Annotated in this window: 112 protein-coding genes, 2 tRNA genes and 2 riboswitches (2 of these 116 cut by a window edge); of the genes, 60 read left to right on the plus strand and 54 right to left on the minus strand. The window is 41.5% G+C overall.

The window, feature by feature from the left end; translation table 11 throughout:
* The 7 genes from BLS28_RS08055 to BLS28_RS08085 all read left to right on the plus strand — a co-directional run.
* Positions 1-591 carry the final stretch of a RagB/SusD family nutrient uptake outer membrane protein gene (locus BLS28_RS08055; protein WP_091164398.1) on the plus strand. 903 nt of this gene lie to the left of the window's left edge, so only the last 591 of its 1,494 coding nucleotides appear in the window; its start codon lies off the left edge, out of view; the stop codon is at positions 589-591.
* Positions 592-610: 19 nt separating this feature from the next.
* Entirely contained in the window at positions 611-1,465 is an 855-nt protein-coding gene (locus tag BLS28_RS08060; RefSeq protein WP_176844404.1) for a DUF4843 domain-containing protein, read from the plus strand.
* 11 nt (positions 1,466-1,476) lie between these two features.
* Positions 1,477-2,913: a PKD-like family lipoprotein gene (locus tag BLS28_RS08065; protein WP_091164408.1), complete on the plus strand. Its 1,437-nt coding sequence runs from the start codon at positions 1,477-1,479 to the stop codon at positions 2,911-2,913.
* 148 nt (positions 2,914-3,061) lie between these two features.
* The gene (locus BLS28_RS08070) at positions 3,062-4,186 is read left to right on the plus strand and encodes a TlpA disulfide reductase family protein (protein WP_091164411.1); all 1,125 of its coding nucleotides are present in this window, start codon (positions 3,062-3,064) and stop codon (positions 4,184-4,186) included.
* Positions 4,187-4,192: 6 nt separating this feature from the next.
* Complete coding sequence (locus BLS28_RS08075; protein WP_091164414.1) at positions 4,193-6,073, plus strand: protein-disulfide reductase DsbD domain-containing protein; 1,881 nt, start codon at positions 4,193-4,195, stop codon at positions 6,071-6,073.
* Between the two features lie 9 nt (positions 6,074-6,082).
* The gene (locus BLS28_RS08080; RefSeq protein WP_091164417.1) at positions 6,083-6,640 is read left to right on the plus strand and encodes a TlpA family protein disulfide reductase; all 558 of its coding nucleotides are present in this window, start codon (positions 6,083-6,085) and stop codon (positions 6,638-6,640) included.
* Between the two features lie 169 nt (positions 6,641-6,809).
* Positions 6,810-8,543 carry a trypsin-like peptidase domain-containing protein gene (locus tag BLS28_RS08085; protein WP_091164420.1) on the plus strand — a complete coding sequence of 578 codons (1,734 nt, stop codon included), beginning with the start codon at positions 6,810-6,812 and terminating at the stop codon, positions 8,541-8,543.
* A gap of 140 nt (positions 8,544-8,683) precedes the next feature.
* Here the strand turns inward: BLS28_RS08085 and BLS28_RS08090 are convergent, their stop codons facing one another.
* From BLS28_RS08090 to BLS28_RS08130, 10 genes are all read right to left on the minus strand, one after another.
* Complete coding sequence (locus tag BLS28_RS08090; RefSeq protein WP_218134380.1) at positions 8,684-11,140, minus strand: M1 family metallopeptidase; 2,457 nt, start codon at positions 11,138-11,140, stop codon at positions 8,684-8,686.
* 145 nt (positions 11,141-11,285) lie between these two features.
* Positions 11,286-12,083, minus strand: a complete 798-nt coding sequence (locus tag BLS28_RS08095) for an ISAon1 family transposase (protein WP_256337374.1) — start codon at positions 12,081-12,083, stop codon at positions 11,286-11,288.
* A 6-nt stretch (positions 12,084-12,089) separates the two neighbouring features.
* Complete coding sequence (locus BLS28_RS31310) at positions 12,090-12,269, minus strand: hypothetical protein (protein WP_256337375.1); 180 nt, start codon at positions 12,267-12,269, stop codon at positions 12,090-12,092.
* On the minus strand, positions 12,262-12,618 hold the full coding sequence (locus BLS28_RS08100; protein ID WP_091164422.1) for an ISAon1 family transposase N-terminal region protein: 357 nt from the start codon (positions 12,616-12,618) through the stop codon (positions 12,262-12,264). Before BLS28_RS08100 ends, BLS28_RS31310 begins: the two co-directional genes overlap by 8 nt.
* A 167-nt stretch (positions 12,619-12,785) precedes the next feature.
* Positions 12,786-12,872 (minus strand) — tRNA-Ser (locus tag BLS28_RS08105).
* Between the two features lie 98 nt (positions 12,873-12,970).
* The gene (locus BLS28_RS08110) at positions 12,971-13,951 is read right to left on the minus strand and encodes a YihY/virulence factor BrkB family protein (RefSeq protein ID WP_091164424.1); all 981 of its coding nucleotides are present in this window, start codon (positions 13,949-13,951) and stop codon (positions 12,971-12,973) included.
* Between the two features lie 11 nt (positions 13,952-13,962).
* On the minus strand, positions 13,963-14,370 hold the full coding sequence (locus BLS28_RS08115) for an acyl-CoA thioesterase (RefSeq protein WP_091164427.1): 408 nt from the start codon (positions 14,368-14,370) through the stop codon (positions 13,963-13,965).
* A complete protein-coding gene (mltG, locus tag BLS28_RS08120; RefSeq protein WP_256337376.1) occupies positions 14,370-15,395 on the minus strand; it encodes an endolytic transglycosylase MltG in 1,026 nt (341 codons plus the stop codon). The genes BLS28_RS08115 and mltG overlap by 1 nt, the downstream gene beginning before the upstream one ends.
* A gap of 55 nt (positions 15,396-15,450) precedes the next feature.
* Positions 15,451-15,759 (minus strand): rhodanese-like domain-containing protein, encoded by a 309-nt coding sequence (locus BLS28_RS08125; RefSeq protein ID WP_091164434.1) that lies wholly within the window; start codon positions 15,757-15,759, stop codon positions 15,451-15,453.
* The gene (locus BLS28_RS08130; protein WP_090525919.1) at positions 15,737-16,531 is read right to left on the minus strand and encodes a PASTA domain-containing protein; all 795 of its coding nucleotides are present in this window, start codon (positions 16,529-16,531) and stop codon (positions 15,737-15,739) included. Before BLS28_RS08130 ends, BLS28_RS08125 begins: the two co-directional genes overlap by 23 nt.
* 254 nt (positions 16,532-16,785) lie before the next feature.
* Here BLS28_RS08130 and BLS28_RS08135 point away from each other — a divergent pair, with 254 nt between their 5' ends.
* The 3 genes from BLS28_RS08135 to BLS28_RS08145 all read left to right on the plus strand — a co-directional run bounded on the left by BLS28_RS08135 (position 16,786) and on the right by BLS28_RS08145 (position 19,634).
* A complete protein-coding gene (locus BLS28_RS08135) occupies positions 16,786-17,775 on the plus strand; it encodes a D-alanine--D-alanine ligase (protein WP_091164440.1) in 990 nt (329 codons plus the stop codon).
* A 114-nt stretch (positions 17,776-17,889) separates the two neighbouring features.
* A complete protein-coding gene (locus BLS28_RS08140; protein WP_091164444.1) occupies positions 17,890-18,525 on the plus strand; it encodes an ABC transporter ATP-binding protein in 636 nt (211 codons plus the stop codon).
* Complete coding sequence (locus BLS28_RS08145; RefSeq protein WP_091164448.1) at positions 18,525-19,634, plus strand: hypothetical protein; 1,110 nt, start codon at positions 18,525-18,527, stop codon at positions 19,632-19,634. Before BLS28_RS08140 ends, BLS28_RS08145 begins: the two co-directional genes overlap by 1 nt.
* Positions 19,635-19,638: 4 nt before the next feature.
* On the opposite strand, the gene prmC is transcribed toward BLS28_RS08145, so the two are convergent.
* Positions 19,639-20,502: a peptide chain release factor N(5)-glutamine methyltransferase gene (gene prmC, locus BLS28_RS08150; RefSeq protein ID WP_176844405.1), complete on the minus strand. Its 864-nt coding sequence runs from the start codon at positions 20,500-20,502 to the stop codon at positions 19,639-19,641.
* A gap of 33 nt (positions 20,503-20,535) precedes the next feature.
* Here prmC and ribD point away from each other — a divergent pair, with 33 nt between their 5' ends.
* From ribD to bioB, 5 genes are all read left to right on the plus strand, one after another.
* Positions 20,536-21,591 (plus strand): bifunctional diaminohydroxyphosphoribosylaminopyrimidine deaminase/5-amino-6-(5-phosphoribosylamino)uracil reductase RibD, encoded by a 1,056-nt coding sequence (ribD, locus tag BLS28_RS08155; RefSeq protein ID WP_091164458.1) that lies wholly within the window; start codon positions 20,536-20,538, stop codon positions 21,589-21,591.
* Positions 21,592-22,470 carry an EamA family transporter gene (locus BLS28_RS08160; protein WP_091164461.1) on the plus strand — a complete coding sequence of 293 codons (879 nt, stop codon included), beginning with the start codon at positions 21,592-21,594 and terminating at the stop codon, positions 22,468-22,470.
* Positions 22,471-22,479: 9 nt separating this feature from the next.
* The gene (locus BLS28_RS08165) at positions 22,480-23,094 is read left to right on the plus strand and encodes an IMPACT family protein (RefSeq protein WP_091164463.1); all 615 of its coding nucleotides are present in this window, start codon (positions 22,480-22,482) and stop codon (positions 23,092-23,094) included.
* Positions 23,095-23,182: 88 nt separating this feature from the next.
* A complete protein-coding gene (gene mgtE, locus BLS28_RS08170; protein ID WP_090525911.1) occupies positions 23,183-24,535 on the plus strand; it encodes a magnesium transporter in 1,353 nt (450 codons plus the stop codon).
* Between the two features lie 218 nt (positions 24,536-24,753).
* Positions 24,754-25,761: a biotin synthase BioB gene (bioB, locus tag BLS28_RS08175; RefSeq protein ID WP_090525910.1), complete on the plus strand. Its 1,008-nt coding sequence runs from the start codon at positions 24,754-24,756 to the stop codon at positions 25,759-25,761.
* Positions 25,762-25,853: 92 nt separating this feature from the next.
* On the opposite strand, the gene BLS28_RS08180 is transcribed toward bioB, so the two are convergent.
* Complete coding sequence (locus BLS28_RS08180) at positions 25,854-26,345, minus strand: YajQ family cyclic di-GMP-binding protein (protein WP_090525909.1); 492 nt, start codon at positions 26,343-26,345, stop codon at positions 25,854-25,856.
* A gap of 193 nt (positions 26,346-26,538) precedes the next feature.
* Here BLS28_RS08180 and ppk1 point away from each other — a divergent pair, with 193 nt between their 5' ends.
* The 4 genes from ppk1 (at position 26,539) to BLS28_RS08205 (ending at position 34,038) form a co-directional block, all read left to right on the plus strand.
* Entirely contained in the window at positions 26,539-28,584 is a 2,046-nt protein-coding gene (ppk1, locus tag BLS28_RS08185) for a polyphosphate kinase 1 (RefSeq protein WP_091164470.1), read from the plus strand.
* Positions 28,585-28,586: 2 nt separating this feature from the next.
* The gene (locus BLS28_RS08190; protein WP_090525907.1) at positions 28,587-29,465 is read left to right on the plus strand and encodes a Ppx/GppA phosphatase family protein; all 879 of its coding nucleotides are present in this window, start codon (positions 28,587-28,589) and stop codon (positions 29,463-29,465) included.
* Between the two features lie 173 nt (positions 29,466-29,638).
* Positions 29,639-30,202 carry a UbiX family flavin prenyltransferase gene (locus BLS28_RS08195; RefSeq protein ID WP_176844406.1) on the plus strand — a complete coding sequence of 188 codons (564 nt, stop codon included), beginning with the start codon at positions 29,639-29,641 and terminating at the stop codon, positions 30,200-30,202.
* Positions 30,203-30,645: 443 nt separating this feature from the next.
* On the plus strand, positions 30,646-34,038 hold the full coding sequence (locus BLS28_RS08205; RefSeq protein WP_143020715.1) for an ABC transporter permease: 3,393 nt from the start codon (positions 30,646-30,648) through the stop codon (positions 34,036-34,038).
* Positions 34,039-34,191: 153 nt separating this feature from the next.
* Here BLS28_RS08205 and BLS28_RS08210 read toward each other — a convergent pair whose 3' ends face one another.
* From BLS28_RS08210 to BLS28_RS08245, 8 genes are all read right to left on the minus strand, one after another.
* On the minus strand, positions 34,192-36,363 hold the full coding sequence (locus tag BLS28_RS08210) for a TonB-dependent receptor (protein WP_091164477.1): 2,172 nt from the start codon (positions 36,361-36,363) through the stop codon (positions 34,192-34,194).
* Between the two features lie 49 nt (positions 36,364-36,412).
* Positions 36,413-36,811, minus strand: a complete 399-nt coding sequence (locus BLS28_RS08215; protein WP_091164479.1) for a hypothetical protein — start codon at positions 36,809-36,811, stop codon at positions 36,413-36,415.
* A 63-nt stretch (positions 36,812-36,874) separates the two neighbouring features.
* Positions 36,875-37,219, minus strand: a complete 345-nt coding sequence (locus BLS28_RS08220) for a DUF1259 domain-containing protein (RefSeq protein WP_256337377.1) — start codon at positions 37,217-37,219, stop codon at positions 36,875-36,877.
* Positions 37,220-37,268: 49 nt separating this feature from the next.
* Entirely contained in the window at positions 37,269-37,853 is a 585-nt protein-coding gene (locus BLS28_RS08225; protein ID WP_091164483.1) for an NAD(P)H-binding protein, read from the minus strand.
* A gap of 17 nt (positions 37,854-37,870) precedes the next feature.
* A complete protein-coding gene (locus BLS28_RS08230) occupies positions 37,871-38,311 on the minus strand; it encodes a nuclear transport factor 2 family protein (protein WP_176844407.1) in 441 nt (146 codons plus the stop codon).
* Between the two features lie 17 nt (positions 38,312-38,328).
* Positions 38,329-39,315, minus strand: coding sequence for an aldo/keto reductase (locus BLS28_RS08235; RefSeq protein WP_091164490.1), 987 nt, complete (start codon positions 39,313-39,315; stop codon positions 38,329-38,331).
* 38 nt (positions 39,316-39,353) lie between these two features.
* The gene (locus BLS28_RS08240) at positions 39,354-40,196 is read right to left on the minus strand and encodes an SDR family oxidoreductase (protein WP_091164494.1); all 843 of its coding nucleotides are present in this window, start codon (positions 40,194-40,196) and stop codon (positions 39,354-39,356) included.
* Between the two features lies 1 nt (position 40,197).
* Positions 40,198-41,178 carry an aldo/keto reductase gene (locus BLS28_RS08245; RefSeq protein WP_091164497.1) on the minus strand — a complete coding sequence of 327 codons (981 nt, stop codon included), beginning with the start codon at positions 41,176-41,178 and terminating at the stop codon, positions 40,198-40,200.
* A gap of 167 nt (positions 41,179-41,345) precedes the next feature.
* On the opposite strand from BLS28_RS08245, the gene BLS28_RS08250 reads away from it, so the two are divergent.
* Positions 41,346-42,239, plus strand: coding sequence for a helix-turn-helix domain-containing protein (locus tag BLS28_RS08250; protein ID WP_091164500.1), 894 nt, complete (start codon positions 41,346-41,348; stop codon positions 42,237-42,239).
* A gap of 204 nt (positions 42,240-42,443) precedes the next feature.
* On the opposite strand, the gene BLS28_RS08255 is transcribed toward BLS28_RS08250, so the two are convergent.
* From BLS28_RS08255 to BLS28_RS08265, 3 genes are all read right to left on the minus strand, one after another.
* Positions 42,444-43,316, minus strand: a complete 873-nt coding sequence (locus tag BLS28_RS08255) for a serine hydrolase domain-containing protein (RefSeq protein ID WP_091164503.1) — start codon at positions 43,314-43,316, stop codon at positions 42,444-42,446.
* On the minus strand, positions 43,313-43,777 hold the full coding sequence (locus BLS28_RS08260) for a serine hydrolase domain-containing protein (protein ID WP_091164507.1): 465 nt from the start codon (positions 43,775-43,777) through the stop codon (positions 43,313-43,315). The genes BLS28_RS08255 and BLS28_RS08260 overlap by 4 nt, the downstream gene beginning before the upstream one ends.
* 238 nt (positions 43,778-44,015) lie before the next feature.
* Positions 44,016-44,088, minus strand: a tRNA-Lys gene (locus tag BLS28_RS08265).
* A gap of 266 nt (positions 44,089-44,354) precedes the next feature.
* On the opposite strand from BLS28_RS08265, the gene BLS28_RS08275 reads away from it, so the two are divergent.
* The gene (locus BLS28_RS08275) at positions 44,355-44,537 is read left to right on the plus strand and encodes a hypothetical protein (RefSeq protein ID WP_091164514.1); all 183 of its coding nucleotides are present in this window, start codon (positions 44,355-44,357) and stop codon (positions 44,535-44,537) included.
* Between the two features lie 64 nt (positions 44,538-44,601).
* On the opposite strand, the gene BLS28_RS08280 is transcribed toward BLS28_RS08275, so the two are convergent.
* From BLS28_RS08280 to pyrE, 3 genes are all read right to left on the minus strand, one after another.
* The gene (locus BLS28_RS08280; protein WP_091164517.1) at positions 44,602-46,230 is read right to left on the minus strand and encodes an ABC-F family ATP-binding cassette domain-containing protein; all 1,629 of its coding nucleotides are present in this window, start codon (positions 46,228-46,230) and stop codon (positions 44,602-44,604) included.
* 382 nt (positions 46,231-46,612) lie between these two features.
* Positions 46,613-47,014, minus strand: a complete 402-nt coding sequence (locus tag BLS28_RS08285; RefSeq protein ID WP_091164520.1) for an orotate phosphoribosyltransferase — start codon at positions 47,012-47,014, stop codon at positions 46,613-46,615.
* 99 nt (positions 47,015-47,113) lie between these two features.
* Positions 47,114-47,773: an orotate phosphoribosyltransferase gene (gene pyrE, locus BLS28_RS08290; protein ID WP_091164523.1), complete on the minus strand. Its 660-nt coding sequence runs from the start codon at positions 47,771-47,773 to the stop codon at positions 47,114-47,116.
* On the opposite strand from pyrE, the gene BLS28_RS08295 reads away from it, so the two are divergent.
* Entirely contained in the window at positions 47,772-48,410 is a 639-nt protein-coding gene (locus BLS28_RS08295) for an NUDIX domain-containing protein (RefSeq protein WP_091164526.1), read from the plus strand. The genes pyrE and BLS28_RS08295 overlap by 2 nt on opposite strands.
* Here the strand turns inward: BLS28_RS08295 and coaD are convergent.
* Both coaD and nudK read right to left on the minus strand, forming a co-directional pair.
* Entirely contained in the window at positions 48,379-48,840 is a 462-nt protein-coding gene (gene coaD / locus BLS28_RS08300; protein WP_091164529.1) for a pantetheine-phosphate adenylyltransferase, read from the minus strand. The genes BLS28_RS08295 and coaD overlap by 32 nt on opposite strands.
* 127 nt (positions 48,841-48,967) lie before the next feature.
* Positions 48,968-49,543, minus strand: coding sequence for a GDP-mannose pyrophosphatase NudK (gene nudK / locus BLS28_RS08305; protein WP_091164533.1), 576 nt, complete (start codon positions 49,541-49,543; stop codon positions 48,968-48,970).
* 59 nt (positions 49,544-49,602) lie between these two features.
* Here nudK and BLS28_RS08310 point away from each other — a divergent pair, with 59 nt between their 5' ends.
* Positions 49,603-50,355: a DeoR/GlpR family DNA-binding transcription regulator gene (locus tag BLS28_RS08310; protein WP_091164536.1), complete on the plus strand. Its 753-nt coding sequence runs from the start codon at positions 49,603-49,605 to the stop codon at positions 50,353-50,355.
* Here BLS28_RS08310 and rsmD read toward each other — a convergent pair.
* The 3 genes from rsmD to BLS28_RS08325 form a co-directional block, all read right to left on the minus strand.
* Complete coding sequence (gene rsmD, locus BLS28_RS08315) at positions 50,352-50,888, minus strand: 16S rRNA (guanine(966)-N(2))-methyltransferase RsmD (protein WP_091164540.1); 537 nt, start codon at positions 50,886-50,888, stop codon at positions 50,352-50,354. The genes BLS28_RS08310 and rsmD overlap by 4 nt on opposite strands.
* Positions 50,864-51,676, minus strand: coding sequence for a DUF3822 family protein (locus BLS28_RS08320; RefSeq protein WP_091164544.1), 813 nt, complete (start codon positions 51,674-51,676; stop codon positions 50,864-50,866). Before BLS28_RS08320 ends, rsmD begins: the two co-directional genes overlap by 25 nt.
* Before the next feature lie 68 nt (positions 51,677-51,744).
* Positions 51,745-52,218, minus strand: coding sequence for a hypothetical protein (locus tag BLS28_RS08325; RefSeq protein ID WP_091164548.1), 474 nt, complete (start codon positions 52,216-52,218; stop codon positions 51,745-51,747).
* A gap of 57 nt (positions 52,219-52,275) precedes the next feature.
* Between BLS28_RS08325 and BLS28_RS08330 the strand changes: the two genes are divergently transcribed.
* A complete protein-coding gene (locus BLS28_RS08330; protein ID WP_091164553.1) occupies positions 52,276-53,697 on the plus strand; it encodes an ATP-dependent DNA helicase in 1,422 nt (473 codons plus the stop codon).
* A gap of 87 nt (positions 53,698-53,784) precedes the next feature.
* Entirely contained in the window at positions 53,785-54,222 is a 438-nt protein-coding gene (locus tag BLS28_RS08335; RefSeq protein ID WP_091164557.1) for a DUF5675 family protein, read from the plus strand.
* Positions 54,223-54,456: 234 nt separating this feature from the next.
* Here the strand turns inward: BLS28_RS08335 and BLS28_RS08340 are convergent, their stop codons facing one another.
* Positions 54,457-55,797, minus strand: a complete 1,341-nt coding sequence (locus tag BLS28_RS08340) for a sensor histidine kinase (protein ID WP_091164560.1) — start codon at positions 55,795-55,797, stop codon at positions 54,457-54,459.
* Between the two features lie 190 nt (positions 55,798-55,987).
* Between BLS28_RS08340 and BLS28_RS08345 the strand changes: the two genes are divergently transcribed.
* Positions 55,988-56,419, plus strand: coding sequence for a DUF4488 domain-containing protein (locus tag BLS28_RS08345; RefSeq protein ID WP_143020716.1), 432 nt, complete (start codon positions 55,988-55,990; stop codon positions 56,417-56,419).
* A gap of 367 nt (positions 56,420-56,786) precedes the next feature.
* Positions 56,787-59,405, plus strand: coding sequence for an ATP-dependent chaperone ClpB (clpB, locus tag BLS28_RS08350; protein WP_091164568.1), 2,619 nt, complete (start codon positions 56,787-56,789; stop codon positions 59,403-59,405).
* Positions 59,406-59,480: 75 nt separating this feature from the next.
* Here the strand turns inward: clpB and BLS28_RS08355 are convergent, their stop codons facing one another.
* The 4 genes from BLS28_RS08355 to BLS28_RS08370 form a co-directional block, all read right to left on the minus strand.
* Positions 59,481-60,716, minus strand: a complete 1,236-nt coding sequence (locus tag BLS28_RS08355; RefSeq protein ID WP_091164571.1) for a homoserine dehydrogenase — start codon at positions 60,714-60,716, stop codon at positions 59,481-59,483.
* A complete protein-coding gene (locus BLS28_RS08360) occupies positions 60,716-61,771 on the minus strand; it encodes a homoserine O-acetyltransferase family protein (protein ID WP_091164575.1) in 1,056 nt (351 codons plus the stop codon). Before BLS28_RS08360 ends, BLS28_RS08355 begins: the two co-directional genes overlap by 1 nt.
* 90 nt (positions 61,772-61,861) lie before the next feature.
* Positions 61,862-63,181, minus strand: coding sequence for an O-acetylhomoserine aminocarboxypropyltransferase/cysteine synthase family protein (locus BLS28_RS08365; protein WP_091164579.1), 1,320 nt, complete (start codon positions 63,179-63,181; stop codon positions 61,862-61,864).
* 246 nt (positions 63,182-63,427) lie between these two features.
* Positions 63,428-63,538: riboswitch (SAM riboswitch) on the minus strand.
* Between the two features lie 226 nt (positions 63,539-63,764).
* Complete coding sequence (locus BLS28_RS08370) at positions 63,765-64,880, minus strand: trans-sulfuration enzyme family protein (protein ID WP_091164582.1); 1,116 nt, start codon at positions 64,878-64,880, stop codon at positions 63,765-63,767.
* A gap of 96 nt (positions 64,881-64,976) precedes the next feature.
* Here BLS28_RS08370 and BLS28_RS08375 point away from each other — a divergent pair, with 96 nt between their 5' ends.
* The 9 genes from BLS28_RS08375 to BLS28_RS08415 all read left to right on the plus strand — a co-directional run bounded on the left by BLS28_RS08375 (position 64,977) and on the right by BLS28_RS08415 (position 73,635).
* On the plus strand, positions 64,977-65,495 hold the full coding sequence (locus BLS28_RS08375; RefSeq protein ID WP_091164585.1) for a hypothetical protein: 519 nt from the start codon (positions 64,977-64,979) through the stop codon (positions 65,493-65,495).
* 93 nt (positions 65,496-65,588) lie between these two features.
* The gene (gene mqnE / locus BLS28_RS08380; RefSeq protein ID WP_091164589.1) at positions 65,589-66,782 is read left to right on the plus strand and encodes an aminofutalosine synthase MqnE; all 1,194 of its coding nucleotides are present in this window, start codon (positions 65,589-65,591) and stop codon (positions 66,780-66,782) included.
* A 112-nt stretch (positions 66,783-66,894) separates the two neighbouring features.
* Complete coding sequence (locus tag BLS28_RS08385; protein WP_091164592.1) at positions 66,895-67,521, plus strand: histidine phosphatase family protein; 627 nt, start codon at positions 66,895-66,897, stop codon at positions 67,519-67,521.
* A gap of 13 nt (positions 67,522-67,534) precedes the next feature.
* Complete coding sequence (locus BLS28_RS08390) at positions 67,535-68,278, plus strand: menaquinone biosynthetic enzyme MqnA/MqnD family protein (RefSeq protein WP_091164984.1); 744 nt, start codon at positions 67,535-67,537, stop codon at positions 68,276-68,278.
* A 149-nt stretch (positions 68,279-68,427) separates the two neighbouring features.
* A complete protein-coding gene (locus BLS28_RS08395; protein ID WP_091164595.1) occupies positions 68,428-69,240 on the plus strand; it encodes an SDR family oxidoreductase in 813 nt (270 codons plus the stop codon).
* A 225-nt stretch (positions 69,241-69,465) separates the two neighbouring features.
* On the plus strand, positions 69,466-69,942 hold the full coding sequence (locus tag BLS28_RS08400) for a hypothetical protein (protein ID WP_091164597.1): 477 nt from the start codon (positions 69,466-69,468) through the stop codon (positions 69,940-69,942).
* 150 nt (positions 69,943-70,092) lie between these two features.
* Complete coding sequence (locus BLS28_RS08405) at positions 70,093-72,300, plus strand: bifunctional alpha,alpha-trehalose-phosphate synthase (UDP-forming)/trehalose-phosphatase (RefSeq protein ID WP_091164601.1); 2,208 nt, start codon at positions 70,093-70,095, stop codon at positions 72,298-72,300.
* Between the two features lie 87 nt (positions 72,301-72,387).
* Positions 72,388-73,236 carry an N-acyl homoserine lactonase family protein gene (locus BLS28_RS08410; RefSeq protein ID WP_091164603.1) on the plus strand — a complete coding sequence of 283 codons (849 nt, stop codon included), beginning with the start codon at positions 72,388-72,390 and terminating at the stop codon, positions 73,234-73,236.
* A gap of 183 nt (positions 73,237-73,419) precedes the next feature.
* Positions 73,420-73,635, plus strand: coding sequence for an MBL fold metallo-hydrolase (locus BLS28_RS08415; protein WP_091164606.1), 216 nt, complete (start codon positions 73,420-73,422; stop codon positions 73,633-73,635).
* 100 nt (positions 73,636-73,735) lie between these two features.
* Here BLS28_RS08415 and BLS28_RS08420 read toward each other — a convergent pair whose 3' ends face one another.
* Positions 73,736-75,520 (minus strand): glycoside hydrolase family 15 protein, encoded by a 1,785-nt coding sequence (locus BLS28_RS08420; protein WP_091164610.1) that lies wholly within the window; start codon positions 75,518-75,520, stop codon positions 73,736-73,738.
* Between the two features lie 145 nt (positions 75,521-75,665).
* Here BLS28_RS08420 and BLS28_RS08425 point away from each other — a divergent pair, with 145 nt between their 5' ends.
* The 12 genes from BLS28_RS08425 (at position 75,666) to BLS28_RS08480 (ending at position 89,029) form a co-directional block, all read left to right on the plus strand.
* Positions 75,666-76,301, plus strand: coding sequence for a peroxiredoxin (locus BLS28_RS08425; protein ID WP_091164988.1), 636 nt, complete (start codon positions 75,666-75,668; stop codon positions 76,299-76,301).
* Between the two features lie 138 nt (positions 76,302-76,439).
* Positions 76,440-76,637, plus strand: a complete 198-nt coding sequence (locus BLS28_RS08430) for a cold-shock protein (RefSeq protein WP_090525558.1) — start codon at positions 76,440-76,442, stop codon at positions 76,635-76,637.
* A gap of 126 nt (positions 76,638-76,763) precedes the next feature.
* Complete coding sequence (locus tag BLS28_RS08435; protein ID WP_091164614.1) at positions 76,764-77,996, plus strand: MFS transporter; 1,233 nt, start codon at positions 76,764-76,766, stop codon at positions 77,994-77,996.
* A 282-nt stretch (positions 77,997-78,278) separates the two neighbouring features.
* Positions 78,279-79,193: an oxygen-dependent coproporphyrinogen oxidase gene (hemF, locus tag BLS28_RS08440; RefSeq protein ID WP_091164615.1), complete on the plus strand. Its 915-nt coding sequence runs from the start codon at positions 78,279-78,281 to the stop codon at positions 79,191-79,193.
* Positions 79,194-79,216: 23 nt separating this feature from the next.
* Positions 79,217-79,615: a hypothetical protein gene (locus BLS28_RS08445; protein WP_091164618.1), complete on the plus strand. Its 399-nt coding sequence runs from the start codon at positions 79,217-79,219 to the stop codon at positions 79,613-79,615.
* A 161-nt stretch (positions 79,616-79,776) separates the two neighbouring features.
* Positions 79,777-82,368 carry a DNA gyrase subunit A gene (gyrA, locus tag BLS28_RS08450; RefSeq protein ID WP_091164620.1) on the plus strand — a complete coding sequence of 864 codons (2,592 nt, stop codon included), beginning with the start codon at positions 79,777-79,779 and terminating at the stop codon, positions 82,366-82,368.
* A 5-nt stretch (positions 82,369-82,373) separates the two neighbouring features.
* Positions 82,374-83,492, plus strand: coding sequence for a tetratricopeptide repeat protein (locus tag BLS28_RS08455; protein WP_091164626.1), 1,119 nt, complete (start codon positions 82,374-82,376; stop codon positions 83,490-83,492).
* 5 nt (positions 83,493-83,497) lie between these two features.
* Positions 83,498-84,760, plus strand: coding sequence for a tetratricopeptide repeat protein (locus BLS28_RS08460; RefSeq protein ID WP_091164631.1), 1,263 nt, complete (start codon positions 83,498-83,500; stop codon positions 84,758-84,760).
* 425 nt (positions 84,761-85,185) lie between these two features.
* Positions 85,186-86,046 (plus strand): glycosyltransferase family 2 protein, encoded by an 861-nt coding sequence (locus tag BLS28_RS08465; protein ID WP_091164634.1) that lies wholly within the window; start codon positions 85,186-85,188, stop codon positions 86,044-86,046.
* Between the two features lie 179 nt (positions 86,047-86,225).
* A complete protein-coding gene (locus BLS28_RS08470; protein ID WP_176844408.1) occupies positions 86,226-87,314 on the plus strand; it encodes a GNAT family N-acetyltransferase in 1,089 nt (362 codons plus the stop codon).
* Between the two features lie 62 nt (positions 87,315-87,376).
* The gene (locus BLS28_RS08475) at positions 87,377-88,126 is read left to right on the plus strand and encodes a phytanoyl-CoA dioxygenase family protein (RefSeq protein ID WP_243770767.1); all 750 of its coding nucleotides are present in this window, start codon (positions 87,377-87,379) and stop codon (positions 88,124-88,126) included.
* Positions 88,127-88,234: 108 nt separating this feature from the next.
* Positions 88,235-89,029: an SDR family NAD(P)-dependent oxidoreductase gene (locus BLS28_RS08480; RefSeq protein WP_091164639.1), complete on the plus strand. Its 795-nt coding sequence runs from the start codon at positions 88,235-88,237 to the stop codon at positions 89,027-89,029.
* A gap of 75 nt (positions 89,030-89,104) precedes the next feature.
* On the opposite strand, the gene BLS28_RS08485 is transcribed toward BLS28_RS08480, so the two are convergent.
* A complete protein-coding gene (locus tag BLS28_RS08485) occupies positions 89,105-89,302 on the minus strand; it encodes a hypothetical protein (protein WP_091164641.1) in 198 nt (65 codons plus the stop codon).
* Between the two features lie 175 nt (positions 89,303-89,477).
* Here BLS28_RS08485 and BLS28_RS08490 point away from each other — a divergent pair, with 175 nt between their 5' ends.
* Genes BLS28_RS08490 through BLS28_RS08505 form a run of 4 tightly spaced genes read left to right on the plus strand, consistent with a single transcriptional unit; the run spans position 89,478 to position 92,503 of the window.
* The gene (locus BLS28_RS08490) at positions 89,478-89,954 is read left to right on the plus strand and encodes a DUF4442 domain-containing protein (protein ID WP_091164644.1); all 477 of its coding nucleotides are present in this window, start codon (positions 89,478-89,480) and stop codon (positions 89,952-89,954) included.
* A gap of 9 nt (positions 89,955-89,963) precedes the next feature.
* Positions 89,964-90,422, plus strand: coding sequence for a GNAT family N-acetyltransferase (locus tag BLS28_RS08495; RefSeq protein ID WP_091164647.1), 459 nt, complete (start codon positions 89,964-89,966; stop codon positions 90,420-90,422).
* 13 nt (positions 90,423-90,435) lie between these two features.
* Positions 90,436-91,068: an AlbA family DNA-binding domain-containing protein gene (locus BLS28_RS08500; protein ID WP_091164649.1), complete on the plus strand. Its 633-nt coding sequence runs from the start codon at positions 90,436-90,438 to the stop codon at positions 91,066-91,068.
* A gap of 52 nt (positions 91,069-91,120) precedes the next feature.
* A complete protein-coding gene (locus BLS28_RS08505; RefSeq protein WP_091164653.1) occupies positions 91,121-92,503 on the plus strand; it encodes an MATE family efflux transporter in 1,383 nt (460 codons plus the stop codon).
* Here the strand turns inward: BLS28_RS08505 and BLS28_RS08510 are convergent.
* The 6 genes from BLS28_RS08510 to msrC are packed head-to-tail and all read right to left on the minus strand — an operon-like array spanning position 92,500 to position 97,311.
* The gene (locus BLS28_RS08510; RefSeq protein WP_091164656.1) at positions 92,500-93,402 is read right to left on the minus strand and encodes a histone deacetylase family protein; all 903 of its coding nucleotides are present in this window, start codon (positions 93,400-93,402) and stop codon (positions 92,500-92,502) included. The genes BLS28_RS08505 and BLS28_RS08510 overlap by 4 nt on opposite strands.
* Positions 93,403-93,407: 5 nt before the next feature.
* Complete coding sequence (locus tag BLS28_RS08515; RefSeq protein WP_091164659.1) at positions 93,408-94,262, minus strand: bestrophin family protein; 855 nt, start codon at positions 94,260-94,262, stop codon at positions 93,408-93,410.
* 14 nt (positions 94,263-94,276) lie between these two features.
* Positions 94,277-95,560, minus strand: a complete 1,284-nt coding sequence (gene kynU / locus BLS28_RS08520) for a kynureninase (RefSeq protein ID WP_091164662.1) — start codon at positions 95,558-95,560, stop codon at positions 94,277-94,279.
* A 25-nt stretch (positions 95,561-95,585) separates the two neighbouring features.
* Positions 95,586-96,188 carry a DNA-3-methyladenine glycosylase gene (locus BLS28_RS08525; protein ID WP_091164669.1) on the minus strand — a complete coding sequence of 201 codons (603 nt, stop codon included), beginning with the start codon at positions 96,186-96,188 and terminating at the stop codon, positions 95,586-95,588.
* Positions 96,185-96,835 carry an alpha/beta hydrolase gene (locus BLS28_RS08530; protein ID WP_091164673.1) on the minus strand — a complete coding sequence of 217 codons (651 nt, stop codon included), beginning with the start codon at positions 96,833-96,835 and terminating at the stop codon, positions 96,185-96,187. The genes BLS28_RS08525 and BLS28_RS08530 overlap by 4 nt, the downstream gene beginning before the upstream one ends.
* Positions 96,835-97,311: a free L-methionine (R)-S-oxide reductase MsrC gene (msrC, locus tag BLS28_RS08535; RefSeq protein WP_091164677.1), complete on the minus strand. Its 477-nt coding sequence runs from the start codon at positions 97,309-97,311 to the stop codon at positions 96,835-96,837. Before msrC ends, BLS28_RS08530 begins: the two co-directional genes overlap by 1 nt.
* Positions 97,312-97,385: 74 nt before the next feature.
* On the opposite strand from msrC, the gene BLS28_RS08540 reads away from it, so the two are divergent.
* Together BLS28_RS08540 and BLS28_RS08545 are read left to right on the plus strand one after the other, a co-directional pair.
* Positions 97,386-98,087 carry a DUF3291 domain-containing protein gene (locus tag BLS28_RS08540; RefSeq protein ID WP_091164683.1) on the plus strand — a complete coding sequence of 234 codons (702 nt, stop codon included), beginning with the start codon at positions 97,386-97,388 and terminating at the stop codon, positions 98,085-98,087.
* A gap of 7 nt (positions 98,088-98,094) precedes the next feature.
* The gene (locus BLS28_RS08545; RefSeq protein WP_091164687.1) at positions 98,095-98,343 is read left to right on the plus strand and encodes a hypothetical protein; all 249 of its coding nucleotides are present in this window, start codon (positions 98,095-98,097) and stop codon (positions 98,341-98,343) included.
* A gap of 226 nt (positions 98,344-98,569) precedes the next feature.
* On the opposite strand, the gene BLS28_RS08550 is transcribed toward BLS28_RS08545, so the two are convergent.
* The 4 genes from BLS28_RS08550 to BLS28_RS08565 form a co-directional block, all read right to left on the minus strand.
* The gene (locus tag BLS28_RS08550) at positions 98,570-99,283 is read right to left on the minus strand and encodes a Dph6-related ATP pyrophosphatase (protein WP_091164690.1); all 714 of its coding nucleotides are present in this window, start codon (positions 99,281-99,283) and stop codon (positions 98,570-98,572) included.
* Between the two features lie 55 nt (positions 99,284-99,338).
* Entirely contained in the window at positions 99,339-100,025 is a 687-nt protein-coding gene (locus tag BLS28_RS08555; protein WP_091164694.1) for an SIR2 family NAD-dependent protein deacylase, read from the minus strand.
* Between the two features lie 85 nt (positions 100,026-100,110).
* Positions 100,111-100,683 carry a DUF6580 family putative transport protein gene (locus BLS28_RS08560; protein ID WP_091164698.1) on the minus strand — a complete coding sequence of 191 codons (573 nt, stop codon included), beginning with the start codon at positions 100,681-100,683 and terminating at the stop codon, positions 100,111-100,113.
* Between the two features lie 51 nt (positions 100,684-100,734).
* Entirely contained in the window at positions 100,735-102,687 is a 1,953-nt protein-coding gene (locus BLS28_RS08565; RefSeq protein WP_176844409.1) for a TonB-dependent receptor plug domain-containing protein, read from the minus strand.
* A 120-nt stretch (positions 102,688-102,807) separates the two neighbouring features.
* Positions 102,808-103,001, minus strand: a riboswitch (cobalamin riboswitch).
* Positions 103,002-103,043: 42 nt separating this feature from the next.
* Between BLS28_RS08565 and BLS28_RS08570 the strand changes: the two genes are divergently transcribed.
* On the plus strand, positions 103,044-104,303 hold the full coding sequence (locus BLS28_RS08570) for a serine hydrolase (RefSeq protein ID WP_256337378.1): 1,260 nt from the start codon (positions 103,044-103,046) through the stop codon (positions 104,301-104,303).
* A 65-nt stretch (positions 104,304-104,368) separates the two neighbouring features.
* A complete protein-coding gene (locus BLS28_RS08575; protein ID WP_091164707.1) occupies positions 104,369-105,103 on the plus strand; it encodes an SRPBCC family protein in 735 nt (244 codons plus the stop codon).
* 67 nt (positions 105,104-105,170) lie between these two features.
* Here BLS28_RS08575 and BLS28_RS08580 read toward each other — a convergent pair whose 3' ends face one another.
* The 6 genes from BLS28_RS08580 to BLS28_RS31315 all read right to left on the minus strand — a co-directional run bounded on the left by BLS28_RS08580 (position 105,171) and on the right by BLS28_RS31315 (position 112,359).
* Entirely contained in the window at positions 105,171-106,265 is a 1,095-nt protein-coding gene (locus BLS28_RS08580; protein WP_176844410.1) for an acyltransferase family protein, read from the minus strand.
* Between the two features lie 58 nt (positions 106,266-106,323).
* Positions 106,324-106,668, minus strand: coding sequence for a 50S ribosomal protein L20 (gene rplT, locus BLS28_RS08585; protein WP_022829871.1), 345 nt, complete (start codon positions 106,666-106,668; stop codon positions 106,324-106,326).
* Positions 106,669-106,749: 81 nt separating this feature from the next.
* Positions 106,750-106,950: a 50S ribosomal protein L35 gene (gene rpmI / locus BLS28_RS08590; protein ID WP_090525627.1), complete on the minus strand. Its 201-nt coding sequence runs from the start codon at positions 106,948-106,950 to the stop codon at positions 106,750-106,752.
* 81 nt (positions 106,951-107,031) lie between these two features.
* Positions 107,032-107,598, minus strand: coding sequence for a translation initiation factor IF-3 (gene infC / locus BLS28_RS08595; RefSeq protein WP_090525629.1), 567 nt, complete (start codon positions 107,596-107,598; stop codon positions 107,032-107,034).
* Between the two features lies 1 nt (position 107,599).
* Positions 107,600-109,525: a threonine--tRNA ligase gene (gene thrS, locus BLS28_RS08600; protein WP_091164716.1), complete on the minus strand. Its 1,926-nt coding sequence runs from the start codon at positions 109,523-109,525 to the stop codon at positions 107,600-107,602.
* Positions 109,526-109,755: 230 nt separating this feature from the next.
* Positions 109,756-112,359, minus strand: coding sequence for a M1 family metallopeptidase (locus BLS28_RS31315; RefSeq protein WP_176844411.1), 2,604 nt, complete (start codon positions 112,357-112,359; stop codon positions 109,756-109,758).
* A gap of 217 nt (positions 112,360-112,576) precedes the next feature.
* Between BLS28_RS31315 and BLS28_RS08610 the strand changes: the two genes are divergently transcribed.
* The 4 genes from BLS28_RS08610 to BLS28_RS08625 form a co-directional block, all read left to right on the plus strand.
* The gene (locus tag BLS28_RS08610) at positions 112,577-113,527 is read left to right on the plus strand and encodes a glycosyltransferase family 2 protein (protein WP_091164720.1); all 951 of its coding nucleotides are present in this window, start codon (positions 112,577-112,579) and stop codon (positions 113,525-113,527) included.
* 97 nt (positions 113,528-113,624) lie between these two features.
* Positions 113,625-114,593 carry a glycosyltransferase family 2 protein gene (locus tag BLS28_RS08615; RefSeq protein WP_091164724.1) on the plus strand — a complete coding sequence of 323 codons (969 nt, stop codon included), beginning with the start codon at positions 113,625-113,627 and terminating at the stop codon, positions 114,591-114,593.
* 5 nt (positions 114,594-114,598) lie between these two features.
* Positions 114,599-115,300, plus strand: coding sequence for a hypothetical protein (locus BLS28_RS08620; RefSeq protein WP_091164727.1), 702 nt, complete (start codon positions 114,599-114,601; stop codon positions 115,298-115,300).
* 2 nt (positions 115,301-115,302) lie between these two features.
* On the plus strand, positions 115,303-115,343 hold the start of the coding sequence (locus tag BLS28_RS08625; protein ID WP_091164731.1) for a GH3 auxin-responsive promoter family protein. 1,459 nt of this gene lie beyond the right edge of the window; 41 of the gene's 1,500 nt are visible here — the first part of the coding sequence; its start codon is at positions 115,303-115,305; its stop codon lies off the right edge, out of view.

A 115,343-nucleotide genomic window follows, 5' to 3' on the forward strand; every position in this document is an offset into this window, starting at 1 on the left:
TACAACGAACTGGTGTTTGGTTGGTATGCGCCTCAGGCTAATGAAAATAATGCGCTGGTTACCCTGTTCAGCGCGGCTAACGTTGCTCAATATCAGCCAACACCGCTGCAGTTAGATAACATTTATGAAAAGAATACCGTGGGTGCCGAAGACTGGCGCTACAGGCAATGGTTTTTTACAGCCACAGATGTAACCCCAAACCGCAGCTACCTGGTTAAATATTTGGTGAACAGTTCGCCGTTAAAAAATCTGCACCCGCTGATGGCCCCGGGTTTTCGTTTAACAGAAGCATATTACATTGCTGCTGAGGCTATTTATGATAGCAATCCGACCAAGGCAATAGAGTACTTAAATACCGTCCGTACGCACCGCGGCATTATTGATCTGTTGCCCGCTACTTTAGGCAAAACAGCTTTTATCAATGAATTGGTTAAAGACGCCCGGAAAGAGTTTTACGGCGAGAGCCAGATCTTTTATATGTATAAGCGGTTAAATCTTGATATAGTGGCGGCCAGCGGCCAGATCTATCCTGCATCAAACAGCATTTACGTGTTCCCGATCCCCGATGACGAGGCGGCTTACAATAATTGATCCCATACCATTTATAACAATGAAAAGAAAGATATTTTATGTTTTAGTGGTCGTAGCGGCTCTTTTTAGCTGCAAAAAAGACCAATTACTTACGTATGGCTCCAGGGATAACATTTATCTGAATTATAAGAATAAAGACGGCAGCCAGGATACATCGATATTAACCTATTCCTTCGCCTATAATCCTACCCTGGCGCAGGATACCATTTGGGTGCCAATAATTATTTCGGGGCAAAGATCAAAAACTGAAAGGAAGTTTGCGATAACCGTAGTTGACACGGCTACCACGGCCAAATCTGGTTTGCATTATGAAGCGCTTAAGCCATCGTACGCTATGCCTGCTGATTCGGGTACTGTAAAGGTACCGGTGATCATTAAAAACAGCGACCCCGAACTTGCAAATAAGTCTGTAATGCTTACCATTCTTGTTTCGGGTGGTCAGGATTTTAATTCGTCATTGCCTGTGGCATTAAGGACACGATCTATCCTCTATTCGTCGCGTTTGGAGCAGCCGGCATGGTGGATTTACTGGATGGGTAACCTGGGCCCTTATAGCAGGATAAAACACCAGTTGTTCCTGATCTCTTCGGGCACTACCGATCTGGTTGATATGTCAAAACCGAACGCTTATCTGCAGATTCCGCGTACACTGTATTATATAGATAACGTGAGGACCTTTATTAATGATCCGTTTGCATGGGTAGCAAGATACCCGGAAAAAGGTTATGTGCTTACCAAAAGGGCCGATGGAAGCAACGATTATGATTTTTATAGTTCTTCTTCGCCCGGTAAGAAGTTTTACCTCAAGTATTATGCGCAGGCAGGTAAGTACTTTTTTGTTGATGAAAATGGTCAGCAGGTTATTATCAATTAAACACTTAGGTCATGAAATTTAAATCGATAGCTCTATTGGCGCTCATAATGGTATTTTATACTTCATGTAAAAAAGACCTGGGCAATTATGTATACTCGCCACCTTCCGAGCCGGTAGTTACCGGCATTAATAACGCCACATTTGCAGCCCTGCTGGGCGATACGCTCACCATAAACCCCAAGGTTACTTTGGCCGGTGCGGATCCCTTAAAGGATCTTGATTTTGAATGGCACATCACCGTACAAGAAGAACTCCGGGAAGCAGTTTACAAAGGCTACCCTTTGAAAATGGTCTACAATTTAGGCCCCGGCGACCGCGCATGTAAGCTTACAATTACCGACAAACGGAACGGATTATTTTATACGTTCCCTTTCAAAATTACAGGTACGACCCAGTTTTCGGCAGGTATTTTGGTGTTGAGTAACGATAATGGGGTTACCAAACTATCATTTGTAAAACCCGATAAAACGGTGTTGGGCGATATTTATAAATCACTTAATAAAGGCGATTTGCCTATCAATCCGGTTCAATTGTACTATTCAAAACCACTCCCTTATCAACCCAATACCAAAGAGGAATATTGGGTGCTAAGCAACGATCCTAATAAAAGCGGGGTGGTGCTTGATGCCAGTACTTTATTAAAACGAACGGATTTTGCAGCGCAGTTCTTCTCGCCGCCGGCCGTCATCAATGCGGGTTATCTGGAACCATTTTTAGGCCCCGTACAAATGGGAACAGTGCCAACGGGGGTTATCAATGGTAAGCTATATGTAGGTGTATCCTCAACAGCTCCTTTTGCTGATGACTACGGCAAATTTGCCAACGAACAGGGCGGTGATTACACCATGTCTAAATATTTTACACATGGAAGCTCGTTTTTTATCGGTTACAATCTTAAAGGAAAAGCCTTTATTACCTTCGGGGCCGATGGTACTTACTCTGGCACCAATTACCAGATTGATACCGCAAGCACTGGCTTTGACCCTAAAAATGTAGGATACGATAATTTGTTGTTCATGAAACCTACAGAAGGTGGCCCTTCCTATGCTTTCTTTAAAACAGCGACAGGTACCATAACCGAACTAAGTTTTAGCTACCCTATGGGCGATGACCGGACATTTAAAGGGCTGGGCAAACGCACATTTAAAGGCAGCGCCTTAATTGATGATAATACCAAATGGGTGGTGAATAGCTTAAATGTGTTTTATTTTTCATCAAAAGGGAAAATTTACCGCTATAACCCAATTAATGAAGATATAAGACAGCTCGACGCAGACTTTGGCGGTAAAAAGGTATCCATGATGAAGATCAGTTTGGATGACAACACCCTTACTGTTGGCGCAGACGGGGCAGTTTATACACTTGACGTAAGTGTTTCTAAAACCGGTAATATCACCAAAACAATAACCGGTATACCGGGCGAACCGGTTGACATTGTGAGCAGATAAAAAACTAACTAATCAAAACCACATAAAAGATTAACCAACAGCATGAATGATTTTTGTGTTTTTGGCCGCAGTCATGACATTAACAAGAGCGTTTCATCCTTGAAAAGTATAACGTAACCTGTCGACTCGATGTATAACATATAAAGAAATGAAAAAACTACTAAACTTAATTTTGAGCATGGCTGCGTTGAACGCCGCCGGCCAAACTAACCAGTTCGCTATTAATGGGCAGATTGGCAATCTCAACGGTCAGAAAGTTTATTTAAGCTTTATGACAGACGGCAAGGGGCATGAAGATTCGACCACATTAGTTAACGGCGCTTTTCATTTCACAGGTAGGATGAACTCATACAGTTCTGTACGCCTTGCACTTGATCATAAAGGCGCCGGCCGGGAGATTGCCACCCATGGCGGCGATATTCTCTACTTTAATTTTTCTAATGAAACGCTTAATATAGTTTCTAAAGATTCCCTGGCAAACGCCCAGATGAGCGGATCCAAAACATATGATGAATATTCGGCTTATGTGAAAGCTGTAGGACCGATGCCATGGGACATCGATCATATTTCTAATGCTGAAATTGCGGCAGCGCCCGAGTTGGTGAATGATACCGCATTTACCAATTCGGTTGCCCGCCATCACTATAAAATGATTGCCGATTTTCAGCGCAAAAATCTCGATTTTGCCAAAACGCACCCCGATTCGTTCTTTGCACCGGTAGCGCTGTTCGGCACTGCATCTAATGAAAAAACGGTTACAGTAGCCGAACAGGTGTTCAAAACCTTCAGTCCGGCAATCCAGGCAACTGATAATGGTAAAACTATCAAAGAATTTATTGATGCACATTACCGTTTAAAAATAGGTGGCCCGGCGCCGGTTTTTACTCAGGTCAACCCTGCTGGCAAACGCTTATCGTTAGCCGATTATAAAGGTAAAATCGTTTTGGTCGATTTTTGGGCAAGTTGGTGTTCACCTTGTCGTCAGGAAATCCCAAATCTGTTAAGCCAGTATAAAATGTACAAGGATAAAGGGTTCGAAATCCTTTCGGTATCGCTTGACAACAGCCGTGACAAATGGCTGAAAGCTCTGCAACAGGAGGGTATGACATGGCCGCAGGTTAGCGACTTGAATGGCAACAACAACAGCGTTGCCCGTCTTTATGGCGTTTCGGCTATACCTGCTACATTCCTGGTAGACCGCGACGGCAAACTTATTAGCACAAATCTGCGCGGGGAAGACCTCAATAAGAAACTTGCCGAACTTTTTAATTAAGCAGGTATGAAAAAGATCATTTTGGCTTTTCTGCTTTGTGTTATGTTTAGCGTAGCCTCTTGGGGTGATGTAATAAAACATAGAGTTGGCAAAATGGCACTCCATGTTTTATATGTAGGATATGATCCCGCAAAACCTAAGCCCGAACATATTACTTACTACAGCACAGCCGCGGGCGCGGTAGATGAGGCCTGGAAAACCCGTATGGCCGATTTTAAAACTTTTTTAGAAACGCGCTTTGACAAAGTTGAAGTTGTGGATGTGAGGGATTACGATGCCTCGATGTCTGCCAATGTCGACGTAACAATTGCCGATGCGGGGCCGATAAAATTACCTGCCAATTTTGACAGGCCTATTATTTTGATGCATCAGCTGGCTCCCGATGTGGGCATGCCGATAGGACTTAAGTTTGATTGGTATTGTCAGTGTTTGGAAGACGATGCGCTGAACATCAAAACCAGTCATGTCATATTTAATACACCTGTAAAAGTGAAGTTAACTTTAGTTAACAGGCCTACGCCGGGTTCTTTTTTTAACGGCTTTCAGGGAGCAACTACCCCGAAGGAACTGCCTATGTGGAAGGTGATCAAAGAGGATCCTGCAGCTAAGGATAAATACATTATCGGCATGGTGGCACATGGCGAGGGATTTAACGATTCGCCGGATGCCGAAGCTATAAGTGGCGGTGTTTGCTTAAAAAATGCTGAAGCAGTAGCGTTAGGCCGTCAGGGTAATTATTTTATGTGGGGCTTTTCTGCTTCGCCAAATCATATGACCGATGAAGCTAAAGATGTATTTGTGAACACAGTTTGCTACATCAAAAAGTTTGATCACCAGGCGCCCATCATGAAAAAAGTACAAATTGAAAACCGTGAGTGGGTAAATGAAATGATTTACCGTAGCGATAAAGCGTTATATCAAAAAACGCTGATAGCCCGGAAAGAAGGTAACGCCCGCTTGCTAAAAATGCAGCAGGAACTTAAAGATCGTAAAGCCAAAGGCGAGGATATTGGTAAAGGTAACGAGGCGTTTTTAAAGATGCCCGTATCCGATGATGTACAAAGTTTTGATGAATATCTTAAAAGCTGGACCGGCAGCGGCATGTATGATGCTTTTGGTACTAACGTAGAGGCCTATCATAAGTACTATCGGGATAACCTCGAGTATTTTTATCCGGTTGATGCTTACTCGTTACAGGTGGATGAGGATGCAAAGAAGCTGGGGATCTCTAACCGCAAAATCGAGCTGCTTGAAAAATGTATCAATATGCTTGAGAAAGGAGAGGAGCCTGCCCTGGCCCAAAGGGTATTGGAAAGATATACCACCGAAAAATTCACATCTGCCAAAGAATGGCGTGAATGGCTAACCAAAAACAAGCCCAACTTTTATTATACAGAAGCCGGCGGGTTTAAGTTTATGGTGAATACCTACAAAACAGAAACAGCGGCAATTGTGCCCGTATCAACCGGCAACATTAAAACTGCCAATGCTGCAACTATCCCAACCCGTACCGATCCGGTGACGGTGAGCGCAACATTGATTAATGAAGCAAACGGAAAAAAGCAGGTAGTTGTTAAGGCTGAGATTTTGCAAGGCTGGCATATTTACGCCTATGTACCTAAAGACAGCCCTTTTATTACTACACAACCTATTATTGAGTTGCCCGAAGGTGTAACAAGCGGCGAGTGGCAAGCATCGGCCGGGGTACCATTTACCGGTGGCGAAGGCATGTTTGTTTGGGAGGGCATTGCAACATTTAAAACGGAAATAAGCGCAGCCTCATTAAAACCCGGCGTTGTAATTAAATGCGGGCTTTATTACCAGGTTTGTGATAACAACAAATGTTTTCCGCCTAAAAGAAAAATAATTGAAATACAGGTTTTATAATCAAGCCCAATGAAAATAAACTTTAAAAGGTTGCTGTTGGTAACACCCGTAGCGCTTGCCCTAAGCACCGGATGGAAGGCGGATGGAAATGCTTCATCATTAAAAAAGCAGGATACTGTTACAGCAAGTCAAAATTTAATAGCTGGAAAACCTTTGCCGGCTTTTACGTTACAAACTGCCGATGGCAACTTCATCAAATCACCGTTGGTTAAGGGTAAAGTGGTGCTGCTTGATTTTTGGGCCTCGTGGTGTATGCCGTGCAGGGCGGCTATTCCGCACCTTAAGGAGTTATATAAACAATACCACGCTAAAGGATTCGAGATAGTTAGTATTTCAATTGATCAAAACAATAAAGCCTGGAAAAACGCCATGCTTAAAGAAGCAATGCCCTGGCAACAGGGAATAGATAAATATGAGGATGGCAAAGATACATCAGTGATGATGAATGCTTTGGGTATCCAGTCGGTACCCTTTGCAATTGTGCTTGATGCTGAGGGGAATGTGATTTTAATAAATCCCACTTCCTCTGATATCGATATACAGCTCAAAAAGATCTTTAACAATTAAGAAATTATAAGGATAGCACTGGCTATCATAAAGACAGTCCCGGTAGGACGTTTTCCATCAGTTTTAGTTTAATTTCCGGAGAGCCGGTTTTGATACCGGCTCTTTTTACATCGGCAGATACCCTAAACAGCAGCGTTTGGACAACGCTACGGTTCAATTATAATGTATAATGACAAAACGGTTTTTATTATTTTTTTTCCTGCAGTGCTTATGGAACCTGCAGGTTACTAACGCGCAAAATGTTGATAAGCGGATACAAAAGCCCGGAGCTACGCAACTACATGACAATATAAAAACTGCGATAAAAAAAGGTTATGCTGCCAGTGTATTGATGTGGGAATATGACACTTTACAGTATAGCCGGATGAGTGCGCAGTTTAGTGGTGTTGTAGTCTCCAACGGAGGAGAGATCTTAAGCGCAGCACATGTGGTAATGCCCGGCAAAACCTATCAGGTAATATTTCCCGATGGGAAAATGTGCCTGGCCCGTGGTTTGGGCCGTATTACCATTGCACCAACATTTATGCTGCCGGATGCTGCCATGCTCAAAATAATCCAAAAAGGGGATTGGCCGTTTGTCGAAATGGGCTGGTATTCGGATGTCAAAATCAACCAGCCATGTATTAGCATTGCTTACCCGGAAAGCATGGAACAACGCAAACCTGATGTAAGGTTTGGACATATCACTAATTTAAATAACAAGTATGGTTTTATGGAATCAACTTGCGTGATGGAGCCGGGAGATTCGGGCGGCCCCCTGTTTGATCTGTCTGGCCGTTTGATCGGAATCCATAGCGGCATCGAGCAGTCGGAGGATGTTAATTATGAAATCCCCGTAGATACCTATCGTAAATATTATACAGCACTAACCCGTTTAGAGAATTATACTTCCCTGCCTTTGGATACAAATGTAGTTTCAAAAAATCAGCCGGCCAATAATTTTCCGGCAGCTGAAAATCCAGATAAGTATTTTAAAAGTGTGAACAAGCGTTTTAAAACAACTTGTGTAAATATTAAGAGTGTTATTGATGGTAAGGAACAGATTATAGCAGGGACCATTTTTTCTTTAGATGATGTCAATGTAAAAACCGCTTTCAAAAATTCAGATATCATTTTGACTAAAAGTTCAATGATTGGCGAGGAACCTTTTATTACATTATCGGGCGGCAAGACTGTTAAGGCAAATATTATCAGACGAGACAGAATTAATGACCTTGTGATATTATTGCCCGTTTCAAAGTTAGGGAAGGAAGGTATCAGGCTTGGAATGTTATTGGCAGATACACTTAGTAATAACGATTTGGGTAGTTTTTTGATTTCTCTTCGCGCTGATTCTCCGTATTGTAGTAGTGTTTTGGGAAGCGTTGGCGTAAGCTTGCCAAAAAAAACCAGCTACGGCTATTTGGGAGCTGTTGCCCGGCAAAAGGGACAGACGTTATTATTTACTTTTATTCAGCCCAACAGCGCGGCTGAGGCTGCCGGACTAATAACCGGCGATGAGCTTTTAGCAATTGATGACAAAACTGTAAATGACGAACTGGATATGTTTAAAGCCCTTCAAAAATTCCGCGCCGGAGATACTACTTTAATAACAATCAATCATAAGGGAGAAAAGTTAATAAAAAAAGTCGCCCTAAAATATCCAACCCAAAAAATTACCAATCATCCGGCCGACCACTTCATAGGGGGGAAAAGCATTCGAAAAGATGGGTTTGGGAATGTATTTGTTCATGATGCAAGAATAAAACCGTGGGAGTGCGGAGGGGCCGTATTTGATATCACCGGAAAGTTTTTGGGCATTAATATAGCAAGATTGAGCAGAACAAGCACAATTACGATACCAGCCGTCGCAGTAAATCAATTTATAGTAACTGCCATTAACGACAGCAAAGAGGGTAATTAATTATCCGTACAAGAGTCCATTCGCATTGCTGCAGGTTCTTTCGGCCTACTTTAGATCTTGCTAACTCATTCAGAACCGTTGCTTTCGGATAACCAAATCTAGTTCGGAAGATGAACCGTACAGAGCAGGAAATTGAAAGCCTATTTAGCATTTTCGATCAGCTTCATTGCTTCTGTAATATCCTTTGAAGCCGTTATGTCATTTGTCTTATCCCGTGCTTCTTTAACCGCTTTTAAATATTTGATAATATATGGAGCTGCACCGTCTTTTTTGTAGGTTATTCCCATATACTTGAGCTCGGCAATTCCTTGTCGAACATATTCCGGATTCTTCAAACTTTCTATCATTCTGGAGAATTTTTCGGTCAGATGAATTTGTTCCTGCAAGGTTCCGTTAACATAGCGCTGATAAACATAAGGCCATTTGGCATCTCCTCCACTTGCTGCATACACCCTGACAATAGCTTGCGTCAAGTCGCCTATATTATCATCCTCAAATCTGGCCGCAAATTTCAGAGCGGCAACGGGATCGACCTCATTGATTCCAATAAGCCCCGCCGCGTCAACCTGGTAGGAAGGACTCGATAGGGCTTTTTTGAAAATCTCCATATACTTAAGGTTTTTTAAGCTGCCGAGTATTCTTAATGCATAAGTTTTCACTAAAGTGTTGTCATCATTTTTTGCCAGTTCCATTACTCGCGGCAGAGTGATGTCTTTTAGGTCTTTATCCAGAGTCATAAAGTCTTTTTTATCGCTGGCCAACGTTTCCAGGGCTTTGAGGCGTAAACCAGAGAATTTGTCGTTTAATGCGGCAAAGATTACTTTTTGAGCGCCTTTATCCCCTTGATTATTTCCAGAGACTTCAAGGGCTTCGTACCGGTCAAGATATAAAGGGGCGTTGAAGTACTGGAAAACAAATTGCTCCAAAGTTTTGTGATCAGTTTTTTGAGCCACCAGTACTTTATCCGCGTCAACATTGACCAGGTTTGGTTTGGCAATCAATTTAAGGGAAAGGGTATCAGCCTTTGCATTCAGCCAAATTTTATGGCGTTCTGTTTTGCCGTTAATGTAAATATCAATCGCTATTGGCAGTTTAAAAACTTGCCCATCTTGTTTCTGAGCGATGTAAACATATTCTGTTTTAGCGGATTCATCCCAGTGGTAGCTGATGTCCAAAACCGGGTGCCCGGCATTATAGTACCATTGGTTGAAAAACCAGTTCAGGTCAAGTCCGCAGGCCTGTTCCATGGCCAGCCGTAACTGCTGTGCTTCGGCACTTTTAAAAGAGTTTGATGTCAGGTAAATATTCAGTCCCCTATAAAAAGCCTCATTGCCAAGGTAATTACGAAGCATGTTGAGGATACGTCCACCTTTTTGATAGGTTACCCCATTAAAGGCATCATGTATAGCCTGGTAATGAAAGTTGACCAGCGGTATTTTAGCGTTGTCAGGATTGCTAAGATAGCCCTGTAATCCGTTTTGTAAATGTTCGTCAGCGGCATCTTTCCCATATTTATGTTCCAGCCACAGAATCTCTCCGAGGTCGGCAAATGATTCATTTAAAGTTATATTGCTCCAGCTTTCGCAAGTCACATAGTCACCAAACCATTGATGGAATAATTCATGCTCCACACCCGAACTGTAATATTGATCCAATAATTCGCGCCGGGTGCTTTGACTGCCGAAAACATTGGCGGTTGTGTTTTCCATGGCACCGCTGACGTAATCGCGCACCACAATGGCGGCATATTTATTCCAGGGGTAGTCAACGCCGGTAATTTTTGAGAAGAAACTTATGGCCTCCGGCACATCTCCAAACATATCCCTTGCATAAGAAGCATATTGCGGTTCAATATAATAGTTCACTTCTTTACCGTGCCAATGATCATGGTAAATTTTAAAATCACCTACTGCCATCATAAACAAATAAGGGGAATTGGGCAATTCCATTTTCCAGGTGTCGGTACGTGTACCGTCGTTGTTTTTCTTTTGCGAGGCGAGCCTGCCGTTGGATAGCGTGACATATTTAGCCTGTACGGTCATGCTGATCTCGGAAGTAGTCTTTTGATTAGGCTTATCGATTGTGGGAAACCAGCCGGAGGAGCTTTCTGGTTCCCCTTCGGTCCAGATCTCAATCGGCTTATTCTTTTCGGTACCATCCGGGTTAATAAAATATAATCCTTTCTCATTGTTGCGAAGCCCTTTGCGTTCATTAGGTTTAGCGGTGTAATTAATAAAAACGGTATAGGTCTCAGAACTATTATAAGTCCTGTTGAGCCTGATCGCCAAGCTAAGGCTATCGTAAGTAAACTTCAGCGGGCTTATCTTGCCACCTGCCAGGATCCCTATGGTGTGGATAGCCATCCCTTTCGCATCGAGCCTCAACGAATCCGTTGGATAAAAATGAGGCTTTATAGTAACCCATTCTTTACCATATAAATAGCGCTTTTTATAGTCAAAGCGTACATCTAGTTTGGTATGGACCAAATCATTTACCCTCGCCGGGCTTTGACGATAATTGTTGTCCTGGGCTAATGAGCAACGTACCATTGTCAGCAAAAAAACTCCGGATAATAAAAGGATATAGTATATTTTCATGTCCTACTGAATAATTAGGGTCAATATACAATATTTATAGTACTATTTATAACATAGTACTATAAATTTAAATTATCGGTTTTTGTCATCCCTCACCTTATCGCTCTTCTTTTGGGTCATGAGGAAAAGTTGTGGGATTAAAAGGTTAAGCATAGATTTTAGCTAATCTGAATAAGAAGAAAGTAGTATCCCTAACACCTCTTGAAGTAGCTCTGAAAGCTTTTATTTTCGCATTAAAAGATTCGGCAGAGGCATTTGTGCTCCTGTTATCAAAGAAATTCAGGATAGATTCATAATGTTGATGAACAGATCTTGCGACGGTCTTAAATGCATCAATTGCGGCATCCTCCACATGATTATACCATAGCGCTAATCTTTTAAAGGCGATTTGCTTGCTTTTGCAGATGGTGAATATATTACCCAATCCTATAGCCAGTTTATAAGCTTTGAGCAGTTCCGGGTATCGTGGAAAAAGCAGATCGGCTCTTTCTTTTTGTGCGGCAGTCCACCTGGACTCATGCTTAAACAACAGGTAGCGGCTTCTGGCAAGCAATTGTTTTAGTGTATCGCCATTGCTGAATAGCTCAGGCTGATAAGATTGCTTGTTTTGCCTGGCTTGTTCAATTGCCCTGCTTTCTGCATCCAGCGCTTCCCACCGATATTTTATACGAGCTTCCTGTAGTGCATCATATGCTAATTTTTGCACATGGAACCTGTCGATCACACGGCTCGCATTGCTAAAACACCTGCGGATAGCTTTGATCATGTTTGCCGCCATATCCATCGTCACTTCTTTTACTTTATTCCTTTTACGCAGCGGTATGCGTTCGATAACTTTTATGATCTGCTCCGTTTGTGTGCCCCTTAGCATAGCTACAATTGCCTTCTTGCCACCTTTAGCTTCCTTATTGGTGATAATGGTATAGAGTTCACCATTGCTCAATGTTGTTTAGTCTATGCTTAGCGATGACCCTATATTTTGTTCAAACAGCATCCATTCATCTGCATGTTCTTTTTGATCCCAGCTATGAAAATCGCTCAGAAAGTCTTTGTATTGCTGCTGTAGCTGTTTGCCATCAACTGTATAAAGCCGCCCTAACAAATGACAGCTGATCGGGTTATTATCCAAATATACCTTTTAAAAAAGTGCCGAATTCCGTTGTCATTCGCGCTCCTTTTCTAACTAAGTTCCAGTCCCTTGTGATGATCTCACCACTTGCTTTAACTTCCCATCTGCGCCTTTTAATGCAAAGAGCTACTTTGTGGCCCCGGATAGGAAAATCCTGGATAGCTGTCTCCGGTAAGAATCCTTTCGACTCAAGTTGTTGCTTGTCATAACCTGCTGGCGGAAGATTCTTTTCCTCAAGGTAAATGTCCAATTGGCCGTTCTCAGAGGAAAGGACATCAGTAAGTTCAAAGTATTCCAAAAGCCCTTCGGGCAAGATAAGACGGACAAGGGTTTCGTATGCAGCTGACAAGTGTGGACGTTTTTATTTCTGCCTGCAAAGCAACCATTTTTTTTATTCCCCCACAATTTTTCTGCTTGATCCTGAATCGATGGTAATTTTGAGCATTTGATATAAAAACAAAAAGCCTGCAAATCATTTGATTTGCAGGCTTCTAAATACTTTGATATTAAAATCAGCGGAGAGTTAGGGATTCGAACCCCAGGAACCTTTCACAGTTCAACAGTTTTCAAGACTGCCGCAATCGACCACTCTGCCAACTCTCCGGGGACAAAAGTACAAATCCGGGGCGAATTGCCAAATTTCAATTTCACTTTTTTTGATTTAATTAAATAATCTATATAATCTATTGATTAATAATAAGTTAATTTTTTGACTGGTCGGTCTTTTTTGCCCGAAAAGTGTTAAATCTGGGTTTTACAATACGGATTGTACGCTTGGAAAGCTCTACGGACGCATTTAATTCGAACCCGATTATCAAAATTAATGAGTTTATATACATCCAGATCATCACAACGATGAGCGTACCAATGGATCCGTAAACTTTATTGTACGACGAGAAATTGTTGATATAATAGGAAAAGCCCAGTGAAGTTAAAACTGCCAGTGCCGTAGCCAGTATGGAGCCAGGGTTAATAAAATTCCATTTCTTTTTATGTGCAGGAGCGTAGCGGTATAAACAGCCTATGGTCACAAAAATAATTACTACAATAATTATCCACCTGAAAAGCATCACCGGGTAAACCCAGAAGTGATTTTCGGAGGCCACATGCGACTGGATGAACCGGATAATGGATTGCCCCAGGATGAGTATGGAAATGGCTAGTAATAACGCGAAGCTTATAGCTACGGTGATTCCTGTTGCTACCAGGCGCCTTTTGAGCCAGCTCCGCTTATCCTCAATTAATGAGGATTTATTAAAGGCCTTCATAAGATTAATAACCCCGTTAGTTGCAAAATACAAGGTTGTTAGGAAACCGAATGAAAGGAGCTTGCCGTTTTGATTGCTTACAATATCAAAAAGGGTTTCTCTGAACGCCATATAGGCATTTGTAGGCATTACAGAGGCCAGCACCATCATCAGGTTGCCTTTAAAATGTTTTATGGGCACGTAGGGGATAAGCGTGAACAAAAAAATAGTAGCCGGAAAAACGGCGAGCATAAAACTATAGGCTAGTGCATAGGCCCGGTTAATAAGCGAGTTATTGGTGATTTCCTTTACAAAAAAATCAATAACGGTGTATAGTGGCAACGGCCTGAAACCCGGAATGATGACAGACTTCGTCCACTCGATGATGTACCTGTAAAACGTAAACCGGATTAAAAAGCGGTGCAGCCATTTCATTTATACCAAATTTACTTAAAAAAGGTCATTAATCTATCGGTAAAATCCTGTGGTGGCAGGCATGGGCGATTGGTTTTCATGTTAATGAATACGAGCAGCGTTTCGCCGGTATTAATAAGTTCGCCTTTGGGGTTTGTAAGTTCGTACCTGAAATGGATGCGGATGCCTGGCAGCTTATCCATGATCACCCTGATGCTGATCTCCTCGTCATATAAAGCAGGCTTTAGGTATTTGCATTGAAGCTCGAGCACAGGCATCATAATGCCCGATTCTTCCATGCCTTTATAAGTAAGGCCAAGACTGCGAAGCATCTCCACACGGCCTACTTCATAAAATTCGGCATAGTTACCGTAATACATATAGCCCATCTGGTCGGTTTCGCCATAGCGCACCCGTATTTTAGTAGTGTGCTCAAACATTACCTTCGGATGTTACGCTCGTTAAGGGCTTGCTGAAATTTATGCGCGTTCACCAGGTGGTCGGCCACGTTAGTTGCAAATGCATGATAGCCTGAAAAATCGGCTTTAGCACACATGTAAATGTAATCGCTCTTTTGATAGTTTAACACTGCTTTCACCGCGTTAACCGATGGCATCATGATAGGACCTGGGGGCAAACCTGTATGCAGGTAAGTATTATATGGCGAGTTATATGAAAGGTAGCGGGTAAGCACGCGTTTTATAGTAAAGTCGTTCAGTGCAAAGATCACGGTAGGGTCGGCCTCCAGTTTCATTCCTTTTTTAAGACGATTAAGGTATAAACCTGCTACGGCGGGCATTTCATCATCATGCAGCGCTTCAGCATCAACTATTGATGCCAGGACAGATACTTCTTGTGGGGTTAAGTTTATTGCAGCAGCCAGTTGTTTACGTTCAGGTGTCCAAAAAGCCTGATAGTGGTCGTACATTCGTTTGAAGAACTTTTCCGGGCTCGTATTCCAGTACATCTGGTATGAGTCGGGCATGATCACGGTATAAACGTTATCGGTAGTAAAACCATATTTACTTACAAAACTCGCCGAATCAAGCAGCCGGATAATCGCCATTGAATCCGGTTCAATCTTTTTCGAGATAAATCCCGCAAACTGTTCTTTAAGCCGCAATCCGTGAAATTCAACTCTAACAGGCTCTTGTGTACCTGAGGCCAGCATATTGATGAGCTTGCGGTTCCCCATACCTTCATGCAGGCGATATTTACCTGGTTTTACACGGGTAATATAATTCATATTACGGGCGGCCCAGCCAAATGAAGCAGTATCTTTCACTGTGCCCTCATCTTGTATGGTTTTAAAAACATCGCCAAAAGTAGCGCCGGTGTGAATGTATAAGTACTCCTGTTTATCCGTAACGTTGGGGCCAAAGTATTTGAGGTAATAATTGAAACCTGTAAAGCCTAAAAGCACAACGATAATGATTACCAGCGCTATAATAATTTTTTTCAGCATGCCTGATCCTTGTTTTTCCGCGGTCATGATATTGAATAGATGGTGTTTGTTGTATTTATTTTAATTTTTGAACGGCAACTAATCCGCCGCTTAAATTACGCACGTTGTTATAGCCATGCCGCTCCAATATGTTTTGTGCAGTTTCGCTCCTTAAACCAACTTTGCACATAACGATTATCTCATCTGTTTTGTTGTAGGGTAAACTGTTAAGCGTATTCTCCAAATTTGAAAGTGGTATATTATCACCACCTATATTATAAGTATGGAATTCAATAACCTCGCGCACGTCGAGCAGGTTAAGGCTTTCACCCTTGCTTAAGCGCTCAAGCAGTTCGGAAGCTTTAATTTGCCGGTGGAGCTGCATCGGTTTTGGTGCCTTGTGAAACAGTAAGATTTATACGCGTGCCAATACTTGTTTTGCTTAACGAATCGGTCTTCATCGGGTACTGCGAAACAACAACCACATTGGTGGAATCGGTAATAGTCCCCTGGTAAGTAATGATCCCAACGGTTAAGCCGGCGCCTTTTATAGCAAATCGGGCGGCATCAAGGTCAAGGTTTACAAGTTCCGGTATTTCCACTTCGCTTGCACCCTCACCATCGCCCAAAACCAAATCTATTCTTGAGCCTTTGGGGATCTTGGTACCTGGTTTTATCACTTGTCCGCCAAAACGTACCTCCAGGATCCGGTCGCGGGCAATATCCGAACGGTACGTTGTATCGCCCAGTTTTAAGCCATAATTTGATATGGTAGCTATAGCTTCGCGATAATTGCTTTGTTCAAGATCGGGCAAAGCTACATTTGGTGCCTGCAGGGTTACCATGGTAAGGTAAATTACCCGGCTTTCTTTAACGTTGGTCCCGGGATCCGGGTCTTGTTCAACGATAGTACCAGGGGCCACGTCCTGTACATACACAGAATCTATTTTATAGCCAAATCCCTGCTCTTTTAAAATATCCATAGCTTTATCAATGGAAAGACCTTTAAGCTTTGGTACGGGTATGCCCGAACCATGACGGGTATAATAACCAAGGCTAAAAAAAGCTATTAAAACAACGGCTATCACGGTTACAATAGCCATTAATAAGTTATTCCGGAATGATTTTGATTTTAAGTAAGCCCCAAATTTGCTCATCAGTATATGTAAGGGTATCCTTTTTAATTAAGTATCAAACATAGGAATTATTTTGGATATGGGTGTTAGGATGTCGGATTTCGGATGTTCGATTTCGGAATTAATTATTATAGAATTTCAGGAGTTTTAGACTCAAAATTTAAACTTTAGTATTATTTGCAATGATATTTATTCTAATTTCGACTTCGAAATCAGGTCGCTTTCGTTGCTCCTGGAAATAAATTCGAAATCGAACATCCGAAATCCGAAATAAAATGAGTCTTAAAAATATTGCCCTTTTGGCCGGAGGCTTTACCGGCGAATATGAAGTATCCCTTAACAGTGCAAAAAATATTGCGGCTAACCTGGCATCAAACAGCAACTATAAGGTTTATACTATATTAATTACCCGCGACAGATGGTTTTTTGAAGCAGATGATGCAACAGTTGATGTTGACAAGAATGATTTTACCATCACCCTTAATCAGGAAAAAATAAAGTTCGACTTTGCCTTCATCACCATTCATGGCAGCCCCGGCGAGGATGGAAAGCTGCAGGGCTATTTTGATATGCTTGGCATCCCTTATAATACCTGCGATGCCACAACATCGGCCATTACCATGAACAAGGCTTATACCAAAGCTATCGTGAACGGGATCCATGGCTTGCATACCGCACATTCCATGCGTTTATTTGAGCGCGATGTGCATGACGTTGCCACCATAGCAGCTAATTTGAAATTTCCGTTGTTTGTTAAACCTAATAATGGTGGCAGCAGCGTGGGTATGAGCAAGGTTCAAAACATAGCCGGCCTGCCAGAAGCATTGAACAGGGCATTTCAGGAAGATGCTCAGGTGTTAGTAGAAGAATTTATTAAAGGCCGCGAGTTCAGTATTGGTATAGCACGCCTGCACGGTAAAATAAAGGTATTACCTGCTACAGAAATTATAACCTCAAAAGATTTTTTTGATTACGAGGCGAAATATACTTCTGGTGTAACACAAGAAATAACTCCGGCCGACCTTTCGGCTGAAAAGGTTAAAGAAATTGCTGGCATAGTTACCGAGGTGTATACCCGCCTCAACTGCCGCGGCATGGCCAGGATCGACTTTATTTTGCTTGAAGGCAGTAATGATTTTTATTTTATTGAGATCAACACCACACCAGGCCAGTCTGCCGCCAGTTTGATTCCGCAACAGGTGAGGGCTGCAGGTATGGATGTTGGCGAATTTTATAGCGCGCTTATTGAGGGAGCCACGTTATAATTTCGGAATTGAGGATTTCGATTTCGGATTTTATTTTGAATTCATATTTTAAGAGGCGCCTTTGATGCGTCTCTTTTAGTGTAACAACAAATTCATTTTGTTATCAAAGCAACGATGCTGCAATTTCAAAACTTTATAAAATCATACGGTAATTACCCTGCTTTAAAAATTGAGAGCCTGCAATTGGAGGGCGGCATTTACTGGATAAAAGGAGTAAACGGATCTGGCAAAAGCACCCTGCTAAAATCCATTGCCGGCATCCTGGCGTTTAATGGCGACATATTGCTTGGTGATAATATCAGCATAAAAAAACAACCGGTGGCTTACCGTAAGCTGGTTAATTTTGCTGAAGCCGAGCCGGTGTTTCCAGATTTTTTAACAGGTACTGAAATGGTCAGGCTGTTTGCTGATGCTAAAGACGCCCCGGCAGGACAGGAAGATAGGTACATTAAAAGTATGGGAATACAAAGTTTTGTCGACCGCCCGGTTGGCACTTACAGCAGCGGTATGATGAAAAAGCTTTCCCTGCTACTTGCCTTTTTGGGCAAGCCCAAATTGATCCTGCTCGATGAACCTTTGATCACTATTGATACGGCCTCGTTAGCAACATTAAATAGTTGGATAAGGGAAAGGTACGAGCAGGAGGGAACCGGCTTTTTACTGTCATCGCACCAGATACTTGAGAATGGCTCATTACCCGTATCAGGTGAACTTCTCGTCGAAGATCAAACGTTAAAGTTTATCAGTTGATGAAATCGCTAACCAATGTATTGTTAAAGATTTTTGCAAACGGTTTTTTCCGGGTGCATGCCGGGATTTTGCTATTTATATTTTTGGCAATGGTTGGCGTAGTGCCTCCCCAATATTTAATAGGCTATCACAAAGCACTGATGCTGGCTATGGACAGCAGTTCGGTTGTAATGATCCTGGTGTTTATAAGCTGGTTTATTTATGCCGTTAAAAGCTGGCATTACGTATCCGGGCAAATCTTTGCCCCCAGTCAACATTTTTTATTTTATAGCAGCAATGCCCTGAGCAAAGGGAAACAAATAATAAGCTGGTTTTGGGTACAGGCCGCTGTATTATCGCCGGTAATATTGTACGCAGTTATCGCTGTGGGGGTGGGTTTTTCCAATCATTATTATTTATTTCCGGTTTGCATTTTACTGTATTTAACCGCCTTAACTTATTTAAGTGCAGTTATTTATACAAAGCAAATTAACGGACTTGTTGATGGCAATGATCAATCTATATTATTAAAACTAAGCAGCAAATGGCGTAAACCTTATTTCAGCCTTTACGTTTACCACCTGTTAGATAAGCGCAAGGTTCCATACCTCATTACCAAGGCGCTTTCCTGGCTTATCATCACTGGGGTGTTTTACGTGTTTGCTGATGTAAAAACTGATGTCCGTGTTGCCGGTATAGCAATCCTTGCTGTTATAACGGCACATATTGTATTGATATTTGAGGAAAGGAAATTTGAAGAGAACGGCCTTTGCTTTTCCCGCAATTTGCCTTATAGCAGGCCACAGCTATTTCTAAATTTTATAGGCGTCTATTTCATTCTACTCATCCCCGAAAGTATCTGGCTGTTCAGCAGATTTAACTTGCTAATGGCTATTGAACTGCTGTTTGTTGGCTTAAGCACCGCGATGCTGTTTCATTGCCTGCTTTACTGGTTTGGCCTTAATATGGATAAGTACTTGCAATGGATCCTGGGGTTATTTATTGTATTGTTCTGGATCATTATGTTCAAGCTACTTTGGGTGCTGGTTCCTTTAAACTTTGGTATTGCTTACTGGCTGTTTTACAGTAACTATTACAAGTTTGAGGGCGTGGCAAGCGATAAGTTGTAACCTTTTAAAGCTGCGCTTTCACCATCCTGTCCCTGCCGCTCATATCTTTTCTTAACTCAATGTTTTTAAATCCTTTACCAGTTAATAGCTCAACAGTTTCATTGCCTAAATTTTCATTGATCTCGAAGAAAAGCAAGCCGCCGGCAATCAAATTACTGAGTGAAAAATCGGCTATGGCCCGGTAAAATATCAGCGGATCATGTTCTGGTACAAACAAAGCAGTATGTGGCTCAAAATCTGTAACATTACTATGCATCTGCTTTTTATCATCAAGCGTAACATAAGGAGGGTTGCTTACAATGATATTATATTGAGCCTCTTCTTTATTATGCTCAATATTTAAAATATCAGCCAGAATAAAATTAACCTCAACTTCATTTAATAAAGCATTTTCTTTGGCGGTTTCCAAAGCTCCTTCGGATATATCTATCGCAGAAACATCCGCATTTGCCAAATTCTTTTTCAGGCTGATGGCGATACACCCGCTACCGGTACCGATATCCAGCACAGAAAACCTTTCACCTTTTGCCTTTAACCTTTCGCCTTCTAAAATCCATTCCACCAGTTCCTCAGTTTCCGGGCGCGGGATCAGCACATATGGGTTTACTTTAAATGGCAAGCCAAAAAACTCGGTGATACCAAAAATGTATTGAATGGGTCTGCCTGTTTTTAGTTCGGCAAGGATGTTTTTCGCCTGTTCCGACTGTTCAGCAGTTAACGCTCTTTCGGGGAATGCCTTAACAGATGCCCTTGATAAACCGGTAACTTCGGCAATAACAAACAGCGTAATAGCTTCGGTTTCATTAGTATCATAAATGCCATTTATCTGCTGCCTGTAATCTTCAAAAACATCCTTAATCGTAATCATGCAACAAAGTAACATAAAAGCTACTTTTGCAGCATGCTTGAACATGAAAAATATATGCGCCGTTGTTTGGAGCTTGCTCAATTGGGTGCAGGATACGTTAGTCCGAACCCTATGGTTGGCGCGGTAGTAGTTCATGATGGCAAAATAATAGGAGAGGGCTATCATCAGAAATACGGCCAGGCCCATGCCGAAGTTAACGCTATTGAACAGGTTACGCAAAGGTTTGATAACTATGCCCAACTGCTGAAAAACTCGATTATATATGTTTCATTAGAGCCTTGTGCGCACTATGGTAAAACGCCGCCCTGCGCCGATCTGATCATCAAACATCAAATCCCTGAAGTGATTGTTGGTTGCCGCGACCCATTTGCTCAGGTCGACGGAAAAGGTATTGAAAAATTGCAGGCTGCCGGCATTCAAGTAGTAACCGGCGTATTAGAACAGGAATGTCAATGGCTTAATCGTCGCTTTTTTACCAAGGTACAAAAGCACAGGCCATATATTATATTAAAATGGGCACAAACACAGGATGGCTTTTTTGCTCCGGCTGATGGCAGCCAGTTCTGGATCACCGGCCCCGAATCACGCAAGCTAGTGCACAAGTGGCGTAGTGAAGAAGATGCTATACTGGTAGGCAAAAACACGGTACTAAGTGATAACCCGCAATTAAATACCCGTTACTGGGATGGCCCATCACCCAAACGTGTGGTGATAGATCGAAGGCTGGAACTAAATAAAGGGTTGAATGTATTTGATCAGTCGGCCGAAACGTTAATATTTAACGAGCTTAAGTTTGATGTTGACGGCAAAAACAGGTATATAGCACTGGAAGATTTTGAACGCTTTGTGCCTCAATATATTTTATACCAGTTATACCTGCAGGATATCCAATCGGTTATTATTGAAGGCGGCGCGCGTACACTTGATGCTTTTATTGAGGCTGGCATTTGGGATGAGGCACGGATATTTACCGGTGATAAAGTTTTGAACAAGGGCTTAAAAGCACCGCAAATAACAGGTATACTTGCCGATGAATATCCTGTAGGCGCCGATCGCCTCCAATTGTTATACAATAAGCCGGTTATATAAATGCTGTTCGTTTTTTTAAGTATTTGCTGTAGTGTTATCGTTTCCATTTTGCTGAAACTGGCAAAACGCTACCATGTGGACGTTTACCAGGCCATTACCTGGAATTACTCTATGGCTGTTCTGCTCACCTGGTTCTTTTTTAAACCACAGCTGAGCATTATCCAAAACGGGCCTGTTTATAATTACGTGGCCCTGGGCATCCTGTTTCCCGCTATATTTGTAATCATGGCAAACTCGGTGCGCAAGGCCGGTATTGTTCGTACAGACGTAGCGCAACGCTTATCCCTGTTTATCCCCATACTGGCAGCATTTGTTTTATTTGGCGAAGCCACCGGCACAATTAAAGCAATTGGCATTATACTGGCCTTCATTGCTATCATTTGCTCTATACCCTGGCAAAAATCTGCCGGTAATAAAGTTGAAAAGGGATCATGGATTTACCTGTTAATTGTTTTCCTCGGTTTTGGCGTAATTGATGTATTGCTAAAACAGCTTACCAAGGTAAATAATGTGCCTTTTACCACAGCCATTTTTGTCATCTTTATTATTGCGTTTATATTAACCCTTGCTGGTTTGATTTACCAGGTATCCGCAAAAAAAATGAAATTTTCATTGCCGCATATCCTCATAGGCTGGGTATTAGGGATAGCCAACTTTGGCAATATCCTGTTTTACTTAAAGGCGCACCAGGCGCTGGCGAACAGCCCTTCGGCAGTGTTTTCGTCGGTAAATATTGGCGTTATTGTGGTTGGTACGCTGGTTGGCATCTTTGTATTTAAAGAGAAACTGAGCCTGCTTAATAAAATCGGCATAGCTATAGCGGTGCTTGCTATTATCATTATTTATTTCCCGCAAACATTGGGCTTCCTGCACCTGTAATATTTTTGAATGCTTTTTGACGATACTTATAAAACCATAGAAAACCCTGCCGAAGGTGTTTTTCGCGACCGCGGCAGCAAGTTCCTGGCCTATGCTTATCCCATCGGTTCTGAAAATGATATCAAGGCAATAGTTGCCCGACTAAAATCAGAACATCCCAAAGCCAATCACCATTGCTGGGCTATGCGCTTAACCATCGACCGTTCGGTGTTCAGGGTTAACGATGACGGTGAGCCTTCAGGTACTGCGGGTCGACCAATCCTGAATACACTGCTGTCAAAAGACCTTACCAATCTCCTGGTTGTGGTAGTCCGATATTTCGGCGGCACCTTATTAGGGGTTCCGGGTTTGATTAATGCTTATAAAGCAGCCACAGAGGATGCATTAAACCACTCGGTTATCATTTCAAAAACGGTAAATGACGTATACACTATCTCATTTGATTATTTGCAAATGAATGATGTGATGCGGATCATTAAGGAAGAGGGCCTTGGTGTACTTAATCAGCAATTTGACAATGATTGCAGTATCCAGCTTTCTATCCGAAAAACGCAGGTTGAGCAGGCGCTTTTTAAATTAAGCAAGGTGAACGGTTCGCAGGTTAAATACAACCACAGTATCTAACTATTCCATTACAACAGCCACTTTAGGCACTCTTTTTGTGTCCATTTAATTCCTTAATTGTGGTCTAATTGTTTTAATTTAGTCGGGTATGCAATCTTTTGAATTAGATAAAACCGACCTGCTCCGCATTAAAACAGCGCTCGAAGCCGATGATGCTGAGTTAGAGAATGTTCTGAAGGAATATCACGCCTCGGAGATTGCTATACTATTTGAAAAACTTCAGCAGGAAGAAAAAGAAAGGATCATCAATATCCTCCCGGCCGACGTCGCTTCGGAAGTTTTATCCGAAATGGACGAAGAGCATGGCCCTGCCGAATTGCTTGTAAACCTCGATCCTGAAAAACGTACCGAGATAGTTGAAGAGCTTGATTATGATGATGCTACCGACATCATTTCCCAGTTGGATGAAGAACACCAGGAAGAGATCTTAGAAGACCTCGATCATGAAGATGCCAGCAGCATCCGGGCATTGATGACCTATGCCGAAGATACTGCCGGTGGTTTGATGAACTCCGAGATTATCAAGGTAAACATCAACTTGGATAAAAAGGATGCGCTTGATGAGATCATCCGACAATCGGAAGAGATGGAAGAGTTTTATACCATCTGCGTAGTTGATAATGACGATATACTGAAAGGGATTCTCTCCATTAAAACAGTTATCAAGGCCCGCGCCGATGCCCGCATCAGCGATTTGGTAACTACCGATTTTGTTTATGTAAAAGCCGAGCTTGACCAGGAAGAGGTAGCCCGCCTCATCAAGCAATATAACCTTACTAGTATCCCGGTTGTTGATGATCACATGAAACTGCTCGGACGCGTTACGGTGGATGATATTATAGACGTAATGGAAGAGGAAAACACCGAGGACATCCTGAAGATCTCCGGTGTATCTGAAGATGAAGAATTGAGCGGTAACTGGCTGGAGGCAGTAAAAAGCCGTTTGCCATGGCTGGTGATCAACCTGGGCACAGCATTCCTTGCTGCATCCATTATCCGAACATTTGATTCGACAGTTGCCAAGCTTTCCATTATCTCGGCTTATATGACCATTATAGCAGGTATGGGTGGCAATGCCGCCACACAGGCATTGGCGGTAACTGTAAGGCGTATTTCGTTAAGCGATCTTTCCGACAAACAAGCCTATAACACCGTATTAAAAGAGTTTTTAGTAGGCCTGATCAACGGCGCCGCCAATGGGCTCATCGTGTTTATAGTAGCGTTCTTTTACGATGCCAATCCGCTGCTTGGCCTGGTATTGTTCTTAGCCATGACAGGCAACCTGATCATAGCAGGCTTAACAGGCGCTTCCATCCCGTTGATATTGAAAAGGGTAGGGATTGACCCCGCAGTAGCATCATCCATCATCATCACTACTTTTACCGATTGTATTGGGTTTTTATTACCGCTTTGGTTGGCTACCAAGCTTTTGTTGAAGTAATATATCCCGCCGGTTATGCCTGTCCCCACAGCAACTCATAAGGAGATAGCGTAGTTTCGAACCCCGGAAGCACTAAGCTGCCAAATATTTAAAACCTTGTTATATAGCCAGTTTCTTTTTGAGGGCTGTCAAAATGTTATATTTATAAATAATCTTTGAATATTTGCGTGTTTACAATAACTCAATAACATTGTTGGGACGAATTTAATCTGAAACTGATGACAGAAGTTAGACATAACTGGACTAAAGAAGAAATAGCCGAAATATACCATACACCATTGCTTGATCTTGTATACAAGGCCGCTACAATCCACCGCGAGAATAAAGATTATGCAGAAGTGCAAATCAGTTCTTTGATCTCGATAAAAACAGGCGGATGTTCTGAAGATTGTGCTTACTGCCCGCAGGCTGCCCGTTATAATACGGGTGTAAATGTACATGCCATAATGCCGAAAGATGAAGTAATTGCTGCTGCCGAAAAGGCAAAAGCCGGAGGTGCATCACGTTTGTGTATGGGGGCGGCCTGGCGCGAGGTTCGTGATAACCGCGATTTTGATAAGGTAATTGATATGGTTAAAGCGGTGAACAGCCTTGATATGGAAGTGTGCTGTACCCTTGGCATGCTTACCGAAAGCCAGGCGCAACGTTTGGCCGATGCCGGTTTATATGCCTACAATCATAACCTTGATACATCCGAAGAAGATTACAAACGGATCATCACCACCCGTACCTATGATGAGCGTCTTAAAACGCTTGAACATGTGCGCAAAGCGAAGATCACCGTATGCAGCGGCGGCATCATTGGCTTGGGTGAAACGGTAGAGGACAGGGTATCCATGCTCAAAACATTGTCGAACCTGCCCAAACACCCCGAATCAGTGCCTATTAATGCTTTAGTGCCGGTAGCAGGAACTCCGTTAGCCGATCAGCCCCGTGTTTCTGTTTGGGATATGGTTAGGATGGTGGCCACAACAAGGATCATTATGCCTAAAACCGTAGTGCGTTTATCTGCCGGTCGTACGGAGATGAGTACGGTTGAACAGGCTTTCTGTTTTATGGCAGGAGCTAATTCAATTTTTGCCGGCGAAAAGCTGCTTACCACGCCAAACCCATCATTTGATACCGATATGGCTATGTTTGAATTGCTTGGTTTATCGCCGCGTAAAGCTTTCAAAAATGGCCGGCCTAATGAAGTTAATAAAGAAGAAGTTGAAGTTGCGGGCTAATAGCGCTTTCAGATAAAACAAAAGGAGCCGTAGCAAAATGCATGGCTCCTTTTGTTTTAATAGGATCTTTTACATTAATATCAGAGATTCTATTAGTCTCTCATATTAATATATTGCAATGGCTGGCCAAAATCCTCCGCGCGGCAAAGGCTGATAACAGATTGCAGGTCGTCAATCTTCTTTCCTTGCACCCGCACCTGATCGTCCATGATAGAGGCTTGCACTTTAAGGCCGCTATCTTTAATTTTCTTTACTATTTTTTTAGCAGCTTCCTTATCTATGCCTTCCCTGATCTTGATTTCCTTGCGAATCATGTTGCCCGATGCATATTGCTCTTTGCCAAAATCCAGCGCTTTGGGATCAAGATGTTGTTTAACCATCCGGCTTATGATGCTGTCTTGTATGGCTTTAAGGCGCATATCGTTTTCAGTAACTATGGTAACCTGGTTTGTTTTTTTATCAAGGTCAATAGTGCTTTTTGAATCGTTAAAGTCGTAACGGTTCAGGATCTCTTTTTTGGCGGTATTTATCGCGTTATCAAGCGTTTGCCCGTCTATTTTACTAACTATATCAAATGTAGGCATAAGTAGTGTGTTGGTTATAAATGTTTTGCAAAACTAATGTATTGTAAACATACAGCGCAATATTGCAACAAATTGTTTAATTTCTGCAATAAATAATGATGAATGAAAACAGGTTAATTCCTCATGAGTTAATATTAAGTTAACAAATAAATAAGCAGATTTGTAACATCTGGCTGTAAAGCGAGAAATTTTTATGGATAAACAGGTTCCCTTAATTAACAGAGAAATAAGCTGGCTATATTTTAACGATAGGGTTTTGCAGGAAGCGGCCGACCCGACCGTTCCCCTGATAGACCGGATTAGGTTCTTAGCTATATTTTCATCTAACCTCGACGAATTTTACAGGGTGAGGGTTGCCACACTAAGCCGTTTAGCTGCACTTAATGAAAAATCGAAAGAGATACTTGGTTATAATCCTAAAAAGATACTTAACCAGATCAAGAATATTGTAGTAAGGCAGGAACGCAAATTCAACAACCTGTACGAAAACATCATTGTTAAACAGCTGGCCGAAGAAAAGATCTTCATCCTGAATGATAAACAGCTTAACGTAACCCGAGGTACTTTCGTTAAAAATTATTTCAGGGAGAAGCTGTTGGCTACATTGGTGCCTATTATGCTTAATGACACCTTACCGCTGCCTGAGCTTAGGGACAGGGCCGTTTACTTTTTTGTAAAGCTTACCACCAATAAAAAAACAAGGTTTGCCCTTATTGAGTTTCCGGATAACCTTTCGCGTTTTGTTAAACTGCCCGATACCAATAACCTGAAATTCATTATTTTGCTTGATGATATTATCAGGTACAGTTTGGAGGATATCTTTTTCATTTTTGAACATGATAGCATAGAGGCTTACTCCATCCAGCTTACCCGCGACGCGGAGCTTGACCTGGATAAAGAGGTGAGCGAAAAATTTGTAGATTCATTGGCCAAGAGCCTTCAAAAGCGCAAAAAAGGTAAACCGATGCGTTTGTTGTATGACTCAGAGATGCCTATGGATATGCTGAAATACCTGGTAGGCAAAATGGGCCTGCATGGCGAAAGTCTTATCCCGGGTAACAGGTACCATAATTTCAAAAATTTTATTTCGTTCCCCAACGTTGGTGGGCCGGAGCTTGAGTATAGCAAATATATAGCACTCCCTGTGGCCGACCTTTCATTCGGTAAAAGCCTTATAGGGCTCATCGCCAAAAAGGATTACCTGGTAAGTACACCTTATCAATCGTATGATTACGTGATCCATTTTTTGCGCGAGGCCGCAATAGACCCTAAGGTAAAAGAGATTAGCATTGCAGTATATCGTTTGGCCGAAAACTCAAGAGTGGTCCATGCTTTAATAAATGCCGCTAAAAACGGCAAAAAGGTAAACTGCCTTGTAGAGTTAAGGGCCCGCTTTGATGAGCAAAACAATATTCACTGGAGTAACAGGCTTGAAGAGGAGGGTGTAACAGTATTGTACGGTGTACCCGGTTATAAGGTGCACTCGAAAATATGTTTGGTTAGCCGTACCGAAAAAGGTAAGCTGGCTTATTATGCCTGCCTTTCAACCGGTAATTTTAATGAAAAAACAGCGCAGATCTATGCCGATCACACCTTGTTTACAGCTAATAAAAAAATCACCGATGACCTGGTAAATGTTTTTAAAGCAATTAATAAGGGATTATTGCCTAAGGGGCTCAAAAGCCTCATCGTGTCGCCAATTGACTCGCGGCCTGCCATTTACAGGCTAATAGATAACGAGATCAAAAACGCCAAAGCCGGCAAACAGGCATATATGATCCTGAAGATGAACAGCCTTGCTGATGAAGATCTCATTAGCAAGTTATACCAGGCCAGTAATGCAGGCGTAAAGATCAAAATGATCATCAGGGGGATGTGCTGCTTAATTGCCGGTGTGAAGGGTTATAGCGAAAATATAGAGGTGATTAGTATTGTAGATAAATATCTTGAACACGCCCGGGTGCATATTTATTGCAATGGCGGCAAGGAGCTCATCTACCTTACATCGGCCGATTTCATGACCCGAAATATTGACAACCGTGTTGAAGTTGGCTTCCCGATATATGATGAAAAACTACAACAGGAGATAAGGGATATTATTGATATCCAGCTTGAAGATAATACCAAAGCACGTGAAATCAACAGCCAGAACACCAACAAATACCACAAAACAAACTCGCCCGAAAGCCACCGGGCGCAAATTGAAATATATAATTATTTAAAAAATAAAACGAAATAACATTGAGATACGCCGCTATTGATATAGGTTCAAACGCCGTGAGGCTGTTAATTGCCGACATAATTCAAAACACCGGATCGGTGTCGTTCAAAAAAAACACCTTGATCCGTGTTCCGTTGCGTTTGGGAGACGATGCTTTTATCCAGCAGCATATATCTGAGAAAAAAACGACAGAGCTGGTAAAATCAATGGTTGCTTTTCGTAACCTGATGGATGTATATAAGGTTACCGATTATTTAGCCTGTGCAACATCGGCCATGCGCGAAGCCAAAAACGGAGAAGATGTTGTAAAGCTGATTAAGGATGAAGCTAACATCGATATTGAAATTGTACATGGATCTAAAGAAGCCAGTATCATTTATGCCAGTCATGCCGAGCAAAACATCGATAAAAGCAAAAACTACCTTTATATTGACGTAGGCGGCGGCAGTACAGAGCTTTCGCTGTTTTCGGCAGGGGAGCTGATCGTTTCGCGTTCGTTTAATATTGGCACCATCCGCATTCTTGATAACCAGGACACCGAAGAAACCTGGAACGAAATGAAGGATTTTGTGCGCGACAATACCCGTAACTTTAAGCAATTATCAGGCATAGGTACCGGCGGCAACATTAATAAACTGTTCAGGCTATCCGAAGAAAAAGAAGATATGCCGCTAACTTTTGCTAAACTAAGATCACTATATACCTACCTGAGCTCTTTTTCATTAAAAGACAGGATCAACGTACTTGGCCTAAACCAGGATAGGGCCGATGTAATTATTCCTGCCTGTGAAATTTACCTTACGGTAATGAAAAATGCCAACATTAAAAACATATATGTGCCCAGGGTAGGTATGGTTGACGGAATTATCCAAACTTTAATAGAAAAAAATATTCAATAAACAGGTTAAAATTATTTTAACAAATTGTTTAATAATTTAAAAAGTGTTATTATATTTGTAGTGCCCTCTCAAGGGCATGTTTTTCATAGGTAGATGTAGGGTCGGGTACAAGTTATTCGACCCTTTTTTGTGCCCCTAACTTTTTGTGTGTTTGGGTTGTTGAAGGAGTAATTATGAAGAAAAAGATAGTTGTTGCTATTACGGGCGCCAGTGGCTCAATATATGCCAGTCTGCTGCTAAAAAAACTAACTCAATTGCAGGATCAAATTGCCGAAGTGGGCGTTGTTATGTCAGATAATGCCAAAGATGTTTGGAAGTTTGAACTCGGCAACGAAGAATACAGCCGGTTCCCTTTTAAATTTTACGCCAAAAATGACTTCATGGCACCCTTTGCTTCGGGTTCGGCAAAGTTTGATACCATGATAATTGTTCCATGCTCAATGGGGACGCTTGGAAGGATAGCAGGAGGGATCTCTGACGATTTGATCACCCGTGCGGCCGACGTGATCCTTAAAGAGCGCCGTAAGCTGGTATTGGTAGCCCGTGACACGCCGCTCAATCTGATCCATATCCGTAACATGGCAACTGTTACGGAAGCAGGTGGGATCATATGTCCGGCGATTCCATCATATTACAGCAAGCCCCAAACTATAGAAGAGCTGGCTATGACAGTAGTAAACCGGGTTATTGATTTAATAGGGCTGGAAAGTAAAAGCTATGAGTGGAAGGGGATCTGAATTCCACATCGTTTCTGTTAAGCAATTGCGGTTACGTGCCGTTTTAATTACCCGGAATATATCCGAACTTTAACGGGTAGCCCGTCTAATGGAAAACTACAAAGGTATTTCTATTATCACTGTAAATTCTTATGCGGTTAGTTAAGTTTGTTAGGGTATCCTTACCAAAGGGGGCAGCCCCTATTACGGGGTATAAAGCCGCATTAGAAAGTAAGGCGATTTTTTTTATTAGGTCATTCATCCGTGATAATACCATAAACGACGAAACAAAATCACGCTACTACCACAAAAGTAACTTGTTTTTTTCGTTTATCTTACAGGAAAACATTTTTATGATCCCATGATTTGTATGGGGCAATATTGTAAATTTGGGACACTCCTTACACTTATCAAATAATTTGAATCCGGATATATTCCATGTTAACTTATCCCATGTGGCTGCCATGGCAACCCTGTTTTCGGGTTTTACGCTTGCATTGCTTTTAGCTTTCGCAAAAAGACAAGGCCAAAGAGCTAATCTGTTTTTAAGTGTCGCTTTAACTGTAATTGTACTGAAGACTGGCGGGCTTTCGCCGTTTTTTTTACCGGCGCTGGGACCGTTGTTGTATCTTTATGTACGGCAACTAACATCTCCCAACCTGAAATTTAACCGAAATGATCTCCTTCATTTTTGCCCCATGTTGGTTACATATTGGATACCGGGATGGCTGGTGCTAATATCTGTTGTTATTTATTTATACATGTCGCACCGGTTGATCCAGCAATTTTATAAACGCTTGCAGCCAACACTAATGGATAGATCGCGGCTTACCTTCCGCCCATTGGAAAAAACCATTTACTTGCTCGGGTTGCTTTGCGTGTTATGGCTGTTTAACGACGCTTTGAGTTTTATCGTTGCTTTTGTACTCATTGGTGTGGCGGCCGAAGTGATGCTAAAATTAGATGATGGCACAGAAATGGCCATGCCGCTAACCGATAGATATATCGCAAGGGAAAAAAGCCGCAGACTAAAGGAAGCTGTAGCCTCAAACCGTTTTTACGAGGATGCCGAATTAACGTTAACCACCCTGGCCATAAAGTTGAATATCCATCCGCACGATTTATCACGGATCATTAATGTGGGAATGGGCAAGAACTTCAACGACTTTATTAATGAGTTCAGGGTTCGTGAAACTGCCCGGAAGATGAGGGACCCCGCACACGCCCATCTCACGTTACTGGGAATAGCCTACGAGTCGGGGTTTAACTCCCAGAGAACCTTCAACCGCGTTTTCAAAGAGATGACCGGCAAAACCCCGGCGGAATATAAAAATAGCCTAAAAAAAGAGTTGCCAAATGATAAGTTGGCCATTCTCTCACACTTACAGCCGGTAATATTGCGTTCAGGAAGCCCACCCAATTGGGCTTCTGTAATATTAAACCGCAATTATATGTTTAAAAACTATTTAAAAATAGCGCTTCGCACGCTGGCCAAGCAAAAGACATTATCGTTCATTAACATATTTGGCTTGTCTGTTGGAATAGCCTGTTTCAACCTATTCATGCTTTATGCTATCAATGAATTTAGTTTTGATGGGTTTCACAAAAATGCTGCTAACACTTACCTTGTTTTAGACAAAAATGGGAAAGAAAACGTAAAGGCACTTGCAGGAGTCATTTATACTCCTATGCCCCTGGGGCCTGCCATGAAACAGGAACTGCCGGGAGTAGAGAATTATGTCCGTTATATTCAGCCTTATGAAACATTTATAAAAATAAAAAATGACGCGAGACGGGAGAATATTGCTTATGCCGATTCCTCGTTCTTCAATGTGTTTTCGTTTAAATTTAAATACGGGAATGCCAAATCGGCTATCAGTGGTTTGCACAGCATGGTTTTAACCGAAGAAACCGCTAATAGGTTATTTGGTAAAACAAATGCCATTGGTCAATCATTCCAGGTAAAGATTGGCGATGTGTTTGAAACTTTTACAGTTACGGCTATAGCAGCAAATCCGCCATCTAATTCTTCCTTCCAATACAGCATGCTTGCCAACTTTGATTGTTTTGGTAACACAAAATCAGGGAAAATGGGCGCACATGACTGGTGGATGAATATATTTGTCACCGTGGTTCAGCTAAAGCCCGGAAGCAAACTGGCGAATAACAACAAGTTGCTGGCAAATTTCTGGCACAGGCATTTTCCAGATGCAGGATCAGGCGGGTATAACCTGGTGCCAATCAGGGATGTGCATACAAGCCCGGCGTTGATGGGTATTAAGGTCCCGCCTGTCGATCCAAAATCGATTTGGATATTACTAAGTATCGCTGCCGGTGTATTATTAATCGCCTGTATTAATTTTACAACGCTTTCCATAGGCCGTTCAGCAAACCGCGCAAAAGAGGTAGGCGTCCGCAAAGTTATTGGCGGCACCAAAAAGGCTTTAGTAGTTCAGTTTTTAACAGAATCATTTTTGCTTGCTGTCTTTTCGACGCTGATAGGCCTCGCACTTGTATACCTGCTTTTGCCATACTTCAACCAATTGTCAGGCAGGGAGCTGAGTTTCTCTTTTAAGCAATTTCCACAGTTGACCGGCCTTATTGCCGGCTTAATACTGATTGTTCCCCTGCTCTCAGGATGCTACCCGGCGTTAATATTGTCAGGCTTTAATACGGTGGACGCGTTGAAGGCTAAAATTAAGTTAGGCGGCGCGAATTTTTTCACAAAAGCATTAGTCACTTTTCAGTTTGTACTTTCCGCAGTGCTGATTGTTTCTGCTATAATCATCATGCAGCAGTTACACTACATGGAATCAAGAAATCCTGGTTTTAGTAAAGAGAATGTACTTGTTGTGCAAACATTCGGCGTTCCGGATACTAAACATCTATTCCAGCTTTTTAAACAGGAAGTTTCCGGCCATCCCGGTGTTTCGGTTTTAGCCAGCGCCGACAACGGCCTAGGTGAACATGAGGGGACCGGTTTTACAGATTTTAGTTACCAGGGTAAGTCTATTAATACAAAGCAATTTCACGTCGACGCCAACTACATACCTACATTGGGAATGCAACTGGTTGCAGGAAGAAATTTTAACCCGGCAATTACTTCGGATACTGTGAACGCAGTGATCATTAATGAATCTATGATGAGGGAATTAGGATGGAAGCCTGAAAACAGTACTGGTCGCCAATTGGAAGGCTATGGGAAGCTTGGCTTTAAAAACCCTACGGTGATAGGCGTGGTTCGTGATTTTAATTATGAGCCTCTTACAGATCGTGTAGCACCGGTCTTGTTTCATCAGTTCGCCAGAAACTCTGGAGGTCTTAATTTGTTTTATGTTCGCCTGCAGCCGGGTAATCCGTCGAAGGCTTTGGCAGCAGTACAATCGGCTTGGAAAAAGATTGTACCCGATTACCCTTTAGAATATAATTTTCTTGACGAAGATATAAACCGGTTCTTTAAAGCAGAAACCAGGTTGGGAAATATTATTAGCTGGATTGGTGGAATCGCTATCTTCCTGGGATGCCTGGGCCTGCTGGGGCTTTCAGCGCTTGCAGTTGCCAATCGCACCAAAGAGATCGGCATCCGCAAAGTGCTGGGGGCATCCGTTTCAGTTATCATCGGCCTTATTTCAAAAGATTTTTTAAGGCTTGTTGTATTAGCTTTATTCATTTCAACTCCAATTACGTGGTGCTTAATGAACAAATGGTTGCAGGCCTATGCATACAGGATAACTATTGAATGGTGGTTTTTTGGCATAGGTTGCATGGCAATCATTGTTGTGGCATTGCTTACCGTGTGTTTTCAGGCGATTAAAGCGGCCATAAGTAAACCGGTGAAGAGTTTGAGTACAGAGTGAGGATTCAAGTATTATTTGCCAAAGGGCTGGTGTATGCATGGTATTAGGGCTGTCGTAACAGGTATTGTAAAGTTATTAGCCAGGTAAGGTAGTGGTGTTTAATCATAAAAAAGTTGCCAATAAAATTGACAACTTACCGAGGGGGCGTTTCTTTTATTTATTGTTAAGCAGCTTTATTATAACTCCGGCATTAATAACTCTACCGTCCAACGGCGCATAAATATTTTTGAACACGGGATTAGAAATCGAGCCAGCATAAATCGTTCCCCATTTATTTTGTCGTTGATCAGTAAGATTCTCGGCATTAATGAAAATTACAAAATGCTTCCACATCTTTTGCACAAGCAGTCCGAAAGTCCAATAATCACGCCCTGTTGTGCCACCATCCAATAATTGTGAACCTGTATAAAATCCCTCAACGCCTGCCCGGAAACTGTTTTCCACTTCGTAGGTCAGGTCTGCGTTTAACTGGTGTTTGGGTGTTAATGCCTGAGCACTGCTTAACCCGTTAAAATGGCGTTGTACATTTGTATAGGTATAACCGAGGTAAATCCCTAACTCATCCATCAACAGCTTAACATTGGTTTCGGCCCCTTTGCTGATCAGGTAACCCGGAGCGTTTATAAAGGCATTGTTTTGTAATATCAAAGGGTCATTCACTTTGGTGAGGAAGAATAGGTGATTAACCTGCAAAAAAGCATCGCCTACTGCGCCCTTATAATTTACATCTGCGTTAGCACCGGCCGAACGTTCGGCTTTGGTTGCGCCAATATTTAATGGCTGCAAATACCGGTAGCCCTGTTCTTCGGCATCGTCATTAAAAATATCTGGCATCTTATAGCCCAGACCGCCGCCGACACGGCTACTCCAATGTTTACCGAGCGTGAACAGCGTGTTAACGCGTGGTAAAAGGAATAACCCGTTTGAGCTTGCAGATGACGGCGAGTTTTCGTCAAGCCGAATGCCACTTTCTACAGCTAACCATTTTGTGGGCTTGAAGGTGTTTTGAGCAAAAATTCCGTAAGTGTTGTGGCTATAGCTCAGATCTACACTTCTGTCTCGTTGCGGCAAATGATCTGTCCAAACATCCGCACCGGCTACCCAGCTTGCAATTTTGCCATTACGGACATAGTTAGCTTCGGTATAAGATGATAATTGATCGCCCTTAAATAGAAACTGCGGCTCAGCGATTGTCCTATAAAAATAGCCAACCGTACTTTTAAAGTTCAGTTGGTTGTTAGAGTCAAGCTTATGCGTGTAGGAAAACTGCGTGGAAAGACGGTCGCTTAGGTTACGCTCGAAATATTGGTGCTGATTATCCGCATGGCCGTTGATGACCTGCATATCGCCACCTAAACGATCTTCGTGCATGAAGTTAACACCAAACCAAAGTTGATCGCGGTTGCCTGGCTTTAAGAATACTTTTGGCGCAAGCGTGAAGCGATTGGTTTTAGGCACCGCGGAGAGCCCTGTATTACCCGGATCGTAAGCACCATTATAGTTATAAGAACTAAAAATTGTTGTTCCAATGAGTGTCCATTGCTGGCTGTAAAAACCGCTGGCATCGGTGCCTTTGGCTGAATTCTGGTTAAGCAATAAGGTCAATTCGGGTTTAGCCGCTGGCGTTTTGGTGATCAGGTTAACTAAACCGCCAATAGCCCCACCACCGTAAAGTGTTGATGCCGAACCTTTAATAATCTCGGCCTGCTTCAGGTTAAGCGGCGAAACCTGCACCAAGCTTAACCCACCCGAAAAGCCATCGTACATTGGCAATCCATCCTGCAATAGCTGCGTATAACGACTATCCAGCCCCTGGATGCGAAAACTTGCTGTGCCGCTTACCGCCGAAGTCGCTTGTACGTGTACACCCGTGATCTCCCCCAACAGCATTTTGATATCGCCGGGGCGCATGGTGCTTTTTTCGTCCAGTTCTTCAGCAGGCAATGCTTCGATACGGGTGGGCACATCACTGCGGTTCTGATTGGTGCGGTTGGTTTGCACCACCACCTCCGCCAATTCACCTGCCATCGGCTCCAGGTAAACTTCTATAACGGGCTCAATATTTTTGAGTGGTAACACGAAAGTTTTTTCCTGCGGCAGATAACCCACCATACTGAATTTGATCTCGTATTTTCCGGTGGGCAGGTTGAACTGAATGTGCCCGCTGCTGTCCGCAGCAGCGCCTCTTTTTAATTCGTTGATATAAGCCGTAACACCGGCTATGGACTGTTTGGTCTGGTCATCTTTGACCAGAATAGATAAAGTATGCTGTGCACGTGTGGCCACTGAAGTCAGCAGCACGGCGCATAAAAGTAAATAGCGCATGAAATAGCTTAAAACGTAAGAATTGATGATTAAGAAAATGAGGGTTTTCTTACGCTAAAGGCGGACGAAATAAAGAAGGGTGGTAATAGCTCAAAGCACCGGAGCTATGATGTAACGAAGCTGTGGTAACGGAGTCTAATGATACAGGTTCAGCCAAAAACGGGCTAACCGGTTGAATAATGGCCGCAAAGGATGGCGTGCCCTGGAATTGCAGCGCACCGGGTTTTGATGGCTGGTCATGCTGGTTATGGTTTAACAGATCTTTGCCGTTCAGCAGGTAATCACCGATGAAATCCAGCACGCCTTTTTCATCCGGTGTGACCACCTTTTCATAAGCCTGGTACATGCGCGGCAATTCGTTAAGCAGCGAGAAATCCCCCAATGGCAAAGCAATGCTGCCAAAGAGCAAATATCCGATCATCCAAAAAGCCGCGATCCTTTTGAGCATGAGCGTAAATTAACTAATAAATTCTGTAGGAAAACTGAAAAACCGTAAGCCAGATTGGCTGGCTTACGGTTCAATATCATTGACAATACATTGCATTTTCTTATTACCCCTACTGACGCTTTTCTTGCCTAAATTCCCTGACGCTGCTTTAAAGCACTTCGCTAACTCCGAAGCTGGGCCTTTAACCAGGTGATGTAAAAAGATCATGTGCTGCTCATCACCCGACATGTGATAATGTATTGCCACCACCTCAATATTGTTAGCGCGGAGGGTTCGGATCACGCTATTTACTTCCGTTTCCGGCATCGCCACAGCACCTGCGATATGTGCCTGCTCCATCGTGCCGGTAAACGAGGCCCAGGTATTTAAGCCGATATTTGGCGCCATTTCTACGCCCGTTACCTTCACTTCAGATCGGCGCGATGCCTGGTTTTAAAATTATGATAGATTATTTTGTTTACTCACGGCAATCAGGCGTGCTTATGCCGACATTCTCTTTATTATATTCATTCGGGTTTCCGATGAGGTGAGCTACGAATGCAGCTATACTCTTGCGGGAAATGGCCCCGCCGGATTCCGGCTCCCCTTTTTGGGTAATTGTAAAATCGATCTCGCTACCGTTCGTAAACCAATCTGGTCGTAAGATCGTATAGTCCAATGTTGACACTTCTATAATATCGGCAAGTTTTCTGTACGGGACGAGCATTGAACTAAGCGGTACATTGTATATACCGATTGAACTTACAGCGATAATTCGATTGACACCGGTTTCAATCATTGCTTTCACAATATTCTGAGTCATTAACTCAAGGTCACCCGCAAGATTCACATAAACAATATGTTGTCCGGCTATCGCGTCTTTAACCAATGTAAAGTTGGTGGCATCGGCTTCGATAACCCTGTGTTTGTTTCTCGCACCTTGCTGTAACCTGTTTTTGTTACGAACAAAAAGGGTTAGTTCCACGTCGTCTAGCTCTTCAATCGCATCTATCACATATGATGCAAGGCTTCCGCTTGCACCGAAAATAATTACATTTTTCATTGATATTGTTTGGCTAATTAGCGCTTTTCAGGCAAACTGCTGGCATGCATAGCCAGCAGTTTCCAGGGATGGCTTTTACCTGTTCGGGTAAACACTTCGATGTAAGAAAGCTTCAAAACAACCTTGTGGCCGTTGCTGGTTACGGTAAAGGTGCCTTTGCCGAACACTGCTCCGGTATTATCTGTTATCGCCACAACACTTTCGTCTACTATGATAGCATTGTGAACGAAATTTCCGCTTTGCAATCTGGCGATATAAGCTGCCTTCGATTGTGCTTCGCCGCTCGATCCGACAACCTGAAATTTCTTGTGAAATATTTGCTCAAGGGAATCGATTTTTCCGGCTACTTCCCACTCAAAAATGCGATCTGATAAGGAAAGTAAGTTTTTTTCTTGAGCTGTTTGAGCAGAACAATCAAGCGAAACTATAATTAACAGGATTAAAATTAACGGTTTCATAAATTTAAGGTTCATGTTTATTCAGACATAGACAGCAAACCCGCATCCAGGCGGTCGCCCTGTATATTGATCTTTGACAGCTGTTCGTCGATCTCATTCAAATCTTCGGTAGTAAGTAGCAGGTCAACTGATTTAATATTGTCATCGATATAGGCGATTTTATCCATACCAGGTATCGGAACGATCCAGGACTTCTGCGCCAAAAGCCAGGCTAAAGCGATCTGAACAGGGTTCGAGTTTTTCTTAGCTGCAATATTGCGTAGCATATCTACCACAGGCATATTCGCTTTGATGTTTTCTTGGCTGAAGCGGGGGAAATTGGCCCTAAGATCTGTACTGGCGTCAAATTTTGAACTAGTATCGATAGTGCCGGTAAGAAACCCTGTACCCAATGGTCCCCACGGCACAAAGCCGATGCCCAATTCTTCGCACACAGGCAATACATCTGCTTCCGGTTCTCTCGTCCAGATGGAGTATTGATTTTGAACAGCTGCTACAGGATGTATCGCATGAGCCTTGCGAATGGTATTGGCGCTTACTTCAGAAAGTCCGTAATAACTGATCTTACCTTCCTGTATCAGGTCTTTTAATGTACCGGCGACTTCTTCAATTGGAACGGAAGGGTCAACGCGATGCTGATAGAACAGGTCAATATAATCTGTTCTTAATCTTTTGAGTGATGCCTCGGCTACCTCGCGGATGTTTTCAGGGCGGCTGTCTAATCCGGTGATTTGGTTATTTTCCAGTTTGAAGCCGAACTTTGTGGCAATGGTCACATCTTTACGGAATGGCTCTAAAGCTTCACCCACAAGTTTCTCATTAGTATAAGGCCCATAACCTTCAGCTGTATCAAAGAAAGTGATACCTCGCTCAACAGCAGCACGAATAGTAGCCAGACCATCATTGATATCGGCGGCCGGGCCGGTACCAAAACTTAAATTCATACAGCCCATACCTAACGCAGATACTTCGAGGCCGCTATTTCCTAATTTTCTTTTTATCATAATCTTGTTTTTTGCACTTGCGCGCGTTGCTGTTCTTATTATCTATTTTCCGGTTGAAGTGGACCGTAGAAGTAGGATGCCGTTGCACCACCGTCTATCAGAAAGTCAGAACCAGTAATAAAAGCGCCAGCATTGGACAATAAAAGTTCCGCAACATTTGCTACTTCGTCCGCAATTCCGGGACGTCCTGCCGGGCTTTTAGCAAACATGTTCCTATAAAAGTCTCCTCTCGGGCCATTGATCTCATCAAGCGCAAGAGGCGTAATGATAATGCCAGGTGATATTGCATTAACTCGAGCACCACGTTCGCCCCATTTTACAGCTTCCGCCATAACTCGCTTGCCGTTAGCACGTTTTGCCATCTGATAGGCGTGAAGCGTGTCTTTGATATTTTCTGGCTTAAGCAATTCAAGTTGCAAAAGTTGTTCTGTAGGTGTTGTTGCAAGCAACCTGTCCTCATCGGCGGTTAACGCGGGCATCCTGTAACCTGACTGGCTGGAGATCACAACGGCCGTACCACCGTATTTGATCACCTTGCCAAACTCCTCCAATAAAAGTGAGGTTCCGTATAAATCAACCTTTAATATTTGCTCAATGGATGCCTGACTTGGTGAAACTCCTGCTGCGTTGATGAAGATAGCAATCTCACCTTCCTTTCGGGCGGCTTTAATCAGTGACTGAACAGATTCCCGTGATGAGATGTCCACTTTAAACGGTACTACGTCAAAACCAGCCTCCGTCAGCGTTTTAGAAATTGCTTGAGCATTCTCTATTTTCCAGTCCGCTACAAAGATCTTATTACCGTAACCCATTCTGCGGGCGATGGCCATACCTAATTGACCGGCCCCGGTCAATACGATTACGTTTTTTGAATTTTTCATATTACCGTCCTTGCCTTGCTGCCAAATGTTGAGGGTAACGGGCACCAATAACTTCGATATTACCAAGTGCAATTTGTATATCATTCAGGTCCTGTTGGCTCAATTTCACACTGGCAGCAGACATATTTTCTTCCAAACGGTTGATCTTTGTGGTACCAGGAATCGGCACAATGTATGGTTTTTGTGAAAGTAGCCAGGCAATCGCTACTTGTGCATTCGTTACACCTTTCTGTTTTGCAATTTCCGCTAAAGCATCTACAATGCCTTGGTTCGCCTGCCGGTTCTCTTCTGAGAAACGGGGTACAACATTGCGGAAATCGGTCTTATCAAAGGTCGTCTTCTCATTAATCGCACCGGTCAAAAACCCTTTACCAAGTGGACTGAAAGGCACAAAACCGATTTTTAATTCTTCCAATAACGGTAAAATCTCTTTTTCAGGCTCACGCCACCAAAGTGAGTATTCGCTTTGCAACGCCGTAACGGGTAGAACGGCATGTGCTTTACGAATACTTTCGACACCGGCCTCAGACATACCGAAATGCTTAACCTTGCCTTCGGCAATCAGGTCTTTAACAGTGCCCGCAACATCTTCCATAGGTACATTCGGGTCAACACGGTGTTGGTACAACAGATCGATCCGGTCAGTCCGCAGACGTTTCAATGCCGCTTCAGTGTGCGCACGGATATTTTCAGGTCGGCTGTCAAGACCATCACTGGTTTTACCATTCTTAAAGCCAAATTTGGTTGCAATTACCACCTCATTTCGGAAAGGTTCAAGCGCTTCGCCAACGACTTCTTCGTTAAGGTAAGGGCCGTAGGCTTCTGCGGTATCAAAAAAGGTTACGCCAATTTCAAACGCATGACGGATCAAACCGATCACTTCTGTTCTTTCTGTTGCCGGGCCGTAACCGTAACTTAAACCCATGCAGCCTAAACCGAGTGTGGAAACTTCTAAGTCTTTCCCTAATATTCTTTTGTCCATAATTAAATAATTTTGTTTAAATAGATGATGGTACAAAGGTCAAGCCTATTTTTTAAGCTTAACTTATACAAAACACGGTATTGCTTACCAATTTCACCGATAGGGCACTAACGGTGGTATAAAAAGATTTTCGCTTTTTACATTTGTTCATAGAAAAGAAAAAAGACATGGAAGATATAGTTCGTTTTGAGACAGTTAAGTCCTATAATGACTTCAATAACGAAGAAACGCTGCATCCATTGGTGAGCGTAATCGACTTTTCAAAAGCGTCACCGCGCAATCGCTACAAAATGTACTTTGGGCTCTATGTAGTTATTTTAAAGGATGTCGACTGTGGCGATCTTACTTACGGTAGGGCGAATTATGACTATCAGGAAGGAACACTGGTGTTCTTTTCTCCGGGACAGGTAGCAGGAGTCCGAAAAGAGGAACTGTTTCAACCGAGCGGCCATGCGCTGGTATTCCATCCGGATTTCATCCGCGGCACTTCGCTCGGTCGTCATGTCCAGGATTATGGCTTTTTTAGCTATAACGTCAACGAAGCTTTGCATTTGTCACAGCGCGAGCGCCAAATTGTATTAGATAGCTTCAGTAAGATACGCTATGAACTCGAACACGCTATTGATAAGCATAGTAGAAAGTTAGTGATCAGCACCATAGAGTTATTTCTGAACTATTGTGTTCGCTTCTATGACCGCCAGTTTATTACGCGGGAAGATATTCATAAAGGCATTCTGGAAAAATTTGAGACGTTACTCTACAACTATTTCAGGTCAGACAATTTACAGAATATGGGATTGCCGACAGTTGGTTATTGTGCTGATAGCCTCCACCTTTCAAGTAACTATTTTGGAGAGCTCATCAAAAAGGAAACGGGAAAATCCGCGCACGACTTTATACAAGAAAAAGTCATTGACCTTGCAAAAGAAAAAATATTTGATCGAAATAAATCGGTCAGTGAGATCGCTTACGAACTAGGCTTTAGATACCCGCAACATTTTACAAGGTTATTCAAACAGAAGACTGGCACGACACCTTTAGAGTACCGTTCGCAAAACTAAAAGAATTAACACCTTTTATTAATATTCATAAAAACGGTTGTAAGGGGTTGCCAAATAAAAAAGGTGATTAATCGATTGCCTATCTATAAGGGCGCTCTGTAGCTGACACCCGGAGCACTTTTTTGATTGAAAAAATCCCAGTTTAATTATAAGCATTTAGGTAAGCTAGTCATGCAAGATCAGCTACCAATTCTCAATTTGCCTCTATTTGTCAGTTTTGTTAAATAAATAGGTATTCCCCTTTTGTATTAAAGTGAAACGTCTTTTATCCGGTTCAAATTGAAAGGTGGCGTCGGCAGAAGCATAAACAAATTTATTGTCACCTTTGGCTTCCATGGGAAATGCACTTTGACCCGAGGCTTGCGCAAACAGCGTGATGTCTTTTTTTGTTATAGTAATTTTCAAGGGTATTTGTGTACTGGAATATTCCCCGACATATTTATCAAGTTCAGCTGAGTTTAATGTAATTGTTTTGAACTCTGGAATAGTAAACGACTTATTAAAATATATATTCAATGCTCCCATGACTACATCATTATATGAGTATCGTGTTCCATTGGAAGTGTAAGCTATTGCTATCTTCTCTTTCGGTAAATATAAAAGCAAACTTAAAAACCCGTCGATGCCTCCGGAATGTCCATAGCCTTTTATATCATAAAAAGGCATAGCAAACATGGCCATACCATAACTGTCCCTCATCGTTGTCATTAGCTCTAAGTTGGCGGCACTAATAAGTTTGCCTTCGAAAAGTGCATTTATAAATTTAACCAGATCGGCGGGCGTAGAAACAATAGCACCGGCACCGCCCGGAATACTCATATCTGTTTCCGGCATTTGTGTCCACTGTCCTTGGTAAATGTAGGAGTATGCTTCGTTTTTGGTTGAATTGGCTTTAGTGCCGTAATAAGTTTGTTTCAAGCCTATTTTTGAAGTGACCCGTTTCTTTAATTCTTCGCCATACGTTTTACCTGTCAATTTTTCAATAATATAACCCAGTAATACAAAGTTAGTATTGCTGTATTCGGCCTTTAAATCCGGTTCAAAATCGGATTTTTGTCTGCTAAAGATGGCAATCATTTCAGCTTCAGACTTAGGCTGCCCATATAAGTGGAATAAAGTGAGTCGCTCGTAAAATTATGAAGCCCGCTACGGTGGTCAAGCATTTCCCTTATATTGATCTTACTTGCATTGGGAAGCTGTGGGAAATAACGTGCCAAAGGTGTTTCAAAGCTAAGCTTACCTTCATCTATCAACTGAAAGATCATAACAGCAGTAAACATCTTAGTGATAGAGCCTACCCGGTATTTTGTATCAATGGTAGCAGGTGTTTTTGCCCCTTTGTTTATTTGGCTAAAACCGATAGCGTTTTGATAAACCAACACTCCATTCGCGGATATGGCGATATTGCCCATGCTTTGGTCATTCTTATTCAGCGCTACAAAAAAGCTGTCTAACTTGGCTTTATTGAAAGTTTGTGCTTGAGTGCAACTTTGTAAAATAAGAAAAAGCAAGAAGCGATACGCTTTTTTTTGAATCATTGTGAAAATGTTTAGACAATTAAAGATAGAATTTATAGAGATATAACGAACAAGGTTAACATCGCATTTTTACAATAAATAAAAAACTATGATCTTTCGCCTTGAAGCTTCTACTTTAATCTGATAGACAAGGGGAGAAGCTTTTCAAAATTCAATTTTGTTAGCAGGTGAACTAAATTTATTGAATTTGAAGCCATAAAAAAAGTTGCCAATAAAATTGACAACTTGCCTAAAAAAGTGACCCCGGAGAGATTCGAACTCTCGACCCAATGATTAAGAGTCATTTGCTCTACCAGCTGAGCTACGGAGTCATATGTACCAGCTTTTGCCGGGTTGCAAATATGCAAATTATTTTCTTTTTCAGCAGGCGGAATTACTCATAGTTAACAATTATTTTAATCTGCTTATTGTAAAATTAAAGGTTGGAGTAATAACCCGCTTTCATCTTCCTGGTGTTCATTTTATTCCCGGCTCGGCCAAAAAAGTTAATTATAGCAACTTCCTAACAAAATGTTAGTTTTTTTGTTGGAATTTTAACAAAAGCTACTTAAATTGTAAAACTTAATATCTATCTCTCATGAAAAAAAGAAAATTACTTAAAATTAACAAGCTCCTATATGAAAGCGTTGTTAAAGATTTTATTGCCCAAAACGGTTTAAATGTTCAATATTCGTACACTAAAGATCATTTTTATCTGTTTAGCGACGAATCTACTATTAATCAGCTCGAAACGCAGGCCTCCGGGTTTAACTTATTATAAGTTATAAAATATAAAGGCCCGGTAGTATTATGCTACCAGGCCTCATATATTCCCTTACCAGTTATTATACAGCAGCGTATAAATCTTCCTGTTGTTTTTGCACTACAGGGCTGTTGATATATTCATCATAGGTCATGAGTTTATCAATGTAACCACCTGGTGTTAACTCAATAATCCGATTGGCTACCGTTTCAACCAGTTCATGATCCCGTGAGGTGAACAGGATTGTGCCGCGGAAATCTTTCATACCATTATTAAGCGCTGTAATCGATTCCAGGTCGAGGTGGTTGGTTGGTTCATCAAACATCAGCAGGTTGGCTTGCTGCAGCATCATACGGCTAAACATGCAGCGCATTTTTTCGCCACCCGATAGCACACTGCATTTTTTCATAACTTCCTCACCCGAAAATAGCATACGGCCTAAGAAGCCGCGGATAAATTGATCGTCTTTTTCGCCAGGCGAATATTCGCGCAGCCAATCAATCAGGTTGTCGCTTTTGCCATCGAAGTATTCGCTGCTGTCGTTAGGGATATCAGCCGCGTTAATTGTCACACCCCATTTAAAGGTGCCTGTAAAATCTCTATCGCGGCCTGTTAAAATATTATAGAAAGCGGTAGTTGCCAAACTGTTTTGCGACAGGATAGAAATTTTATCGCCTTTGTTTACAGTGAAGGTGATATTATTGAACAGCACCTCACCATTAAGGGTTTTGCCCAGGTTTTCAACGGTCAGGATCTGATCGCCGGCTTCACGGCCCAGGTTGTTGAATATAATACCCGGATATTTACGGTTTGATGGCTGAATTTCATCCAGGTTGATTTTATCCAATGCTTTTTTACGGCTGGTTGCCTGTTTTGATTTGGACGCATTGGCACTAAACCTGCGGATAAACTCCTGAAGCTCTTTAACTTTATCTTCGGCTTTCTTATTTTGTTCGGCACGTTGTTTAAGGGCCAATTGGCTCGATTCGTACCAGAAGGTATAGTTACCTGTATAAATGGTCATTTTGCCAAAATCAATATCTACTACGTGGGTACATACAGTATCCAGGAAGTGCCTGTCGTGCGATACTACCAGTACAATAGCTTCATATGACGCAAGGAAATCTTCCAGCCAGCTAATGGTGTGGATGTCCAAATCGTTGGTAGGCTCATCAAGCAGCAGTATATCTGGCTTGCCAAAAAGTGCCTGGGCTAATAAAACACGTACTTTTTGGGTGTTATCAAGGTCTTTAACCAGTTGATAATGAAATTCTTCTTTAATGCCAAGGTTGCTGAGCAGGGTAGCGGCATTGCTTTCGGCATTCCAGCCGTCCATTTCGGCAAAAAGGTTTTCCAGTTCACCCGCGCGTTCGCCATCGGCATCGCTAAAATCTTCTTTAAGATAAATAGCGTCTTTCTCCTTCATTACGGCGTACATTTCCTTATGGCCCATCATCACCGTTTCGATAACTGTGAATTCGTCAAAAGCGTAATGGTTTTGGCTCAAAACAGCCATGCGTTCGCCGGGAGTGAAGCTCACCGAGCCGCTGGTTGGGTCAATATCGCCCGAAAGAATTTTCAGGAATGTTGACTTACCCGCGCCATTGGCGCCAATAATACCATAACAGTTGCCCTGTGTAAATTTCAGGTTTACGTCTTCAAACAAAGTACGCTTACCGTAACGTAAAGAAAGATTGGATACCGTGATCATGCTGCACCTCTAATTTGGCGCAAAAGTACGGTAAAATCTTCATTTTAACGATATATGGTGCTGATATTATGGATGGGGATTTTTTGAGCAGCAATTTTCCCCATAAATTAAATCCATGGGTATACAATTACACAGAAATGATAATGTAGTGTAAACTAAAAGTATATTTAATACGTTTAATCGCTATATCTAACCAGTTATAATATAATGGTACAGCCTTTGACTAACATACAGTGTAACAATTTATTTAAATTATTTAACAATGGTCATGGGAGCATTAATTATAGGTTTAATTATCATCAATGTGGTAATAGCCATCAACAATACACAAAAGCGCAAAGTATATTAAAAATATATTAATTATAAGCTTTAGGGCAACGCTTTAAGCTTTGTTTAAAATATTAAATAAGCTTTGCGTTTCATGATCGGCCAATTTTTGAAGCGGACCTGATGCCAGCATTTTCATCATCATGCTAAGCTCTGCGCCAATGGTGAATAAAATATCAGTATGGTCGTTATTAAAAGATAACGACCATTTTAGTTCCAGGTCAAATGGTGGTTTCTCAGCAGGTATGATCCTTACCATCTGGTTGGGCACACGCTCCTCAATTTTCAAAGCAAGCTTGGCCATATTCTGGATACTGAAACGGGCTTCATCCCGGGTGGATGTCCATTCCTGGATATTATCAGGCATCAGTTGCCGGTGATTATTAAAATCGGCCAGGAAATCGTAAACCTCCGTTAAAGGCTTGTTAATACTTATCGTACTGGTGAATGTATTCATGGATAGATTTGAGATATTAGATTTGAGATTTGAGACAAATTACGCTGACGAACAATCTAAAAATCAGCGCAATCATCGAAATCAAAAAAATCAACGGTCTTAACTTGCAGCCATTTCGCCCCAGGTTGATGGGTTTTCGCGCCACTGCCTGAGCAGGTTTACATCTTTTTCATTAATGAATTGATGTTCTTCCGCGTATTTAATAAGCGCGTTATAGTTTGACAGGGTTACGTATGGGCAGTTGGCCTGTTTAAAGTTTTCGTCGGCAATATCAAAGCCATAAGTAAATATAGCTGCCAAGCCTGCAACGTCATAACCTGCGGCACGCAACGCTTCAACGGCCTGCAGACTGCTTTTACCGGTTGAAAGCAGATCCTCGATAACCACAACCCGCTTGCCTGAAGTAGTAGCGGCATCGCCCTCAATCATGCTACCTGTGCCATGCTCCTTAGGTTTTGAACGTACATAAATAAATGGAAGGCCTAATTCCTGGGCTACTAATGCACCTTGCGGTATACCTGCAGTTGCCACACCCGCAATGCAGCCAACCGACCCGAATTTATCCTGTATGGCTGCGACTAATTGCTGCCTGATGTAAGTGCGGATAGTTGGATGAGAAAGTGTAACACGGTTATCGCAGTAAATTGGAGATTTCCAGCCCGATGCCCATGTAAAAGGATTATTGGGTTGTAATTTAATTGCTTTAATTTGCAGCAGGAATTCGGCTACTTGTTGTTCGATCTCATTATTAGTAAACATGGCTCAAAAATACAGAATTTATATTAACGAAAAGGTTATCCTGCTCACAGAATCTGAACCAAAGCATGCAGATAATTTTGAAAGGCTTGATGCAGAGACCTTTGACCTTAAAATTATATATACCTGGATCCTCGCTAATCCTAACAAATTGTTCTACATAAAAACAGCAAACGCTAAGGTGTATCTTAAAGCTATTAAAAAGAATATTACACTTATTGAAGCGGCAGGCGGCCTGGTTATGAACACTAAGGGGCAATATTTATTCATTTATCGTAATGATAAATGGGACCTGCCCAAAGGCAAAATAGAAAAAGAGGAAAAAGTGAAAGAAGCGGCAGTGCGTGAGGTAGAGGAGGAGTGCGGTATAAAAGTGAGCGAACTAGGAGAAAAAATTTGTAAAACATACCATGTATATGTTAACCGCGGCGAGGTAGTGCTTAAGAAAACGCATTGGTTTGCCATGACAAGTAAGGGTAAAGAAAAGCTAAAACCTCAAAAAGAAGAGGGTATTACCGATGTGCGCTGGTTTGAACACCATCATATTGAACCAATAATTGAAAACACCTTTCCATCTATTATGGATGTGTTGCATAAGGAAAAGCTGGTTACAAATAAGGTAATGCCTCTTTCGGAATAAACTGGCTTACATCGCCATTATAGCGGATAATTTCGCGCACAATGGTTGAACTGATGGATGAATAGCCTGGTTTGCTTACAATAAATATGCTTTCGATGTCGGGTGCCAGCGAATGGTTCATCTGGGCAATCGCTTTTTCATACTCAAAGTCTGATACCGTACGGATTCCCCTGATCATGTAAGCGGCGCCTATGCTTTTGCAAAAATCGACAGTAAGGCCTTCATAGGCTATCACGTGGATCCGTTCATCATGCTCAAAAACCGCCCTGATCATTTGTTCGCGCTGTTCAACACTCAGCAACCCCTTTTTGCTGCTGTTTACGCCGATACCTATGTAAAGCTTGTCAAAAAGCTCAACAGATCGTTTCACAATATCAACGTGAGCTTTAGTAAGCGGATCAAATGAACCTGGAAAAAGGGCTGTCTTCATGCAGTAAAATTAATGAATAGTTGATTGGGTTCTTTAAATGAACAGTTGTTTTTTGCCTTTTATCGGCATTATTTAATTAGCGACTTTATATCTGACAAGTTGAACCATTCATTTGATCACTCCCCCCCTAAACCAGCGAAGCCAACTGAGCATACTGCAAAAGCATAATTGTTTTGCCATCTTTTATTTCCCCGGTTTTTACCATTTGCAGGGCTTCGCTGAATGGCAGCTCTAAAACTTCAATATTTTCATTTTCGTGGGCGAGCCCACCGCCATCGCTAACTTTCATTTCTTTGGCATATTCGGCAACAAAAAAGTAAAGGATTTCGGTAACAGAACCCGGCGACATATAAGCTTCAAAAACCTTTTTAACATCCGTTATTTTATAGCCGGTTTCTTCCTCGGTTTCCTTACGGATGCAATCTTCCGGATTATCCTTATCAAGCAAGCCGGCACAACATTCAATCAGCATTCCATCGGGGTTGCCGTTGATATAGGTGGGCAGCCTGAATTGCCTGGTTAATATTACAGATGATTGTGCTTTATTATAAAGCAAAATGGTTGCGCCGTTGCCGCGGTCATAAGCTTCACGGCTTTGCACAGCGGTATTACCGTCTTTTTCCGTAACCTCGTAAGTTACTTTTTTAAGGATGTACCAGTTATCTGATAAAATATCGGTATTAAGAATTTTGATCTGAATCATTTTTTTTGATCGTTTATGATTGATAATGATTATTTTTGAACGAAAATAGGATTAATAAAATGAACTTTCCAAAAAGAAAACAAAAAATAATTGAGCAGCTCAGTCAAAGCGGAGAGGTTGATATAAAGCAATTGGCTGCCGAACTGAATATTTCAGAAATTACAGCACGGCGCGACCTGAACCAGTTAGCAGCCGATGGATTGCTTTACCGTACTCATGGAGGAGCAACAAAAGTTAATCCTCACGAAAGGCCACATAGCTTTGTGAATAAAAGCGCTCAAAACGCAACTGTTAAAGATGCCATTTGCCGCAGGGCCGCATCACAAATCCATAACGGGGATGTTATTTTTATGGATTGCGGGAGTACTGTTTTTAGGTTATGCCAGTTCATTAAAAACAAGAAGATAAAGGTGATAACAAATTCATTACCTGTAGTATATGAGTTGCAGGATAGCGCTGTGAGTGTTAATATAATAGGAGGGGAGCTGGATAAAGAGCGACAGGCTGTACATGGAACTACAGCTATTGAGCATATTCAAAAGTATAGGGCAACCAAAGCTTTTTTGGGCGTTGACGGTATTTCGGAAGCAGGATTGTTTGCCAATAGTGAATATGAAGCATCCATTACAACAGCTTTCGCCGCAAACAGCGCGTTTATCTATATTCTGTGTGATGCCAGCAAAATAAGCAAGGAAACCTACCTTAATTTTGCAGGCTTAGATATCATCAACGCGATCATTACCGATGCAGATCCTGAGCGGTTAAAGGGCTTTAAAGAAAGCGGGGTAGTTATTTTAAAGGCAGGTATCTAAACCGGTCTGAAAAACGAAAATGACGAATGCCCGTATTTTCTTTGTTCAATAAAAGCGGGATGATTGCTCAAATTTTGCAGGGACTGGTGTTCAACAATCAACAGGCCATCAGGTTTAAGCAGGTTCTTTTCAAAAATAACTTTTGGCAAATCGGGGATCCTGTTTAGGTCATAGGGCGGGTCGGCGAATATCAGATCGTATTGTTCCGTTTCAACATTTAGGTATTTGAATACATCTTCGCGGTAAGTTTTTATTTGCGCAAGCTTATGCTGCCGCGAGGTATCTTTAAGATAATTAACGCAATGAATACTCCTGTCGACAGATATAACTTCCGAAGCGCCGCGTGAAGCAAATTCAAGCGATATGTTGCCGGTTCCGCTAAACAGGTCAAGTACTTTAATGCATTCAAACTCAATTTGGTTAAGCAGGATATTAAATAAAGCTTCTTTTGCCAAATCGGTTGTAGGACGAACAGGAAGATTTTTTGGCGGATTAAGCCTTAAGCCTTTTAAACTGCCTCCGATAATGCGCATAATGAAAGAGCCGCTATTGATAACACCCTGTGAGCAACAACCTCCGCGGGTAATTGTAATACCTGTAAATTATTGACTTCGGCCACGTTAAAAAATTCGGCCAGGCGGCTTAATCCTTTACTGCCGGCATCAATGTTACCGCTTACATATAAGCTGGTATGTTTAGCTTCGAGGTTAAGTTCATTAGCAACCAGTACAGTAAAGTAAACCAGTTCATCATTGCCATTAAAATCAAATGAGTTATAGAAACGCAGTTTGCCTGATGCAAAATGAGCTATCTCCAGCTTTTCTTTTTCAATATTGAGGTAAAGGCAGTCGTTGCCGGGATTGTTTTGGGCAATGGCAGTTAACCAGCCTTTTGATGTAAAAACGGTATTACGGATGCCAAATTCTTCTGCGGTACTCACAATGGCTTCGCTGGTATTGTATATGATGATGTTTTCCTTATCTAATACCTGGGCTATAACTTTGCTGTCGGCTCTCACATCCAGGAAACGGGCCAGGTTCGGCAGGCGCTCACCGCTAAACAATTCTGCCGGCACCAGCGTAAAACTGTGAGCAGGTAAACCGATAATCATTTGCCCGTACTTGGCCGACAGCAGGTCAAGCAATTCCTGCGGATCGCTTAGCTCGTCAAACGGATAATTTTCGGCCCAGGCTATTAGCTTGCCGTTATTACTTATGGCGTACGAAAACGATTTGTCTTCAACCTGTATTAATAAAGTATAATCCTCAGTTTTATCTAAACTAAAGTTATCATCGTGGTAAGTATAATTGTGTTCGTTCATACCGGTTTTAACAAAAGTAATATTTTTTGGCAGATACAGTAATTACCGCAGCCCAAATTGGTATGCTGTTATAAAATGCGGGTTAATATCATCAGGATGATAAAGATCAAAATCGGCAATCCTACAGGCTTAGGATAATAATCATTATCCGGAAAATATCTCCTGAAAAAAAACTGGCTTAGAATTAAAGCACCAATCAGGCCAAAACCTATGTTAAGGCCTGCTACCGAAAGCATTGCTGTAACCTGTGCGGCCGTTGGCTGGCCACCTTTAGCCGTTACGTTCATGGCGTCAACAACCTGTTGCAGGTCAACGCCCGAATGCATGATAACAAAGTAGGAGAGATAGGAAAAAAATAATACAAAGGCCAGCACCACCGGAACCGCCTTTCTGTAACCTGCATTGTATAAATTGATAACCAGCAGCACCCCGCCAAATATCAGGTTAAAAAACGAAAACCAAAATATCGCCCTTTTGGAGTAAATATCTACATAATCGTCTTCGCTGTATTTTTCTTCCTCTTTGTTTTCGTCAAATTCCATGGGTCAAATGTAAAACTAATCTTACTGAATTAAATTACTTATCATCATTTTTGCAGGGTGTCAAGTCCCGATCATATCCGCCAGTCATTCCCGCATGAGCCAACAGGTCAGCAAACAGAACTTTTTAGCAAGCTGCATGCCTTTTTAAAAAGCACCGAAGGCGACGAATGCTTTATTCTGAAAGGCTATGCCGGCACCGGGAAAACAACTATAGTAGGTGCGCTGGTAAAGGCACTGAGGCATTATAACTATAAAGCCGTGCTGCTTGCCCCAACCGGACGTGCCGCCAAGGTCATTACCAATTATTCCGGGCGCAAAGCTTTTACAATTCATAAGCGCATCTACCGTAAAAAATCGGCTTTAACAATCGATGATGGTTTTGCCCTTGCTGATAACCTGGCCAGCGATACGCTTTTTATTGTTGATGAGGCCTCCATGATCTCGGATGAGGCCATGGGCAGCAATCACGTGTCATTATTATTTGATTTACTAAGATATGTTTATAATGATAAAAACTGCAAGCTGATACTGGTAGGTGATACCGCACAGTTACCGCCTGTAGGAGCCGACGATAGCCCTGCGCTTGACGTGCAGCTCATGGGCGATAAATTTGGCCTGTCGATATTCAGTTATGAGCTTACCGAGGTTTTGCGCCAGCAAAAGAATTCGGGTATCTTATATAATGCCACCAATATCCGCGATCTGATCCGTGAGGAGATCATAGAAATCCCTAAAATTGTAACCAAGGGATTTAAAGATGTTTTCAGGATGACCGGTGAGCGATTACCCGAAGGGTTGGAGTACGCTTACCGTAAATACGGCTATGACCGCACACTTATCATTTGCCGCTCAAACAAAAATGCCAATTTGTATAACGGGCAAATTCGAAACCGCATTTTATACCGGGAGGAGGAGCTTACCGGCGGCGATCAGATCATGATAGTGAAGAACAATTACTTTTGGCTGCAGGATAAAGATGAAAATAGTACCGCGTTTATTGCCAACGGCGATATTGCCCGCATAGTAAAAGTACGCCGCACCGAAGAGATGTATGGTTTTCGTTTTGCCGATGTGCAGCTGGAATTTATTGACTATGCCGAAGACCCAACCCTTGATTGTAAGGTTTTGCTTGATACGCTTTATGCTGATTCGCCCGCGTTAAGTCAGGACGATCAGAAACGGTTTTACCAGGAAGTAATGAAGGATTATGAACATTTACCTAATAAAAGGACCATGCACAATGAGCTAAAGCTCAATCCTTATTACAATGCCTTGCAAATAAAATTTGCCTATGCCATTACCTGCCATAAAGCCCAGGGCGGCCAATGGGATGCTGTTTTTGTCGATCAGGGCTATGTAACCGATGAAATGATCAATATGGATTTTCTGCGGTGGTTTTATACCGCGCTCACCCGAGCTACCACCGAATTATTTTTGGTTAATTTTGATAGCAGGTTTTATAAATTAAAGGAAGAATAATCTTCAAAGATAAATTTACTTTTATCAATACAAACTATTGATAATTAGTATTTTAATTGTTAATATTAGCAATTAAAAACCGGTATCATGAACCTAAACTTAAAACTCGAAAGAAAAATCAAAACCAAACAATCAACCATTGGCGAACTATCAATAAATGGCGCCTTCGAATGTTTTATACTGGAGGACGTAGATAGAGGGCTAAATAGCGGTATGAGCCTTGCCCAAATTGCATCAATAAAAATTAAAACGCAAACAGCCATCCCTACAGGAACTTATAATGTAGTCAAATTTTTCAGCCCCAAACACAACGAAAACCTGCCATTATTAGAGAATGTACCCGGTTTCGCCGGAATTGAGATCCATGTTGGCAATTTTGCCAAGGACACCGACGGCTGCCTTCTCCCTGGTGAAGATAAAGGCGTTGATGCTGTTCTGCATAGTACAATGGCTACAGCTAAACTCAACACAAAGATTTTTGAGGCCCTTAAGGCGGGAAGTACCGTGACCATTGAGGTTATTTAATATAGCAAATTATAAATGCTTGAAGGTGAAATGACGCATCTACGCCGTTATGCTGAGTGATTAAAATCCATGGGCTATGAAGGTTAGATGACAAAGAGGGACTGTCAGTCTGAGCCCGTCGAAGACTCGTGCGCAGAGGCCCTGTCCGCCATACTTCGACGGGCCCAGTATGACACCCTTTTTAGTGGTCATTTGAGAAGACTACCTTGGATAAACAAAGACTTGTTTAATATTCTAAAACGAATTAACTGCCGGCAAGGTGATCCTGAATGTTGAACCCTGTCCCTCGGTGCTGGTAACGCTGATAGTGCCTTTATGCTTTTCAATGATCTGGCGTACAATACTCAACCCAAGCCCGGTCGACTTTTCGCCGCGTAAACCGGCTCGGCCTGCTTTTGAAAATTGGTTAAAAATTTCCGGCAGCATATTGGCAGGGATGCCCATGCCGTAATCCTGAACTTCAATAACTACCGTATCATTTAGTTTAAGCAGGCGCACATCCACATTATCCCGGTCTTTAGAAAATTTCACCGCATTGCTGATCAGGTTATCAATAACCCGGTGAAATTTTTCGTGATTTATGAGCGCATGGGCAACACTTACCGAACTGCTGAAAAGTACATTAACTTTATTACCCAGCTGTAATTTCCATTCGCCCACTATGTTGTTAAGCCATTGGTTAAGCTCGATATCTTGAGTTTCAATAACCGCTATGTTCTCGTTTCGGGCTGCTTCCAGTAAGTCATCAATAATACTCCGCGCTTTTACGCAGGATGCCTTCATCATATTGATGTTGTCTTGTGTCTCCTCATCTACCTCATCAAGTTCCATCATCATGGCAATTGATTCAACAGCAGCTATCGGGTTACGCAGGTCATGTGCAACCATACCCAAAACCTGGTTTTTAAACTCGCTTGCTTTTTCAATTTCCGAGTTTTTTTCGCGGATTTCTATCAGCTGAAAATAATAGTTGGCTTTGTAGGAAAAAAAGTACCTTGATATAAAATAAAAGCCGGAAAGTAAGATAGCTGAGATCAACTGGTTATACAACATATCCGTAGCCGGCGTTTCACTGTAAAATAGCAGGGAAGTAAAAAAAAGCTCAATAGCAATAAGCAGCAATACGGTTTCATAGTATTCAAAAACAATTATCACGCTGATCAAGCTTAATGCAACAAGGTATAAGGTGAGGGCATTACTCGGATTAGAGGTGGCTATAAAGCTGGAATACATGCCGCAAACAATAATATAAAGCGCAAACAAAAATACAAGCAATGACATGCCTGTTGTAGCTTTTTTATGGCTTTTGAAACTAACGATAAAAAGGTTACTGGCTATCAGGAAAACAGGAGTTATAATAATGAAAACCCAGTTGCTGAAATTAAACTCGGGAAAGTTTTGAGCTTTCGTTAAGCTAATGGGGAATACAAGATAAAGGATCCGGATAATTACATTAAGCAATAAAAATACTATACTGGCACCCCTTATGGCCACCAGGTTTTGGTAAGTATAATGCAAACGGTATTGCGACCGGTATTTTACCGGGAGACTGTTAAAAAAGAAATGGGTGTTCAATTAAATTTTATGGGTTAAACAAAATTATAAAAATATTTTCAAATAATGTAACAGAAATGTGACAAGGTATAGTTAACCCTTTTACGAAATATTCGGTCAATGAAAATATAAGCCTATTTTGATGAACCTTGATTGTTTTTTAAAAAAGGATAAGTATAATTTACACATCATAAAACCAAGTCACATGTTAATGAAATCTCTTAAATCTATCGCAATTGTCATTACTGTATTAACAACTTTTTCCTGCAGAACTGTAGAAAGAGCTAATCAGAAAGAAATTAAACCGTTTGTAGGCATCTGGAAGGATACAACCAATCCGGGATCTCAAGTCGTATTCATGTCAGACGGCAGCTTTTATAACATTGCAAAAGAAAATAATGTGCAGATTGTTACACACAGCGGTACTTTTAAAGTCTTATCCGACAGTATTTATGTATTGACGATTACAGACGCGAGGCCCAACGCCACATATGATCTCAAAGGAAGGCAGTACGCCAATTATTACACTTTAAGCAGCGATAGAAAAACGATGAAGACAAGTGGTGTGGTTGACGGAAGAAATGGCGGAAAAGGGCTTGCCTGGACCTGCAATTTAGTTAAAGTTGATAAATTGGATAATTAAACCCGCGACCGGCTGACTGACTAAAACTCATCACATTATAGCCCTCCATTTACAGACAACAAGAGTTGCACCCTCGCAATTATCTTTATCCATTACGCAGTATTTCACTAACAGGCAAGCCCACGCCTGTCTGTTAGTGAAGTGTTTTTTAAGCTCATCTGATTTATTTAGCGTCTTTAAACATCTTCACTTGACGCATACTTTTATTATTGTTTTAATGTATTAAACGACAAATTGCCTCGTACTATTGTTAATAGTAATTCGTAAATTGCTATTAATTATGGCAAAGTGTCATTGCGATTTAATTTAAAATGACAATTTTTCACTATGGATACTATGGCCGATAAATTGACTAACCATGAGTACTATGAATTTTAACAACTTTACCATAAAAGCTCAGGAAGCCGTACAAAAGGCATCTGAAATTGCTGTTGGTAACCAACAGCAAGCAATCGAGACCGCGCATCTGCTTAAAGGCTTATTGCTGGTTGATGAAAACGTAATTACCTACTTACTAAAAAAACTAAATGTTAACCTGAACAGGTTAAATGATACGTTAGATGCGCAAATTGCATCGTTCCCCAAGGTAAGTGGCAGCAACGTATACCTTTCGTCTGAAGCAAATTCGGCTTTGCAAAAAGCGTCGGGATATTTAAAAGAATTTAAAGACGAATTTGTATCAGTTGAGCATGTGCTGTTAGGCATTTTAGCCGCCGGTGGTGCGGTAAGTAGCATCCTAAAAGATTCGGGTGTTAATGAAAAAGACCTAAAAAAAGCAATTGTTGAACTCCGCGGCGATAGCAAAGTAACTGATCAAAACGCCGAAGCTACCTATAACGCCCTTAACAAGTATGCCCGTAATTTGAACGAATATGCGGGTTCGGGCAAGCTGGATCCGGTTATTGGCCGCGACGATGAAATTCGCCGGGTTATCCAGATTCTGTCACGCCGTACCAAAAACAACCCGATTTTGGTTGGCGAGCCTGGCGTTGGTAAAACTGCCATTGCCGAAGGAATCGCTTTCAGGATCATCAAAGGTGATGTACCTGAGAGCCTTAAAACCAAAGTGGTATACTCGTTGGATATGGGCGCACTCATTGCGGGCGCCAAATATAAGGGAGAGTTTGAAGAACGGTTGAAAGCTGTTGTAAAAGAGGTTACCCAAAGCGATGGAGAGATCATCCTTTTTATAGATGAGATCCATACGCTTGTAGGTGCAGGCGGGGGAGAAGGCGCTATGGATGCGGCCAATATCCTGAAACCGGCCCTGGCCCGTGGCGAGCTTCGTTCGATTGGTGCTACTACCCTTAATGAATATCAGAAGTATCTTGAAAAAGATAAAGCTTTGGAACGCCGTTTCCAGAAAGTGATGGTTGAAGAACCTGATGCTGCTGATGCTATATCTATTTTACGTGGACTGAAAGAACGTTATGAAACCCACCACAAAGTGAGGATCAAAGACGAAGCGATCATCGCCTCTGTCGAAATGTCACAACGCTATATTTCCGACAGGTTTTTACCGGATAAAGCTATCGACCTGATGGACGAGGCAGCATCAAAACTTCGCCTGGAAATGGATTCGGTACCGGAAGTGGTTGACGAACTGGAACGCCGCATCATGCAGCTTGAAATTGAGCGTGAAGCTATCAAACGAGAAAAGGACGACCGTAAGGTTGCCGAACTAAGTGAAGAAATAGCCAACCTGTCGCAACAACGCGATTCATTACGTGCCAAATGGAAAGGTGAAAAAGATCTTGTTGATGGCATTAACACTAAGGTTGAGCTGATAGAAAATTACAAGCTCGAAGCCGAACAGGCCGAACGTGCGGGCGATTACGGTAAGGTAGCCGAATTACGCTACGGTACTATAGTTGAAGCCCAGGCCGAAGTTGAAAAGCTGAAAGCTGCCCTGCTTGAAAATCAAAGCGACAGCCGTATGCTTAAAGAAGAGGTTACCGCCGATGATATTGCCGGTGTAGTAAGCCGCTGGACAGGAATCCCGGTAAGCAAGATGATTCAGAGCGAGCGCGAGAAATTGCTCAACCTTGAAGATGAATTGCACAAACGTGTGGCAGGACAAGAAGAAGCTATTGAAGCAATAAGTGACGCCATCCGCCGCAGCCGCGCAGGTTTGCAGGATAAACGCAGGCCAATAGGTTCGTTCATATTTTTAGGTACAACCGGTGTAGGTAAAACCGAGCTGGCTAAGGCCCTGGCCGAATACCTGTTTAATGACGAAGGCGCGCTTGTGAGGATAGATATGAGTGAATACCAGGAACGCCATGCTGTTTCAAGGCTGATAGGAGCGCCTCCGGGCTATGTTGGGTATGATGAAGGCGGGCAGTTAACCGAGGCCGTTCGTCGCAAGCCTTACAGCGTGGTACTGTTGGATGAAATTGAAAAAGCCCATCCTGATGTATTTAACATCTTGTTGCAGGTACTGGATGATGGCCGTTTAACAGATAATAAAGGCCGTGTGGTGAATTTTAAGAATACCATCATCATCATGACCTCCAACATCGGTTCCAACATCATCCAGGAAAACTTCCAAAACCTGGAAGATGAAAACCGCGATGAACTGATAGCAAAAACCAAGAATGAGCTGTTCAATTTGTTAAGGGCAACTATCCGTCCGGAGTTTTTGAACAGGATAGATGAGATTATTATGTTTACTCCACTTAACCGTGATGAGATCCATGATATTGTTAAGCTACAGTTTAAACAGGTACAGCAAACGCTTGCCGAAATGGGTGTAACTATCGAAGCATCCGATGAAGCCTTAGATTGGTTGGCCCAGTTAGGTTATGATCCTCAATTTGGTGCACGTCCGTTAAAACGCGTTATCCAGAAAAAGATCCTGAACGAGTTGAGTAAACAGATCCTGGCGGGTACAGTTGATAAAGACAGCGTTATTAAAATAGATATGTTTGATAACCAGTTCGTGTTCCTGAACTCGGCTAAAGAAGCTACGGAACCAGCTAAATAAGCTGTAGAAAAATAATTAAATGTAAAAAGGCTTCCCAATTTGAGAAGCCTTTTTTTATTAACAACCGAGAATCTATTAAAAAACTTCAGCTGTTTGTTTAGTTACCGATGCTAAGCTGACCCCCGTAAGCTGATCGGCAAAGGCTACGAAAGCCTTACTCTCAAATATACGATGTTGATTAGCGATCAGATTTTGCAAATTGATTTTTCCTATCACAAATTTATAACTACCTGAATAGTAGCGCTCATTGATGTGCTCAAAATTCAGCGCTTCAACCAGTTCCTCGTCATCATAACGCAGGTAAATGGTTAATTCAATGTTATTGGTAAAATTAAGGTCTGTTTTTTCTTTAGCTTTTTTGTATTCATACTGGTAGTTATAGCGCAACGCGGCAATATCCGACAGTACAGCCGAACCGGTAGGGTGACCGCCCGCGCCTTTTCCGAAAAAGAATTGCTGATCGGCAAAGGCGGCTTGTACGGTTACGCCGTTATATTCATACTCAACGTTGTATAAAAACTCTTTGTCGTTTACAAACTTAGGTAATACAAACAGGGCAACGTTGCGGTCGTCAAGTTCTTTGGCTACCGGCACCAGTTTAATTTTGAGGTTCTTTTCGCGGGCATATTGCAAATCGGCAGCTGCAAGGTTCTGAATACCCAGGTTAAATACCTCATCGGGCTGTACAACTACACCATAAGCATGCGCTGCGGCAATAACCAGCTTGTATTTGGCGTCAAAACCACCAACATCACTGGTTGGGTCGGTTTCGGCAAAACCCAGGTCCTGGGCTTGTTTCAATGCGCTATCATAATCGAGCCCTTCAATAAAGCCTTTTGAAAGGATATAGTTTGATGAACCATTGAAAATACCGCTGATGGAATGCAGTAGTTCATTATCATAATACTCTTCCAAATTGCGGATAATAGGGATACTACCGCAAACAGCGCCTTCATATAATAATGATGTGCCGTATTGATGCTGGATTTCGATTAGTTCGTCCAGATGCAGGGCGATCATTTTTTTACTGGCAGATACTACGTTTTTTCCAGATTTTAAAGCCCTTGAAACAATTTCAAAAGCAGCTTCGGTATCATTGATCAGTTCAACAATGGTATTGATCTCCGGGTTATTAAGCAGTTCTTCTTTGTCGGTAGTAAATAAATGTGCCGGTAAAGAACGTTTTTTATTAGGGTCTTTAATAGCAAATTTTACTATCTCGATATTTAAATGCTTTGTTTTGATGATATCATATAACCCCTGGCCAACAACTCCAAATCCGAAGAGGCCGATATTTAACTTTTTACTCATTACGCTGTACGTTGCAGTTCTATAATTTTTCCTTTCACATCGGTTTTAAAAAATGATGTGAATATTTTTGTTAATGCTTCTGTTTCAATTAAAAACCCATCGTGCCCATAAAACGAATCCAGCTCGGAAAAGGCAGCTTTTGGGATATGCCTGAACAGGTATTGCTGTTCTTCAACAGGGAACAAAACATCCGACGAGATGCCAATAACTAATGTTTTTGCCTTGATGAGACTTAACGCTTTATCTACACCGTGACGGCCCCGGCCCACATTGTGTGAGTCCATCACTTTGGTCAGGTACCAATAACTATAGGCGTTAAAGCGGTTCACCAGCTTTTGCCCCTGGTAATTTTGGTACGATGAAGAACGGAAATTGTCCTGCACATCGTCGGCTTCTTCCTGTTGGGTAATGCCGTAAGTTTTATAAGTACGATAACTTAAAAGCGCGATACTGCGCGCAGCTTTTAAGCCTTTCTGACCGCCTTCGGGCGTATTGCTGTAAAAGGTGCGGTCGGTTGTGATAGCTAAACGCTGCGACTCGTTAAAGGCGATGCCCCATGGCGAGTGCTTGGCGTTGGTAGCTATCAGGATCAGATTTTTGATCCGCTCTGGCTCAATAATAGCCCATTCCATAGCCTGTTGGCCACCTAACGAACCTCCAATTAATACACTGATATTATTGATGTTTAAATGCTGGGCAAGCAACTGGTGCGCTTTAACCATATCCCTTGTAGTAAACTGGGGATATGAAAGATAATATGGCTGGCCGGTAACCGGGTTAATGCTCAACGGACTTGTAGTGCCGTAAGGAGAACCCAAAATATTGGCGCAAACTATAAAATGCTCTTCCGGGTTAAAAAAATAACCCTCGCCAATAAGCCCTTTCCACCAGTCAAATACATCGCTGTTGGCAGTAAGCGCATGGCAAACCCAAACAACATTATTTTTCTCCTTATTTAACCGGCCATAAGTGTGAAAACCTATTTCTAAACCTTCAATTGTACGGCCCGATTCAAATTCAAAAGTATTAGTGTATTTAAATATCTCTGCGTTCATTCTGTTGTTTTGTTATTTCAGGTGCAACCGGTATTTCCGGCTGCAACCTGCAATAACGTTTACTATATCACTTAAAAAAACTATACATTATTAAACTAACTCACCCTCACCTTGCTTGATTTTTGCAAAAGCCTGCTCAAAATCAGCTTTGATATCGTCAATATGCTCAATACCAACAGCCACTCGCAATGAAGCTGGCGTAACACCGGCCGATAATTGCTCTTCATCAGATAATTGCTGATGTGTTGTTGCTGATGGTTGTATGATGAGCGTTTTTGCATCGCCCACATTGGCTAAATGACTAACCAGTTTCAGGTTGTTGATCAATCTGCTAGCCTGCTCTTTACTCCCCTTAATCTCGAATGACAATACGCCACCGAAACCATTCTTTAAATATTTTTTAGCCAGCTCATGATATGGCGATGATTCCAGTCCCGGGTAATTTACACTTGCCACCTGTGGGTGCTGCTCCAGCCATTTGGCCAGTTGCAGGGCATTATCAACGTGACGTTGCACACGCAGAGAAAGTGTTTCAAGTCCCTGGATATTCAACCATGAATTGAACGGAGCTTGCGACGGGCCGAAATCCCTTAATCCCTCAACACGGGCGCGGATAATAAACTGGATATTGCCAAACGGGCCTCCAATGCCAAATACATCGTTAAATATCAACCCGTGGTACCCCTCAGATGGTTCAGTGAATTGCGGAAACTTACCGTTACCCCAATTGTAATTGCCTGCATCAATAATGACGCCGCCAATACTGGTACCATGTCCGCCAATCCATTTGGTTGTTGACTCAACAACCACATCAGCGCCATGTTCAATAGGGCGGAAGAGGTAACCACCGGCACCGAAAGTATTATCAACAATTAATGGCAGGTCATGTCTTTTGGCAACTTCGCTCACCTTTTCAAAATCGGCAATGGTAAAGCCCGGGTTACCAATGGTTTCCAGGAAAATGGCCTTTGTTTTATCATCAATAAGCGCCTCGATACTGGCCGCAGTATCATCTTTGGCAAAGCGTACTTCGATACCCAGGCGTTTGAAAGCTACTTTAAACTGATTGTAAGTACCGCCATATAGGAAAGGTGAAGTAACAAAGTTATCGCCAACCTGTAAAATATTATTAAGGGCAAGGAATTGGGATGCCTGGCCAGAGGCTGTTGCCAGCGCAGCTACACCGCCCTCTAACGCCGCGATGCGTTTTTCAAACACATCGGTAGTAGGGTTCATAATGCGGGTATAGATATTACCAAACTCCTTTAATGCAAATAAATTTGCGCCATGTTCGGCGCTGTTGAATACGTATGAAGTAGTTTGATAAATGGGCACAGCGCGTGAACCTGTTGTTGGATCAACTTCCTGGCCGGCATGCAATTGTAAGGTTTCGAATTTTAAGGCAGACATAGTTGTAATTTTTTAATGTGTTTAATTTAGATTTTGAATGTTTAGATGAATTTGGAAAGCCGGTTTAAAAACAACCGGTTTAAAAACACGCTTTTTTCAGAGAATGAAAAACAGGAGCTTGCTAAGCATCAACAGCAGCAACACATACAAATACAGCCAATAGGGGAGCTAATACGTTGTATGTTACCGTTTGCGGTGTAAAAAGTGTTGCGTTGCGTAAATTTAATTAAACTTTTCATGGTTATAAATTTATATTCCCCGGTGTTATTTGCCGGGACAGGAATTGGCACCTTCTTCAACATTGAAGGGTTGCCAGCGGGTCATTGAGCCTGATCTCTCGCCGCTTCTTTATAAATCAACACCCGAACTATGTGCGGAGGATTGATCGACGTTGGTATCACTACCAAATAATGTTGCGAATATAAGGGATTGTGAGGTAATATACCAAATTTTATTTCTTTTTAAGGTTAAACGTAAAAGGCCAAAGGCAAAAGGTTCATTCGAGAACAATTTTAAGCTTAGACAAATGCAGCTACCTTTCGCCTTTAACCTTTATCCTTTTACCTTATTTACCTTAAAAGGCCTAAGCAAGGGCCTGCTCCATATCAGCTATTAAATCATCGATATGCTCCAATCCAACGGAAACCCTTAGCAGGTTTCGTGGTGTTTTGGTATCCGGCCCTTCAACAGTAGCGCGGTGTTCTATTAGGCTTTCAACACCACCAAGGCTGGTAGCTTTGATGAACAATTTAAGCTTATTAATAATGTTATGCGTGTCATTCTCATCGCCTTTAATAGTAAAGGATAACATACCGCCAAAAGCCAGCATCTGATCTTTAGCTATATCATGCTGTGGATGCGATGGTAAACCGGGATACATTACCTGTTCAACATGAGGGTGCTGTTCAAGATATTCGGCAAGTAATTGAGCGTTTTGTACATGGCCCTTTACGCGATATGGCAGGGTTTTGATGCTGCGTACCAGGTAATAACAATCCATAGGCGAGGGGATAGCGCCGCCCATTTCCTGCACCTGGCGAATTTTTATCCACCAATCGTTGTTCTCTGCAGTAATCAAAACGCCGCCCATCAGGTCGCTGTGTCCGCCAAAATATTTAGTGGCTGAGTGCATAACCATATCCGCGCCCAGCTCAATTGGTCGCTGGCACATAGGGGTGGCAAATGTATTATCGCACAAAACTTTAATGCCTTTTGCTTTGGCAATAGCAACCACCCTTTTAATATCGGTTATTTTAAGCAGGGGGTTCGATGGTGTTTCTATCCAGATCAAACCTGTTTCGGGCTTGATGTGCTGTTGTAAAACCCCGGTATCGTTTACATCAATAAAATCGAAGGTAAGGATGCCGGCAAAAAGGGTTTTAAGCTGATTACGTAAGCCATGATACATATCATCAGGAGCGATAATGTGCGTGCCAGGCTCCAATGATTGAAATACCGACATCCCGGCCGCATTACCTGATGAAAAGGAAGCTGCTTCAACACCTCCCTCTAACTTGGCCAGCACATGCTCCAATGCGTGACGATTGGGGTTCGATGAGCGACTGTAAATATAACCTGCCGGAAAACCGCCATCCTCACCGCGCTCAAACGTGGTTGACATAATAATGGGTTGTATAACGGCCCTTGTTGCTTCATCAACATGGTTACCGGCGTGTATGGCTATAGTTTCAATTTTCATGGCATAATGTGTTATCGCCCAAAATAAACAAGAATATTTGTTATTAGCTGTAGCGTTTTTATATTTTTTGCCGAATAGGTTTAAAAGCCAAACCGCATGAAAAAGTGCCTTATCTTCCTGTTTGTTATTATTGGGCTATCTGCCTGTAAAAAAGATGCTAATGATACCGCTTATGACAAAAGCTATAAAGCATGGCAAAACTTTAAGGCCGAAAGCAAAAATTCATACACTTATACTGTTAACGCCGGTTCAGTTTTCGGTTATGGTTCTGAAACGGAGATTACTGTTCAAAATGGGGTTGTTACAGCGAGGGATTTTTTATCGTATGTTTTGGAATATAAAACTGCAAATATACCCCCTGTTAAAACTATCAGGGAACAATGGCATGAGGATAAAACTTCGTTAAAACAGCACAGTTCAGGTGCTGCATCAATAACCCTCGACCAAGTTTACCAGAAAGCAAAGAACGAATGGCTATCTGCAGATAAGAAAAAGAATACCATTTATTTTGAAACCAATAATAATGGCATGATATCAGGAGCCAGTTATGTACCTAATGGTTGCCAGGATGATTGCGCGATAGGCATCTCCATAAGCGAGATCAAGGCTCTGTAACTTTAATGTAATTTACCGTGAAATTTGGCCGATATGTGTCATAACGCATATTACTTTTGTGCTTTTTAGTACCTTTGACCAAATTTTTAATTGATGCATAATTCAGATAATTTACAGTTTTTACTTAACGATCCGAATTTATCTGCTGATTTAAAGCATATTGCTCAAAAAGTTCTTGACAAACAACGCATCACTTTTGATGAAGGCGTTTTGCTTTATGAGCAGGGCGAACTTGGCTATCTTGGCACTTTGGCTAATTACATCCGCGAGGAACGCCACGGCGATAAAACTTATTTCAACCGTAATTTTCATATTGAGCCCACCAACCTTTGCGTTTACGACTGCAAATTTTGTTCATACTCGCGACTGCTGAAACAAAAGGCGGAAGGGTGGGAGTACACCATGGATGAAATGTTCAACATGGTTACCAAATATGATGGCGAACCGGTTACCGAGGTTCACATTGTAGGTGGTGTGCTGCCGCAATATGATGTGCCTTTTTACCAGGAACTTTTCGCCCGCATCCGCGCGCATCGCCCGGAATTGCATATTAAGGCATTAACCCCGGTTGAATATCACTACATCTTTAAAAAAGCCAAAATTGATTACGCCACAGGCATGCGCCTGATGCAGGAAGCAGGCCTGGATTCAATCCCCGGCGGTGGCGCTGAAATTTTTGATCCCGAAATAAGGGACCAGATCTCGAAAGATAAATGTACTGCCGATCAGTGGTTGGCTATTCATGAAGAATGGCACAAGCTTGGCGGCCGTTCAAACGCTACCATGCTTTACGGGCATATTGAAGCATATAAACACCGTGTCGACCACATGGAGCGTTTACGCCAGTTGCAGGACAAAACAGGCGGTTTCCAGACATTCATTCCGCTTAAGTTCCGTAATAAGGATAACCAGATGTCGCACGTGCCCGAGGTTTCAGTGATTGAAGACTTGCGAAACTACGCCGTAGCCCGCATCTACCTGGATAACTTTGATCATATTAAAGCTTACTGGGCTATGATCAGCCGTACTACCGCGCAACTTTCGCTTAATTTTGGCGTAGATGATATTGATGGAACATTAGATGATACCACCAAAATCTACTCAATGGCCGGCGCCGAAGAGCAGCATCCCGGCATGAGCACCAAACAAGTAGTAGAATTAATTAAACATGTGGGCCGCCAGCCTATTGAACGTGACACATTATATAACGTAGTAACGGATTATACCAACTTTGTGTTCGGCGACGAACCGAAACCGCAGTATTACAAATTACCGGTAATTAATTAAGCTTTTTAAGCTGAAAGCCAAAAGCCGAAAGCTTAAAGCAAAGCAATAAATTTAGCATAGATAAAAGCAAAAAAGCTTTAAGCCTTCGGCTTTCAGCTTTGGGCTCAAGAAAATGGTACAAAAAACTTTATATATAGTACGCCACGGCCAAACTGAGTATAACAAACTTGGTATTATACAGGGCCGCGGTGTGGATACCGATTTAAATGACGAAGGTCGTAAACAGGCCTGTCAGTTTTTTGAGGCTTATAAAACCGTTCCGTTTAATAAAATTTACATATCGGCGTTAAAACGTACCCAACAAAGCATTCAGCCTTTTATCGACCTCGGGATACCTTATGAAAAGCTTTCGGGACTGGATGAGCTGGCCTGGGGCATTCACGAAGGCCAGTCGCCAACTATCGATAATAAGGCCGCTTTCCTGCAGATTATGCGTGATTGGCTGGATGGCAAGCTCGACAGTAAATTTGAAGGGGGCGAAAGTCCGCTTGAGGTTGAGGTGCGTCAGCGTGAGGCCATGGAGGTGATTATGAGCCACCCCGAAGAAAAAACGGTGCTTATATGTATGCATGGCCGTGCTTTGCGCCTTTTGCTTTGTATCCTTACCGGTAAACCCTTATCCGAAATGGATAACTTTCCGCACCAAAACCTGGTATTATATAAGGTAACCTACAATGGCGAAAGGTTCGAAATTATCGACTTTAACAATGCCGAACATCTCAAACATTCCGAAGAATAGAAATAGCGAATTTGTGAACAAGATTAGAATATCAGCAGTAAGCTACACTAATACCAAACCCTTTTTATACGGCATTCAACATACCGACATTATTAATAAAATCGACCTGAGCCTTGATATCCCGTCAGATTGTGCCCAAAAGCTTATCGACGACGTGGTTGATATCGGTCTGATCCCGGTTGCTGCAGCACTGAGTTTGCCGCAATGGGAAATTGTTTCTGATTACTGCATTGGTGCCGTAGGCGCGGTAAACTCCGTTTTTATTTTCAGCAATAGTGATATTAAGGACGTAACTACTATTCAACTCGATCCGCAGTCGCGCTCCTCAAATAATCTTGCCCGCGTGCTGCTGAAAAACCACTGGTTGGTAAACCCCAAACAGTTAAGTAATGCGCCGGATTATGCTCAATCTGTAGATGAGAAAACTGCCTTTGTACAAATAGGCGACCGTACCTTCGGTAAAAAGCAGCAATACAAATATGTTTACGACCTGTCCGAAGAATGGCAAAAAATGACCGGCCTGCCATTCACCTTTGCAGCCTGGATAGCTAATAAACCTATCCCTCAGGATTTTATGGACGAGTTTAATGAGTCACTAAAATACGGTCTTGATCATCGCGAAGATCTGTTTAAACAACTACCCATGCGTGATGACTTTGACCTGGTCGACTACCTGATGGTTAAAATAGATTATGATTTAACAGCGGATAAAAAGAAGGCCCTGTACCTGTTTCATGATTATATAAAGGCGTTGTAATCTCTGAACCTGGATTTGGGTGGATTTTTAGGATTACAGGATCAGAATTGTTTGGTTATGTAATCCAATAATCACATAAATCCCGGTTCTGGCAAAAACAATTCCCTTCTCAATTCCATTGCTTATCTTAAACACAAAAACGTTTATCTATGAGCAATACTCCCCAACTATTAAAAGGACAAGCTGCCCTCGTAACCGGCGCCGATAGCGGCATTGGCAAAGGTGTCGCATTAGCTATGGCCGCTGCCGGAGCCAAATTACTGATTAATTATGCCCATAATAAAGCAGCCGCTGATGATGTTATAAGCCAAATCAAGGCCTCAGGCGGCGAGGCATTTGCATTTCAGGCCGATGTAAGCCATGAGGACGAAGTAAAAACCATGTTTGCCGAAATATTTAAGCAATATGGCACTATTGACATTTTGGTAAACAATGCCGGTTTGCAAAAAGATGCCAGATTTGTTGATATGACGCTCGACGATTGGAATAAAGTGATCAGCATTAACTTAACCGGTCAGTTTCTTTGTGCCAGGGAGGCTGCTAAAGAGTTTATAAAACGCGGTGTTGTTGAAGGCGGAAGCAAAGCTGCGGGCAAAATTATCTGTATGAGCAGCGTGCACGAAGTAATTCCCTGGGCGGGCCATGTAAACTATGCGGCCAGCAAAGGAGGTATTATGATGTTTATGAAAAGCATAGCACAGGAACTCGCTCCGCATAAGATCAGGGTGAATGGGATAGGGCCGGGTGCTATACAAACACCTATTAATAAGGAAGCCTGGGAAACCTCGGAAGCGCTGGATAAATTATTGACGCTCATCCCTTACAACCGGATAGGCCAGCCGGCTGACATCGGAAAACTGGCAGTTTGGCTGGCTTCAGATGATTCGGATTACATTACCGGGGTCACAATTTTTGCAGATGGGGGCATGACTTTGTACCCGGGCTTTGCAGATAATGGCTAAATGACATTTTCATGACAACATAAATCGGTTTAGCAAAGAAAAAACGCCATTAATTGGCGTTTTTTCTTTTAGATATTGTAAAATATACACTAAGGTTATTGATAAAATTTAAATTTTATGACTATAAAAGGCTATAATTATTAAATATTCATAAAAGTTCAAGAAAATTTTAAATATTGACAAGTGTAGCGTATTTTTGTTGCAGGATTTAAAATTTAAACGAACATGAAAAAGATATTTTTAACAATAGCAACTGCAGCCTTATTTACCGTTAACGCTTTCGCTGATGGTGGCAAAAAATCAGATGGTGGTACCAACGTTTCTTACGTAGCATTACACGGCTTTACTGCTGACTTCGCTGAAGCTACCAACGTTAACTGGACTGTAACCAAAAACGTTCAAAAAGCTACTTTCACTGTTGATGGCGTTCAAAAAACTGCTTTCTACAACCTGCAAGGTGAATTTTTAGGTACAACTCAACGTGTTGACAACAAAGCTATCCCTGCAAAAGCCCTTCAACAAATCAACAGCGATTACAAAGGTTACGAAGTAGGCGAAGTTATCGTTTACCAGGCTAACACTTCAATCAATGACGCCATCGAGCCAACTTCATATTTTGTTGACTTGAAAAACGACAAACACGAAGTTTTGGTAAGGATTACTCAACAAGCTAACATCGAGTTTTTCCAACAAGTAAAATAACTCCGAAAAATTATAACAATGGAAAGCCGTCCCGAATATCGGGACGGCTTTTTTTATGATTATAAATCACACTTTTATGTCATAAAGCGTCTTTTCATAAAACAAAAAGGGTGTTTTCGTCTTTTAAATATTAATTAATATTTACTTCATATGTCGAAAACAATAATTGTATCAAACCGTTTGCCTGTTAAAATTTCCAAAACTGATGGTGCATACCATTCATCACCAAGCGAGGGAGGATTAGCTACCGGTTTAGGTTCAATATATAAACAGGGCGATAACGTATGGATAGGCTGGCCCGGAATAGAAATTGCGGAGCAGGAAGATAAAGACCAGGTTACAAAAGAACTAAAAGAGTTAAGCCTTATCCCTGTTTTTTTAGATCAGGAAGAGATCAACCAATACTACGAAGGTTTCAGCAACGAGGTTTTATGGCCCGTTTTTCATTACTATGCATCAACGTATGCAGCATACAAACAATCAAACTGGGATTACTATAAAGCGGTAAACAAAAAGTTCAGGGATATGATCCTGAGCATTGCCGGGCCCGGCGACGTGATCTGGATCCACGATTACCAGTTGCTATTGTTACCCGCTTTGGTTAGGCAGGAACTGCCGGATGTTTCCATCGGCTTTTTCCTGCACATTCCTTTCCCTTCAAATGAAATGTTCAGGTTGATCCCGTGGCGTTCGGAACTGCTGGATGGAATGCTTGGCGCCGATCTGATCGGTTTACATACATTTGATGATGTGCGCCACTTTTTAGGTGCGGCTACACGTCTGCTGCCGGTAACATCCAGTGCCAATATCATCAGCAATGGCGAGCGCTCGGTTGTTATCGAGTCGTTCCCAATGGGTATCGATGAAAAAAGGTATTCGTCGTTACCGCTGCAGGAGGATGTAAAACAGCAGATTGAGCTTATTAGAGAGAATTTCCAGAACAAAAAGCTCATCCTTTCTATAGACAGGCTTGATTACAGCAAGGGGATTCTGCAAAGGCTGGAAGCTTTTCAGCTGCTGCTTGAACAATGCCCGGAGTGTATTGAGCACATTACGCTTTACATGATTGTAGTTCCATCCCGGGATACGGTACCGCAATACGCTCATCTTCGGGATGAAATAGATAAAAAAGTAGGGAAGATCAATGCGTTGTATCGCACTATGGACTGGAGCCCGGTGCACTATTACTATCGCTCATTCCCCATTGAAACCTTGTCGGCACTTTATTATTCGGCCGATGTTTGTTTGGTTACACCCATGCGCGACGGCATGAACCTGGTAAGTAAAGAGTATGTCGCCAGTCGGATAAATAATGATGGTGTGTTGATTATGAGTGAAATGGCAGGATCATCTAAAGAACTTATAGACGCTATAATTGTTAACCCCAATAATACCGGGGAAGTTTGCCGGGCCATTTTACAGGCTATCAATATGCCGCTTGAAGAACAGCGCCGGCGCATGATCCCGATGAGGCAGCTTGTAGCAAAGTTCAATACATCGCATTGGGTTAAAATTTTTATGGACAGGCTGAAAGAAGTAAAACTCATGCAGCGCTCCATGCAGGCCAGACACGTAAGTAACACTACCGAACAAAGCATTATTAACCGTTATGTGAAAACTAAAAAGCGGATTATCTTTTTGGATTATGACGGCACGCTGGTGAATTTTAAATCAAATATCGATCAGGCCTCTCCCGATAAGGAGTTATACAATATTATCAATAAACTCGCAGAAGATCCTGCAAATCAATTGGTTTTGATAAGCGGGCGAAAACATGAAAACCTTGATGGATGGTTTAAGGAAAACGACATCTATCTTATTGCCGAACATGGTTCATGGTTTAAGCAACCCGGCACTTTATGGCATAAAATAAGCGGGCTAACCGATCAATGGAAGCATGATATTTATCCGATATTGGAAACCTATGTTGACCGTACACCAGGCTCGTTCATTGAAGAGAAAACATACTCATTAGTTTGGCATTACCGTAAAGCCCAGGCAGGGCTTGGCGAACTAAGGGCTAATGAGTTGATGAATAATCTTAAATATCTTGCAAGCGATAAAGGGTTACAGTTACTGGCAGGGGACAAGGTGCTGGAAGTGAAGAATATGGATATAAATAAGGGTAAAGCCGCTTTAACACTTACCGAAGGCCGTGATTATGATTTCATTATAGCTTTCGGCGATGATTATACCGACGAAGATATCTTTAAAGCACTGCCCGAAAGTGCTATTACCATTAAAGTTGGCAGTAATCTTTCGGCAGCTAAGTTTTACCTGCGAAACCCATCGGAGGTTAGGAAATTGCTGACCAGTTTTGCTAAGTATACGCCGGTTGAGGAACCGGCAGACAAGTAGGGTTGAATAGTTTAATTTAAAATTTATTATGTCTGCGGTTTAGCTGCGGGCATTTTTTATATTCGGTTCGCGATAATGTGACCTTTTATGAAAAAAATCAGCCTGCTTGTTTTTGCATTAATGCTTAGTTGCCATATTATTTATGCGCAAACCCCGGTTTACAAAATTTATGCGGTAAAGTTCGCCGAATCGGGATATCCATTTAAAGTGAGCGATTGGGCATTGAACGGCCCCAAAAATGAGCCCGTTAAAATTGATTTTATGGTATGGCTTATCAAAGGTAGCAACGGCAAAAACATTTTGGTTGATGCCGGCTTTTTGCGCGATATTGAAGATGCCAAAGAATTTAAACTTAAAACCTATCAACGCCCTGACTCGGCGCTTTTAAAGCTTGGTGTAAAGCCCCAGGATATAACCGATATTATTTTAAGCCACCCTCACTGGGATCATATAGATGGTTTAAGCCTTTTCCCGAAAGCTAAGGTTTGGATGCAAAAGCTGGATTATGAGTTTTTTGCAGGCGCAGCATGGCAAAAAGCAGGAGAGGCAGGTGGTTATGCTAAGCGCGATGTTATCAATACCGTTAATTTAAATTTGGCAGGCAGGCTCAAACTGATAGACGGCGACAATAAAGAGATCATTAAAGGTATAAAAGTTTATACAGGTTCAAAGCATACCTGCAATTCGCAATATGTACTGGTGCAAACCGGGAAAAACAGGGTAGTATTAGCATCTGATAATATCTGGATCTATTATAGCCTTGAGCATTTAGTGCCACCTTCGCAAGGTGGTACGCTTGATCCCCAGGGCTATGTAAAGGCAATGAAACGAATGAAAACGCTCGCCAGTGATGTTAAATTTATAATCCCGGGGCATGATGGCAGGCAGTTAGAGTTCTTTCCAAAAGTTGCGGATGGGGTAGTGGAGATCAGGTAATTATTTAGGTGAATAGCGAATTACTTAATCCAGACTTACGAAGTTTTCGCCGTTGTTGGTGTTGTCACCAACAATTTTATGCTCAAATTTTTTTGCTGTATTGTAAATAGTGGTTATAAAAGCGAGTGGATGAAGAAGTTGTTGGTGACAACACCAACAACGGCATAAGAAGGGAAAAACAGGGTGGTATTAGCATCTGATAATATCTGGATCTATTATAGCCTTGAGCATTTAGTGCCACCTTCGCAAGGTGGTACGCTTGATCCGGTGGGCTATGTCAAGGCAATGAAACGGATGAAAACGCTTGCCAGCGATGTTAAATTTATCATTCCCGGGCATGATGGCAAGCAGCTTGAGATTTTCCCAAAAGTTGTAGATGGGGTGGTGGAGATCAGGTAATTATTTAGGTGAACAGCGAATTGGTTAATCCAGACTTACGAAGTTTCTAAAAACTTCGTAAGTCTTACCTGCTGCCAATTTATGCAAGAGAAGATTAATCCTACAAAAATATCGGCCTGTCCAATTTCATGGCAATCCGGTACGCTGCATTCATCAAACCCACATGGCTATATGCCTGGGGGAAATTACCCCACTGGCTTCCGTCGCGCTCGTCGACATCCTCGCTAAAGAGCAACAGGTGATTGGAGTATTGCAGCAGGTTGCCAAACTCGCGCTGGGCATCATCCAAACGGCCAACAGCAGCCAGCGCTTCTACATACCAAAATGCACAGATCAGGAAAGTAGTTTTAGGCTTACCAAAATCGTCGGTATATAAATACCTGTAAAATAATCCATTAGGAGTCTTTAGCTCTTTTTCTAATGCAACTAAATGATCCTTCGCTTTCTGCGAATTTGGGTCAAGATAGTTCATCATAATCAATTGCAAAGTGCTGGCGTCAAGGTTACTGCTCCCGGCCGAGTTGGTGTAAACCTTGCGCGCAGGATCATAGCAGCTCTCGATATGCGCGGCTGCACGTTCTTTAAGAGAAATGGCCTTATCTATCAATTCCTGGTTTTGGATGGTACGCGCCATTTTTTCGGCAGCAGATGCACCTGCCCATTGAAACAGGTTACTGTAACAATGGATGTTGGCCATATTCCTGAACTCCCAGATCCCTGCATCTTTTTCGTCGATAGTATGTTCTATTTTGCTTAACAAAAACTCCACCCAGTGTACGGAGTCTTTTCGTTCCGAAAAAACAAAGCGGTGATCGGTGTATAATGGGAGCAGGGAGATCAATACCTGGCCGTAGATGTCATTCTGAATGTGCTCAGATGCCTGGTTACCAATGCGTACCGGCTGGTTGCCCATATAGCCTGCTAAATCAGTTAAAATATGCTCTACAAGGTCTTTTTTACCGGTAATGCCATAAAGCGGCTGATAACGTTCCATTTCCGAAAAGGTGATATCAGTAACATAGCCAAAATACTTCTCCATCTCCTCAAAATGGCCAATGTGGTTTAGCGCGGTTATTACGTAATAAGTATCGCGCAGCCAGCAATAACGATAATCCCAGTTACGGCCGCTTCCCGGCGATTCGGGCAGGCTTGTGGTGCTTGCGGCGATAATGGCACCGGTATCCTCATACTGGTGTATTTTAAGGGCCAAAGCAGAGCGGATTACAAAGGGCTGAAAATAAGTAGCAATTGACGAGTGTTTGATCCATGTACGCCAGTATTGCACGGTTTCGGCCAAAAACCGATCAGCTGTGCTGACGAGCGGCGCTTCAAGCGGTTCGCCGTAGGTCATGGCCAGGTACTTGGCTTCATTGAGTACAAAAGCCTGTCCATCAAAAACATAACTTATGGGGATATTGGTGGTAAGGCGGATGTTTTCTTCGCCGCCCAGATATTGGATATGATTGCTACCACGGTTTACACTCAACTTAACAGCACCATATACAGATACTGGGGCGCACTTTACAATGATGCGCGGTGAGCCCTCAATAACCTCAATTTTCCTGATCAGCATTAATGGTTTATAATAACGCTGATGCTGGTAAAACCTTGGTGCAAAATCGGTTATGCGATATTTACCGCCGCTTGCAGGGCATATTTCAGTAATTAAAATATTGGTATTTTCCAGGTAATGTTGATTGGTAGTGTATTCCCCTTCCGGACGGATCGAGAATTCGCCGCCCTTATCTTTATCAAGCAGGCCGCCAAAAATAAAGGTACTGTCGAACCGGGGCCAGCACAGCCAGTCGACATTGGTGTTTTTATTAATATGGGCTAAAAAGGCGCAATTGCCAATTATACCGGTATCATAGGTGTGTTTACTCATAGATAGCTGTTATTAATTTCAAACTTCAACAACACAGCCTTTGTAATGTTGGCGTAAATAATGCGATTATTTAAAGTTTGTTTGCATTTGTTTATGAATGTATAGTAACTTAGTCGTATTAAATTACCATCAAAAATCTATCATCATGAGTTTAAGACTGGGCGATAAAGCGCCAAACTTCAAAGCAAAAACATCAGAAGGCGAAATTGACTTTTACGAATATTTAGGGGATAGCTGGGGCGTGCTATTCTCGCACCCTGGCGATTATACACCTGTATGTACCACTGAACTTGGCAAAACTGCCGCGTTAAAAGATGAGTTCACTAAACGCAATGTTAAAGTATTGGCGCTTAGTGTTGACTCGGTTGAATCGCACCACGGCTGGATCCAGGACATTAACGAAACACAGGGTGTTGAAGTTAACTTTCCGATCATTGCCGATGAAGACCGCAAAATTTCTGAAGCTTATGACATGATCCACCCCAATGCCTCAGTAAATGCCACAGTGCGTTCATTGTTTATTATTGGCCCTGATAAAACTGTTAAGCTTATTATCACTTACCCCGCATCAACCGGCCGTAATTTCCAGGAAATTTTAAGGGTTATTGACTCATTGCAGTTAACCGCCAATTATAGTGTGGCAACGCCTGCCGACTGGAAAGAAGGGGAGGACGTGGTGGTAGTGCCGGCAATTAAAACTGAAGATATCTCTGCCAAATTTCCAAAGGGTTTTACCCTGGTTAAGCCCTATTTGCGCCTGACACCACAACCAAATAAATAATTTTATTTGGTTTATTTAATAATTTTATATATTTGAGGGAAGCAGGGTATCTATTCCTTCTGAACCAATAAGCCTATTTGTTTTCAGTTTGGTTTTAGTTGATCTTAACACGAATTTTTTATTACGATTATTATAATTATGAAAACTGGAAAAGTAAAATGGTTTAACACACAAAAAGGCTACGGCTTTATTATTACCGAAGAAGGTAAGGATCTTTTTGTACACTTTAAAGACGTGCAAGGCGGTGTAAATGCAATTAAGGATAATGACAGCGTCACGTACGATGTGGAAGAAGGAAGAAAAGGATTACAGGCAGTAAACGTTAAAAAAGCATAAAATATATAAAATTATTGAGCAAAACTTACTTACAAAACCTCTGTTATGACAGGGGTTTTTTTGTGCCGATTTTTTTGTTTTTATCTTCATAAATCACCTACATTAGCCAACCAATTTTTACACGCTATGACCGATGTTACCAACGCCAAAGCCACAAGGAACGCTGTTTTCTTAGTACTTGTTGCTTCCCTGGGCTATTTTGTTGATATATATGATCTTTTGGTTTTTTCTATAGTACGCATCCCCAGCCTTAAAGATATCGGCTTAAATGCACAGGAAATAACTGATAAAGGTCAGTTCATTATTAGCATCCAGATGTTTGGGCTGTTGCTTGGCGGTATCATATGGGGCATTGTCGGTGATAAAATGGGCCGTATTAAGGTGCTTTTTGGTTCGATATTACTTTACTCGATAGCCAATTTTGCCAATGGCCTTGTTCATGATGTAAATACTTATGCCATAGTAAGGTTTATCGCAGGTTTGGGGCTTGCAGGAGAACTTGGTGCCGGTATTACCCTGGTTAGCGAAACATTAAGCAAGGAAAACCGGGGTTACGGAACTATGATGGTAGCTGTTATTGGCTTGTTTGGCGCTACCGCTGCTTATGCCGTAGCTAAATTTGGCTGGCGTAATGCTTACTTTGTAGGCGGCGGCTTAGGGATTTTATTATTGCTTCTTCGTGTTGGTACTTTTGAATCGGGCATGTTTAAGAATGTTGAGAACAGCGATGTATCCAAAGGCAACATGCTCATGTTGTTTACCAACTGGGAACGTTTAAAAAAATACCTGTTTTGCATCCTGATAGGCGCGCCGCTCTGGTACGTAGTGGGTGTATTGATCAGTTTTTCGGATAAGTTTGGTGCTGCTTTAGGGGCTAAAACCCTGATCAAACCGGGCGACGGCATTTTTTACAGCTACATTGGCATCGCCATTGGTGATATTGTGGCCGGCTTATTGGCTCAGGTTACCAAATCGCGCAAACTAACGATGGCTGTATTTCTGGTTATATCATTAATTAGTGTACACTTTTATTTAAGCAGCTACGACATTACTCCAGAAAAATTTGCTGTATTAAGCTTTTTTATGGGTTGTACAGTAGGTTATTGGGCAACGTTTGTTACCATTGCGTCCGAGCAATTCGGCACCAACATCCGTTCAACAGTTACCACTACTGTACCCAACTTTGTGCGCGGCTCACTGATCCCGATAACTATAGCATTTAATGCTTTCAATGCAAAGTATGGGTATATCAAATCGGGATATATCATGATGGGGATACTTACTGCTGTAGCCCTGTTATCCTTAAGCCAGTTAAAGGAAACCTTCGGCAAGGATTTGAATTACGTAGAGATAAGCTAAAATCGGCCAGGTGTTCAATTTTTAAAAAACGGGTGTTCAAAAATGTTCCGTTTAGCCTGAAGCTAAAAACACAAGTATTGACTATCAGTTATTTATGTTTTCAGCAGTAAAATAATGAACATATAAACTGTTGATTATAAGTTGTTTACTTTTTACCGGGCGTTTACACCTAAAAAAGTTGAACACTTTCCATTATTGGCTGTAAATTCGGGTAGCTATGAGTGCCCGCATTGAAAAAAGGCGTTCCGCTGCAATTCCCAAAATTCATTACTTTTACAGCCTATGATCAGCAAAGAACAAATAGCCGAAGATTATAAACAAATACAGGATGAAATCTGCACCGCACTTGAGCAATTAGATGGCGCCGCAAAATTTGAGGAGGAGATTTGGGAGCGCGAAGGCGGGGGCGGGGGCCGTACCCGGGTTATCCAGAACGGCAACATCCTTGAAAAGGGCGGGGTTAACTTTTCGGCGGTTCACGGTCATTTGCCCGATACCATGAAACGGGCCCTGCAGGTTGAGCAGGATGATTTTTTTGCTACCGGTGTATCAATCGTGATCCACCCCAATCACCCGCTGGTACCTATTATCCACATGAATATCCGGTACTTTGAAATGCCATCAACCATGGGCGACAGCCAGAAACCGGTTCGCTGGTTTGGCGGAGGTATTGATTTAACCCCTCACTACGTCATCGAAGATGATGCCCGTTTTTTCCATGGCGGACTAAAAGCTGCGTGTGATCAATATTATGCCGATTTTTATCCCCGTTTTAAAAAATGGGCTGATGATTACTTTTTCATCAAACACCGTAATGAAACCCGTGGAATAGGCGGCATATTTTACGACAGGCTTACCGCTAATGATGAGTTAAGTTGGGAAGATATCTTTGAGTTTTCAAAATCTGTTGGCCGCTCTTTTGCACCCTTATATACTGAGTTGGTTAACCGAAATCGCGATAAATCATTTACCGAAGCGCAACAGCTTTTCCAATACCAGCGCCGCAGCCGTTATGCAGAATTTAACCTGGTTTATGATGCCGGCACCAAATTCGGGCTGGAAACCAATGGCCGGATTGAATCAATATTAATGAGCCTGCCGCCTACGGCCAAATGGGTTTATGACTATCATCCGGTAACTGGCAGCGAAGAGGAAAAAACACTATCTTTATTAAAAAAAGGCATTAACTGGGTATAGGCTTTTAGCTAATAACATCACCAATGAAAAGATCTATTGTGCCGGTAATCGGTATTTTACTGTTATGTGCTTTCCGTTTTGATGACAGTCCACTGAGAGGTGTATGGGAGTATCGCGGCGGTATAATTAACGGCAAACTTGATGCAGCCCCAACAGCTTATAAACTACAACGGGATTACGACAACGAGCATTACAAAGCGAGGGTTATAGAAGAAGGGGAGAACACCCAGGTATATGAAAAAGGCGATTACCAGTTAAAAGCTGACACCTGCTTTGAAACCCAAACCTATTGTATGCAGGAGTCAAAACTGCTTAATAAAACCATAAAATACAACTACATAATCAGTAACGATACACTTAAACTGCTTTCGGTTTTACCTAATGGCAACAAGGTTGAAGATTACTGGGTAAAGGTAAAATAAACCTGTATTAAAGTAACAAAATTGTTAACCCGGGGCAATATGTTCCCCCGGTTTATTGTTACTAAGTTGGCGCAATCCCAAGTATTTTTTTAACTTCGCAGGTCGTTGAAAAATCAATTTTAACACGCAATTATAAGAGAAGGTTCTACAAATAATTAAAAATGGCTGAAGGAACAGAAAACGATAATTCACACGCAGAAGACAGGATAATTTCGATAAATATTGATGAGGAAATGCGATCGGCGTACATTGATTATTCAATGTCGGTGATTGTTTCCAGGGCGCTGCCCGATGTCCGCGATGGACTGAAACCGGTACACAGGCGCGTACTTTACGGTATGCTTGACCTGGGTTTAACCAATAACAAACCCTATAAAAAGTCTGCCCGTATTGTGGGTGAGGTGATGGGTAAGTATCACCCGCACGGTGATAAATCGGTGTACGACACTATGGTACGTATGGCTCAGGAGTGGAGCTTACGCTACTTACTGGTTGAAGGCCAGGGTAACTACGGTTCGGTTGACGGTGACGAACCTGCGGCAATGCGTTATACAGAAGCACGCTTACAAAAGCTTGCGGAAGAGATGCTTGCTGATATCAACAAAGACACCATTGATTTCCAATTAAACTTTGACGACTCGCTACAGGAACCAACCGTACTGCCATCCAAATTTCCCAATCTGCTGGTTAACGGCGCTTCGGGTATTGCCGTAGGTATGGCTACCAATATGGCGCCGCACAACCTATCGGAAGTTATCGATGCAACTATGGCTTTAATTGATAACCGCCAGATCGAGGTTGCCGAGTTAATGAAATATGTAAAAGGCCCAGATTTCCCTACAGGCGGTATTATTTACGGGTACGACGGCCCTCGCGAAGCGCTTGAAACAGGCCGCGGCAGGGTTGTGATCCGCGCACGTGCGGAGATTGAAACCTATAATGGCGAACGTGAACGCATCATTGTTAGCGAAATACCTTACCAGGTAAATAAAGCTTTGATGATTGAGCGTACTGCCGAACTGGTTAACGAAAAGAAACTGGAAGGTATTTCGGCTATTCGTGACGAATCTAGCCGTGAAGGGATCCGCATCGTTTATGAGATCAAACGTGACGCCAATGCAGCTATTGTATTAAACAACCTGTTTAAATATACGGCCCTCCAAACATCGTTTAGTGTAAACAACATCGCGCTGGTTAATGGCCGGCCAATGCTGCTTAACCTAAAAGACCTGATCCATCACTTTGTTGAGCACCGTCATGAGGTTGTGGTACGCCGCACCAAATTTGAGCTTAATGAGGCTGAAAAACGCGCGCACATCCTTGAAGGCTTATTGATCGCTTTAGATCACCTTGATGAAGTTATCCGTCTGATCCGCGCTTCACAAACTCCTGATGAAGCAAGGGAAGGCTTGATGAGCAGCTTTGGTTTAACTGATATCCAGGCACGTGCTATCCTTGACATGACCTTAAGGAGGTTAACAGGACTTGAGCGTGACAAGATCAAAGATGAATATGCTGCTTTAATGAAACTCATTGAACACTTAAAAAACATCCTGAGCGACGAAGGTTTAAGGATGCAGATCATTAAGGATGAGTTATTGGAAGTTAAGGAAAAATATGGCGATGAGCGCCGTACCGAGATGGTTCATTCATCTGCAGAAATGCAAACTGAAGACTTTATCGAAGATGAGGATGTAGTAATAACCATCTCGCGCGAAGGCTATATCAAACGCACCCCGCTGACTGAATACCGCAGGCAAAGCAGGGGAGGTAAAGGCGCTATTGGCAGCAACAGCCGTGATGAGGATTTCATTGAGCACCTGCTTATTGCCTCAAACCACAACTATATGCTCTTCTTTACCGAATCGGGACAATGTTTCTGGCTCCGGGTGTTTGAAATACCGGAAGGCACACGTACCTCAAAAGGCCGCGCTATCCAGAATATTATCAATATTCCGAAAGAAGAGAATATCAAGGCCTACATTAAACTGATTTCGCTTAAAGATCAGAACTACCTTGAAAATAACTTCATCATTATGTGTACCAAGAAGGGTACCATCAAGAAAACCTCACTCGAGGCTTATTCACGTCCACGTTCAAACGGTATCAATGCCATCAACATTAACGAAGGCGATTCATTACTTGAGGCAAGTTTAACAAGTGGCAGCAGCGAAATTGTGATGGCACTTAAATCTGGCCGTGCTATCCGTTTCAACGAGTCGACAGTAAGGCCTATGGGACGTACAGCTACCGGTGTTCGTGGTATTACGCTTGATGACGAGAACGATGAGGTAGTTGGCATGATTGCAATTGATGACTCGGAAACAACAGTATTGGTGGTATCAGAAAAGGGATACGGTAAACGTACCGACATTGAAGACTATCGTGTTACAAACCGTGGTGGTAAAGGTGTAAAAACATTAAATATTACTGAAAAAACCGGAAACCTTGTTGCCATAAAAGGTGTTACAGATAAGGAAGACCTGATGATCATTAACAAGTCAGGTATTATTATCCGCATAGCTGTAAGCGAATTAAGAGTGATGGGCCGCGCCACACAGGGAGTAAGGCTGATAACGCTTAAAAACAATGATGAGATAGCTTCAGTAGCCAAAATTGAGCATGATGAGGACGAGGAAGTAAAAGAAGGTGATGAAAATGCAGAAGGCTCTGATACCACAGCCGAAAATACAGGCGACGGTGATACAGCTGAAAATGGTGCAGAACCATCGACTGACGATAAAACAGAATAATAAATATGCACTACCGCAAGATCATTTTATCGGTTTTAATTACAAGCTTTACTACAACTTTTGCCTTCGCACAAAAAGAGGCTCTGAAAGTTGTAGTAAATAACCTGGCTTTTTATAAACAGAAAAACGACCTGAAATATTTGGCCGCGGCCAAAAAATCTGCAGATAGTTTGATCATTACCAAGTCGGACACGGCTGATATTGAAAAAAACCTTTATCGGGCTATTGTAAATTCAAGCATCCTGTATATCGATTCGTTAAACAAACTCGGGATGCCCGCAGATATGCTTGACAAAACAACCAAACTGGTTGATCGGCTATCGGGTATGAACAAAATTTTCAAATACCAGTCAGAACTTGATTATACCAGGCGCTGCCTGGCAAACGTTTATATCCGGAAGGGGTTTGATGCGGTAAATAATTCAGATTTCACCAATGCTAAAACTTCGTTTGAAAACGCGAAAAAGTATGCGCCGGCGATGAATCAGATCAATACCTATATCGCTTTCGCAAACAATAAAGCCGGTAATTTGCAGGATGCCGCTGTGTATTATAGCAATATGCTAAGGGTTGACAGTGCACGTACTGAATATATTGAAACAGCATCAAATATCTATAAATCATTGGGGGATACGGCCAAGGCCTTACAGATTCTTCAAAAAGGGAGGAAAATCTTACCTAATGACAGATTTTTATTACTTGATGAAGCCAATATCTATAACAACAAAAAAAATTACAAAGCCTTAGAGCCCCTAATTGGCCCTCTGCTTGATATTAATGCAAATAACGCCGATATTGCATTTGTTGCTGCTAATTGCTACGATCATTTAGATAAATTTGATCAGGCAGAATCTCTTTACTTACACGCCATTGAACTAAGCGGAACATATTTTGATCCGGTATTTAACTTGGGGTTATTATATTTAAAGCAAAGCACAACTTCGAAAGGGGAGAGGAGCATCCAGGACCTGGGGCGGGCTATTCAATGGCTTGAAAAGGCCAATGAAATATCACCGAATAATGTAAACAGCCTGCAGGCTTTGCAGTTGGCATACGCAAAAACCAATAACCAGGATCAGTTAGACAAAATAAACAATAAACTAAAACAGTTAACCAATCAATAATAATCATGAAAATCAAACTTTTGATGGCGGGCCTGTTAGGCTTGGTTTCAGCAACAGCTTTTGCACAAAAAGGCGAGTTAAATACCGCAAAAGAAGAATATGAAAAATATTCGGGCTTAAGGGGCCAGCCGGCAATGGCAGCAATGGCAGGCAAAAGCCTCACTACCGCAAAAGAATCAATTGACAAAGCTTCAGCCAATGAAAAAACCGCTACTTTGCCGCTTACTTACGCTGTAAAAGGTTCAATTTATTCAGCGTTAGCTGTTCAGGATACTGTACCTGCTACTTCATTACCATTGTTTACCACAGCCGAGGAAGCCTTGAAAAAAGCTAAAGAAGCTGACACCAAAGGCGAAAATAAAAAAATGATTGATGAGGCATACTTAAACCTGGCTCAATATCAATTGACTAAAGGTGTAAAAGAATATTCGTCAGGTAAATATGACCTTGCTTACAAATCATTTGATTTTTACCGTACCGTATTGCCTGAAGATACCAATGCCATTTATTACACCGGTCTTGCAGCTGCAAACGGAAAAAATTATCCGGCGGCGATTTCAAACTACAGTAAACTGGTAACTACAAAATATTCAAAAAATGCCGGGGTTTACCTTGATCTTTCTTCATTATATCTCGCCAGCAAAGATACTGCAGGAGCTCTCAAAGCAGTATCTGAGGGTGTAACTAAATATCCTACAAACAGCGACCTGCGTAAACGCGAAATCGAAATTAGCCTGCAAACAGGAAAAGAAAAAGAAGTTACAGATAAGATCCAGGCAGCTTTAGCCAATGATCCTAAAAACAAAACTTTGTATTACTATGCAGGGTTAACTTATTCACAAACAGCCGATAATTACGCAAAAGAAGCGGGTGCAACTAAAGATGCTGCTGCAAAAGCGAAACTGCAAGCCTCAAAAGCAGAGGCTTATGTTAAAGCTGGCGAAATGTATAAGAAAGCTTTAGAAATTGATCCTAATTATTTTGAAGCTAATTTAAACTACGGCTATGTAATACTTAACCCAGCCATTGACGCTTATAATGCTGCTAATAAATTGCCTGCTAACAAACAAAAAGAATACGATGCTGCTATTGCCAAAGCTAAAGCTCAGTTTGAACAAGCGAAACCATATTTGGTAAAAGCTGTTGAACTTCAGCCAAAATCGATTGACGCATTACAAAATTTAAGAACCTATTATTTAGGTGTTAAAGATGATGCGAATGCCTCAAAATTAAAAGCCCAGATTGATGCTTTACCAGCCAATCAATAATTAGATAAAACAATATAAAAAGGAAGGGTCTTGAAAAAGACCTTTCCTTTTTATATTGTTATTTAACATAATGTTAATTATGGGAATTATTTATAGAGCGATTTTTAAGATCTGGAGTACCCAAACTTATGCCGAATTGCACGGATGCACAACTGATATTTACAGCCATTCACATGAATGTAAACTAAATGAAAAGTAGTTTACAATTTGAGAGTCAATAAGCCGCTGCAAGCTGCTATTGGGTGCGGAATAAATATATTTGACATAGCAAAAATGCTGTATTAGCCGGCTCGGAATTATTCATTTTTTTGATCGAACTCAATTGAAAATTAAAGCTATTTAACACAATAGACTTTTTCGGTTAAATAATGTGAGTCATATGGCGAAGCATTGCACGACCTCCAAAAATAAATTTTACTCTTTATATGATAACAGATCAGAACTTGATGGTTAGCGTTTGCTGTACAACTTATAATCATAAAGATTTTATTAGTCAGGCTATCGAAAGTTTCCTGATGCAGGAAACTAATTTTAGGTACGAGATTGTTGTTGGCGATGATTATTCAACCGACGGCACAACTGAAATATTGAGATCATACAAAGAAAAATACCCGGATAAAATCAAGATAATTTACCCGGAAAAAAACCGCGGTGCTCATTTAAATACAATTAATACCATCAAAGCATGTGAAGGAAAATATATTGCTCTTTGTGACGGAGATGACTTTTGGACAAGTCCACAAAAGTTGCAAAAGCAAGTCAATTTCCTGGAAAATAACCCGGAATATATTATTTGCTGCCACTACACAAGGGTAATTGATATCAACAATAATACCCTGAATATCGAGCCAAATCCTGTGCCGCTTGAGTATACTTATCAAGATTTATTAGTTGGCAGGCAGGTAGAAACTAAAACAGCAACTGTTGTTTATCATAACATTCCTGAAGTACATGAATTATTTCAGGAGCCATGGTATACGAGTTGCTATGCAGCCGATAAATTCTTTAAAATCTTCGCCACATTCAACACCGGGCGCAAAGTATATGTAATGCCTGAGGTTATGAGCTGCTATCGCAATCATGTTGGCGGCATTTGGAGCATGATAAGGAATGATGCCCGGATGGAAATGGTTATCAGTGATTTTAATCTCATCATCAGGCGTTTTCGCTATCGCGGAATGCAAAAGAAAATGCTGCTGATGTTGTATCTTAAAAGATATATACTATTTGAATTAGGCCGGTTTCGGTTACGTAAGGCTTTTGATACTGTAAAATACCTGCTTTAAACTTTATTCCAGTTTTTCCTTCCTGCTGTATTGTGATCAACCTGTACCCAACCGAGGTACGTGGATAAGTATTTTCATTTTTTTGAGGCATAAACTGCTTCGTATTATTGACTAACAAGCACCCCATGCCCTACCCTCGGGCATATAATCAATAATTAGATACGTAATTAAAACCACTTATGAGCTATCGAAGTTTCACCATACGTAATAGAAAAGATTGGGACGAATATATAAACCGGTCATATGCGCACGAGGGATTTCATACCTGGTATTATCACTCTTTAAATAACGAAGGCGAGCCGCTTTTATTTGTTTATGAAGAAGATGCAGTTTTTATAGCATTACCTGTGATCAAGAGGAAAATTGAAGGTTCCGAATACTTCGATATGACTTGTGTGTATGGTTATTCAGGGCCTCTATCCAACATCTCCCTTGAAAACTTGCCAACCGCAATAACTACAAAATTTAAGGTTGCATTTACAGGTTTTATGAAAGAAGAATTGGCCATTTGTATCTTTTCAAGATTACATCCGTTCCTCAATCAGCACCATTTGTTGGAGAATATTGGAGGTATTAAAGATAACGGCACAACGCTGTACGTTGATCTTTCAATGTCTGAAGAAGAACAACGGAATGGCTATGACAAAAGACTTGGTCGGCAGATAAGAAGCCTGCGAAAAATGGGCTTTGTTATTAAAGAGGCAGATACAATTCAGGAAATTGAACATTTTGCGGAAATGTATTATAAAAATATGGATAGGCTCCATGCCTCATCTAATTATTATTTTGATGTTCAGCATTTCATCAACCTTCTTAATGAAGAGTACATGAAAAACAAACTTATTTTAATATACAATGGGCCTAACCTTATGTGCGGAGCGCTCATTTTATTGTCTGATAACATTGTTCGGAATCATCTTTCGGCCACGTCGCCAGATTATCTGAGTATCTCTCCGAGTAAATTATTAACAGATGAAATAAGCATGATTGGAAGAAGATTAGGAAAAAAGATCTTTCACCTTGGGGGCGGCGTAGGTGGAAAGGAAGACTCACTTTTTAATTTCAAAAAGCTTTTCTCCAACTTACAGGTAAAAGATCGGATCTGGTGCTATATCAATGATGAGCCTGCATATAACGAGCTTGTTTTAAAATCGGGCGTGGATCCCAATCCTGAAATTAAATTCTTTCCATTATATCGTCATCCTAACAGAAAAGCACAGTCAACTACCTCTGAACCAGAAACCACCACAATTGAAAACCTTAATTAATTACAGAAATGAAAAATAAGTTTAACTATTCCGATGCTGACCTTGCCGTATTCGACCGGGTAATGGATGAATATGGATGGATTATATATGAAAATGCTCTGGACAATGAATTCATTGACGAAATAACAGATTCATTGATACCTGCATACGATATCAGGCGTAAAATTCAAATTGCAAATGGCATAGGCGATAACATGAATGGAACGTTACACCACCTTGTTGAACGGGAAAGATTTTCACTAAAGTTTCTTGAACGAAAATATTGTGCAGATCAGATAATGCATTTCTTAAAAGGAAATTACATTATAAATTCGCTGGGCGCGGTCATCAATTTAAAAGATGAAAAACCATATGTTCAAAACATCCATCGGGATATAAGAAGTTTTACCGGCGATTTTAAAGTAATGATTCAAATGATGATAATATTAGATGATTTTACTCTTGAAAACGGATCAACTTATTTTCTGTCAGGCTCGCATAAAAGCGATGAAAAACCGGAAAGTGATTTCTTTTACAAAAATGCAGATCGTGCCAATACAAAAAGAGGCAGCATTATCTTGTTTGACTCCAATTTGTGGCATGCGGCTGGTAAAAATTATACTGATGCAACAAGGCGGACATTAACCATGGCTTTTACTAAGCCCTTTTTTAAACAACAGCTTGATTATCCAAGATTTTTGGGATATGAATTTGGCGAAGGATTAAGTGATGACCTTAGGCAAGTTTTGGGTTATAAATCCCGGGTGCCGGAAAACTTAAACGAATATTATCAGCCTGTTGAAAAAAGAATGTACCAGCCCGGTCAGGGCTAAATTCAAAATTTGGCATCTATTGTCAATGCTATTTAATCTTTGATTTTAAAATCTGCCTTAAACTAACAACAAGGCTACACTTGTGTTATTAAAACAAAAATTTAAATCATGGATCTTAAACTTAATGATAAAACAGCTCTTGTAACCGGATCAACAGCCGGAATTGGCTATGCTATTGCAAAATCATTAGCCAACGAGGGCGCCACGGTATATGTAAATGGCCGAAACCAAACCAAGGTTGACGAAGTTGTAAAAAAGCTGATTACCGAAACCGGTAACCATAAAATTAAAGGCATTGCTGCTGATTTTTCAAATATTGCGCAAGTTGGAGCGCTAACAGCGCAACTGCCGGAAGTTGATATTTTGGTAAACAACGTAGGCATTTTTGAACCTAAACCATTTACCGAAATTACTGATGCCGACTGGCTGAAGTTTTTTGAGGTCAATGTACTAAGCGGGGTAAGGTTGTCAAGAGCCTATTTTGATAAAATGATCAGTAAAAATTGGGGCCGTATTATATTTATCTCCAGTGAATCTGCATATCAGATCCCCGAAGAAATGATCCATTATGGTACAACCAAAACTGCTCAAATTGCAGTTGCACGTGGTTTGGCTGAACTTACTAAAAGCACAGGTGTCACTGTAAATACTGTTTTGCCCGGGCCAACTTTATCTGAAGGTGTGGGCGATTTTATTGAGGCTTTGGCGAAAGATCAGGGTTTGAGTAATACTGAGGTAGAAAAAGATTTTTTTACTAATGTGCGTGGCACTTCATTAATAAAACGCTTTATTACTACAGAGGAAATTGCAAACATGGTTACCTATATTGCCAGTCCGCTATCGGCAGCAACTAATGGCGCAACTTTACGCGCTGATGGCGGGGTTATAAAAACAGCATTCTAAAACTTAAGGGAAAACGCATAAAAAATCCCGGCCAGGTATTACGCCTGACCGGGATTTTTTATGCGTTTTAAATTTCTAATGTTTTGTAGTGTCTTTTTTGCTCGTGTCGGTCTTAGCTGTGTCAGTAGCCGCCGGTGCAGGTGCACTTTGACTTGTTGAATCCATTTTTGTACTGTCAGAGCCATCGCCTGCTTTTTTTTCCGAGCTACAGCTGGTTGCAATAGCGCCGATCATTGCCGCGACAAGTGCAAAACTTAAAAATTGCTTTTTCATAGTTATTTGCTTTTGATTAAATGATCAATTTATGATGAACCATACTATTAACGAAGCTTTAACCGTATTGTTTACCGGTAATTCTGGATTTTATTATCTTTTTATTTTTAAACATACGCCTGTTTGATTCACATTTGCCACTTATTGTTTAATTTTTTTCTGATCTTTAAGCGCTATGGTGGTATCCGAAGGATTATTAAAGTGGGTAATGCGCTTCTACCCTCCTCTCCTTTTCCAGCGTATCTGGGTAGTTAAATTCAGCAAAGGCTATCGCGGTGTAAAGGTAAAAGTCAGGAAGAGTTTTCTTAATAAAAACTACAATAACTCAATTTTTGGCGGCACGCTTTTCTCGGCCGCAGATCCCTTTTACCCTATCCTGTTTTATCAAATATTTAGCCATAAAGGTTATAAACTTACTGTTTGGTCGAAATCGGCAACGGTAAAATACGCAAGGCCGGCAGCAACAAATTTATTTTTTGATATCGAGCTATCAGACAGTGATATAGCCGAAGCAGAGCATGTTTTAAATACAGCTGGGAAATTTATTCGCTCGTTCCCTATTGACATTTACAATAAAGATGGCGAAATATGCGTATCCCTCATGATTGAGGTATATGTTCGAAACTTAAACTTTACTGATACTACAATATAACTTATACTGATGACTGTAATTATGAATGACGAAGCGTTTGAAAAAAAAGGCTTCAAAATCTCAACCGATAAAAACCTACTTAACGTTGATGTTATTTATGATTATCTGAATAATGAATCGTACTGGGCAAAAGGCATCCCGCGTCAAAAATTAGCCAGGGCAATTGAAAACTCCATGTGTTTTGGTATCTATCTCAAGAATGAGCAGGTGGGTTTTGCGCGCGTTGTTTCTGATAATGCTACGTTTGCCTATATCTGCGACGTATTTATTTTACCCGGCTACCGAGGCATAGGCCTTTCCAAATGGCTGGTACAAACCATTGTCAAGCATCCCGACCTGAAAGGCTTAAGAAGGTGGTCTTTAGCTACAAAGGACGCACACAACTTATACAGCCAGTTTGGCTTTTCACCCATCTCACGCCCTGAAACTTGGATGGAAATTTTTACACCATATATTAAGCCCCAATAATAATCGAAAGGCTATGAACAAAACAAACGTTAAGAAGCTGATTTTTGAAGGTGAAGGCGTTACTGTCGATTTTAAAAAAACGATAACCAGTTGCGAAAAAATAGCCCGGACAATGGTATCATTCGCTAACAACAAAGGTGGTAAATTACTTATTGGGGTTACTGATGACGGCACAATAAAAGGTGTAAAATCAGACGATGAGGAAAGGTACATGATAACAAAGGCAGCTCATTTTTTTTCGAGGCCGGCGCTTGAACCTGTTTTTGAAGAGGTATATTTTGATGATAAACTGGTACTCGTTGTAGAGATAACCTCAAGCGAGCTAAAGCCTCATTATGCTCTCGCCGAGGATGGTAAATGGTGGGCTTACGTACGCGTTAAAGATAAAAGCGTATTAGCCAGTAAAATTGTGCTGGAAGTTTTAAAACGTTCGTCAAATGATCAGGGTGTTTTAATTGAGTATTCTGAAAACGAAAGTACCTTGCTTGGCCATTTGGAAAAAGCTGGCCGCATTACCATAAAAGAATGCAGTGAACTGCTTAAAGTTGGGCGCCGGCGTGCTCAGAATGTACTTGTTGACCTGATATTATCAGGCCTGATCAAAATCAACACAACCGAAAAGGAAGAATATTATACAGCCTGCTGACTTTTGTGTGTACCCGAATGGTTACTTTTACGCTCCTGTTGTCTGAGTAATTATGAGAGCCGTTTACCAAAAATACAAACCTTATTATCTTGAAAGCCTTAAGTTGGCTATCCCGGTAATTATATCAAACGTAGGGCATACGCTCGTTCAAATGTCTGATACCATCATTGTGGGGCATTTTGCGGGCACTGTTTCTTTGGCCGCGGTATCAACCGTAAACAGTCTGTTCATGGTTCCGCTGGTGATTGGTATGGGGATATCTTATGGTTTAACGCCACTTATCGCCCAAAATAATGGCCGAAAAAATCATAAAGAATGCGGTCTGTTATTATCCAATAGTTTATTCCTGAATATGCTGAGCGGAATTATCCTGTTTTGCGGAATTTACTTTGGCACCATGTTACTTATCGGCCATCTTGACCAGTCGCCAGCGGTTGTAAAAGAGGCTAAGCCATATTTATTTTTGCTTAGCTTGTCCCTAATACCCCTGCTTATTTTTAATACGTTTAAGCAATTTGCAGAAGGGTTGGGTTTCACCAAGCAAGCTATGATGATATCTATATGGGGTAACCTTATTAATATTTTGTTCGGGATAATTTTTGTTAAGGGCCTGTTTGGCATCCAACCAATGGGTATCAGAAGTGTTGGCTACAGTACACTGATTGATCGTTGCTTAATGGCAACTGTTATGGGTATCTATGTTTTCCGTTCAAAAAATTTTAAAACTTATTTAACAGATTTTGCCATTAAGAATATCGATAGGCTTCGAGGTATCCAGATCATGAAAATCGGTGCGCCTGTGGCAATGCAGTACACATTTGAGATCAGCGCCTTTGGCGGCGCTGCATTATTGGTTGGCACCATCGGCGTAGTTGCGCAGGCTGCACACCAGGTTACTATAACTATGGCATCCATGACTTATATGATGGCAAGCGGCATTGGTGCGGCTGCAGCAATTAAATCGGGTAACTATTTTGGTGTAAGCGATCATCGTAATTTAAGGCTTGCGGCTATATCCAATTATCACATTGTATTGCTTTTCATGACGTTTACAGCGGTAGTATTTGCTTTAGGCAGGCATCTTTTACCATGGATTATTACTTCGGATAAAGAAGTAATAACTATTGCATCACAGTTACTTATAATTGCAGCATTTTTCCAGCTGTTTGATGGCGCACAGGTTGTTGGGCTTGGTGTACTAAGGGGCATGGGCGATGTAAATATCCCAACCGTTATTACTTTTCTGGCGTACTGGATAATTGGTTTGCCTGTTGGTTACCTGCTTGGTATTAAATTAAACCTTGGGGTTTATGGGGTTTGGTATGGCCTTGTGCTGGGCCTCGGGACTGCCTCGGTACTTTTATTTGCACGGTTTAACCTGCTTAGCAAAAGCCGTAAGCAAAAGCCGGTAATACCAGTAATAGCAAAGGATTAAAAATAGAGGTCGATAGCCGCCTTGAACGTATTACAGTGCGCTTCTACAATATCTTTAATTTGTGGTGAATACCCTCCTCCCATACTTACCTGCACCGGGACATTGTGTTTGATGCATTGTTCAAAAACAAACTGATCGCGGGCTTTACATGCGTCTTTACTTAATGCAAGCTTACCCAGCTTATCAGTAGCCAAAATATCAACACCGGAAAGGTAAAAGATAAAATCGGGCTTATGTTGCTCAACCAATCGCGGCAGCGTTGTTTTAAGTATGTCGAGAAACTCGCCATCACTTACGCCGTCTTGTAAAGGGATATCCAGATCAGAGTACTCCTTTCTGTATGGGAAATTGTTAGCCCCATGCATTGAGAAAGTGAATACCCTGAACTCATTTTTAAAGATCTCAGCTGTGCCGTTGCCTTGATGCACATCTAAATCAATTATTAAAATAGATGTAGCTAATTTATTGTCCAATAAATAATTAGCTGCAATAGCTTGGTCATTTAACAAGCAGAAACCTTCGCCCCAGTTACTGCCTGCATGATGTGTACCGCCTGCAACATTGAACGCGACACCATCGTCAAAAGCGTACCGGCAGCCATCAATTGTGCCTTTTGCTATCCTGATCTCCCGTTCAACCAATTGCGCCGATAAAGGAAAACCCGTGCGGCGTTGTTCCTTCGGTGAAAGCGTGAGGTCTCGAAGCTGGTGCCAGTAATTTTCATCATGGGTACGGGTAATGATATTTTCTTCCAGCAGCCCCGGCGAAAACAGATTATTCCTGCCTATCACGCCTTCATATAATAACTGGCCCGGGATCAGTTCATACTTCAGCATAGGAAAGCGATGCCCTTCGGGCAGCGGATGGGCATATATCGGATCGTAAGCTATTTTGAGCATACCTTCTATCCTATCAACTCTCCAACATGTTTTTGAATATTGTCGCAAATGCTATCCAACGGTAAATCATTAGCATCCCGACCAAAAGGATCCTCAATTTCTTCAGCTAATAACTCAATACTCGCAAAAACAAAAAGTACAAAGCAGATTATCGGAATAATAAAATATTTGAGATCAAAGGCCCAGGTAAACGGCAGGGTCATGATATACGTAAAAATAAATTTCTTGATAAAAACATTATACGAAAACGGAATAGGCGTTTTCTTAATTCGTTCACATGCACCGCAAATATCTGTAAAAGAAGTAATTTCAGCTGTTATGCTAAACAACTGCTCCGGGTTGATAGCGCCTTCTTTATTTAACCTGTAAATGTTTTTAATCATTTCAGAAGCTACCTGGTTGGGTACATGTTTTTGTGCATCGACACTGATGAACGACTGCTCCTCCGGAATATATTCATCTCGCAAATGATCTCTCAGGGCCCTTGCATAACGGGGAATAGCGTAATTGAAAAAAGCCAGTTCATCTTCACCAATAAGGTGTTTTAATTTAATAGCGAGATTGCGGCTATTGTTAACCAGGCTTCCCCAGATCTTACGCCCTTCCCACCAGCGGTCATAAGCAGAGTTGATACGAAATGCCAGTAATAAGGAGAATACAAAACCTATTGTTTGATGAATAAAAATTACCTTCTTAAGTATGCTTGTATCGGGTAGCTGCCAGAAATCAATCAGGAAATAAGTAACAACACCTGCATATGCACCTACGGCAAGCATAAGTGGAAATAACTCGCGCAGCGTTTCGGCCTTGTTTATTTTAAAAATGAATGAAAACCACTCTTTGGGATTGTAATAAACCATATAACTCTGAAAATTTAAACAGCTTTTAATGCATCAGCCATCAACCTGGCTGCTTGGTAAACATCCTCAAATGTATTGTAAAGCGGTACAGGGCTCAGGCGGATCACGTCCGGTTCGCGCCAGTCTCCTATTACGCCATTTTGCGCAAGGTAGTTGAAAATAGCTTTGGCATTTCGTTTACATACCACCGAAAGCTGGCAGCCGCGGGCAACTGGATCGGCGGGTGTGATGATCTTATAGATCACTTCACCCTGCTCTTTATTAATGCCCTGAATCAAAAACTCCAAATATCCCGTTAAATGAATGCTTTTTTGACGAAGGGTATCTAACCCGCCCGCATCATCAAAAATAGCCATAGAAGCTTTAAATAAAGCGAGGAGCGGAATTGGACTGGTGCTTATCTGCCAGCCGGCTGCCCCAACTTCCGGGTCAAAGCCCGGGGCCATCAAAAACTGCTTATCACGACGATATCCCCACCAACCCGCAAATCTGTTCAATTCCTTATCGGCAAAATGTTTTTCATGCACAAAAATGCCGCTTATACCGCCCGGTCCGGAGTTCATGTATTTGTACGAACACCAGCAGGCAAAATCAGCGCCCCAATCGTGCAACTGCAAGGGAACATTCCCCGCAGCATGGGCCAGGTCAAAACCGGCATAGGCGCCTGCGGCGTGGGTAGCATCCGTAATTGCTTTCAGATCAAAAAACTGCCCGGTGTAGTAATTGATCCCACCAAACAACACTAAAGCAAGCTCTTCTTTATTTTCATCGATAGTTTTGAGGATATCTTCGGTACGTAATGTAACTTCCCCGTCCCGCGGGAAAATCTCAATTATTGTATCCTTAGGATCGAGACCGTGGAATCTCACCTGGCTTTCCATTGCATATTGATCAGAAGGGAAAGCCCCTCCCTCCATGAGAATTTTAAAACGCTTATTATCTGGTTTATAAAAACTTACCATCAATAAATGAAGATTTACTGTAAGTGAGTTCATTATGGTAACTTCATTTTCCTGCGCGCCTACAAGGCCGGCAATTGAGCCGGTAATAGATTTGTGATAATCAAGCCAGGGATCATCTCCCTGAAACCAACCTTCAACAGCAAGGTTTTTCCAGGTGTTTAATTGATCGGCTAAATATTGTTGCGCGGAAACCGGTTGCAAGCCAAGCGAGTTACCGCAAAGGTAAACCGCGTCTTCACCATTGTGCTGGGGAATTAAAAAACGACTTCGGAAATTTTTTAATGAATCCTGCTCATCCTGCCGCCGGGCAAACGCCAGATCGTTTTGATAGTTCATTCGCCAATAATACAAAATAGGAAGCTTATTTGTTGGGCTTGCTCACGTAAATATTGCCTTTTACATAGAAACGATAAGGCAGCAAGGCATCTTCAGCAGCGTAAGCCACTCCTATTCGTGGGCCGGTTTTTATCTGATTATCCGGAAAGTGAAGGCCTCGGTCTTCAAGCCAGATCGTATCGCCCTGCAAACTAAACGCATTGATAATGCGCGAAATGCCTAAAGCTCTGGCTACCGAACCGGGCCCGGCAGTTATGGTTGGCTTAAGAACCGGCATGTTGCGCCGTACCTGCATTGCTTCAATTCCTTCGGTAGGCTGAATAGCCCGGATAAGAATTGCCTGCGGATGCCCATCGCTTGAGGTAACGATATTAAACATTTCATGAATACCATAACAGAGATAAACATATGCAATCCCCCCCTGCATGAACATGGTTTTAGTCCGGGGGGTAAGTCGATTACCAAAAGCGTGAGAAGCTTTATCTATTACACCGTTATAAGCTTCTGTTTCAACAATATATCCTCCTGTTGTTATACCATCAATGCAAGTAAATAAATACTTACCTAACAGATCTTTACTGATACTTACAACATCGTTACCCAGGTAATAACTTTCAGGTATTTTCATTTTTTCAGGATCCCCTTCAATAATTTGTTAATCTCTTTTGCCTTGTCAAAGATCATGATATGTGTACCTCCTTTAACAATGGTGGCGTTTTTTATTCTTTTGTAATCAAACACCAAATCCATATCACCGGTGATGTGATAGAGGTTTGGCGGGATAACTTCGTTCTTCCAGTGTAAAATGGCATACATAGCCCATTTCATAAATACCGGCGATGATCTTTTGAGCATATTGCTAAATAACCAGGCATCCTCCTGACTCATGTGACCAAACAAAGGTTTGATCATAAAACCCATCAAATTAAATACTTTTCGCGGGACAAGTTTGTAAACAGGCAGCGCGTGAAAGAGTTTAAAATACCATGGCGCCTCATCACTGGTTTTAATACTGGAAATCAAAATAACCTTTTCGGCAGGGATGAGCTTCGCTATTTCAACAGCGACAATCCCGCCTAAGGAGTTGCCGATCAGTACTGAGTTTGATTTAATATTGTATTGATAAATAAGCTTTTGTGAGTATGAAGTTAAAGTATCAACAAAAGCCGGTTCTATCCAGTCTACCGTAATTACCTCATGCTCATCACTGAGGTTAATATTGTTGTAAACACGCGTATCAGCACCGAGACCGGCAATAAGATAGATCCTGCTCATTAAAAATTAATAAGCTTTACTATTTGTTCAAGATATTGCGCATCGGTTTCATTAAACTGATCAAGTAATTCGCTATCCACATCCAGCACTGCTACAACTTCGTTATCTTTAAATACCGGCACTACAATTTCCGAGCGGGAAAGTGAGCTACAGGCAATATGCCCAGGAAATGCATCAACATCCGGCACAATCAAAGTTTTAGCCTGCTGCCAAGCGGTACCGCAAACACCTTTCCCCAAGCCAATACGGGTACACGCAACCGGCCCTTGAAATGGCCCTAAAACCAATTCGTTTTCTTTAACCAGGTAAAAACCTACCCAAAACCATTTAAACTGCTCTTTTAAGGCTGCCGCTACGTTTGCCATATTAGCAACGAGGTCAGGTTCGCCATAAAGTAACGCTTCTACTTGAGGGACAAGTGTTGCGTATTGCTCTGCTTTATCGGTCGATGTATTTATTGTTAGATCTTCTGCCATGATGTAAAAGTAAGGATGCCACGTTGAAACTAAATAAGGCAAATATCATATTTAATCTTTTATTTAGCATTTACATGATAGTTAGCCTTACTATAATCCGCTACCGCAAACTGTTTGTTCCTTTTGCCCTGTTGGCTATGGCTATTCATCGCCTTCCCCTATTGATGCAAAAAGGATGCAGTTTTTACAAACTTCTTGGCTCTGGAAAAAACGGAACATTTGACCTTGAACCCGACTGGCAACAATGGGGCTTGTTGGCTTGCTGGGATAGCAGGGAAAATTTTGACGCATTTTATAACAGGTCGTTCGTCCCATCCTGGTGGAAGCTGTTAGGTACTGAAAGCTGGACTATGATTTGTCAGCCCCTGCAAAGCCACGGGAGTTGGGATGGAAAAGAGCCATTCGGCAAGCCCGATGCAAGCGACATTAATGGCCCAGTCGCCGTACTCACACGCGCAACAATCAAACTTAGCAGGTTAAAGAATTTCTGGGCTAATGTAGATACCGTTGCAAACATAATGACATCCGCTCCCGGATATATAAATTCATTTGGCGTTGGCGAAGCTCCGGTATACAGACAAGCTACATTTTCTGTTTGGGAAAGCCTGGAACACGTCAAAGCTTTTGCATATAAAAGCCCCGAACATGCCGAAGTAATTAAAAAGACAAGAAGCGAAGGCTGGTATAGCGAAGAGCTTTTTGCGCGGTTTAAACCAATCGCGAGCTTTGGCACCATTTACGGAAAAGATCCGCTGAACGGTTTATTGAATAAATAAAACAGACATGAGAATTATTGCAGAACTTCCCCATCCCGATTTTAAAATCTCTATCCTGAATATGAACAATAAGTTTATTGTAAAGGTAGAGCAGGGTTCCCTTGAGCAGAGTTACAAGATCCCGGAAATGGATTTAACCGAGGGGGTTAACAGTGTTTTTGAGTTGCTTGATGAAGAGTTTTTAAAAAAGATAGCTGCCCGATTTATCGACATGCGTAACGATTATAAAGACGCTTATTTTAGATACAACTATTGAAATAAGGTCATTAATACTGTTGATAATCAGATTTTTACAAACAAGTATTATTCTAAACAGAATTTAATTTGGCAAAATAAAGTCTTTTTAAATTATGCTTGTCTTTATTTCACACCATATATAAATAATATATTTAATAAAACAAACTTAATATATTGATAATTAATATTTTATAATATAAAACAAAATTTTATTCTGCGTTGATTTTAATGGAATAAATGAAAGGTCAAGCCAATAACAGGTCGCAATACCAAAAACCGGAAGGTTTGGTATCGGTAGCAGAAACGCAGGAATCATTGGCGTTTTTCGGCGCGGCGTATTCCTTAAAAATTTTCACACCTGTTTTGTATTCAATTGGGTTTTTAAATATTGGCCCTTTAAAAGTGAAGGTGTGGAACTCCCCGTTTTCGCCGCAAACGTCAACATCGTCAGGCAACGCATCAATTAACTCGCGGCTGATCTCTTTACCAACAATGCGTTCCAAACGTTGCTGGGTACAGGCTATCACAGTTCCGAAACCGAGGTTCAAAAATTCATTTATCAATTCGGAGGTATCCCTTTTCCATAAGGGGTAAATACCTCTGAGCCCAACCTCGCTTAACCGTGCATCGCGGTAATCTTTTAGGTCCTGCAAAAATATATCTCCAAAAACGGAATGGGTTACACCTTCATTTTTAAACCGGTTTAAATGGTATCGCATTACATCGTCATATTCCTGCATGCCCGGCATTTCGGGCAGGCGGATCTGATATAATGGAATGCCGATAGCTTCTGCTTGTTTAGTCAGTAATTCCGTCCTTACACCATGCATGGAAATCCTGTCGGCTGCATCATTGATCGTAGTTACAAGATAGGCGATTTCAAGATCCGGATTTTGCAGGCAATGATATAAAGCGAGGGCGCTGTCTTTACCGCCGCTCCAATTGAAGATACACTTCATATTTAATTATTTAATTATTTAATTATTGAATTAGAGAATTAATGAATTAATGATTTTAATCTTTCAGCAATTCATTTACGAGGGCCGGCACACCAACTGTAGCTTTTTCCTGGATTTTAATTACAGGCCCTTTAACATTTACCGAAGGGATATTGGGATCGATGATATATTTCGGCACCTCACGATCTACATAGCCGATAAGTCCTGCGGCCGGATAAACAGCAAGGGACGAACCGACAAGCATAAATACATCAGCCCCTACACATATCGCAGCTGCATGTTCTATCATTGGCACAGGCTCGCCAAACCACACTACATGTGCACGCAATTGCGAGCCTAATTCACAAAGCTCGCCCATTTTAATTTCCCAGCCGTCAATAGGGTAAGTAAGCTCGGGTTTTACGCTTGATTGCGAACGGGTAATAATACCGTGCAAATGCACCACATTAGTTGATCCAGCCCTTTCATGCAGGTCATCTATATTTTGAGTAATGATGGTTACCGTATACTTTTCTTCGAGCGCAGCAAGTGCATAGTGGGCCGCATTAGGTTTTGCTTCCAATACAGATTTACGGCGCTCGTTATAAAATTGCTGCACCCTAACCGGGTTATGTTCCCAGGCTTCGGGTGTGGCTACATCTTCAATATTGTAACCCTCCCAAAGGCCATCGCTGTCCCTGAATGTTTTTAAGCCACTTTCAGCACTGATACCAGCTCCGGTCAATATTACTATGTTTTTCATTTTGATTTAAGTAGAAAGGCTGGTTAGGCCATAAAAAAAGCGGATCGTTTTTCAACAATCCGCTTTAAATTTAAATGCTTTTATATTATAAAGCCAATTGCTTTTTGTCCTGCAAAAAAGTGTACTTATTTTTCGCCAACTCAAAGCCGCCAAAAAGTATTGCACTAAATACTAATGTACCCAATGCCATATTTTTCTCAAACGGAATTGCCTTGACCAATGACTCGCCATACCCAGCCAAAGTATGCGGATAAGCTGTACCATATAACCATGGCAGATCAGTAATTAACCAGTGAATCAAAACTGTAGCGATTGAGCCTAAAAGCACACTAACAACATTTACCCTTTCAAGCATAGTACCAACAAGTACCATGAATGCAAAGCATAGGTAAACCCAGACTGCTCCACCATACCATAAAGTTAACTTTGAAGTATACAGGTAATTGATTATGATATCGGTTGAAAACAGCGTAAGCAACACTGTTGCATAACCTTTCCACTTTGAGGTAAAATAAGCACCGCCAAATAATGCAATAGCACCTACCGGATTGAAATTACTCAATTCTTTATACTTAAATGCTAAAAGCCTGAATGCGGCAGCAACCAGGATCATCAGGATCAGGAACAGGTTGCGGTTGGTGTTATCTTTTGCGGTCATGATTTTATATATGGCGTAAAATTACTTAATAATCCGAATAATAAGCAAACGCTATTTAATTTGATACCTGGCGCCAAGCATGAAGTTGATACCGCGTGTGTTATATCCTAACCAGTCTACGTACTTAGTATCCAAAACGTTGTTCAAGTCACCAAAAACATTTAAATTTTTAGTTGCCTTGTATTCCAGATGCAAATCTACCAGGTTATAATGTTTCAACGTGATCACACGTGAAGGATAAGTTGAAAAATCCTGATCGGTACGGCTACCTGTATATTTGTAGTTAACGCCTACCTCGAAATCACTTAAAACATCATAGCTGATATTGGCCCCAAAAGTGCTCTTAGGCCTGCGGTAAAGGTTACTGGTTTGAACTCCGGCTTCATCGGTAAGTTTACCTGTTACATAAGCGTAATACGCAGATGCATGTATTTTGCTGTCGCGATATTTTAACTCAGTTTCAAAGCCTTTATCTTTTTGCTCTTGACCGTTTTTATAGAAAGAAGCGTACGGCGGCTGCGATTCAGAGAAAAAGTAAATTACATCTTTAGTATTACGCTTGAAAAACTGCGTATTGAATGACAATGTATTTTTAACAATTTCCCAATCAAAACCTGCTTCGTATGATGTGGTAATCTCGGGATTTAATTTAGGATTGCCATATTGCGAAAACAACTGATATAGCGAAGGCGACCTGAACGCTGAAGCTATTGTACCGAAAACTTTAAACTGATCGGCAAGGTATAAAGATGGATTGATGGTGTAGGTAAACTTATCGCCATATTTGCTATGGTTATTGTACCTGCCGCCTAACTCCATATGAAAGATATCGTATTTAAAAAACAACGATGTATAAGCGCTGAAGATGTTATTAGCAGCATCGCCGGCTTTAATAATGCTTGGCACACCCGGATAAGCTGTCGACTCATACAAGCTGTACTGGCTTGTGTTGCTGTATTTAAAGGCCGCGCCGCTGGTAATATCAAAATACTTATTCAATTCATAATTAAACACAGCTTCGGCATTGGTTATACGTCCTGTATTTTTTGTAACCTGGTGGGTTCCGCCATTGTCAGACGGAAGGTTGGTGAAATCATTTTGAACCGTATTTTGCGACAGGTTCACGTTGAGGTTACCTTTAGGCAAAATCAGTTTTGCACCTACGCCACCAAATAAAAATGTGTTTTTATACGTGTAATCGTTATCATTAGTAAAAGCACCATAAGGCAGGTCGCCGGTGTTGTGGCTTACCTGCAGGTTTCCATTAAGAATAAATTTAGATGAGACATTTTGGCTCAGGTTCACACTGGCCGAACGTTGGTGAAAACCATCTTTCTTAAAATCGCCTTTGCCAGTGGTATCTGTAGCCGCGGCAAAGCCTTTTGAATCGGTATTTGACAGGTTAATGGCTATGCCTGTATTTTTCACCTGTCCAATTAATGAGGCCGACTCTTTAAACGTATTATAGCTGCCGCCTGTTAACTGCAAACCACCGGTCAATCCCTGTTGTTTAGCTTTTTTTGTGATGATATTAATAACGCCTGCTACAGCATCAGAACCATAAAGCGTTGAACCACTTCCTTTCAAAATCTCGATATGATCTATCAAATCCACCGAAAGGGCATTAAGATCATAGCTGCCGTCTATACCGGATGCGTTATTTACCGGGAAGCCATCAACCAGGATAAGGGTATTGCCAGTTGAAGCTCCGCGTAGGAAAACCGATGTGCTGATACCGGGGGCATTATTTGCACCTGAAAAAGTTATACCGGCAACCGTATTTAATAATTGAGGTAATGATTTACCCTGCGATTTATTGATTTTATCTGCAGAGATTATTGTAACAACGCGGCCAATGTCTGACAGTTTTTTAGGCGAACGGCTTGCAGTTACTACTACCGTATTGAGTGTGCGTGTGGTATCCTGTGCATATGCTGCTGAGGTAGATAAACCAACAGCTAACAAACCGAATCCCAAAGTAATTTTAGCGTACTTTTTTTCCATGTATGATTGATATGTGTAAAATAATAATGCAGCCTTAATAGCATACACGGAAATGAATAAAATGAAAACACGCCAAACGAAGAGCATTCACATTCAAGCTTCAATCCCCGAAAGCTATGAATAACATATAACGCCTTGGCAGGTCTTCTGACTTGCTCCCCTTTTGCCTGGCCTTCCCCCCTGTTTACAGAAAGTGACTTTATAGATTTGGCAACGGTTATGGAACTTACAGCTGCGGGACAGTTACGGATTTACACCGTATTCCCTTTTAATTCATTAAGCAAATAATGAAACCTAAAGCGCTGCAAAAGTACAATAAGTATCCGTTAACCTCAAATTACATAACTATATTTATCATGATGAAATATCTCTGTATTTTACTGCTGATCATGAGCACACTTAACGGTTTTGCCCAACAACCCGATACCGTTTTTCTGAAGGGCTTATTACATGAACATCCTGAATTATTTTCAGGTATCCTAAACCACCCCACACAAAATGAAGTACAGATACTATACACCCGGATAGACAGGGATAGAAACAATATTCCTCACTTTACCTCATACAGTTATCGCGTTAATGCGCATCATTATTTTTATCCAGCAAGCACAGTAAAACTCCCTGCAGCCATATTTGCCCTTGAAAAGTTGAATGAGCTGAAGGTGCAAGGTTTAAACCCCAAGTCGGTGATGATTACAGATAGTTCATTTGCCGGCCAAACCAAGGTACGTGTGGACACATCATCTGCAACAGGTCTCCCATCTATTGAAAACTACATTAAAAAAATCTTACTGGTGAGCGATAACGATGCGTACAACCGCCTGTACGAATTTGTTGGCCGGGCGGAGATCAATCAAAAACTAAAAAAATATCACCTTAATAACACTCGTATTGTAGGCAGGCTGGCTATTGGCGATGCGGGAGAAAGTACCCAGCACACCAACCCTATCAATTTTTACAACGACGATAAATTGGTTTATCACAAGCCTACACTATATGATGCTTCAAACTATCCCATGAACCTGGAAAACATGCTTCAGGGCAAAGCCTACTTAGATAGCAGCGACCGGCTTGTGAATAAACCGCTTGACTTTTCTGAAAAGAACGTTTATGCCCTCGCCGATCAGCAGATGGTACTTAAAAGATTGTTATTTCCGGAAACTTTTCCTCAAAAACAACGCTTCAATTTAACTGCGGATGATTATCGCTTCATTTACCGTTACATGAGCACCTTCCCTACCGAAAACACCAAACCCACCTATAACCGCCCTGAATATTTCCCGGCTTATTGTAAGTTTTTGTTTTATGGCGGGGATAGTACAGCGGCTATTAACCCCAATATCAGGATTTTCAATAAAGTTGGCGACAGTTATGGTTATGATATTGATAATGCCTATATCGTAGATTTCAAAAATAAGGTAGAGTTTATACTCAGTGCTGTTGTACAGTCAAACGAAGATGGCGTACTGAATGATAATAAATATGAGTACGCCACTGTATGCCTGCCTTTCCTGAAAAACCTTGGCCAGGTAATATATCAATATGAGTTAAAACGTCCCAAAAAGCATCTACCCGATTTAACTAAATTTAAATTTAACTATAGTCAAAAGCAATAAAATTCACTTCGGGGAAACTTAGTAGCGCAAAGGGTGTTTTAAAAACGACAACTATTTAAAAACCTATGGCAACTACAATAGTAAAATATACCGACAACTACCCCGTGCTTTACGGCGACGACCGTATAAATCTGAATTGGCCCGAGCGTTTTACGTCTATAGCGGGAGGCATGAAACTCGGCTTTTCTGGCTTTAAAAACATTTTCAAGAACCCGTTTGCAAGCATTGTTAAGATAGGCGCAGGTGGCTACCTGTTAAACAGGGGCATCACAGGGCATTGTGAGCTTTACAAACGTATTGGTAAACTATCCACCAATCCCATAAACGTAAATATTCGTTCGTCGTTTATTGTGAATAAACCCCGGCAAAAGGTTTATGAATTTTGGCGCAAGCTGGATAACCTGCCCCTTTTTATGAAACACCTGGAAAGTGTGGAGGTCATCGACTCTAAATATTCACACTGGGTTTTGAAGCTTCCCAAAAATGTAGCTACAATCAGCTGGCATGCCGAAATTGTCCATGACGAACCTAATGAAGTGATCGGCTGGAGTTCGCTGTCTGATTCGATGATTAATAATGCGGGTAAAATTCGTTTTCAGGATACGGTTGACGGACAAGGTACCATTGTTGATGTGGTGATCAGTTATCAGCCCCCGGCAGGCGGTGTAGGCGCAGGCATAGCCAAAATACTAAACCCGGTATTCAAAAATATGGTTGATAAAGATATTCAGAACTTTAAACAGTATATGGATATCAATAACGATCCGGATGAGTTTGTTGAAGTAATTGTCGTCAAATAAAAAAATAACACCTTTACCCCAGGGCGCTCAGGTAATGCGAGCGCCTTTATATCTCACAACAATAGCATCATTTACGGGTGAATTTTGATTTGAGTTTTAGAAAACGCCGTTCATAAAGATAATACGATAATAAAGGGACAGTAATCAAACTCAATACATTGTAAGGAAATATGCTTAATAGCATTTTACTATCCCGGCCAGTAAATAACTGCTGCCATATGTATATGCCATACGATAGAATACCAATAAATGACAGAAATTTATTGTTTAACACCTTAAAAATCCAATCGTTTGCGGGTATGATATTGCTTAAAATTAAATAGCCAGTAATTACCGAAATCGCCAGGTTTACGTACAGTGATTTTAAGGTATAAAATTCGTCAAAGTGTAATCCAAACATTAATATTATAGCCAAAATATTGCCGGCTACCTTTGTTTGTTTGAGCCAAATTACCTTCAAAGTTTCTTTGGACGCCATCAACGCAAAAAAACAGCCGACACCAATTGATTGAAACTTTATAAAATAGTGAGTAAAACCGTAAATAATGCCACGATTCAAAACGGGAACAAACTGTTGCACTGTACACAATAGCGGCAATGTGAATACAATGCTGATAATGATATAATAAAATGCAGTTCTGTTGATCTTTAAAATAAAAGGAAAAAGGAGATAAAATTGTTCTTCAACCGATAATGACCAATAGTGACTGAAGTAATAAGTGAAATCATGGCTGCGGAAATAGCTAAAATTCATTAGATATAATGCAGAGCCAAAAAATTGAATCCAGGAAATGTTTAAACTGTAGAAATGGTTTAATAAAAACACCACTCCAATATATAAGTAGGCTAAAGGAAATATTCGCAAAAAACGCCTGATATAAAATTTTTTTAGCGATAAGCCACCTGTTACTTCTTTTTCTTTTAAACATAGGCTCGTAATTAAAAAACCACTTATTACAAAGAAAATGTTTACCCCCAACCCACCATTGAATATTGTAGTATAAAAATGATTATCAGATAACTGAAGGTGGTAAAATACAACCAGGATAATTGAAATGCCGCGAAATCCATTTAAGGAGTAATAATAGTTACTGCGCAATAAGCTGGATAAGACAGGCTGTCCCTCCTTGTGTGATGTCATACCGTAAAAATAGATACTCAAATAATTAAAACAAAAAAGGCCGCAAATTGCGGCCTCTCTCATGCATTACAATGCGATATTATTTTACTGCATCAACAACTGCTTTGAAAGCGTCTGGGTTGTTCATTGCTAAGTCGGCCAATACTTTACGGTTTAAACCGATTTCTTTAGCGGCTAATTTACCCATTAACTGAGAGTAAGAAATTCCGTGCTGACGGGCACCTGCGTTAATACGTTGGATCCATAAAGCCCTGAATTCTCTCTTTTTGGTTTTACGGTCGCGATAAGCGTATTGTAAACCTTTTTCAACTGTGTTTTTTGCAATGGTGTATACCTTGCTACGTGAACCCCAATAACCTTTGGCGAGGTTCATGATCCTTTTCCTGCGTCTTCTCGACGCTACTGCGTTAACTGAACGTGGCATCTTGTGTGTTTTTTGGTAGTGAGTGCCTGCATCTCGTGTGCCGGACTTAAAACTCTAATACCTGGTTTTAAAATTTGTGAATTACTTTCCGATACAAAGCATACGTTTTACGTTACCCATGTCGGCATCAGATACTAAGCTGGTTTGACCAAGGGCACGCTTACGTTTTGTCGACATCTTAGTTAAGATGTGGCTTTTGTATGCGTTTTTTCTTGCGATTTTACCTGTTCCAGTAAGCTTAAAGCGCTTTTTAGCACTGGAATTGGTTTTCATTTTTGGCATAACTCTATTTATTTGTGTTAGATATTAACGTTTCTCAACGTTTTATTTTCAAACCCCGATCTTGAGACCGAGGTTATTTAATTACTTTTTAGCTGCCTTTGGTGCAAGGGTTAAAAACATCCTTTTTCCTTCAAGCTTTGGTAACTGCTCCACTTTACCAACTTCTTCTAATGCCTGGGCAAAGCGAAGTAGTAAGATCTCGCCTTGTTCTTTGTAAACAATTGCACGACCTTTAAAGTGTACGTAAGCCCTTACCTTTTCGCCAGCTTCCAAAAACTTAATGGCATGCTTTAATTTAAACTCAAAGTCATGGTCATCAGTGTTAGGTCCGAAACGGATTTCTTTGATAACCGTTTGCTTGGCATTGCTTTTTATCTCTTTAAGCTTTTTCTTTTGCTCGTAAATAAACTTATTGTAATCAGTTACTTTACAAACCGGCGGTACGGCATTAGGAGATATTTCAACCAAATCCAATTCCTGCTCCTGCGCTATTGCAAGGGCATCTCTTAATGAGTAAACTCCCTGCTCAACGTTATCACCTACAAGGCGAACTTCCTGAGCCCTAATGAATTGGTTTATGTTATGTTCGGCTTCTTTTTTCTTAAAAGGAAGCCTTGGTCCTCTATTGAAAGGTTTGTTTAATGCCAAGTTATACTGTTATTTCTTTAATTATTTGTTCTTTAAAATCTTCTATGCTCATACTTCCCAAATCACCGGTACCGTGTTTACGTACAGAAACCAAGCCTTCGGCAGCTTCTTTTTCGCCCACAACCAGCATGTAAGGGATTTTTTTGACTTCAGCATCTCGTATCTTTCTGCCTATTTTCTCGTCCCTGAAGTCGATTAGCCCGCAAATATCGGAATCTTTTAATATATCAGAAACTTTTTTTGCATATTCTTCATATTTTTCTGATATGGGGAGTATAATGAACTGCTCGGGCGATAACCACAGCGGGAAATTACCGGCGCAATGCTCAATTAATACCGCTATAAAGCGTTCCATCGAACCAAACGGAGCCCTGTGGATCATTACCGGGCGGTGTTTTTGGTTATCGCTTCCAGTGTATTCCAGCTCAAAACGCTCGGGCAGGTTATAATCAACCTGGATAGTGCCCAATTGCCATTTACGGCCAAGGGCATCCTTCACCATAAAATCAAGCTTAGGGCCATAAAACGCAGCCTCACCTAATTCCACAACTGTAGTCAATCCTTTTTCGGCTGCAGCCTCAATGATAGCGCTTTCTGCCAGGGCCCAGTTTTCATCTGTGCCAATGTATTTTGCCCTGTTTTCAGGATCACGTAACGACACCTGCGCAGTGTAGTTTTCAAAGCCCAAAGCTTTAAATACATACAATACAAGGTCAATTACTTTTTTAAACTCATCCTTTACCTGGTCCGGACGGCAAAACAAGTGGGCATCATCCTGTGTAAAGCCACGCACACGGGTTAAACCATGCAACTCACCACTTTGCTCATAACGATACACAGTACCAAATTCAGCAAAACGAACCGGCAGATCTTTGTATGAACGCGGTTTTGTTTTATAGATCTCGCAGTGGTGAGGGCAGTTCATCGGCTTTAAGAAAAACTCCTCTCCTTCCTGCGGGGTCTTTATCGGCTGAAATGAATCAGCACCATATTTTTCGTAGTGACCTGATGTTACATACAGGTTTTTATGACCGATATGCGGAGTGATCACTTGCTCATAACCTGCCTTTACCTGTGCTTTTTGTAAAAAGTTCACAAGGCGTTCGCGCAATGCAGTTCCTTTAGGTAACCACAATGGCAAGCCCATGCCTACTTTTTCAGAAAAGGCGAACAGCTCCAGTTCCTTACCCAGTTTGCGGTGATCGCGCTTTTTAGCTTCTTCGATCATGTGCAGATATTCGGTAAGCTCGCTGGCTTTAGGGAAAGTAACGCCGTAAATACGGGTTAACTGCTTACGGGTTTCATCACCACGCCAGTATGCACCGGCAAGGCTCATCAGCTTAACCGCTTTTATAAAACCTGTGTTAGGGATGTGAGGCCCGCGGCACAAGTCGGTAAAATTACCTTGCGAATAAAAAGTAATAGCGCCATCAGGCAGGTCTTTGATCAGGTCAAGCTTGTACTCATCGCCTTTTTCTGTGAAATACTCAATAGCATCAGCCTTGCTCACCGGTTTGCGGATGTACTCCTCTTTAGTTTTAGCAAGTTCAATCATTTTATCCTCTATCTGCTTAAACTCGTCAGAAGATAAAACCTTGTCGCCAAAGTCAACATCGTAATAAAAACCTGTTTCAATAGCCGGACCGATACCAAATTTAGTACCCGGATAAAGGGCTTCCAAAGCTTCGGCCATTAAGTGGGCCGATGAATGCCAGAAAGTTGACTTGCCATCGGCATCATTCCAGGTTAATAATTTAACATGGGCATCCTGCTCAATGGGGCGACTTGCGTCCCAAACCTGGCCGTCAACTTCGGCTGCTAATACGTTACGCGCTAAGCCTTCAGAAATCGACTGGGCGATTTGCATGGAAGAGATCCCTTTGTCATACTGACGAACGGATCCATCGGGAAGTGTAATGTTAATCATCTACAACTATGATTTAAAGTTTTATAAAATTACGTTTAAACGGTCACCTACAAAGTGACCCTCATTTTGTGGGTACAAAAATAGAATTTTAAATAGCATTTAACATCAAAGCAGTTTCAAATTTTTGTTTGATAGGGATTTTCAGACTCACACCATAGAAAATAAAATGGGGCGTCTTCATTTTCATATAAATTGAAAATGAAGATGCCCCATCAGTTTATGTATTGAGCCTACTTAAAAGCCTCGTTCGACGGATTTGAATTAACAGATGTTTCTTTAACCTTAAATTCAATTGGTTGCCCAACCAGGATGGCCTTTACAGAGAACGGAATTTTAATACCTCCGTTTATTCCTTCGTAGTTACCAAACTCAACAGTCAGGTCATTTGCCCCTTCAATGGTTTGTTTAAGCTTCAGTCCTGTTTTTTGGCTGTAATAATTATGGATATGAATCTCGGTACCTATATTGATATCAACCTCGTAGGCAAGCTCGTTATTTACCACTCTTAAAATAGGCTGCAGCGTTATGTTTTGATTTATCCGTTCATAATCAAGTTCAGGAAACGGGCGGCTTTTAAGTTTGATCATTTTTTTAGCTGCATCATCAAGCTGTACATCCCTGTTAACCTGCCTTGCTTTTATGCTATCGCCATTAAGTGTTATATGCGACACAACAAGGTTATTATATGAGGGTACTATTGCTTCCTGGTAGTACTTATCAGGCATTTTATACCGGGTTACCAATTGCACATCAGCGCCTTGTATATTGCCAACTGCCGATGTTTGCAGATCGCGAATATTCTTGAGTTTGTCGGCACCGCCAATGGCATCTAAATACGCCTTGATCACAGTACTTGCAGTTGTGCCTTGTGGAATTGGAAGCCCGCTGTATGAATTATTTTCGGGGTTAACATCAGGTAAATTATGATCAGGATCGATGGTTGCATAAGCAATTTTCGAGGTCGATTTGTACGGGAAGGTCCAGGTATCGCCGCGCTGCCAGATCTCAGCCGGAAGTTTTACAATGCCGGTTTTTCCGTTCTCTTCTTTAATTGATATGGTAACCGGCAATGCCATTTCTTCCAGGTTTACAATGGTGATCATAGCACCTTTGGTGGCATCATTATCAGGATATGAAATATCCTTTATACCCTGATCAACTTTCCAGGTGGTGAAAAACCATTCGTTCCAAAACCAGCTCAGGTCCTCACCTGCGGCATTATCCATCGTATGGAAAAAATCCCAAGGAGTTGGGTGTTTAAACGCCCATCGTTTGATATAGGTTTTAAATGCATAATCAAAACGTTCTTCACCTAAGATCTGTTCTCGTAAAATAGTTAATCCTAACGCCGGTTTTTCATAAGCAGCAACTGCTAAAAAATCCTCCTGTATCACATCGGGCGTGTTCATAATAGCCTCAGCACCTGGGCTAAATAAATAAGCGGCACTTTTTTGCTGATCGGGCTTTTCATAGTATTCACCCTTGTTAAATACCTTGGTATCAACATTATTTAAAAAGGTGTTAAAACCCTCGTCCATCCAGGCGTATTTACGCTCATTTGATCCAACAATCATCGGGAACCAATTATGACCAAACTCATGATTGGTAACTTCCCACAAACCTCCGTTTTGATTATTTGAGCCACAAAATACTATACCCGGGTACTCCATCCCTCCTACTATACCGGCCACATTAGTAGCTACAGGATAAGTATATTCAAACCATTTATCACTATACAATTCAATGGCGGCTTTAACATATTCGGTTGAGCGGCCGTACGAATTATTCCCTTTAGCCTCAACTGGATAAACTGATTGTGCAAGAGCTTTTTTACCACTCGGCAAATTGATCCGCGCAGCATCCCAAATGAATGCTTTTGACGCAGCCCAGGCCACATCACGGGCGTTTTTACACATAAAATGCCAGGTAAGCGTCGGCTTTTTCGGGTAATCGTTATTACGTAAAATATCAGTCGAATCTTTGATGATAACTGTTTTATCACTCTTACGGGCTTCGGCCAAGCGGTTTATCGAGGTAGGTGATAATACTTCAGCAGGGTTAAGCAGTTCGCCCGATCCTGCTACAACCAAACTTGCAGGCGCGGTAATAGTATAATCAAAATTGCCGTACTCCAGGTAAAACTCGCTTGCACCAAGATATGGTATGGTGTTCCATCCGGTTACATCGTCGTAAACTTCCATGCGTGGGTACCACTGCGCAATTTCATAGATCCAGCCATTTTTAGTATGCTGACGGCCCATTCTGTCGGTACCATATTCGGGAATATCAAAACCATAATCTATTTTGATCTGCAATTTGCTCCCTGCCGCGCGTAACGAATCTTTAAGCTTGATCTGCATACGGGTGTCAGTGATCAGGTAATCGGCTTTCAGCGTTTTGCCTTTATTAATGATATAAACCGATTTTATTTCGGCACCCTTTGTATATGATTTATTTGCGAACCTTCCACCCGAAACATTGCTTGTAGCTTCGGCGCGTGAATCCTCTTTATAGATATTCTGATCTACCTGGAGCCATAAAAAGCCAAGCGCATCCGGGCTGTTATTAGTGTAAGTAATCAAAGTACTGCCCTCTATCCGGTGTTTAGCGGTATCAAGCGTAACATCAAGCTTATAATCGGCCCGGTTTTGCCAGTATTTTGGACCTGGAGCACCACTGGCCGTCCTGAACTCACCGCCCCTTTCAGGGTAAAATATAGGGTTAAATACTTTATGCTGATCATACTTAGGTGCTGCCTGATCTGCATTTTGTGCTTTTACTTCACCGGCATAAATGCCTAAAACCAATAACAACGCGGCTTTGTAGAATTTCATTAACTGTGTTTTAATTGTGAGGGAAAGATATTAAAATATATTTGACTTGAAACGTAATTGCTTGGTTACGTAGTATCAGGCTCATTTGTTTATAACAATTACTAGTAAACTATTTTGCTAAAATGACCGTTGATACATTGTTGCAAATCAATCCCTATTTTTTATATTTTTGCGGATGATTTACGGCACATACAGTCGTTGATCGCAGCCCTAATAAATGGATATATCAGTTGTAGTACCTCTTTACGATGAAGTAGAGTCGTTACCCGAATTAACCACATGGATTAGCCGGGTAATGGACGAAAACCGTTTTACTTACGAGATAATTTTGGTTGACGATGGCAGCAAGGACGGATCATGGGAAATGATCAGGAAACTGCAAACCGGTAATCCCTTTATCAAAGGCATTAAATTCAGGCGTAATTATGGTAAATCTGCAGCCCTTAATACAGGTTTTATTGCTGCAAAAGGCAATGTGGTGATTACCATGGACGCCGATTTGCAGGATAGCCCGGATGAGATCCCAGAACTTTACCGCCGGATAATTGAAGAGAAATATGACCTTGTTTCGGGTTGGAAAGCAAAAAGGCACGATCCGCTGAGCAAAACTATACCTACTAAACTATTCAACGCGGCAACCCGCCGTATGAGTGGCATCCATAACCTGCATGATTTTAATTGCGGTTTAAAAGCCTATCGTAATGTTGTAGTTAAAAACATTGAGATTTATGGCGAAATGCACCGTTATATCCCGGTGCTGGCGAAGTGGGCAGGTTTTACCAAAATTGGCGAACAGGTTGTTGAGCACCGCCCCCGCAAATATGGCAAAACCAAGTTTGGCTTAAGCCGGTTTATCAATGGCTTTCTCGATCTGCTTTCGATATTCTTTGTAGGTAAATTTGGCAAGCGTCCGATGCACTTTTTTGGTACGCTGGGCACATTAAGCTTTTTTACGGGTTTGGTTATGGCCATCTGGATAATTTGGGAAAAGCTTTACAATATAGCACACAATCTAAAATACAGGGATGTAACCACGAGCCCGTTATTTTATATAGCACTGGTAGCCATTATATTGGGCTCGCAATTGTTTTTAACGGGCTTTGTTGCCGAGCTTGTATCGCGCAGCGCAAGCGAACGCAATCATTACCAAATTGAGGAAACAATTTAATTAGATTTGAGATGTTAGATATGAGATTTGAGACTTTTTGAATACTTGCCTCCTGTCTCATATCTAACATCTCAAATCTCACATCTATTCTAAAAACATGTTTTTTTCCATCATCATTCCTTTATATAACCGACCGCAGGAAATAAAAGAACTGCTGGAAAGCCTCACCTTGCAAACCTATCACAATTTTGAGGTTTTGGTTATTGAAGATGGTTCTGTAAATGATGCTGAAGCCATAGTAAATACCTTTACCGATAAACTTAACCTGCGTTATTTTAAAAAACAGAATGAAGGCCAGGGTTTTGCACGTAACTTTGGTTTTGAGCGTGCCAAAGGCGATTACTTTGTAATTTTTGATTCAGACTGCCTGATCCCTCCTGCTTACCTGCAAATTGTTAATGATTCGTTAGCGGCAAATTACCTTGATGCCTACGGCGGACCCGATGGTGCACATGAATCTTTTACTCCTACACAAAAAGCCATAAGCTATTCTATGACCTCCCCTTTTACTACCGGAGGCATTCGTGGTAATAAAAAAGGTATAGGGCAGTTTCACCCGCGTAGTTTTAACATGGGTGTTTCAAGGCAGGCCTGGGAAAAAGCAGGTGGTTTTATTATTACCCGTCTTGGTGAAGATATTGAATACAGTATCAGGATCCATTCACTAGGCTTTAAAATTGGGTTGATTCCCGACGCTATTGTTTACCATAAACGGCGTACTAACTTTTACCAGTTTTATAAGCAACTGCACTTTTTTGGGAGGGCCCGCATCAACATATCTAAGTTTTTTCCTCAAGAGTTAAAGCTGGTACATTTTTTTCCGGCTGCTTTTACAGTGGGTGTTATCCTTACTATTATTCTAAACCTATTTGGCTCTGTTTTAGCACCTGTAGGTAATTTTATACTGTTGATTTTCACTTTGTTAATTTTTTTCCATGCCTGGTGGAAAAATAAATCGGTAAAAATCGCATTTTTGAGCATTATAGCTGCCTTCACACAACTTATTGCCTACGGGTTAGGATTTATACAGGATTTTTGGAAGCGGAAAGTTTTAAGTAGATCATAAGCAATATGTACCACCCCTTTTCTGTAGCGGAGACCATTAAAACCGCATGGAATATTTTAAAGAAGAATTTTGCCATAATCTCGGTCTATTCGGTAGTTGCCATGATATTTGTGTTCATATCAGGCTTTGCCGTATTTTATTTTGATGATAATGCAATGGTGAGTTCTATTGGCTTTGTTGTGTTACTGGTTGAAATAACTTTCATATTCTTAGCATTTATAAAGCTGGTATTCAGATTAATGGACAAAGAATACTATGATTTTGATTTTAGCGAGATCATTCCTAAAATCAGGATGCTGGTAAGCTATCTTACGTTACTAGTACTGGTGAGTACATTAGCCGTTTTTGCAACCCACCTGGTTGAAGGTTTAAAAGAGGGTTTCGCCCAGGATTTTTTCAAATTTATTATCGGACTTGTCGTTCAGTTTTTTTTTCTGTTCTATTTTCCTATTTGCACCTGTTTCATTGTTGATGACGCGTCGGGGCCGATAGAATCAGTACAACAAAGCTTTTATTTGATAAAGGGGAATTTTTTAAAATATTTCTTGATCTTCATTATAATCGAAATATTGATGCTGGTTGCAGCAATTACCGTTGTAGGGTTAATAATAGCTATTCCATTTGCTAACATAATTTTAATGGCAGCCTATCGCAAACTGGTTTATAGCCACCTTGATGTGGATGATGACCTATCTGAAACCAATTAAAAATGGGATTTAAATCTGCATTAAGTAAAGTATTTGCTGCCTT

The organism is Mucilaginibacter gossypii (assembly GCF_900100945.1).
Taxonomy (GTDB): Bacteria; Bacteroidota; Bacteroidia; order Sphingobacteriales; family Sphingobacteriaceae; genus Mucilaginibacter; species Mucilaginibacter gossypii.

Excerpts from the sequence above, each read along its gene's own strand:
- BLS28_RS08370 (WP_091164582.1), bottom strand. The coding sequence starts at position 64,880 with ATGAAAATTGAAACTATAGCCATACACGCCGGTAACCATGTTGATGAA.
- BLS28_RS08465 (WP_091164634.1), top strand. The coding sequence starts at position 85,186 with ATGATAACAGATCAGAACTTGATGGTTAGCGTTTGCTGTACAACTTAT.
- BLS28_RS08250 (WP_091164500.1), top strand. The coding sequence starts at position 41,346 with ATGGAAGATATAGTTCGTTTTGAGACAGTTAAGTCCTATAATGACTTC.
- BLS28_RS08430 (WP_090525558.1), top strand. The coding sequence starts at position 76,440 with ATGAAAACTGGAAAAGTAAAATGGTTTAACACACAAAAAGGCTACGGC.
- BLS28_RS08110 (WP_091164424.1), bottom strand. The coding sequence starts at position 13,951 with ATGAAATGGCTGCACCGCTTTTTAATCCGGTTTACGTTTTACAGGTAC.
- mgtE (WP_090525911.1), top strand. The coding sequence starts at position 23,183 with ATGCAATCTTTTGAATTAGATAAAACCGACCTGCTCCGCATTAAAACA.
- BLS28_RS08560 (WP_091164698.1), bottom strand. The coding sequence starts at position 100,683 with ATGACCGCAAAAGATAACACCAACCGCAACCTGTTCCTGATCCTGATG.
- pyrE (WP_091164523.1), bottom strand. The coding sequence starts at position 47,773 with ATGTTTACTAATAATGAGATCGAACAACAAGTAGCCGAATTCCTGCTG.
- BLS28_RS08345 (WP_143020716.1), top strand. The coding sequence starts at position 55,988 with ATGAAATCTCTTAAATCTATCGCAATTGTCATTACTGTATTAACAACT.
- prmC (WP_176844405.1), bottom strand. The coding sequence starts at position 20,502 with ATGATTACGATTAAGGATGTTTTTGAAGATTACAGGCAGCAGATAAAT.
- kynU (WP_091164662.1), bottom strand. The coding sequence starts at position 95,560 with ATGAACTATCAAAACGATCTGGCGTTTGCCCGGCGGCAGGATGAGCAG.
- coaD (WP_091164529.1), bottom strand. The coding sequence starts at position 48,840 with ATGAAGACAGCCCTTTTTCCAGGTTCATTTGATCCGCTTACTAAAGCT.
- BLS28_RS08160 (WP_091164461.1), top strand. The coding sequence starts at position 21,592 with ATGCTGTTCGTTTTTTTAAGTATTTGCTGTAGTGTTATCGTTTCCATT.
- BLS28_RS08230 (WP_176844407.1), bottom strand. The coding sequence starts at position 38,311 with ATGAAACCGTTAATTTTAATCCTGTTAATTATAGTTTCGCTTGATTGT.
- BLS28_RS08555 (WP_091164694.1), bottom strand. The coding sequence starts at position 100,025 with ATGAAAAACATAGTAATATTGACCGGAGCTGGTATCAGTGCTGAAAGT.
- BLS28_RS08115 (WP_091164427.1), bottom strand. The coding sequence starts at position 14,370 with ATGTTTGAGCACACTACTAAAATACGGGTGCGCTATGGCGAAACCGAC.
- BLS28_RS08310 (WP_091164536.1), top strand. The coding sequence starts at position 49,603 with ATGAACTTTCCAAAAAGAAAACAAAAAATAATTGAGCAGCTCAGTCAA.
- BLS28_RS08070 (WP_091164411.1), top strand. The coding sequence starts at position 3,062 with ATGAAAAAACTACTAAACTTAATTTTGAGCATGGCTGCGTTGAACGCC.
- BLS28_RS08130 (WP_090525919.1), bottom strand. The coding sequence starts at position 16,531 with ATGAGCAAATTTGGGGCTTACTTAAAATCAAAATCATTCCGGAATAAC.
- BLS28_RS08165 (WP_091164463.1), top strand. The coding sequence starts at position 22,480 with ATGCTTTTTGACGATACTTATAAAACCATAGAAAACCCTGCCGAAGGT.
- rplT (WP_022829871.1), bottom strand. The coding sequence starts at position 106,668 with ATGCCACGTTCAGTTAACGCAGTAGCGTCGAGAAGACGCAGGAAAAGG.
- BLS28_RS08395 (WP_091164595.1), top strand. The coding sequence starts at position 68,428 with ATGAGCAATACTCCCCAACTATTAAAAGGACAAGCTGCCCTCGTAACC.
- BLS28_RS08235 (WP_091164490.1), bottom strand. The coding sequence starts at position 39,315 with ATGATAAAAAGAAAATTAGGAAATAGCGGCCTCGAAGTATCTGCGTTA.
- BLS28_RS08065 (WP_091164408.1), top strand. The coding sequence starts at position 1,477 with ATGAAATTTAAATCGATAGCTCTATTGGCGCTCATAATGGTATTTTAT.
- BLS28_RS08540 (WP_091164683.1), top strand. The coding sequence starts at position 97,386 with ATGATAGTTAGCCTTACTATAATCCGCTACCGCAAACTGTTTGTTCCT.
- BLS28_RS08335 (WP_091164557.1), top strand. The coding sequence starts at position 53,785 with ATGAACCTAAACTTAAAACTCGAAAGAAAAATCAAAACCAAACAATCA.
- thrS (WP_091164716.1), bottom strand. The coding sequence starts at position 109,525 with ATGATTAACATTACACTTCCCGATGGATCCGTTCGTCAGTATGACAAA.
- BLS28_RS08325 (WP_091164548.1), bottom strand. The coding sequence starts at position 52,218 with ATGGAATTTGACGAAAACAAAGAGGAAGAAAAATACAGCGAAGACGAT.
- mqnE (WP_091164589.1), top strand. The coding sequence starts at position 65,589 with ATGCATAATTCAGATAATTTACAGTTTTTACTTAACGATCCGAATTTA.
- BLS28_RS08460 (WP_091164631.1), top strand. The coding sequence starts at position 83,498 with ATGAAAATCAAACTTTTGATGGCGGGCCTGTTAGGCTTGGTTTCAGCA.
- BLS28_RS08180 (WP_090525909.1), bottom strand. The coding sequence starts at position 26,345 with ATGCCTACATTTGATATAGTTAGTAAAATAGACGGGCAAACGCTTGAT.
- BLS28_RS08135 (WP_091164440.1), top strand. The coding sequence starts at position 16,786 with ATGAGTCTTAAAAATATTGCCCTTTTGGCCGGAGGCTTTACCGGCGAA.
- BLS28_RS08490 (WP_091164644.1), top strand. The coding sequence starts at position 89,478 with ATGGTGGTATCCGAAGGATTATTAAAGTGGGTAATGCGCTTCTACCCT.
- BLS28_RS08285 (WP_091164520.1), bottom strand. The coding sequence starts at position 47,014 with ATGAATACATTCACCAGTACGATAAGTATTAACAAGCCTTTAACGGAG.
- BLS28_RS08410 (WP_091164603.1), top strand. The coding sequence starts at position 72,388 with ATGAAAAAAATCAGCCTGCTTGTTTTTGCATTAATGCTTAGTTGCCAT.
- BLS28_RS08455 (WP_091164626.1), top strand. The coding sequence starts at position 82,374 with ATGCACTACCGCAAGATCATTTTATCGGTTTTAATTACAAGCTTTACT.
- BLS28_RS31315 (WP_176844411.1), bottom strand. The coding sequence starts at position 112,359 with ATGAAATTCTACAAAGCCGCGTTGTTATTGGTTTTAGGCATTTATGCC.
- BLS28_RS08280 (WP_091164517.1), bottom strand. The coding sequence starts at position 46,230 with ATGATCACGGTATCCAATCTTTCTTTACGTTACGGTAAGCGTACTTTG.
- BLS28_RS08210 (WP_091164477.1), bottom strand. The coding sequence starts at position 36,363 with ATGCGCTATTTACTTTTATGCGCCGTGCTGCTGACTTCAGTGGCCACA.
- BLS28_RS08400 (WP_091164597.1), top strand. The coding sequence starts at position 69,466 with ATGAAAAAGATATTTTTAACAATAGCAACTGCAGCCTTATTTACCGTT.
- mltG (WP_256337376.1), bottom strand. The coding sequence starts at position 15,395 with ATGCTGAAAAAAATTATTATAGCGCTGGTAATCATTATCGTTGTGCTT.
- BLS28_RS08145 (WP_091164448.1), top strand. The coding sequence starts at position 18,525 with ATGAAATCGCTAACCAATGTATTGTTAAAGATTTTTGCAAACGGTTTT.
- BLS28_RS08125 (WP_091164434.1), bottom strand. The coding sequence starts at position 15,759 with ATGCAGCTCCACCGGCAAATTAAAGCTTCCGAACTGCTTGAGCGCTTA.
- BLS28_RS08505 (WP_091164653.1), top strand. The coding sequence starts at position 91,121 with ATGAGAGCCGTTTACCAAAAATACAAACCTTATTATCTTGAAAGCCTT.
- BLS28_RS08420 (WP_091164610.1), bottom strand. The coding sequence starts at position 75,520 with ATGAGTAAACACACCTATGATACCGGTATAATTGGCAATTGCGCCTTT.
- BLS28_RS08425 (WP_091164988.1), top strand. The coding sequence starts at position 75,666 with ATGAGTTTAAGACTGGGCGATAAAGCGCCAAACTTCAAAGCAAAAACA.
- BLS28_RS08245 (WP_091164497.1), bottom strand. The coding sequence starts at position 41,178 with ATGGACAAAAGAATATTAGGGAAAGACTTAGAAGTTTCCACACTCGGT.
- BLS28_RS08530 (WP_091164673.1), bottom strand. The coding sequence starts at position 96,835 with ATGAGCAGGATCTATCTTATTGCCGGTCTCGGTGCTGATACGCGTGTT.
- clpB (WP_091164568.1), top strand. The coding sequence starts at position 56,787 with ATGAATTTTAACAACTTTACCATAAAAGCTCAGGAAGCCGTACAAAAG.
- BLS28_RS08090 (WP_218134380.1), bottom strand. The coding sequence starts at position 11,140 with ATGAAAATATACTATATCCTTTTATTATCCGGAGTTTTTTTGCTGACA.
- BLS28_RS08495 (WP_091164647.1), top strand. The coding sequence starts at position 89,964 with ATGACTGTAATTATGAATGACGAAGCGTTTGAAAAAAAAGGCTTCAAA.
- bioB (WP_090525910.1), top strand. The coding sequence starts at position 24,754 with ATGACAGAAGTTAGACATAACTGGACTAAAGAAGAAATAGCCGAAATA.
- BLS28_RS08360 (WP_091164575.1), bottom strand. The coding sequence starts at position 61,771 with ATGAACGCAGAGATATTTAAATACACTAATACTTTTGAATTTGAATCG.
- BLS28_RS08500 (WP_091164649.1), top strand. The coding sequence starts at position 90,436 with ATGAACAAAACAAACGTTAAGAAGCTGATTTTTGAAGGTGAAGGCGTT.
- ppk1 (WP_091164470.1), top strand. The coding sequence starts at position 26,539 with ATGGATAAACAGGTTCCCTTAATTAACAGAGAAATAAGCTGGCTATAT.
- BLS28_RS08515 (WP_091164659.1), bottom strand. The coding sequence starts at position 94,262 with ATGGTTTATTACAATCCCAAAGAGTGGTTTTCATTCATTTTTAAAATA.
- BLS28_RS08365 (WP_091164579.1), bottom strand. The coding sequence starts at position 63,181 with ATGTCTGCCTTAAAATTCGAAACCTTACAATTGCATGCCGGCCAGGAA.
- BLS28_RS08255 (WP_091164503.1), bottom strand. The coding sequence starts at position 43,316 with ATGATTGCCATCTTTAGCAGACAAAAATCCGATTTTGAACCGGATTTA.
- rsmD (WP_091164540.1), bottom strand. The coding sequence starts at position 50,888 with ATGCGCATTATCGGAGGCAGTTTAAAAGGCTTAAGGCTTAATCCGCCA.
- BLS28_RS08545 (WP_091164687.1), top strand. The coding sequence starts at position 98,095 with ATGAGAATTATTGCAGAACTTCCCCATCCCGATTTTAAAATCTCTATC.
- BLS28_RS08215 (WP_091164479.1), bottom strand. The coding sequence starts at position 36,811 with ATGCTCAAAAGGATCGCGGCTTTTTGGATGATCGGATATTTGCTCTTT.
- BLS28_RS08320 (WP_091164544.1), bottom strand. The coding sequence starts at position 51,676 with ATGAACGAACACAATTATACTTACCACGATGATAACTTTAGTTTAGAT.
- BLS28_RS08405 (WP_091164601.1), top strand. The coding sequence starts at position 70,093 with ATGTCGAAAACAATAATTGTATCAAACCGTTTGCCTGTTAAAATTTCC.
- BLS28_RS08485 (WP_091164641.1), bottom strand. The coding sequence starts at position 89,302 with ATGAAAAAGCAATTTTTAAGTTTTGCACTTGTCGCGGCAATGATCGGC.
- BLS28_RS08375 (WP_091164585.1), top strand. The coding sequence starts at position 64,977 with ATGAAAAAGTGCCTTATCTTCCTGTTTGTTATTATTGGGCTATCTGCC.
- BLS28_RS08435 (WP_091164614.1), top strand. The coding sequence starts at position 76,764 with ATGACCGATGTTACCAACGCCAAAGCCACAAGGAACGCTGTTTTCTTA.
- BLS28_RS08295 (WP_091164526.1), top strand. The coding sequence starts at position 47,772 with ATGGCTCAAAAATACAGAATTTATATTAACGAAAAGGTTATCCTGCTC.
- nudK (WP_091164533.1), bottom strand. The coding sequence starts at position 49,543 with ATGATTCAGATCAAAATTCTTAATACCGATATTTTATCAGATAACTGG.
- BLS28_RS08480 (WP_091164639.1), top strand. The coding sequence starts at position 88,235 with ATGGATCTTAAACTTAATGATAAAACAGCTCTTGTAACCGGATCAACA.
- BLS28_RS08445 (WP_091164618.1), top strand. The coding sequence starts at position 79,217 with ATGAAAAGATCTATTGTGCCGGTAATCGGTATTTTACTGTTATGTGCT.
- BLS28_RS08470 (WP_176844408.1), top strand. The coding sequence starts at position 86,226 with ATGAGCTATCGAAGTTTCACCATACGTAATAGAAAAGATTGGGACGAA.
- BLS28_RS08275 (WP_091164514.1), top strand. The coding sequence starts at position 44,355 with ATGAAAAAAAGAAAATTACTTAAAATTAACAAGCTCCTATATGAAAGC.
- BLS28_RS08260 (WP_091164507.1), bottom strand. The coding sequence starts at position 43,777 with ATGATTCAAAAAAAAGCGTATCGCTTCTTGCTTTTTCTTATTTTACAA.
- BLS28_RS08085 (WP_091164420.1), top strand. The coding sequence starts at position 6,810 with ATGACAAAACGGTTTTTATTATTTTTTTTCCTGCAGTGCTTATGGAAC.
- BLS28_RS08575 (WP_091164707.1), top strand. The coding sequence starts at position 104,369 with ATGGCAACTACAATAGTAAAATATACCGACAACTACCCCGTGCTTTAC.
- BLS28_RS08355 (WP_091164571.1), bottom strand. The coding sequence starts at position 60,716 with ATGAGTAAAAAGTTAAATATCGGCCTCTTCGGATTTGGAGTTGTTGGC.
- BLS28_RS08615 (WP_091164724.1), top strand. The coding sequence starts at position 113,625 with ATGTTTTTTTCCATCATCATTCCTTTATATAACCGACCGCAGGAAATA.
- BLS28_RS08565 (WP_176844409.1), bottom strand. The coding sequence starts at position 102,687 with ATGGAAAAAAAGTACGCTAAAATTACTTTGGGATTCGGTTTGTTAGCT.
- gyrA (WP_091164620.1), top strand. The coding sequence starts at position 79,777 with ATGGCTGAAGGAACAGAAAACGATAATTCACACGCAGAAGACAGGATA.
- BLS28_RS08385 (WP_091164592.1), top strand. The coding sequence starts at position 66,895 with ATGGTACAAAAAACTTTATATATAGTACGCCACGGCCAAACTGAGTAT.
- BLS28_RS08075 (WP_091164414.1), top strand. The coding sequence starts at position 4,193 with ATGAAAAAGATCATTTTGGCTTTTCTGCTTTGTGTTATGTTTAGCGTA.
- BLS28_RS08475 (WP_243770767.1), top strand. The coding sequence starts at position 87,377 with ATGGATGAATATGGATGGATTATATATGAAAATGCTCTGGACAATGAA.
- BLS28_RS08240 (WP_091164494.1), bottom strand. The coding sequence starts at position 40,196 with ATGAAAAATTCAAAAAACGTAATCGTATTGACCGGGGCCGGTCAATTA.
- BLS28_RS08620 (WP_091164727.1), top strand. The coding sequence starts at position 114,599 with ATGTACCACCCCTTTTCTGTAGCGGAGACCATTAAAACCGCATGGAAT.
- ribD (WP_091164458.1), top strand. The coding sequence starts at position 20,536 with ATGCTTGAACATGAAAAATATATGCGCCGTTGTTTGGAGCTTGCTCAA.
- BLS28_RS08060 (WP_176844404.1), top strand. The coding sequence starts at position 611 with ATGAAAAGAAAGATATTTTATGTTTTAGTGGTCGTAGCGGCTCTTTTT.
- BLS28_RS08610 (WP_091164720.1), top strand. The coding sequence starts at position 112,577 with ATGGATATATCAGTTGTAGTACCTCTTTACGATGAAGTAGAGTCGTTA.
- BLS28_RS08550 (WP_091164690.1), bottom strand. The coding sequence starts at position 99,283 with ATGAAGTGTATCTTCAATTGGAGCGGCGGTAAAGACAGCGCCCTCGCT.
- BLS28_RS08080 (WP_091164417.1), top strand. The coding sequence starts at position 6,083 with ATGAAAATAAACTTTAAAAGGTTGCTGTTGGTAACACCCGTAGCGCTT.
- BLS28_RS08525 (WP_091164669.1), bottom strand. The coding sequence starts at position 96,188 with ATGAAAATACCTGAAAGTTATTACCTGGGTAACGATGTTGTAAGTATC.
- msrC (WP_091164677.1), bottom strand. The coding sequence starts at position 97,311 with ATGGCAGAAGATCTAACAATAAATACATCGACCGATAAAGCAGAGCAA.
- BLS28_RS08570 (WP_256337378.1), top strand. The coding sequence starts at position 103,044 with ATGATGAAATATCTCTGTATTTTACTGCTGATCATGAGCACACTTAAC.
- hemF (WP_091164615.1), top strand. The coding sequence starts at position 78,279 with ATGATCAGCAAAGAACAAATAGCCGAAGATTATAAACAAATACAGGAT.
- BLS28_RS08205 (WP_143020715.1), top strand. The coding sequence starts at position 30,646 with ATGGCAACCCTGTTTTCGGGTTTTACGCTTGCATTGCTTTTAGCTTTC.
- BLS28_RS08225 (WP_091164483.1), bottom strand. The coding sequence starts at position 37,853 with ATGAAAAATGTAATTATTTTCGGTGCAAGCGGAAGCCTTGCATCATAT.
- rpmI (WP_090525627.1), bottom strand. The coding sequence starts at position 106,950 with ATGCCAAAAATGAAAACCAATTCCAGTGCTAAAAAGCGCTTTAAGCTT.
- BLS28_RS08140 (WP_091164444.1), top strand. The coding sequence starts at position 17,890 with ATGCTGCAATTTCAAAACTTTATAAAATCATACGGTAATTACCCTGCT.
- BLS28_RS08510 (WP_091164656.1), bottom strand. The coding sequence starts at position 93,402 with ATGCTCAAAATAGCTTACGATCCGATATATGCCCATCCGCTGCCCGAA.
- BLS28_RS08195 (WP_176844406.1), top strand. The coding sequence starts at position 29,639 with ATGAAGAAAAAGATAGTTGTTGCTATTACGGGCGCCAGTGGCTCAATA.